Origin of the sequence: Amycolatopsis sp. DSM 110486 (assembly GCF_019468465.1) — a bacterium.
GTDB lineage: Bacteria > Actinomycetota > Actinomycetes > Mycobacteriales > Pseudonocardiaceae > Amycolatopsis.
Genome location: NZ_CP080519.1, coordinates 10,874,294 through 10,957,130 on the forward strand (window position 1 = coordinate 10,874,294; position 82,837 = coordinate 10,957,130).

The 82,837-nt window shown below is 71.8% G+C and carries 72 protein-coding genes, 1 pseudogene and 1 riboswitch (1 of these 74 only partly in view); of the genes and pseudogenes, 20 read left to right on the forward strand and 53 right to left on the reverse strand.

What is annotated here, in order from left to right; genetic code table 11:
• On the reverse strand, positions 1–1,999 hold the 5' portion of the coding sequence (locus tag K1T34_RS52440) for a xanthine dehydrogenase family protein molybdopterin-binding subunit (RefSeq protein WP_220242192.1). The gene continues 278 nt to the left of window position 1, outside the view; 1,999 of the gene's 2,277 nt are visible here — the first part of the coding sequence; the start codon lies at positions 1,997–1,999; the stop codon falls past the left edge of the window.
• Between the two features lie 511 nt (positions 2,000–2,510).
• Between K1T34_RS52440 and K1T34_RS52445 the strand changes: the two genes are divergently transcribed.
• The gene (locus tag K1T34_RS52445; RefSeq protein WP_220247870.1) at positions 2,511–3,659 is read left to right on the forward strand and encodes an ROK family protein; all 1,149 of its coding nucleotides are present in this window, start codon (positions 2,511–2,513) and stop codon (positions 3,657–3,659) included.
• A 3-nt stretch (positions 3,660–3,662) separates the two neighbouring features.
• Here K1T34_RS52445 and K1T34_RS52450 read toward each other — a convergent pair whose 3' ends face one another.
• Positions 3,663–4,151, reverse strand: a complete 489-nt coding sequence (locus K1T34_RS52450; protein ID WP_220242193.1) for an SRPBCC family protein — start codon at positions 4,149–4,151, stop codon at positions 3,663–3,665.
• A gap of 177 nt (positions 4,152–4,328) precedes the next feature.
• Between K1T34_RS52450 and K1T34_RS52455 the strand changes: the two genes are divergently transcribed.
• The 3 genes from K1T34_RS52455 to K1T34_RS52465 are packed head-to-tail and all read left to right on the forward strand — an operon-like array spanning position 4,329 to position 7,817.
• Positions 4,329–4,697, forward strand: coding sequence for a helix-turn-helix transcriptional regulator (locus tag K1T34_RS52455; RefSeq protein WP_220247871.1), 369 nt, complete (start codon positions 4,329–4,331; stop codon positions 4,695–4,697).
• Between the two features lie 10 nt (positions 4,698–4,707).
• Positions 4,708–5,439 carry an HAD family phosphatase gene (locus tag K1T34_RS52460; protein ID WP_220242194.1) on the forward strand — a complete coding sequence of 244 codons (732 nt, stop codon included), beginning with the start codon at positions 4,708–4,710 and terminating at the stop codon, positions 5,437–5,439.
• Positions 5,436–7,817, forward strand: coding sequence for a glycoside hydrolase family 65 protein (locus K1T34_RS52465; RefSeq protein WP_220242195.1), 2,382 nt, complete (start codon positions 5,436–5,438; stop codon positions 7,815–7,817). Before K1T34_RS52460 ends, K1T34_RS52465 begins: the two co-directional genes overlap by 4 nt.
• Before the next feature lie 103 nt (positions 7,818–7,920).
• On the opposite strand, the gene K1T34_RS52470 is transcribed toward K1T34_RS52465, so the two are convergent.
• The 4 genes from K1T34_RS52470 to K1T34_RS52485 form a co-directional block, all read right to left on the reverse strand.
• Complete coding sequence (locus K1T34_RS52470) at positions 7,921–8,097, reverse strand: hypothetical protein (protein ID WP_220242196.1); 177 nt, start codon at positions 8,095–8,097, stop codon at positions 7,921–7,923.
• Positions 8,098–8,139: 42 nt separating this feature from the next.
• Entirely contained in the window at positions 8,140–9,102 is a 963-nt protein-coding gene (locus K1T34_RS52475) for a Ppx/GppA phosphatase family protein (RefSeq protein ID WP_220242197.1), read from the reverse strand.
• Between the two features lie 210 nt (positions 9,103–9,312).
• Positions 9,313–10,353: an LLM class F420-dependent oxidoreductase gene (locus K1T34_RS52480; protein WP_220242198.1), complete on the reverse strand. Its 1,041-nt coding sequence runs from the start codon at positions 10,351–10,353 to the stop codon at positions 9,313–9,315.
• Between the two features lie 247 nt (positions 10,354–10,600).
• Positions 10,601–11,764, reverse strand: a complete 1,164-nt coding sequence (locus K1T34_RS52485) for an ROK family protein (RefSeq protein ID WP_220242199.1) — start codon at positions 11,762–11,764, stop codon at positions 10,601–10,603.
• Between the two features lie 140 nt (positions 11,765–11,904).
• On the opposite strand from K1T34_RS52485, the gene K1T34_RS52490 reads away from it, so the two are divergent.
• Positions 11,905–13,215: a glycosyl hydrolase family 8 gene (locus K1T34_RS52490; protein WP_220242200.1), complete on the forward strand. Its 1,311-nt coding sequence runs from the start codon at positions 11,905–11,907 to the stop codon at positions 13,213–13,215.
• A 160-nt stretch (positions 13,216–13,375) separates the two neighbouring features.
• On the opposite strand, the gene K1T34_RS52495 is transcribed toward K1T34_RS52490, so the two are convergent.
• Positions 13,376–13,969, reverse strand: coding sequence for a TetR/AcrR family transcriptional regulator (locus tag K1T34_RS52495; protein WP_220242201.1), 594 nt, complete (start codon positions 13,967–13,969; stop codon positions 13,376–13,378).
• A 293-nt stretch (positions 13,970–14,262) separates the two neighbouring features.
• Here K1T34_RS52495 and K1T34_RS52500 point away from each other — a divergent pair, with 293 nt between their 5' ends.
• On the forward strand, positions 14,263–15,534 hold the full coding sequence (locus K1T34_RS52500; protein ID WP_255638194.1) for an MFS transporter: 1,272 nt from the start codon (positions 14,263–14,265) through the stop codon (positions 15,532–15,534).
• 110 nt (positions 15,535–15,644) lie between these two features.
• Here the strand turns inward: K1T34_RS52500 and fahA are convergent, their stop codons facing one another.
• Positions 15,645–16,850 (reverse strand): fumarylacetoacetase, encoded by a 1,206-nt coding sequence (gene fahA, locus K1T34_RS52505; RefSeq protein ID WP_220242203.1) that lies wholly within the window; start codon positions 16,848–16,850, stop codon positions 15,645–15,647.
• On the reverse strand, positions 16,847–20,176 hold the full coding sequence (locus tag K1T34_RS52510; RefSeq protein ID WP_220242204.1) for a DUF885 family protein: 3,330 nt from the start codon (positions 20,174–20,176) through the stop codon (positions 16,847–16,849). The genes fahA and K1T34_RS52510 overlap by 4 nt, the downstream gene beginning before the upstream one ends.
• Positions 20,177–20,403: 227 nt before the next feature.
• Here K1T34_RS52510 and K1T34_RS52515 point away from each other — a divergent pair, with 227 nt between their 5' ends.
• Positions 20,404–21,426 (forward strand): AsnC family protein, encoded by a 1,023-nt coding sequence (locus tag K1T34_RS52515; RefSeq protein WP_220242205.1) that lies wholly within the window; start codon positions 20,404–20,406, stop codon positions 21,424–21,426.
• On the opposite strand, the gene K1T34_RS52520 is transcribed toward K1T34_RS52515, so the two are convergent.
• From K1T34_RS52520 to K1T34_RS52560, 9 genes are all read right to left on the reverse strand, one after another.
• Positions 21,423–22,352, reverse strand: a complete 930-nt coding sequence (locus K1T34_RS52520; protein WP_220242206.1) for an RluA family pseudouridine synthase — start codon at positions 22,350–22,352, stop codon at positions 21,423–21,425. The two genes, K1T34_RS52515 and K1T34_RS52520, sit on opposite strands and share 4 nt — an antisense overlap.
• Positions 22,349–22,930, reverse strand: coding sequence for a signal peptidase II (lspA, locus tag K1T34_RS52525; RefSeq protein WP_354870061.1), 582 nt, complete (start codon positions 22,928–22,930; stop codon positions 22,349–22,351). Before lspA ends, K1T34_RS52520 begins: the two co-directional genes overlap by 4 nt.
• On the reverse strand, positions 22,920–23,672 hold the full coding sequence (locus tag K1T34_RS52530; protein ID WP_220242208.1) for a hypothetical protein: 753 nt from the start codon (positions 23,670–23,672) through the stop codon (positions 22,920–22,922). Before K1T34_RS52530 ends, lspA begins: the two co-directional genes overlap by 11 nt.
• Before the next feature lie 22 nt (positions 23,673–23,694).
• Positions 23,695–25,038, reverse strand: a complete 1,344-nt coding sequence (locus K1T34_RS52535) for an aminotransferase class V-fold PLP-dependent enzyme (protein WP_220242209.1) — start codon at positions 25,036–25,038, stop codon at positions 23,695–23,697.
• A 40-nt stretch (positions 25,039–25,078) separates the two neighbouring features.
• Positions 25,079–25,193, reverse strand: a riboswitch (SAM riboswitch).
• A gap of 104 nt (positions 25,194–25,297) precedes the next feature.
• On the reverse strand, positions 25,298–26,776 hold the full coding sequence (locus K1T34_RS52540) for a potassium/proton antiporter (protein WP_220242210.1): 1,479 nt from the start codon (positions 26,774–26,776) through the stop codon (positions 25,298–25,300).
• 105 nt (positions 26,777–26,881) lie between these two features.
• On the reverse strand, positions 26,882–27,568 hold the full coding sequence (locus tag K1T34_RS52545) for a helix-turn-helix transcriptional regulator (protein ID WP_220242211.1): 687 nt from the start codon (positions 27,566–27,568) through the stop codon (positions 26,882–26,884).
• Positions 27,569–27,611: 43 nt separating this feature from the next.
• The gene (locus tag K1T34_RS52550) at positions 27,612–29,252 is read right to left on the reverse strand and encodes a penicillin-binding transpeptidase domain-containing protein (RefSeq protein WP_220242212.1); all 1,641 of its coding nucleotides are present in this window, start codon (positions 29,250–29,252) and stop codon (positions 27,612–27,614) included.
• A 138-nt stretch (positions 29,253–29,390) separates the two neighbouring features.
• Entirely contained in the window at positions 29,391–32,561 is a 3,171-nt protein-coding gene (gene ileS, locus K1T34_RS52555; protein ID WP_220242213.1) for an isoleucine--tRNA ligase, read from the reverse strand.
• Positions 32,562–32,804: 243 nt separating this feature from the next.
• A complete protein-coding gene (locus K1T34_RS52560) occupies positions 32,805–34,148 on the reverse strand; it encodes an MFS transporter (protein ID WP_220242214.1) in 1,344 nt (447 codons plus the stop codon).
• 66 nt (positions 34,149–34,214) lie between these two features.
• On the opposite strand from K1T34_RS52560, the gene K1T34_RS52565 reads away from it, so the two are divergent.
• Complete coding sequence (locus K1T34_RS52565; RefSeq protein ID WP_220242215.1) at positions 34,215–34,952, forward strand: helix-turn-helix transcriptional regulator; 738 nt, start codon at positions 34,215–34,217, stop codon at positions 34,950–34,952.
• 12 nt (positions 34,953–34,964) lie between these two features.
• On the opposite strand, the gene K1T34_RS52570 is transcribed toward K1T34_RS52565, so the two are convergent.
• From K1T34_RS52570 to K1T34_RS52620, 11 genes are all read right to left on the reverse strand, one after another.
• On the reverse strand, positions 34,965–35,738 hold the full coding sequence (locus K1T34_RS52570; RefSeq protein ID WP_220242216.1) for a hypothetical protein: 774 nt from the start codon (positions 35,736–35,738) through the stop codon (positions 34,965–34,967).
• 1,326 nt (positions 35,739–37,064) lie between these two features.
• A complete protein-coding gene (locus K1T34_RS52575) occupies positions 37,065–37,913 on the reverse strand; it encodes a DivIVA domain-containing protein (protein WP_220242217.1) in 849 nt (282 codons plus the stop codon).
• 52 nt (positions 37,914–37,965) lie between these two features.
• On the reverse strand, positions 37,966–38,241 hold the full coding sequence (locus tag K1T34_RS52580) for a YggT family protein (RefSeq protein WP_091616814.1): 276 nt from the start codon (positions 38,239–38,241) through the stop codon (positions 37,966–37,968).
• Positions 38,242–38,367: 126 nt separating this feature from the next.
• Complete coding sequence (locus K1T34_RS52585; protein ID WP_220242218.1) at positions 38,368–38,964, reverse strand: cell division protein SepF; 597 nt, start codon at positions 38,962–38,964, stop codon at positions 38,368–38,370.
• 80 nt (positions 38,965–39,044) lie between these two features.
• Positions 39,045–39,779 carry a YggS family pyridoxal phosphate-dependent enzyme gene (locus K1T34_RS52590; RefSeq protein ID WP_220242219.1) on the reverse strand — a complete coding sequence of 245 codons (735 nt, stop codon included), beginning with the start codon at positions 39,777–39,779 and terminating at the stop codon, positions 39,045–39,047.
• 70 nt (positions 39,780–39,849) lie between these two features.
• Positions 39,850–40,557: a peptidoglycan editing factor PgeF gene (pgeF, locus tag K1T34_RS52595; RefSeq protein ID WP_220242220.1), complete on the reverse strand. Its 708-nt coding sequence runs from the start codon at positions 40,555–40,557 to the stop codon at positions 39,850–39,852.
• Positions 40,558–40,644: 87 nt separating this feature from the next.
• Positions 40,645–41,946 carry a cell division protein FtsZ gene (ftsZ, locus tag K1T34_RS52600; RefSeq protein ID WP_220242221.1) on the reverse strand — a complete coding sequence of 434 codons (1,302 nt, stop codon included), beginning with the start codon at positions 41,944–41,946 and terminating at the stop codon, positions 40,645–40,647.
• Between the two features lie 306 nt (positions 41,947–42,252).
• Complete coding sequence (locus tag K1T34_RS52605) at positions 42,253–43,017, reverse strand: anti-sigma factor domain-containing protein (protein ID WP_220242222.1); 765 nt, start codon at positions 43,015–43,017, stop codon at positions 42,253–42,255.
• Positions 43,014–43,622 (reverse strand): ECF RNA polymerase sigma factor SigK, encoded by a 609-nt coding sequence (sigK, locus tag K1T34_RS52610; RefSeq protein WP_220242223.1) that lies wholly within the window; start codon positions 43,620–43,622, stop codon positions 43,014–43,016. Before sigK ends, K1T34_RS52605 begins: the two co-directional genes overlap by 4 nt.
• Complete coding sequence (locus tag K1T34_RS52615; RefSeq protein ID WP_220247872.1) at positions 43,615–44,361, reverse strand: DUF1365 domain-containing protein; 747 nt, start codon at positions 44,359–44,361, stop codon at positions 43,615–43,617. The genes sigK and K1T34_RS52615 overlap by 8 nt, the downstream gene beginning before the upstream one ends.
• On the reverse strand, positions 44,355–45,638 hold the full coding sequence (locus K1T34_RS52620) for an NAD(P)/FAD-dependent oxidoreductase (RefSeq protein ID WP_220242224.1): 1,284 nt from the start codon (positions 45,636–45,638) through the stop codon (positions 44,355–44,357). Before K1T34_RS52620 ends, K1T34_RS52615 begins: the two co-directional genes overlap by 7 nt.
• An 82-nt stretch (positions 45,639–45,720) precedes the next feature.
• On the opposite strand from K1T34_RS52620, the gene K1T34_RS52625 reads away from it, so the two are divergent.
• Positions 45,721–47,007, forward strand: a complete 1,287-nt coding sequence (locus tag K1T34_RS52625) for a cyclopropane-fatty-acyl-phospholipid synthase family protein (protein WP_220242225.1) — start codon at positions 45,721–45,723, stop codon at positions 47,005–47,007.
• Positions 47,007–47,792 carry a DUF1295 domain-containing protein gene (locus tag K1T34_RS52630; RefSeq protein ID WP_220247873.1) on the forward strand — a complete coding sequence of 262 codons (786 nt, stop codon included), beginning with the start codon at positions 47,007–47,009 and terminating at the stop codon, positions 47,790–47,792. Before K1T34_RS52625 ends, K1T34_RS52630 begins: the two co-directional genes overlap by 1 nt.
• Here the strand turns inward: K1T34_RS52630 and K1T34_RS52635 are convergent.
• A complete protein-coding gene (locus K1T34_RS52635) occupies positions 47,779–48,288 on the reverse strand; it encodes a DinB family protein (protein ID WP_220242226.1) in 510 nt (169 codons plus the stop codon). The genes K1T34_RS52630 and K1T34_RS52635 overlap by 14 nt on opposite strands.
• A 134-nt stretch (positions 48,289–48,422) precedes the next feature.
• On the opposite strand from K1T34_RS52635, the gene K1T34_RS52640 reads away from it, so the two are divergent.
• Positions 48,423–48,857: an OsmC family peroxiredoxin gene (locus tag K1T34_RS52640; RefSeq protein ID WP_220242227.1), complete on the forward strand. Its 435-nt coding sequence runs from the start codon at positions 48,423–48,425 to the stop codon at positions 48,855–48,857.
• A gap of 394 nt (positions 48,858–49,251) precedes the next feature.
• The gene (locus K1T34_RS52645) at positions 49,252–50,460 is read left to right on the forward strand and encodes an MFS transporter (RefSeq protein ID WP_220242228.1); all 1,209 of its coding nucleotides are present in this window, start codon (positions 49,252–49,254) and stop codon (positions 50,458–50,460) included.
• 77 nt (positions 50,461–50,537) lie between these two features.
• Here the strand turns inward: K1T34_RS52645 and K1T34_RS52650 are convergent, their stop codons facing one another.
• From K1T34_RS52650 to K1T34_RS52720, 15 genes are all read right to left on the reverse strand, one after another.
• Complete coding sequence (locus K1T34_RS52650; RefSeq protein WP_220247874.1) at positions 50,538–51,371, reverse strand: NAD(P)H-binding protein; 834 nt, start codon at positions 51,369–51,371, stop codon at positions 50,538–50,540.
• 102 nt (positions 51,372–51,473) lie between these two features.
• On the reverse strand, positions 51,474–52,343 hold the full coding sequence (locus K1T34_RS52655) for a cell division protein FtsQ/DivIB (RefSeq protein ID WP_220242229.1): 870 nt from the start codon (positions 52,341–52,343) through the stop codon (positions 51,474–51,476).
• Entirely contained in the window at positions 52,340–53,749 is a 1,410-nt protein-coding gene (gene murC, locus K1T34_RS52660; RefSeq protein ID WP_220242230.1) for a UDP-N-acetylmuramate--L-alanine ligase, read from the reverse strand. Before murC ends, K1T34_RS52655 begins: the two co-directional genes overlap by 4 nt.
• Positions 53,742–54,866 carry an undecaprenyldiphospho-muramoylpentapeptide beta-N-acetylglucosaminyltransferase gene (gene murG / locus K1T34_RS52665; RefSeq protein WP_220242231.1) on the reverse strand — a complete coding sequence of 375 codons (1,125 nt, stop codon included), beginning with the start codon at positions 54,864–54,866 and terminating at the stop codon, positions 53,742–53,744. The genes murC and murG overlap by 8 nt, the downstream gene beginning before the upstream one ends.
• Positions 54,863–56,368: a putative lipid II flippase FtsW gene (gene ftsW / locus K1T34_RS52670; RefSeq protein WP_220242232.1), complete on the reverse strand. Its 1,506-nt coding sequence runs from the start codon at positions 56,366–56,368 to the stop codon at positions 54,863–54,865. The genes murG and ftsW overlap by 4 nt, the downstream gene beginning before the upstream one ends.
• Positions 56,355–57,758 carry a UDP-N-acetylmuramoyl-L-alanine--D-glutamate ligase gene (gene murD, locus K1T34_RS52675; protein ID WP_220247875.1) on the reverse strand — a complete coding sequence of 468 codons (1,404 nt, stop codon included), beginning with the start codon at positions 57,756–57,758 and terminating at the stop codon, positions 56,355–56,357. The genes ftsW and murD overlap by 14 nt, the downstream gene beginning before the upstream one ends.
• Positions 57,759–57,779: 21 nt before the next feature.
• On the reverse strand, positions 57,780–58,862 hold the full coding sequence (mraY, locus tag K1T34_RS52680; protein WP_220242233.1) for a phospho-N-acetylmuramoyl-pentapeptide-transferase: 1,083 nt from the start codon (positions 58,860–58,862) through the stop codon (positions 57,780–57,782).
• Entirely contained in the window at positions 58,859–60,394 is a 1,536-nt protein-coding gene (gene murF, locus K1T34_RS52685; protein ID WP_220242234.1) for a UDP-N-acetylmuramoyl-tripeptide--D-alanyl-D-alanine ligase, read from the reverse strand. Before murF ends, mraY begins: the two co-directional genes overlap by 4 nt.
• Positions 60,391–61,935 carry a UDP-N-acetylmuramoyl-L-alanyl-D-glutamate--2,6-diaminopimelate ligase gene (locus K1T34_RS52690; RefSeq protein WP_220247876.1) on the reverse strand — a complete coding sequence of 515 codons (1,545 nt, stop codon included), beginning with the start codon at positions 61,933–61,935 and terminating at the stop codon, positions 60,391–60,393. The genes murF and K1T34_RS52690 overlap by 4 nt, the downstream gene beginning before the upstream one ends.
• 324 nt (positions 61,936–62,259) lie before the next feature.
• Positions 62,260–64,179: a penicillin-binding protein 2 gene (locus K1T34_RS52695; protein WP_220242235.1), complete on the reverse strand. Its 1,920-nt coding sequence runs from the start codon at positions 64,177–64,179 to the stop codon at positions 62,260–62,262.
• On the reverse strand, positions 64,179–64,895 hold the full coding sequence (locus K1T34_RS52700) for a hypothetical protein (RefSeq protein ID WP_220242236.1): 717 nt from the start codon (positions 64,893–64,895) through the stop codon (positions 64,179–64,181). The genes K1T34_RS52695 and K1T34_RS52700 overlap by 1 nt, the downstream gene beginning before the upstream one ends.
• Positions 64,892–65,848, reverse strand: coding sequence for a 16S rRNA (cytosine(1402)-N(4))-methyltransferase RsmH (rsmH, locus tag K1T34_RS52705; RefSeq protein ID WP_220242237.1), 957 nt, complete (start codon positions 65,846–65,848; stop codon positions 64,892–64,894). The genes K1T34_RS52700 and rsmH overlap by 4 nt, the downstream gene beginning before the upstream one ends.
• Before the next feature lie 215 nt (positions 65,849–66,063).
• Positions 66,064–66,495 (reverse strand): division/cell wall cluster transcriptional repressor MraZ, encoded by a 432-nt coding sequence (mraZ, locus tag K1T34_RS52710; RefSeq protein WP_220242238.1) that lies wholly within the window; start codon positions 66,493–66,495, stop codon positions 66,064–66,066.
• Positions 66,496–67,077: 582 nt separating this feature from the next.
• Complete coding sequence (locus tag K1T34_RS52715; RefSeq protein WP_220242239.1) at positions 67,078–68,181, reverse strand: lysylphosphatidylglycerol synthase transmembrane domain-containing protein; 1,104 nt, start codon at positions 68,179–68,181, stop codon at positions 67,078–67,080.
• A gap of 98 nt (positions 68,182–68,279) precedes the next feature.
• Complete coding sequence (locus K1T34_RS52720; RefSeq protein ID WP_220242240.1) at positions 68,280–69,065, reverse strand: hypothetical protein; 786 nt, start codon at positions 69,063–69,065, stop codon at positions 68,280–68,282.
• Between the two features lie 120 nt (positions 69,066–69,185).
• Between K1T34_RS52720 and K1T34_RS52725 the strand changes: the two genes are divergently transcribed.
• The gene (locus tag K1T34_RS52725; RefSeq protein ID WP_220242241.1) at positions 69,186–69,638 is read left to right on the forward strand and encodes an Lrp/AsnC family transcriptional regulator; all 453 of its coding nucleotides are present in this window, start codon (positions 69,186–69,188) and stop codon (positions 69,636–69,638) included.
• A 12-nt stretch (positions 69,639–69,650) separates the two neighbouring features.
• On the opposite strand, the gene K1T34_RS52730 is transcribed toward K1T34_RS52725, so the two are convergent.
• The 4 genes from K1T34_RS52730 to K1T34_RS52745 are packed head-to-tail and all read right to left on the reverse strand — an operon-like array spanning position 69,651 to position 71,885.
• Positions 69,651–70,370 (reverse strand): ESX secretion-associated protein EspG, encoded by a 720-nt coding sequence (locus K1T34_RS52730; RefSeq protein WP_220242242.1) that lies wholly within the window; start codon positions 70,368–70,370, stop codon positions 69,651–69,653.
• Positions 70,367–70,933, reverse strand: a complete 567-nt coding sequence (locus K1T34_RS52735) for a PPE domain-containing protein (RefSeq protein WP_220242243.1) — start codon at positions 70,931–70,933, stop codon at positions 70,367–70,369. Before K1T34_RS52735 ends, K1T34_RS52730 begins: the two co-directional genes overlap by 4 nt.
• 33 nt (positions 70,934–70,966) lie before the next feature.
• Positions 70,967–71,512 carry a DUF3558 family protein gene (locus K1T34_RS52740; RefSeq protein WP_220242244.1) on the reverse strand — a complete coding sequence of 182 codons (546 nt, stop codon included), beginning with the start codon at positions 71,510–71,512 and terminating at the stop codon, positions 70,967–70,969.
• Entirely contained in the window at positions 71,505–71,885 is a 381-nt protein-coding gene (locus tag K1T34_RS52745) for a hypothetical protein (protein ID WP_255638197.1), read from the reverse strand. Before K1T34_RS52745 ends, K1T34_RS52740 begins: the two co-directional genes overlap by 8 nt.
• 272 nt (positions 71,886–72,157) lie before the next feature.
• Between K1T34_RS52745 and K1T34_RS52750 the strand changes: the two genes are divergently transcribed.
• The 3 genes from K1T34_RS52750 to K1T34_RS52760 are packed head-to-tail and all read left to right on the forward strand — an operon-like array spanning position 72,158 to position 77,106.
• Positions 72,158–73,234 carry a MoxR family ATPase gene (locus K1T34_RS52750; protein ID WP_220242245.1) on the forward strand — a complete coding sequence of 359 codons (1,077 nt, stop codon included), beginning with the start codon at positions 72,158–72,160 and terminating at the stop codon, positions 73,232–73,234.
• A 33-nt stretch (positions 73,235–73,267) separates the two neighbouring features.
• Positions 73,268–74,539 (forward strand): DUF58 domain-containing protein, encoded by a 1,272-nt coding sequence (locus tag K1T34_RS52755; protein WP_220242246.1) that lies wholly within the window; start codon positions 73,268–73,270, stop codon positions 74,537–74,539.
• A complete protein-coding gene (locus K1T34_RS52760; protein ID WP_220242247.1) occupies positions 74,536–77,106 on the forward strand; it encodes a DUF3488 and transglutaminase-like domain-containing protein in 2,571 nt (856 codons plus the stop codon). Before K1T34_RS52755 ends, K1T34_RS52760 begins: the two co-directional genes overlap by 4 nt.
• A 254-nt stretch (positions 77,107–77,360) precedes the next feature.
• Here K1T34_RS52760 and K1T34_RS52765 read toward each other — a convergent pair whose 3' ends face one another.
• The 3 genes from K1T34_RS52765 to K1T34_RS52775 all read right to left on the reverse strand — a co-directional run bounded on the left by K1T34_RS52765 (position 77,361) and on the right by K1T34_RS52775 (position 80,071).
• Complete coding sequence (locus K1T34_RS52765) at positions 77,361–77,768, reverse strand: DUF3040 domain-containing protein (protein WP_220242248.1); 408 nt, start codon at positions 77,766–77,768, stop codon at positions 77,361–77,363.
• Positions 77,769–78,012: 244 nt separating this feature from the next.
• Positions 78,013–79,230, reverse strand: coding sequence for a DNA polymerase IV (gene dinB, locus K1T34_RS52770; protein WP_220247878.1), 1,218 nt, complete (start codon positions 79,228–79,230; stop codon positions 78,013–78,015).
• A 103-nt stretch (positions 79,231–79,333) separates the two neighbouring features.
• Positions 79,334–80,071, reverse strand: coding sequence for a methyltransferase domain-containing protein (locus K1T34_RS52775; protein ID WP_220242249.1), 738 nt, complete (start codon positions 80,069–80,071; stop codon positions 79,334–79,336).
• A 117-nt stretch (positions 80,072–80,188) separates the two neighbouring features.
• Here K1T34_RS52775 and K1T34_RS52780 point away from each other — a divergent pair, with 117 nt between their 5' ends.
• From K1T34_RS52780 to K1T34_RS52795, 4 genes and pseudogenes are all read left to right on the forward strand, one after another.
• The gene (locus tag K1T34_RS52780; protein ID WP_220242250.1) at positions 80,189–81,061 is read left to right on the forward strand and encodes a ParA family protein; all 873 of its coding nucleotides are present in this window, start codon (positions 80,189–80,191) and stop codon (positions 81,059–81,061) included.
• 3 nt (positions 81,062–81,064) lie between these two features.
• Positions 81,065–81,559 (forward strand): annotated as a pseudogene (locus tag K1T34_RS52785) (DNA-formamidopyrimidine glycosylase family protein); the annotation flags it as partial.
• Between the two features lie 111 nt (positions 81,560–81,670).
• Positions 81,671–81,958 carry a hypothetical protein gene (locus K1T34_RS52790; protein ID WP_220242251.1) on the forward strand — a complete coding sequence of 96 codons (288 nt, stop codon included), beginning with the start codon at positions 81,671–81,673 and terminating at the stop codon, positions 81,956–81,958.
• 73 nt (positions 81,959–82,031) lie between these two features.
• Positions 82,032–82,235: a hypothetical protein gene (locus tag K1T34_RS52795; protein ID WP_220242252.1), complete on the forward strand. Its 204-nt coding sequence runs from the start codon at positions 82,032–82,034 to the stop codon at positions 82,233–82,235.
• 139 nt (positions 82,236–82,374) lie between these two features.
• On the opposite strand, the gene K1T34_RS52800 is transcribed toward K1T34_RS52795, so the two are convergent.
• The coding region (locus K1T34_RS52800) for an HD family hydrolase (RefSeq protein ID WP_220242253.1) at positions 82,375–82,837 on the reverse strand (463 nt) is incomplete at its 5' end.

The following is an 82,837-nucleotide window of genomic DNA, read 5'->3' on the forward strand; positions in this document are numbered from 1 at the left end:
CGTCGGTGAGGCCGCCGAGCATCTGCGACTGAATGCCGCGGGGGTTCACCGGCTTGCCGACGTCCACGGCGATCGTCGCCTTGGTCACGCGCGGGTTCTTCGGGTCGCGCGCGTCCATCTCCACCAGGCAGGCGGTGTAGGACTTGTACTCGCCGTGGACCGCGATGCCCTGGGCGAAGCCCTTCGGCATCTTCTTGCCCCACTCGCCGAGCTCGGCGACCTTGTCCAGCACCGCCTTCTGGCGCGGCTCCTTGATGAACTCGCGGCGGAACTCCAGCGGGTCCTTGCCGAGCTTGGCCGCGATCTCGTCGGCCATGATCTCCTCGGCCCCGCGGGTGTTCGCTGAGTACACCGAACGCCACGCGGAGGTGTGGAACTTCAGCGGCACCTCGTTGAGCAGCTGCGTCGTGACGCCGTAGTTGTAGGGCGACTTCACCGTCAGCAGGAACACCGTCTGCGCGAAGCTCAGGTTGCCGCCCACGGGCAGCTTCGCGGCGAACGCGGTGAGGATCTCGCCGAGGCCGTGGCCCCAGTCGGTCTCGACACTGGCCACGCGGTGCTCGAAGGTGAGCACCTGGCCGAGCGCGAACGTCGCGCGGATCTTGTGGTGGCTCGCGGCGCGGGCGCGGCCGTGGCGCATGTCGTCGATCCGGCTCCACATGAGCCGGACGGGCTTCTTCATGGCCTTGGAGATGTGCGCGGCTTCCAGCGCGGCGTCGAAGAACAGCCGGCGGCCGAACGAGCCGCCGCCCTGCTGGACGTGCACGGTGACCTTGTTCTCCGGCAGCCCCAGCTCCTGCGCGATGGTCTGCTTCGCGACGATCGGCGACTTCAGGCCGGCCCAGATGGTGGCGCTGTCCTCGCGGACGTCGGCGACCGCGGAGTTCGACTCCATCGGCGCGTGGCTGACGAACGCGAAGTCGAACTCGCCGTCCACGTACTGCGTCAGCAGCGGCGGCACCACGAACGGCAGCGCCGCGGCCTTCAGCTTCTTCGTGATGGACGCGTTGTTCTCGCCGTCGACGGTGCCCGCGTTCCAGGTGACGTCGAGGGCGTTCTTGCCGTCGAGCGCCTGGCCGAAGGTCTCGGCCATCACCGCGACGCCGGTCTGCACGACGGCGATGTCGATGATGCCGGGCATCGCGCGCACGGCGGCCTCGTTGTTGACCTTCTTGACCGTGCCGTTGATCGTCGGCGGGCGCCGCACCATCACCGGCATCGCGCCGGGGATGTCGAGGTCGAGCGTGTAGACCTGCTTGCCCGTGACCATGGCGAGCGCGTCTTTGCGCGACGTCGGGGTGCCGACCAGCGTGTGGGCCGACTCGGCCTTCGGCTTCACGGCCGCGGTGGGCAGGTCCGCGCGGGCTGCCGGGCCGGCGAGCACACCGTAGGAGGCCTTGCGCCCGTCCGGCGAGCGCACGAGACCGTCGCGGGTCGACAGGCGCGCCGCCGGGACGTTCCACTGCGAGCTCGCGGCGGCCACCATCCGGGCCCGGGCCGTCGCGGCGGCGGTGCGGATCGGGTCGTACAGCGAGCGCATGGTGTTGGAGCCGCCGGTGAGCTGGTTGAACAGCAGTTCCGGGCGCGCGTCGGCCAGCACCACGTCGACCTTGTCGAGCGGCAGGTCCATCTCTTCGGCGACGAGCATCGCGCTGGCCGTGTTGATGCCCTGGCCCACCTCGGCGCGCGGCAGCTGCAGGCGCACGCGGCCGTCGTTGGTCACCTCGAGCACGAGCATGCCGGCCGTGGGCGCGTTCGAGAGTGTGAGCACGTCGCCGAGGTCGAGGATCTCGGCGGGCTGCGGCAGCGTGGGCACCACGGCTTCGGCCTTGTCCGGCACGAGGGTGTCGAACGACAGCTTCGTCGCGACGGTCAGCGTCGGCGCGGCGACGAGGTAGGTGAGGAAGCGGCGGCGGCCGACGCGCCCGTCGTCGTCCGGCGCTGCGTTGTCCGGCTCGGTACCGCCCTGTGGTCCGGGGCTGGTGGTGGGACTGGCCATCGGGAATCCCTTCGAGGCACTCGCGCCGGTGCGGACGGCGCGGCCGGGCGAGCGCCGCTGCGACGGTGCAGCCCGGGTGGTGGGGTGTGACGCGGTGGTGGAACGGGAGGTCTGGCGCGCCACGCTAAGGACGTGACAGAAACGACGCAACGCGCAGTAGTCGTGTCGACTGATGTCTGTGACGAGGTAACAGCCGACCGCCTTCGAATGTGCGTCGTGACACATTCACCACTGGTCGGATCGGGTGTTCACGGGGGTGCCGACGGGTGAGCGCGGGCTGCGCCGGATGGCCGTTCGGACACTCGTCACGCCTTGGCTCCGCGCGCCCTGCGCCGCGATGGCGCCGACAGCCCGTATCGTCGCCTGGACGCTCTGCCGCTGGTCACCGAACGGGTGAAAAGAAGGTTTCCTGCCGAAGCCGGTTACCTTGGCAGTGATGACATCGGCACGAGTAGGAAGCGGGCGGCACGTGGTGGGCGCGGGGACTCCGCCGGTCGGCACGCCGGCCGGGATGCGCAGGATCAACCAGCGGGCGGTGCTCGACCTGCTGCGCCGCGGCGGGCCGGCGACGCGGCCGCAGGTCGCGAAGGACACCGGGCTGTCCAAGCCGACGGTGAGCCAGGCGCTGCTGGCGCTGGAGGCCGCGGGCCTCGCGCGGGCGACCGGGCACACGTCCACCGGCACCGGCCGTTCCGCCGTGCTCTACGAAGCCGACCCCACCGCGGGGTACGTGCTGGGCGTGGACATCGGGCGCGAGCACATTCGCGTCGCCGTGTCGGACCTGGGCCGCACGGTGGTCGCGAGGCGCGACGCCCGCAACACGGCCCGCTCCGGCAGCGCGCTCGTCGCCTCCGTCGGCCGGCTGGCGCGCGAGATCGTGGCCGAGGCCGGGCTGACCGACGCCGACATCGTGGTGCGCGTGCTGGGCTCCCCCGGCGTCGCGGACCCGGCGAAGCGCTGCTTCCGGCACGCGCCGAACCTGCCGGGCTGGGGCAAACCCGGCCTGCTCGACGAGCTGGAGGCCGCGCTGGGCGCCGGCCTGGTCGTGGAGAACGACGCCAACCTCACCGCCGTCGGCGAGTGGGAAAGCGGCGCCGCCCGCGGCGCGTCCGTGGTGGGCTGCCTCATGATCGGCACCGGCGTCGGCATGGGCCTCATGGTCGACGGCCGCGTCTTCCGCGGCGCGACGGGCGCCGCCGGCGAGATCGGCTACCTCCCCTACGGCCGCACCCAGTCCGGCGGCGAAGTCCCGGCCCGCGGCCACCTCGAAGAGGCCACCGCCGCCCAGTCCGTGGTCCGCGGCGCACGCGAACTCGGCCTGGGCACGGCGAAATCGGCCCGCGAGGTCTTCCGCCTGGCCCGCGAGGGCGACGAACTGGCCCAGCGCGCGGTGCGGACGGAAGCCGACCGGCTCGCCTACACGGTCGCCTCCGTGGCCGCCGTGGTGGACCCCGAACTCATCGTCCTGGGCGGCGGCATCGGCACCGCCGCCGACCTCCTGCTGGACCCCATCGACCGCGCCCTGCGCTCCTTCACGCCCCTCGTCCCCACCGTCGTCCAAGGCGAACTGGGCGACGACGGTGTACTGACGGGGGCGATGAGTGTGGGGTTGCGGGCCGCCGAGGGGTTGGTGTTCGAACGTCGGGTCGGGGCGGCCTGAACCTCACTGCGACCCGGCCGCGAGCCGGGACGCCTCGGCCAGTTCGGCCAAGTGGTGCAGCGAGTTGACAAGGTGGTCAGGGGAGAACGGCGGGAACCGGATACCGCGATCGCGGATGAACTGCGGTACCGCCGCCCAGTCGTAGGTGAGCGTGACTTCGGTGCCGGACGGACCGAGCGGCGTGAGGTCGTAACGCCAGGTCCAGCCCCCGAACTCCAGCTCGCCGTCTTCTTTCTCCTGCCCGGTGAACCAGCCGACGACGCGCGGCGGCTCGAGCACGTGAACCTTGTTGACCACCCGGTAGCCGGTGGCGTAGTACATGTCCATCCGGAACAGCTGCCCCACCTCGGTGAGCAGCGCCCGGTCGACGGGTTCCCGGACCCAGCCGGTGCCGTCGATCGCGGCGTGGGTCGCCGGGTCCGCCAGGACCGCGAAAACCGTGCCGGCGGGTACTGCGATGGTCAGGGTGGCACTCACGTTCTTCTCGGCCATGACGGGCACGCTCCTCATCAGTTCGTCTCGGGCTTCCTCCCGTGTGAAGCCCTGCGCACCCACTCGACGAACGCACCGGCGCCGGTTCGACACCGCGGCTGAACATTCCCGCGCGGCCCAGAGCTCGGCCGCGGTGGTCGGCGGGCGGCCGGGGTGGAATCATCGGGCGTTGTGAGCATCGAGCCCGACCGGCGTCTGATCGACCCGGAGCGCGTGGCCGCCGCTGTCGCCGGGTTGGGGGACAGGGCGGTCATCGAAGAGTGGGCCGGGCGGTTCGCCGTGGTGGCCGATCCGTCGCGGCTGGCGTTGCTCGTGTCGATCCACTACGCGCGCGAGATCAGCGTCACCGACCTCGCGGCGGCCACGGGCATGACGGACACCGCCGTTTCGCAGGCGCTGCGGCTGCTGCGAGCCCACGGATTCGTGACCGCGCACCGCGACGGGCGTGTGGTGCGGTACCGGCTGGCGGACGCGACCGTGCACGAGCTGATCCACCGCGTGCGCCCCCACGACACGGGTGCCGCGGAAGCGAGTCCGGACCGGTAGGTTTGCGCTCATGATCGGACTGCCGGACACCATCACCGCCTGTCTGTTCGACCTCGACGGCGTGCTGACCGGAACGGCCGTGCTCCACCGTGAAGCGTGGAAACGGACGTTCGACGAGTTTCTTCGCGGCCGGGACGGCGACACGTTCCGGGAGTTCACCGACCACGACTACGCGGCCTTCGTCGACGGCCGCCCGCGCGCCGACGGCGTGCGCGAGTTCCTGCGCTCCCGCGACATCCGGCTGCCCGAAGGCTCCCCCGACGACGGTGTGAACGAGCCGACCGTGAACGGCGTCGGCAACCGCAAGAACGAGCTGGTCCTGAAGATCATCGAAGAACGCGGCGTGAACCCCTACCCCGGGTCCGTGCGCTACCTCGAAGAGGCGAAGGCGGCCGGCCTGCGCATCGCCGTGGTGACGTCGTCGGCCAACGGCGCGAAGGTGCTCGAAGCCGCGGACCTCACGAAGTTCGTCGAGGCCCGGATCGACGGACTGGTCATCCGGCGCGACAACCTCAAGGGCAAGCCCGCCCCCGACTCCTTCCTCGCCGGCGCGAAGGCGCTCGGTGTCGAGCCTGCGCACGCGGCCGTGTTCGAGGACGCGCTCTCGGGCGTGCAGGCCGGGAGCGCCGGCCACTTCGGATACGTGGTGGGCGTGAACCGCGCCGACCAGGCCGCCGAACTGAAAGCCCACGGCGCCGACGTCGTGGTCGACGACCTCGCCGAACTCCTGGAGAAGGCATGACCGAAACGCCGTTCGGCTACGAGTGCTCGCCGTGGGAGCTGCGCTGGCGCGGCCTCGACGTCGACGCGCTGCAGCGCACGGAATCGGCGTTCGCGCTGTCCAACGGCCACATCGGCTTGCGCGGCACGCTCGAGGAAGCCGAGCCGCGCGGACTGCCCGGCACGTACCTCAACGGCTTCTACGAGCAGCACGAACTGCCCTACGCCGAAGGCGGCTACGGCTACCCCGAGGAGGGGCAGACCGTAGTCAACGTGACCGACGGCAAGATCCTCCGGCTGCTGGTGGAGGACGAGCCGCTCGACATGCGCTACGGCACGGCGCTGGAGCACGACCGCGTGCTCGACTTCCGCAGCGGCACCCTGACCCGCTCCACCGAGTGGTCCTCCCCCACCGGCCGCCGCGTGCGCGTGAAGACCGAGCGGCTCGTGTCGTTCACGCAGCGCGCGATCGCGGCGATCCGTTACGAGGTGGAGCCGCTCGACGAGGACCTGCAGCTCGTGGTCCAGTCCGACCTGCTGGCCAACGAGCCGATCGAGTCCGACGCCCGCGACCCACGCGTCGCCGCCGCTCTCGACACGCCGCTGGTGTCGCAGTTCAACCGCGCGGCGAACTACCAGGCCGTGCTCGTGCACCAGACGCGCAACTCCGGCCTGCGCATGGCCGCCGCGATGGACCACAAGATCGAGGTCGACGACGGCATCCACACTCGCATCCACAGCGAGGACGACCTCGCGCGGCTCACGGTCGCCGTCGACGTCCCGAAGGGCGGGCGCCTGCGGATCACGAAGTTCCTCGCCTACGGCTGGTCCGCGCAGCGGTCCGTGCCCGCGCTGCGCGCGCAGGTCGAGGCCGCGCTCGCCGGCGCGCGGCAGACGGGGTGGAAGGGGCTGATCAGCGAGCAGCGCCAGTACCTCGACGACTTCTGGGCGACCTCGGACATCGAGATCGACGGCGACCCCGAGCTTCAGCAAGCCGTGCGGTTCGCGCTGTTCCACCTGCTGCAGGCCGGGGCCCGTGGCGAGCAGCGCGCGATCGCCGGCAAAGGCCTGACCGGTCCCGGATACGACGGACACGCGTTCTGGGACACCGAGACCTTCGTGCTGCCCGTGCTCACCTACACGATCCCGGGCGCGGCTAGGGATGCGCTCAGCTGGCGGCACTCCACAATGGACAAGGCCAAAGAACGCGCGAAGCAGCTCGGCCTGAGCGGCGCGGCGTTCCCGTGGCGGTCCATCACCGGCGCCGAGTGCTCGGCGTACTGGCCCGCGGGCACCGCGGCGTTCCACGTGAGTGCCGACATCGCCGACGCCGTGCAGCGCTACCTCAACGCGACCGGCGACGAGGAGTTCGAAAGCGGCTGTGGCGCCGAACTCCTGGTGGAAACCGCGCGGCTGTGGGCTTCGCTCGGGCACTTCGACCGCCACGGGCACTTCCGCATCGACGGCGTGACCGGCCCGGACGAGTACTCGGCGGTGGCGGACAACAACGTCTACACCAACCTGATGGCGCGACGGAACCTCCTCGCCGCGGCGCAGGTGTGCGAGAAGTACCCCGACGTCGTGCAGCAGTTCGAAGTGGACATCGCGGAGATCGACAGCTGGCGCTCCGCGGCCGAGGCGATGTTCCTGCCCTACAACCAGGAACTCGGCGTGCACCCGCAGTCGGAGGGCTTCCTGGAGCACGACGAGTGGGACTACAAGGGGACCGACCCGGCGTTCTACCCGCTGCTGCTGAACTACCCGTACTTCGACCTGTACCGCAAGCAGGTCGTGAAGCAGGCCGATCTCGTACTGGCGCTGCACGTGTGCGGCGACTCGTTCAGCCCCGAGGAGAAGGCCCGCGACTTCGCCTACTACGAGGCCCGCACGGTGCGCGACTCGTCGCTCTCGGCCGGCACGCAGGCCGTGATCGCGGCCGAGGTGGGCCACCTGGACCTCGCGTACGACTACCTGGCCGAGGCCGCGCTGACCGACCTGCACGACGTGCACAACAACGTGCGCAACGGCCTGCACATGGCCTCGCTCGCCGGCGCCTGGCAGGGCACCGTCGCGGGCTTCGGCGGCCTGCGCGACCACGGCGGGCAGCTCTCGTTCGCCCCGCGCCTGCCCCGCCAACTCGGCGGCATCACCTTCCGCCTGGCCTTCCGCGGCACGCGCTTCCAGGTCGCCATCCGCCCCGGCGAGGCCAGCTACCACGTCCTCGAGGGCGAGCCCCTGGAACTCGTCCACCACGGCGAGCGCTTCACGGTCACCACGGACCCCGTGACGCTCCCCATCGCGGACGTCGACCCTGGCGACCCGCCGCTCCAGCCCTACGGCCGCGCACCCCAACGCCGGGACGGGTCGAAGCTGCGCCAGTTCGTGTCCCCGGAGGCCTGAGTTTCCCCGGCCCCGCGGGCGCTCAGGCTCCGCGGGGCTCTACCACCACCACACCTGCGCCTGCAGCCACCCCGAATCCGCCGGCCGCACCACAAACCGACGTTCAGGCGTCCTCAGCGTCTTCGGTGCCCGGTGGCGGCTCCACTTCCTCCGTATGGCTCGGCGTCAGATCCGGCCCCGGAGCCGTGGGCACCTCGGAGCGCACACGGCTGGGGTCGGGCAGCGTCAGGTCGTCTTCGCCGTCCTCGGAGCGGTCGCGCGGGAAGAGCTCACGTGTCATGGGTCCGGGATACCTCGTTTCGGCCTGGTCGCACCAGGGGTGTCACGCGGCTGGACGCGAACCCGTGCTGTCCGGCGTTGTGGCGAGCGCGTCGAGCAGGGTGAGCAGGAGGCCGTCGCGGGTGGACCACGGGCAGATGGCCATGCGGCCGCCCGCGATGGTGAGCAGGGCTTCGGCCACGACGGCGCCGCCGAGGGCCTGCTGGGCGCGCTGGCGCGAAATGCCGGGCAGTTCGGCGCGTTTCGCCGACGGCATGGCGGCCAGGCGCGGGATCCAGACGCGCAGGTCGTCGAGGTGCAGCTCGCGGTCCTTGCCGGGGCGGTCGCCCGCGAGGCGGGCCAGCTGGCGCAGCACCTTCGAGCAGCCAACCACGCGGTGGTCGGCGAGGTGCTCCGTCGCGTCGCCCAGGGCGCCGGACACCTCCTCCAGCACGTGCTCACGCAGCGCGCGGACCCGCTTGGACCGCACCGGCGGCTCGGCGGGAAACCAGTCGCGCGTGACCGAGCGGGCACCCAGCGGCAGCGAACGGGCGAACTCGGCCTGCGAACCGCCGCCGGCCGACAGCTCCACCGTGCCGCCGCCGATGTCGAGCACCAGCAGCGGGCCCGCGGACGCGCCGTACCAGCGCCGCGCGCCTACGTAGGTCAGCTCGGCCTCGCGCCGGCCGGAGAGGAACTGTAGCTCCACGCCGGTGTCGCGGCGGACGCGGCGCACCACCTCGGTGGCGTTGGCCGCGTCGCGGATCGAAGACGTCGCCAGCGGGAACACGTCGCGTACGCCGTGTTCCTTCGCCACGGCCACCCCGTCGGCCACCGCCGCGGAGATGGCGGCGATCCCGCGCGGGCTCAGCCGGCAGTCGTCGTCGAGCTCACGGTCGAGGCGCAGCCGAGTCTGGTGGCTCAAGGCCGGCTCCAGCGGCGTACCCCCGGGCTCGAGGACGACAAGGCGGGCGCTGAACGAACCCACGTCCAGCACTCCTGCAGCCGGCCCCGCTACTCTGCGCACAGTCAGGCCTACCTCGCTTTCGCCTTCGCCGTCGTGTTCCCCCGGAAGACCGTTCTTACACCCGAAGTGACCCACCAGCGGCAGATTTACGGTTTTCCACCACAGCCGCGGGCCCGAGGTGCGACTTCTTCACACCTTCCGATTACGACATGATAAACCGAACGCCTGAGCGAACCAGATTCGTCCCGCTCACCGGCGCGTCGGCGCAGGTCAGCCGATGATCTCCCGCAGCTTCGCCACCGCGTCGACCCGGGCCTCGCGACCGGGCTGCAGTGGACTGACCACGAGCGTGGTCACCCCCGCTTCCTTGAAAGCCGCCACCCGTTCCTTGACGTACGACGCGGGGCCCACAAGCGAGATCGCGCGCAGCAATTCCAGTGGCACGGCGGCCGCGGCTGCGTCCTTCTTGCCGTCCAGGTAGAGGTCCTGGATCTCCTTCGCCTCGGCCTCGAAGCCGTAGCGCTGGGCGAGGGTGTTGTAGAAGTTCTTGCCGCGCGCGCCCATCCCGCCGATGTAGAGCGCCAGGTGCGGCCGGATCTGGTCGAGCAGGTGCTCCACGTCGTCGCCGATCGCGAGCGCCGGGCCCGCGAACACGTCCAGCTCGCCCAGCGCCGGGTCGCGCTTGGCCTTGCCCTCGGCCAGCGCCTCGCCCCACACGTCGTTCGCCTTCTCCGGGTGGAAGAAGATCGGCTCCCAGCCCTCGGCGAGCTCCGCGGTCAACGCGACGTTCTTCGGCCCCAGCGCCGCGAGCAGGATCGGGATCCGCTCGCGCACCGGGTGGTTGATCAGCTTCAGCGGCTTGCCCAGCCCCGTGCCCTGCTCCGGTGGCAGCGGGATCGGGTAGTGCTTGCCCTCGTGCATGACTCGCTCGCGCCGCCACACCTGCCGGCAGATCTCCACGATCTCGCGCGTGCGGGCCAGCGGCGCGTCGTACTTCACGCCGTGGAACCCCTCGATCACCTGCGGGCCCGACGCGCCCAGCCCGAGCGTGAACCGGCCGCCGGACACGAAGTCCAGGCCCGCCGCCGTCATCGCGGTGAGGCTCGGCGTGCGCGTGTAGATCTGGAAGATCCCCGACGCCAGCTGCACGCGCTCGGTCTTCGCCGCGAGGTACCCCAGCTGGCTCACCGCGTCGAAGCTGTAGGCCTCCGGGACGAAGGCGATGTCGAGCCCGACCTTCTCCAGCTCGACGATGTCCGCCACGCTGTCGGCGAACCCGCCGGAGTAGTTGATGCCCGTCCCGATCCTCATCGTGCTCCCTCGTTCCCACGGCCCGGCGCACCAGCCTGGCTAAGCGTGCGCTTAGCCTAGCGGGGCACGACCCCGCGCGGCCACCTCCCCGAAGCCGGTCCGGCGCAGGAGATAGCGGTCTCCGCGACGTCGAGCCTGGACTCTGCGCCCTCCGGCCCGAATCGCCAGGCGGTGGTCGGAGGTCACGCACGCGACCGATGCGCAACGGCGGACCGCCTGCTCGCGGAAGGCACGCGAGGCACGGCTCTCAGCCGAGGTCGGCGAACTGGTTCGCCGTGATCACCGCGCCGAGCGCTTCGGCGCCAGTGCCGAGTGCGCCCGGGAGGACCTCCGGCGTCCGGTTGGTGACTGGCGAAACGTTGCGCGCCAGCGTCTCCCTGATGCCGGTGAGCAGCGGCTCGCCGGTCTGCGCGAGGGTGCCGCCGACGACGACCAGTTTCGGGTTGAGCACGGTGCAGACGGGGGCCAGCGCGGTGCCGACGGCCCGGCCCGCGTCGCCGAGCAGGCGCCGGACGCCGGGATCTCCCTGGTGCGCCAGGGAGATCAGATCGGCGAAGCTGCAGGTGGGGCCGTGGCTGTGGGCGAGCGTGGTGGCCAGCGCGCGAGCCCCGACGACGGTCTCCAGGCAGCCCCGGCTGCCGCATCGGCAGATGAGCCCGTCCGGTACCACCGTGACGTGCCCGAGCTCACCCGCGGCACCGGCGTCACCCTCGTAGAGCCGGCCTTGCAGGACAAGGCCGGCGCCGACCCCCTCGGACAGCATCACGTAGACGAAGTTGTCCGCGGACGCCGCCGCGCCGAGGCGCCATTCGGCGAGCGCGCCGAGATCGGCGTCGTTGCCGACATGCACGGGCAGGCCCATGCGCTTCCCGAGCCGGGCCGCGATGTCGACCTCCCCCCAATCGCTCAGCATCGGCGGTGAGCTGAGGGTCTGCGAATGCAGCAGCACCGGAGCCGAGACCGCCACCCCGACTCCCAGCAGCCCCCGGTGCGGGATTTCGAGGTCCGCGACAAGGTCGAGCGCCGTGGAGGCCACGTACTCGAGGGTGTCGGCCGGCTGGTGTTCGACGTCGATGTCGTGGGCGTGTTCGGCGCGCACGGTGCCGTCCACGCCGGCGAGCAGGATCCGGACCCCCGCGTGGGCCAGGTGAATGCCGATCAGCGCGCCCAGTGCCGGGTTGACGGCGAGCGCCGCGGCCGGGCGCCCGCCGGCCACGCCCGCGGCGGGGACTCGCTGGGCCAGCTCGACCAGGACACCGTCCGTGATCAGGTCGGCGACGAGGCCGGAGACGGTGGCCGCCGAGAGGCCGGTCATGCGCGCGATCTCGAGACGGGTCGTCGGACGCCCGAATCGTGCCGCGGCGAGCACTGCGCGCCGATTGCGCATTTGTCGCGATTCCACTCCGGTCACGTTAGCAAGGTTAGCCACATAATTGAAATAACCTCCCCCATTTCTGGCGAGGGTTGGCCATTGACTCGCTCTATCTCGGCCTCTTAAGTTGACGACGGCCCCGCGGCCACCGTGCCCGCCCTGACACGAGGAGGTGTCGTGTGCGCAAGACGACGAAACTCAGCACGCTGATTCTCGCGACCGCTGCTTTGTTGTCCTCCGTATCCGCGACCGCATTCGCCGCACCATTCCCCGCCCACAATCCGCCCGGAAATCTGCACGCCGGGCCGTATCCCGACGCGTTCGCCCGCGCCGGCTACTCGAAGAGACAGGTCGACGCCAAGGTGAACACCACTTGGCAACAGCTCTTCCACGGCAGCCCGGGCACCGACGCGAACCGCTACGACGGCCAGACGCTGTACTACCAGCTCGCGCCGGACTTGGCCTATGTCGAGGACATCGGCAACCAGGACGTGCGCACCGAAGGCATGGGTTACGCCATGATGATCGCGGTGCAGCTGGGCCACAAGCAGGAGTTCGACGCGCTGTGGAACTTCGCGAAGACGAAGATGCAGATCCAGAGCGGGCCCGAGCAGTACTACTTCGCCTGGCACACCGACACCACCGGGAAGATCATCGACACCGGCGTGGCGCCCGACGGTGACCAGTGGATGGCCGCGGCGCTCGACTTCGCGTCCGGCCGGTGGGGCGACGGGCGTGGGACTTACGACTACGGGCAGCAGGCGGAGCAGATCCTGCACGCGATGTGGCACGAGTCCGATCACGGCGGCGTCGACATGTTCGACCGCCAGTCCTCCCTGCCGACGTTCTCGCCGCCGTTCGCGGTCGACTACACCGATCCCTCCTACAGCCTCACCGGGTTCTACAAGGTGTTCGCCGCGGCTGACCCGTCGGATCGCGAGCTGTGGGACAAGGCCTACACCGCGGGCGAAAATCTGCTGCAGAAGGCGGCGAACCCGGTGACGGGCCTGGCGCCGGACTACGCCCACTTCGACGGCACGCCGTACCTGCGGCCGAGCGAGACGGTCACCGACAATGCCTACGACCACAACTTCCAGGAAGACGCGTGGCGCGCCATCGCCAACGCCAACGTCGACGCTTCCTGGTACGGCGTCAAGCCGTGGGAGGCGCAGTACTCCAACACGCTGGAGCACTTCTTCCAAGGCCAGGGTGTCAGCACTTATGTCAGCCGCTACCACCTCGACGGCACCCCATTGACCTCCGGCCAGAACACCTACGAACCCGCGCACGCCGAGGGGCTCGTGGCGATGAACTCGACCTCCGCGATCTCGGCCACCAATCCGGACAAGAACGCCTTTGTCCGGGATTTCTGGAACACGCCGATCCCGACCGGGCGGGCCCGTTATTACGACGGAATGCTCTACCTGCTCGGCCTGCTCTACGACAGCGGCCAGTTCAGGATCTGGGCACCGCACGGTAACCACAACTGAGCGACAGACCGGGCGAGAAGTAGAAATCAGGGCGGGAGAGCCGGAATCCTCTCCCGCCCTGATTCCTTTTCACCGGATCAGGGTCGTACGAGCAGTTCTCTCCCCTGAGAGTGCGCTTGGCCCAGCGGGGCACGACCCGCCCGGCCACCGCCCGCACGGATCACCGCTCCGCGGGCCGGCAGCCGACGATCCGCAGAGCGAAAGTGCCGTAGAGTGCGGCCACTTCGGCCGCGGTGTAGTGGCCGTCCGGGTGAAACCAGGCCTTCGCGTTGTTGCCCATCTCCAGGATCGCGAACGAGGCGACCCGCGGTTCGGACACGTCGAACAGACCTTGCGCGCAGCCGCGGTCGACGATGGCGAGGATCTGCGCACCGTAGGCGTCACGTTTGTCGATGATGGCCTGGCGCAACGGTGTTTCCAGGTTGCGGATCTCGCTGTTGCAGACCGTGACCTCCGCGGGGTTCTCGAGGAAGTCCAGCACCGTGACCTCCGTGGCGCGACGCAGCTGGTCCGCCAGGTCGGTCACGCCGTCGAGGGCGGCGGCGAGCGCGGCCAGGGCGCGGTCCATCGCCACGTCCATGATCCGGTAGAGGAGATCCTGCTTGGACGTGACGTGGTTGTAGAGGTTCGGCGCCGAGACCGCCAAGACCTGCGCGATGTCCTTCATCGAGGTGCCGCGGTAGCCCCGGCTCGCGAAAAGATCGCGAGCGGCTTCGAGCACGGCCTGCGGCGAGACGGCCGTTGACTTGGTCACAGCTCCAGACTATCGTCCCTTTCCACCCATTAATGAACGTTAATTAACTGTCGATCGGCCGACTCCGGCCGATCGATCTCGCGAACGGCCGACTCCAGCCACAGCCACGCGGCCGCCCTCGCTCCTGGATGCCAATGCAGTCATCGGGTTCGGACGGCGCTGCCCGCCGTCCCCAAAACGACGAGGAGAGGTACATGGCGAGTGAGCTGACGCCGGACCGGTCACGGAGCACATCGAGATCCGCGACCGCGGAGGGCGCTCCCGCGGGGTCGTCGCCCCAAGCTCGTCCACCGATGCGGCGGGTCGCCCTGTCGGTGCTGATCGGCACGACCATCGAGTGGTACGACTTCCAGCTCTACGGGATCGCCGCCGCCCTGGTCATCGCACCGCTGTACTTTCCCTCCGCAGACCCGCTCGCCGGCTCGTTGCTCGCGTTCTCCACCTTCGCGATCGGGTTCGGGGCCCGGCCGATCGGCGGGATCATCCTCGGCCACTTCGGCGACCGGATCGGCCGGAAGAAGATGCTGGTCCTGTCGCTGACCATGATGGGGTTCGCGACCTTCCTCATGGGCGTGCTGCCGACGTATGCGCAAGTGGGCGTGTGGGCGCCGATCCTCATGGTGCTGTTGCGCCTGGTGCAGGGCTTCGGAGTCGGTGGCGAATGGGGCGGCGCCGTGCTCACGGCCGTGGAATACGCCTCGCCCCGCAAGCGCGGCCTCTACGGCAGCCTCCCCCAGATCGGCGTCCCGGCCGGGCTGGTGCTGTCCACCCTGGTGTTCCTGCTGGTTTCGCAGCTGCCCGAGCAGCAGTTCATGGCGTGGGGCTGGCGGATTCCGTTCCTCATCAGCATCGTGCTGGTGGTGGTGGGGCTCGTAGTGCGGTTGCAGCTGCGCGAGACGCCGGTGTTCGAGAAGGTCCGTGAACGCAACGAGGCGCAGCGCGCGCCGCTGATCACCGCGATCCGCGCGTACCCCAAGCAGATTCTGCTCGCCATCGGATCGATGGTCAGCACCGGTGCTTACTACTACATCGTCAACGCCTACGCCCTGAGCTATGCCGCCTCGGCGAAAACCATCGACCGGGCCTCCATGCTCACCGCCATCATGGTCTCCGGCGTGGTCGCGTGCGCGGCGCTGCCGTACTTCGGCTCGATGAGCGAACGGTTCGGCAGGCGCCGCATGATCCTGATCGGCCTCGCCGCGATGGCGGTGTGGATCTACCCGACGATCCTCGCGGTCGCGAGCGGCAACTTCGCCGCCGTGATGGCGGCTTACCTCGTGGGCGCGATCTTCTTCAGCATCAGTTACGGGCCGCAGGCCACGTTCATCGTGGAGATGTTCGACGCCCGGGTCCGGTTCAGCGCCGCGTCGACCAGTTTCCAGATCGGCGTCCTGCTGGGCGGCGCGCTCGCGCCGATCATCGCGGCTTCACTGGTGCGGGCCACCGGCTCGGTCGTCTCGGTGGCTGTCTACGTCTGTCTGGTGTCGTTGGTGTCGCTGGGCTGTGTGCTGGGCGTCAGCCGGGCGGCACTGGCCCGTGGGAGCGCCGACCTCGACTCCGTGTGATCACTTCCATCCCCGATCACCTCGGAGTTTTCGGCTGCGCGGATCCGCCTGCGCGCCTCGGGGGCCGTGCCCACGCGGGTACGGCCCCTTGGGGTGTTCGGGTGCTGCCCCTAGCGGGGCACGACCCGCCCGGCCACCTCCCCGAAGCCGATCCGGCTGCCGGCCGGCCCGGGTGCGGTGGCGCTGATCGAGACCTCGTCGCCGTCTTCGAGGAACGTCCGTGTCTCGCCGTCGCCCAGCGCGAACGGTTCGCGCCCGCCCCAGCTCAGCTCCAGCAGCGACCCGCGCTGCTCCTTGGCCGGGCCGGTGACGGTGCCCGACGCGTACAGGTCGCCGGTCCGCAGGCTCGCGCCGTTCACGGTGAGGTGCGCGAGCTGCTGCGGCGCCGTCCAGTACTGCGTGGCGAACGGCGGGCTCGACACGAGGTGGCCGTTGATCCGGATCTCCAGCGCCAGGTCCAGCCCCCACGGCTCGGTGACCCGCAGGTACTCCAGCGGCTCCGGATCCTGCGCCGGCTGCGGCACGCGCGCGTGCTCCAGCGCGGCCAGCGGCACGATCCACGGCGCCACCGACGTGGCGAACGACTTCCCGAGGAACGGCCCCAGCGGCTGCGACTCCCAGCCCTGGATGTCGCGCGCCGACCAGTCGTTGACCAGGCACACGCCGAACACGTGCTTCGCGAAGTCCTCGACCGGCACCGGCGTGCCCGGCGTCGACGGGGTGCCCACCACGAAGCCGACCTCGGCCTCGATGTCGAGCAGCTGCGACGGCCCGAACGACGGCTCCGTGGCCGTGCCCGGCTTGCGCTGCCCCGAAGGCCGCACGACCGGCGTTCCCGACACCACGACGGTGCCGGCACGCCCGTGGTAGCCGATCGGGAGGTGCTTCCAGTTCGGCATCAGCTCGTCGTCGGCGCCGCGGAAGATCCGCCCGGCGTTGATCGCGTGCTGCTCGCTCGAGTAGAAGTCGACGTAGTCCGCGACCTCGAACGGCAGGTGGTTCGTGATCTCCGCGCGCGGCACGAGGTGCGGGCGCACCTGGTCGGCGTAGCGCTCGGCCGTGAGCCATTCCCGCACCTGCTCGCGAACGTCGCGCCACGTCGCCGGCCCGGCCGCCAGCAGCGGGTTGAGCACACCGCTCGTGAGCAGCTGCGCGAACGACGCCGCCGCTTCCTCGGCCGCCGCCGACAGGTCGAGCACGTGCTCGCCCACCGCCACGCCGACGCGGCGTTCGGGCTCGCCGCCGCGGGAGAACACGCCGTAGGGCAGGTTGTCGAGCCCGAAGTCCGTGTCCTCGGGCAGGTCGAGCCAGGTCACCGCGCGCCCTCCGCCCGCCGGGCGGCGATCCACCCGGTCACGAGCGTGTCCAGTGTGGACAGTGGCAGGTTCCCGTTGCCCAGCACCACGTCGTGGAACTCGCGGATGTCGAAGTCCGCGCCCAGCGCCTCCTCGGCCGCGGCGCGCACGCGCTCGATCTCCAAGCGCCCCACCATGTAGCCGAGCGCCTGGCCCGGATTCGCGACGTAGCGGTCGATCTCCGCTTCGATCTCGATCCGCGCCATCGGCGTGTTGGCCACGGCGTAGTCCACGGCCTGCTGCCTGGTCCAGCCCAGCGCGTGCAGGCCCGTGTCGACCACGAGACGGGCGGCGCGCATCGAGTCCTGTGTGAGCATGCCCAGGCGCGTGACGTCGTCGGAGTACAGGCCCATCTCCTCGGCCAGCCGCTCGGAGTAGAGGCCCCAGCCCTCGATGTAGGCGTTGAACGGCACCAGCCGCCGCAGCAGCGGCAGGTCCGTGAGCTCCTGCGCGAACGAGAGCTGGAAGTGGTGCCCCGGCACGGCTTCGTGGAACGCGATCCCCTCACTGGTGAACCGCGGCCGCGAGCTCGCCTCGTGGGTGTTGGCGTAGTACGTGCCCGGCCGCGAGCCGTCGAGCGACGCGGGCAGGTAGTAGGCGATCGTGCCGCTGGCCGCGTCGGCCTCGGGCACCGGCGCCACCACGCATTTCGCGGCGGGCACGCGTGAGAACCACTGCGGCGCAACGGCTTCCGCCCGCGTGATGGCGGCGCGGGCGCCGGCCAGCAGCTCCTCGCCGTCGCGCCAGCGCAGCTCGGGGTCGCTGCGCAGGTGCTCGAAGATCTCGGCGAGGTCCTCGGTGCCGAACACCCGCCCGCCCAGCTCGCGGTACTCCCCCGCCAGCTTGTCGGCGATCCGCAGGCCCGTGTCGTGCAGGTCCTGCGCCGTGCGGTCGGTGGTGGTCTCGGCGCGGATCAGGCCCTGGTACTTCTCCTGCCCGCCCGGCAGGTGCCCGATGCCCGGCTCCGACTCGGACTTGGCGACCGGCGCCACCTCGTCGGCCAGGAACGCACGGTAGCGCGCGAACGCCGGACGCACGACCTCGGCCAGCAGCCGGTCGCGCTCCTCGGCGAACCCGGCGACCTCGATCGCGGGCGTGACCCGCAGCGGGTCGGCGTCCTCGGCCGCGAGGTAGCGCTCGACGTACCCGATGCCCACACGCACCAGGAAGTCCGGCGGCGCGAAGCCGTCGGCCACGGTGGCGCGCTGGGCTTCGATCACGGCGTCGAGGTAGTCGCCGACGCCCGCGAGCCGGCGGAGGTAACCCCGGGCCTTCTCCTCGTCCTCCGGCACCAGCGCCGAGAGGTTGGTGATCAGGTACAGCGCGGGCGAGCTGAACCCGTCGCTCACGGCGAACCCGGACAACCGCGAGTCCAGCGTGTCGACGACGCCGCGAGCCCGGGCGATCACCACGTCGCGCGTCACGGCGTCCGTCGCCGAAAGACCGGCCCGGTCGATGGTCTCCGCGCGGTCGGCGAGGTCGGCGAAGCGGGCGCGGAAGCTCGCGGTCGCGGCGAGGCTCGGGTCGGGCAGCGCGCCGTGGTCGCCGGGCAGGCCGTACATCGTGCGCTCGACCGGCGCGCGTTCGAACTCGAGCTCCAGCAGGTCCTCGGCGAGGCCGTTGACGGTGTCCCCGTGGCCGGCGACCCACTGCGCGACCACGGTGTCGAGCACCGACAGCGGCAGCGCGCCGCCGGAGAGCACCACGTCGTGGAACGCGCGGACGTCGAACTCGCTGCCCAGCCGGGTCTCGGCGGCGGCACGGATCCGCTGGATCTCCAGGCGCCCCACCAGGTACGCGAGCGCCTGGCCCGGGTAGCCGATGTAGCGGTCGATCTCCGCCTCGATCTCCAGCTTGCCCATCGGCGTGTTCCCGACGAGGTAGTCGATGGCCTGCTGCCGGCTCCAGCCCAGCGCGTGCAACCCGGTGTCGACCACGAGCCGCCCGGCGCGCATCGACTCCAGCGTGAGCATGCCGAGCAGCGAGACGTCGTCGGAGTACAGGCCCATCTCGTCGGCGAGGCGCTCGGTGTAGAGGCCCCAGCCCTCGACGTAGGCGTTGAAGTCGCCGAGGCGGCGCAGCAGCGGCAGATCGGTGAGCCCGAGCGCGGTGCTGAGCTGGAAGTGGTGACCCGGGATCGCCTCGTGGAAAGCCGTGGCCTCGGCGGTGTGCCGGAACCGTTCGGTGGCCTCGTAGGTGTTGGCGAAGTAGGTGCCCGGACGCGAGCCGTCGACGGCCGGCGGCATGAAGTACGCGGGCGGCGCGCCGGGCGCGGAGTCCTCCGGCACGGCCTCGACGGTCCACGGTTGCTCGGGAATCGTGCCGAACCACTTCGGCGACTCGGCCGCCGCGCGCGTGATGGCCGAGCGCGCGGTGTCGAGCAGCTCCTCGGCGCTCGTCCAGCGCAGCTTCGGGTCGGTGCGCAGCCGCTCGAAGATCTCCTGCAGGTCGCGCGTGCCGAACACGCGCTCGCCCAGCGCCTGGTACTGCTCGACCTGGCCCGCGATCACCTCGAGGCCGGTGTCGTGCAGCTCCTGCGGCGAACGGTCGGTGGTGGTGTGCATGCGCGCGAGGCGCGCGTAGATCTCGTCCCCGGCGGGCAGCCACGACACGCCCACGCGGTCGTCGGGCCGGCCGTGGGCGAGCACCTCGGCTTCGAGGAAGTCGCGGTACTCCTTGAACGCCGGGCGCACGACGTCGCGCAGCAGCTCCTCACGCCGGCTCGCGAACCCCTCGTCCGGCGCCGGCTGGCGCAGCAGCGGGTCGCCCGCCGGCTCGGCGAGGTAGCGGTCGACGTGGGCGATCGCGCCCTTCACCAGCCGTTCGACGGGCACCAGCCCGGCCTCGATGCCCTCGCGGTGCCGCAGCGCGACCGCGCGCAGGAAGGCCGGGATCCCGGCCAGCCGGTCGAGGTGCACCGAGGCCTTGTCCCCCGGCAGCACCGGCACCATCGGCAGCGCCGAGAGCAGGCCCGCCGCTGGCCCCACGAACAGGTCGGTCACGGTGAACTCGCCGAAGCGGCTGTCGATGAGGTCGAGCTTGCCCTCGATCGAGTTGATCACCACCTCGCGCGTGACGCGGTCCGTCGCGTCGAGCTCGGCGGCCTCGATCGCCCGCGCGCGCTCCAGCAGGCCGGCGAGCCGCTCGCGGTACGCGGCTTCGGCGGCGGCGCTCGGGTCGCCGAGCCCCGGCGCGTCGGGCTTGATGCCCAGGATCGCGGCGGAGAGCGGTTCGAAGCCGAACATCTCGTCGACGAGCTCGTCGGCGAGATCGGTGACGACGGTCATGGGTGCGGACTCCCGGGGTTCGGTGGTGCCGTGCGATTCCGACCCTAATGGAGACCCAGGCCCGGGGGTGGCGTTCCGGCACGAGCGTCCCGTTCACTCATGGTGAACGGCGGATCCGTGCCGTTCCTGATACCCGGGGCCACCGAAACCCGGCTGGGGCCACCGGACCGGGCGACGCGGCCCGGCCTCGCCGCGCCCGGAGCGGCCCGGAAGGTAGCGTTCCCCGAGTGGCCGTGACCGATCCCGCCGATGTCCGCCTGCTCGCCGCCCTCGCCGAGCTGGGCAAAACGGCCGTGCACGACCTCGCCGCGAAGGTGGGCATGGACCCGCGTGAGGTCGCCTACCGCCTGGTTGCCTTGTCCGGCAGCGGATTGCCGCTGCTCGTGGGCGTGGAGAGCGACCCGGCCGGGCTGCGCGCGGCGATCGCGGGAGCGCCGCCGTCGTGGCAGCAGGCCCCGCCGCCCTCGGGGGCGATGCCCGTCGCCGCGCCCGGCGGACGGCCCGGCCCGGGCATGCCGGCCGGAGCGGGTCCCGGGATGCCGACGGGACAAGGATTTCCGGCCGCGGCCCCGCCGAGCGCCCCCGTTCCGCGTCCCGGGAACGGACCCGGAACGCCAGGAGCGCCGTCCGTCCACGGTGGACCGTCGGGACCCGTGCACGGCGTGCCGTCCGGCCCGTACGGAGTCCCTTCGGGTCCCTACGGCGTGCCGTCTGGCGCGTACGCAGCTGCACCAACGCCGCTCGACCCCGCACTGAGCACGTGGGGTGTGCCGCAGACGGCGTCCTGGGCACGCGGCGACGAACCGCGCCGCGCGGGCCCGGCCGAGGGCAGACACGGCCGGATCGGCGAGACGCTCGCGACGCAGGGACTCGAAGGCGAGCAGCTCACCGTGCAGCTGCTCGAGGTGCAGGACCCGGCCGACTACCTGTTCGGCGCCGCCGGCTACCGGCTCGACGCGGGCGAGCGCGCGGTGGTGGTGCACACCGAGATCACCAACCGCGGCAGCGTGCCCTTCGCGTCGCTGCCGGACAACTACCTCGAGCTCGTCACGGCCGACGGCACGACCGTCGCCAAGGCGCCCGTGTCGCTGACCTCCCGGCCGCCGCACAAGATCGGCGTGCGGCCCGGCGAGACGCTCGGCGGCCACACCGTCTACGTCCTCCCGGACGCGACGCGCGTGGTCTCGGTCCGCTGGAGCCCCCGCCCGGAGCCGGACGACCGCACGCTGACCTGGGCCGTCGAGGGCTAGTAGCTCTCCTCGCGCAGGATCTCCAGCGCGCGGGCGAGGTCGTCGGGGTACTCGGCCTCGAACTCGACCCAGCGGCCGTCGGCCGGGTGCGCGAAGCCGAGGGTGCGGGCGTGCAGCCACTGCCGCGTGAGGCCGAGGTGGCGCGCCAGCACCGGGTCGGCGCCGTAGGTCAGGTCGCCCACGCACGGGTGGCGCAGCGCGGAGAAGTGCACGCGAATCTGGTGCGTGCGGCCCGTCTCGAGCTTCACGTGGGCCAGCGACGCGGCGCGGAACGCCTCCACCACCTCGTAGTGCGTCACGCTCGGGCGCCCGCCCGCGACCACGGCGAACTTGTAGTCGTGGCGCGGGTGGCGGTCGATCGGCGCGTCGATGGTGCCGCGCGTCGGGTCCGGGTGGCCCTGGACCACGGCGTGGTAGCCCTTGTCGACGGTGCGTTCCTTGAACGCGCGCTTGAGCACCGTGTACGCGTGCTCGCTCTTGGCCACCACCATCACGCCGGTGGTGCCCGCGTCGAGCCGGTGCACCACGCCCTGGCGCTCGGCGGCGCCCGACGTCGAGATGCGCAGGCCCGCGGCGGCCAGGCCGCCGACGACCGTCGGCCCGGTCCAGCCGGGGCTCGGGTGCACGGCGACGCCCACGGGCTTGGAGATCACGATGATGTCGTCGTCGTCGTGGAGGATCTTCATGCCCTCCACTGGCTCGGCGATGACCTGGATCGGGGACTCCGGCTCCGGCAGCGTCACTTCGAGCAGGCCGCCGGCGGTCAGGCGGTCGGACTTGCCGGCGGGCCGGCCGTCCACCAGCACGTCCCCGGCTTCGGCGAGCTCCGCCACGACCGTGCGGGACAGGCCCAGCAGCTTGGCGAGGCCGGCGTCGACGCGCATGCCGTCGAGCCCGTCGGGGACGGGCAGCAGGCGCGCGGTCACGCGGTCTCCTTCTTGCTGTTCTTGTCGCGGGTCGAGGTGCCGTCGTAGTCCTTGCCCAGCAGCGACAGCAGCACGATGAGCACGCCGCCGCAGCAGATCGCGGAGTCGGCGATGTTGAAGATCGCGAAGCCCTCGCCGTTGGGGGCGAAGGCCGAGATGAAGTCGATGACGTGGCCGCGCAGCGGGCCGGGGGCCCGGAAGATGCGGTCGGTGAGGTTGCCGAGCGCGCCCGCGAGCACCAGGCCGAGGCCGATGGCCCAGCCGACGCTGCGCAGCCGCCGCGAGAGCCAGATGATGGCGACGGCCACGGCCGCCGCGACCAGCGCGAGCACCCACGTCATGCCCGTGGCCATCGAGAACGCGGCACCGGGGTTGCGGATCACTTGCAGGTAGATGAGGCCGCCGAGGATGCGCACCGGCTCCTTGCCCTCGAGGTTGGCCGCCACGAGGTTCTTCGACACCAGGTCGATCACCCAGATCAGAGCCGCGACCGCGAACACCAACCCGACCCGGCGCTTGGGCAGCACCACGGGCGCTTCGGGCTCCTCCGAGACCGCTGAGGCCGCGTCACCGCTCACCGCCGGTTCGACGGCGGGCGCGCCTTCGGGCCGGCCGGGTTCGGGCGAACCGGGCTCGGACAGATCGTGTTCGGACGAGGAGGACTCGGTGCTCACGCCCCCATTGTCCACGCCCCGGCCTCACCCGTTCGCGGCGGCAGGCCGCGAACGGCCCTTCACGGGTCCGGCGACCACCAGAAACGCCACCGCGAGCAGCACCACTGCCGACGAAACCACCCCCGCGACGCCCGGTAGCAGCATCGCCACCGCCACGAAGCCCACGGTGACCGCGAGGACCAGGAGACTGCGCTCGTACCCCCCCCAGCACCACCAGCCCCACGGCTGCGAGCGCCGGGCCGCGGGCATCGGCGTCGAGGTCGAATTGGGCGTAGGCGGCGAGGTCCAGCACGGGCACCGCCAGCACACCGCCGGCGAGGGCCAGGGCGAACCGGCCGGTTTTCGGCCTGGTCCCGGCTCGCGCGTAGCCGACGAGCACGATCGCCACGACCAGCGCGAGTGCGATCGGCCAGCCCAGCGCTGACGTCGAGGTCGGCGCGGGCAGCGGGTCCTGGCTCAGGAACTGCTCACCGCCGATGGCCGTGTCGAAGTAGTCCACGTGCACGCGGTCCATCGGCACCGCGGACAGGTTCACGAACTCGCCCGCGGCAGAACCGGCGCCGGCCGCGAGCCGCACCGCGGCCAGGATCAGCTCGGCGAAGCCCAGCAGCGCGAGCGGAACCCAGAAACCCCAAGATCTCCCCACGCGCCGAGGGTAGCGAGCGGGCTCAGGCGCAAAACGGCGGCAGCTCCCGCGGGTCCCCCACCGGGGCCCAGCGGCCGTCGACCTTCGTGTACTCCCAGCGGGCGCCGCGGGCGACGATCTGGCGCAGCGCGAGCACGAGGCGGTCCACGTGCTCCTCGGTGCTGCCCAGGCCGAGGCTCACGCGCACGGCCTGCTGCCCGTCGCGGCCGCATTCGCCGATGAGGCGCTTGGTGGCGACGTGGGCGCAGAACGCGCCGTCGCGCACGCCGATGCCGTACTCGGCCGAGAGGACCGCGGCGAGCCAGCCGGGTTCGAAGCCGTCGACGATGAAGCTCACCGTGCCCACGCGGTCCACCGGCGCGTCGAACAGGCGCAGCTCGGCGCAGCCGGGCACGCCGGCCAGGCCCTTGCGCAGCCGCTCCAGCAGCGTGGCCTCGTGCTCGCCCACGGCGGCCCAGTGCGCGGACAGCTGCTCGCACGCGACGCCGAGCGCGTAGACACCGACAGTGTTCGGCGAGCCGGCCTCGTGCCGCTCGGCACCGGTGTTCCACACCACGGCGTCCTCGGTCACGAGCTTGGTCGCTCCCCCGCCGGCGAGGTATGGCTCGGCGGCGCGCAGCCAGTCGGACCGGCCGATGAGAGCGCCGGCGCCGAAGGGCGCGTAGAGCTTGTGCCCCGAAAGCGCGACGTAGTCGACGTCCAGCTCCCGCAGGGAAATCCGGCGGTGCGGCGCGAGCTGCGCGGCGTCCAGCGCCACGCGGGCGCCGTGCTTCCGTGCCACGGCGGCGATCTCGGCCACCGGCAGCAGCTCACCGGTCACGTTGGACGCTCCGGTCACCACCACGAGCCGCGGCCCCTCCGGGCAGGCGTCGAGCGCTTCGTCCACAACGGACACCGCGGCCAACCGCGTGCGCGGCAGCTGCACGCGGCGCACATTCGGGCCCCGCCAAGGCAGCAGGGCCGCGTGGTGCTCGGTGTCGAACACGACCACGGACGTGCGCCGCGGCAGCGAACGCGCCAGCAGGTTGAAGGAATCCGTGGTGTTGCGGGTGAACACGACGGTGTCGGTGGCGCGCGCGTCGACGAACCGGCGCAGGATGTCGCGCGTGCGCTCGTAAAGGCGCGTGGACACCTGCGAAGCGAAGCCCGCGCCGCGGTGCACGCTCGCGTACCAGGGCAGGAACTCGTCGACGGCGGAGCGGACCGCGTCGAGACACGGCGCACTCGCGGCGTGGTCGAGGTTGGCGTAACCGATCTCGCCGCCGGTCACCAGGGGCACCCGCAGTGCCGCCCCCGCGACGCCGGGGATCCCCTGTGCGGCAACGGTTTCGGTGTTTTCAGCGGTACGGTCCAGAGCGAGAGTCATGGCGGTGCCTCCTCGGCAGTCCGGGGGACCCCCGGCGAGGGGCCCGCGCTTGCCCGTCGCACAACACGACCGGCCCGGTCTTCACCCGGGGCACCCCACCGCGGTAGGAGGGTTGCCGGCCAGCAAGCCGGGGCTGAACGCTGGCACTCATGACCTGTTGATGAAGGTAACCGATTCCGGGCGTGCGGAGAAAGCCCCGTCCCGTGATCTGAGATGGCGCTCACACGCCGGCGAACCCGCGAACCTCACCGAAAACGCGTCAACGGCCCAGCTCACCGCGCCAGCGCGCGAGCCGCCCGGCCCGGTCGACGGCGCGGATCCGGCGCTCGGTCGCGTCGCGGACCCCGGCCGTGGTGACCACCAGCAGCTGGTCGTCCTCCTGCAGGCGGCTGGTCTTCTGCGGCGTGAACCCGGAGCCGCGGCGGACCACGAGGCTCACGGTGGCGCCGGCGGGCAGGCCGAGCTCGGAGATGTACACGCCGTGCAGCTTCGAGCCCTTCTGGATGCGCACCTGCAGCAGCTCGGCGCCGAGCTCGTCCAGCGGCGCGGCGTCGACCTCGATCTCGTGCGCCTCGGAGGGTTTTGCGAGGCCCAGCAGCCGCGCGACCGGGCCGAGTGTGGCCCCCTGCAGCAGCGTCAGCACGACGACCAGCACGAACACGGCGTCGACGAGTCGCTCCGCGCCCGGCACACCCTGGGACAGCGGGATCAGCGCCAGCACGATCGGCACGGCCCCGCGCAACCCGGCCCACGACAGGAACGTCTGCTCCCGCCACGGCAGCCGGAACGGCAGCAACGACAAGACCACCGACAACGGGCGCGCGAGCAGCAGCACCACCGCGCCCGCGACGAGACCCGGGATGAGCGCCTCGAGGATCCGGCTGGGCGAGGCGTAGAGACCGAGCAGCACGAACAGCCCGATCTGCGCGAGCCAGCCGAGCCCCTCGGCGAACGAGAGCGTGTCGGAGCGGTGCGGCAGCCGCGAGTTGCCCAGCACGAGACCGGCGACGTAGGTGGCCATCAGGCCCGACGCGTGCGCCAGCTGCCCACTGGAGTACGCGAGGATGCACACGGCCACCGTCGCGAGCGGGTAGAGGCCCGTGGCCGGCAACGCGGCCCGGCGCAGCGCCATCGCACCCAGCCACCCGAACAGCAAACCCAGCACGAGCCCGGCGGCGAGTTCGTAAACGACCAACAGCGGCAGGGTCCAGTCCAACGCGGCCGCCGAGGAGAGCGCCACGACCGCGATGTACGCGGGTGCGTCGTTGAGCCCGGATTCCAGCTCCAGCGTACCCACGAGCTTCGGCCCCACGGAGAACGTGCGCAGCACCGAAAACACCGCCGCCGCGTCGGTCGACGCGAGTACCGCGCCCCACAGCAGCCCGAACCGCCAGTCGAGGCCGAGCAGCCAGTGCAGGGCCGTGCCGGTGACCACGATGCTCACGATCACGGCCACTGTGGACAGCAGGATTCCCGGGCCCAGCGAGGATTTCACCGCGCTCCAGCGCGTGGTGAGGCCACCTTCGGTGAGGATCATGACGAGCGCGGCCAGCCCCAGCGACTGCGTCAGGCTCGAGTTGTCGAAGTGGATCCCGATGCCCGATTCGCCCAGCGCCACACCGATGCCGAGGTACAGCAGCAGCGACGGGAGACCGAGGCGGATCGACACGCGCACGGCGAGCACCGACGCGAGCAGGACGACACCGCCGACGCCGAGCACGACGGGAAGCTGGTCCATGTCCGCCCCCTCCCGGTCGCCGTGGGCTTCCAGAATAGAGAGACGGAGCCGTTCACTCGTTCGTGCACCACTGGACAACTCGGGCAAACTGCTGTGTTAGGACACTCAGCCCCCACTGAGTGTCGCCAGATCGACACCGAGCGCCGCGAACGGCTTCTCCCCGGCCGGCCTCAACCGCACCGCGCGTTGCCGGTCGCGGGTCACCCACCCCGCGTCGACGGCCCGCGCCAGGATCGCCGCGGGCACGGCACCGGCGAGGTGGTCGCGCCGCTCCGTCCAATCCAGACAGTCACGCAGCAGCGGGCGCCGGCCGCGCTCCGGCACGGCGACACCGAGCCCGCCGAGCACCTCGCGCCCGGCCGCGGTCAGCGTCAGCCCGTCGCCGGTGTCGACGATCCCCTTCGCGATCAAGCCCTCGCGCAGCGCCACACCGACGGTGCCCGCGAGGTGGTCGTAGCAGCTGCGCGCGAAACTCAGCCGCTGCGTACGCAGGGACGCCTTCAGCCCCACCGGTTCGCGGTGCTCGGCGTGCTGCGCCAAGTGCTCGATCAGCTCGGCCACCCGCGGGTCGGCGATGCGGACGTACGCGTGCCGGCCCTGCTTCACCCGCGCGACGAACCCGGCGTCGTGCAGCCGCGTCACGTGCTCGCTCGCGGTCGACACCGCGATCCGCGCCGCCGCGGCCAGCTCGCCGATCGTCCAGGCGCGCCCGTCCAGCAGGGCGAGGCACATCGTCGCCCGGCTCGGGTCGGCGAGCACCGCGGCCACCTCGGCCAGCGCGACGGTCTCCATGCCCCCACCGTAGGAGCCCGACGCTTCGGCCGCCGCCGAAGCGCTACTTCACGCCGGTCAGGAACTTCGCGCCGAGTGTGACGGCGGGGCCGGAGTCGTTTCCGCCCTCCAGGAACACACAGAACGCGACGTCTCCGCGATAGCCCACGAACCAGCCGTGCGCTTCGGCGCCGTCACCGAACTGCGCGGTGCCGGTCTTGCCGTAGACCGTGCCCGAGCGCGCCAGTCCGGTCGCGGTGCCGCCCGTGACGACCTCGCGCATCATCGCGCGCACCGAGGCCAGCACGCTCGCCGACGGCGCGTGGTAGCCGTCGTTGACGGTCGTGGCCGACGAGGCGTCCAGCCACAGCTTCGGCGTCACCGCCTTGCCCGCGGCCACCGTCGCGGCCATCACCGCCTCGCCGAACGGGCTCACCTGCACGGTGCCCTGGCCGATGCCGTCCTCCACCTGCTCATCGGCGCTGCCGGCGGCGCCGACCTTGCCCATCTCGGTGGTGAGGCCGGGGATGTCGAAGTCGGCGTTGAGGCCGTACTGGCTCGCGGCTTTGGCCAACGCGTCCGGCGGCAGCTGCGAGGCGAGCTGGCCGAACGAGGTGTTGCACGAATGCGCGAACGCGCGGTGCACGGTGGTGGTGCCGAGGTCGAAGCCCTCGTTGGAGATCGTGCGGGTGCCGATCCGCGCGGTGAGCGGGCACGCCACCTGCGAGTCTTTGGTGACGATGCCGGCCTCCAGGGCCGCCGTCGCGGTCGCGATCTTGAACGTCGAACCCGGCGCGTACAGGCCGTTCAGCGCCGAGGGACTCGTGCCCGCAGCGGCGTTCTGCGCCACCGCCAGCACCCCGCCGTTGGAGGGCTGGATCGCCACGATCACGGCCTTGCCGCGGTAGGAGTCGACGGCCGACTGGGCCGCGTTCTGCACGGAGACGCTCACCGTGGACTTCACCGCCTGCTGCCCGCTCTCGGTCTTGCCGTAGAGCGTTTCCAGCGCCTTGCCCGCGGTGTCGACCCGCTGGACCGCGAAGGTGTCGGACGGCGCCGACGTGCCCTGCCCGGTCAGCGCCTGCGTCAGCAACGGAAACTTCGCGGCAGGATCGAGGTGCGTGCCACCCGGCCCGCTGATGACCACCGGCTTGCCGTCGCGATCCACCACGGCGGCCTCGTCGGCCGCCGCGGTCGCGATCACGAGCCGCTGGCCGGCCTGCAGCTTCGGGTGCAGCGAGGCGGGCGTCCAGTGCACCCGCCAGCTGTCGCCGGACTTCACCACATCGAAGCTGCCGCTGTAGGACCAGACGTGGCCGGGGCCGAGGTTCCAGGTGAGCGTGTAGCTCGCGGCCGTCTTCGTCGCGGCCGCGGCGGCGGGCTCGACCTTGTCGACCTTGGCCTGCACGTCCTGCGGCTTGAGCGTGTACCAGGCGTCGCGCAGCGCGGCGGCCGCGTCGTGCGGGTTGTCGGTGAGCAGGCTGGCCTCGTCGGTCTGGTTGCCCGCGAAGTCCTTCAGGTACAGCTGCGCCGCCGACGTCGGATCCGGGGCGACCGGTCCCGCCGCGACCGAGCTCTCGGTCGGCTCGGCGGCCGCCTCGGGTGCCGGCGAACCACCGGTCAGCAATACCACCGCCGCGACGACGATCGCGACCATGGCGACCGCGCCCCCGATGAGGACGGCTCTCTTTCCGGCAGGACTCACTTGCGACTCTCCCCCAGGCCCGTGCGACGTGCGCGCACCCGGCCCAGCTTGCCCATCGCTGACGGACAAGAGGCGTTACAGGTGAGAAAGCGGCCGTCCCGACGCTGATTCGTGATCAACGCCGGGACGGCCGGTTCACTACGCCTTCTCCACTGCGACGCGGACCTTCACGCCGTCGCCGACGGTGCCCTCGAAGCCCTCCGGCGCGTCGCCGTAGGTCACCGACGTGGCCAGCGTTTCCGAGGCCACGAACTCCTCGAACTTCTTCACCGCGGCCACGACCTCGTCCGGCGCGTCGATCGTGAGCGCGATGCGGTCGGACACGTCGAGGCCGGCCTCGCGGCGGGCCTGCTGCACCACGCGCACCAGGTCACGGGCGATGCCCTCGTCGGCCAGGTCGGCCGTGACCTCGGTGTCGAGCTGCACCAGCCCGCTGCCGCCCGGCAGCTCGGCCGCCGCGCCGCCATCCTTGGCCACCAGGCGCCGCTCGTACTCGCCTTCGAGCAGCTCGACGCCTGCCGCCACCACGGCGCCGCCCGGGTTCGTCGTCCAGTCGCCGGCCTTCACGGCCTTGATGACCTTCTGCACGTCCTTGCCCAGCCGCGGCCCGGCCGCCCGCGCGTTCACGGCGACCTCGAACGAGCCGTGCGCCGCGACGTCGGTGGTCAGCTCGACCGACTTCACGTTCACCTCGTCGCGCAGGATGTCGGTGAACTCGCGCAGCGCCTCCACGTCCTCGGCCGCGACCAGCAGCTTCGCCAGCGGCAGCCGCACGCGCAGCTTGTTGGCCTTGCGCAGCGAGAGCGCCGTCGACGCCACCTGCCGCACGCGGTCCATGGCCGTGACCAGCGCCGCGTCGGCCGGCAGGTCGAGCGAGCTCGGCCAGTCGGTCAGGTGCACCGAACGGCCGCCGGTGAGGCCGCGCCACACCGTCTCGGTCGTGAGCGGCAGCAGCGGCGCGACGACACGGGAGGTCACCTCGAGCACCGTGTGCAGCGTGTCGATCGCGTCCTGGTCACCCGCCCAGAACCGGTCGCGCGAACGGCGCACGTACCAGTTCGTGAGCACCTCCAGGAAGTCGCGCACGGTCTGGCACGCGCCGGCGATGTCGTAGTTGTCCAGCGCGTACTCGACGTCCGTCACCAGCTCGTGGGTCTTCGCGAGCACGTAGCGGTCGAGCAGGTGCGCCGAATCCGTACGCCACCGGCCTTCCACGCCCTCGGCATTGGCGTAGAGGGCGAGGAAGTAGTACGAGTTCCACAGCGGCAGCACGGCCTGGCGCACCGCGTCGCGGATGCCCCGGTCGGTGACGACGAGGTTGCCGCCGCGCAGGATCGGGCTCGCCATGAGGTACCACCGCATGGCGTCGGACCCGTCGCGGTCGAACACCTCGGTCACGTCCGGGTAGTTCCGCAGCGACTTCGACATCTTCTGCCCGTCGGAGCCGAGCACGATGCCGTGGCTGATGCAGGTGCGGAACGCGGGCCGGTCGAACAACGCCGTCGCGAGCACGTGCAGCAGGTAGAACCAGCCGCGCGTCTGCCCGATGTACTCCACGATGAAGTCGCTCGGGTAGTGGTGCTCGAACCACTCGGCGTTCTCGAACGGGTAGTGCACCTGGGCATACGGCATCGAGCCCGAGTCGAACCACACGTCGAGCACCTCGGGCACGCGGCGCATGGTCGAGTTCCCGGTCGGGTCGTCCGGGTTCGGCCGGGTCAGCTCGTCGATGTACGGGCGGTGCAGGTTGTCCAGCCGCACCCCGAAATCGCGCTCGAGGTCGTCAAGGGAGCCGTAGACGTCGGTGCGCGGGTAGGTCGGGTCGTCCGACTGCCACACCGGGATCGGCGAACCCCAGTAGCGGTTGCGGGAGATCGACCAGTCGCGGGCGTTCTCCAGCCACTTGCCGAACTGGCCGTCCTTGACGTTGTCCGGGTACCACGTGATCTGCTGGTTGAGCTCGACCATGCGGTCCTTGAACTGCGTCACCGCGACGAACCACGACGACACCGCGCGGTAGATCAGCGGGTTGCGGCAGCGCCAGCAGTGCGGATACGGGTGCTCGTAAGTCTCGTGGCGCAACAGGATCGGGCTCTGCTGCGCGGCGGAACCCGTGCCGTTCTTGAGGTCGCGGATGATGTTCGGATTGGCCTCGAACACCTGCTGGCCCTCGTAGTCGGGCACGGTCGCGTCGAAGCGGCCGCGCGCGTCGACCGGGGTTGCCGGCGTGATGCCCGCGGCGTCGGTGACGACCTTGTCCTCTTCACCGTAGGCGGGCGCGATGTGCACGACGCCGGTGCCGTCTTCGGTCGTGACGTAGCCCGCCGACAGGACCCGGTGCGCGTTCTCCCGGCCGAGGAAGTACGGGAACGGTGGGGCGTAACGGTTTCCGAGCAGCTCCGCACCGGTGTAGTGCGCCACGACCGCGAGCTCTTCGCCGAGCTCGCGCGCGTACGCGCCGACGCGGGCTTCGGCGAGGAGGAACCGCTTGCCGGGGAAGTTCTCGCTCTCCACCACGACGTAGCGAACCTCGGGGTGCACGGCGGTGGCGAGGTTCGAGGGCAGCGTCCACGGCGTGGTCGTCCAGATGAGCAGGTACGTGCCGTCGAGCTCGTTCCCGTTGCCCTCCAAGCGGAACCCGACCGTGACGGCCGGGTCCTGGCGGGTGCGGTAGACGTCGTCGTCCATGCGCAGCTCGTGGTTGGACAGCGGCGTCTCGTCGCGCCAGCAGTAGGGCAGCACGCGGTAGCCCTCGTACACCAGCCCCTTGTCCCACAGCTGCTTGAACGCCCAGATGACCGACTCCATGTAGGGCAGGTCGAGCGTCTTGTAGTCGTTGTCGAAGTCGACCCAGCGCGCCTGGCGGGTGACGTACTCCTCCCACTCCTTGGTGTAGCGCAGCACGGACTCGCGGGAGGCGTCGTTGAACTTGGCGACCCCCATCGCCTCGATCTCTTCCTTCTCCGTGATGCCGAGCTGGCGCATCGCCTCGAGCTCGGCGGGCAGGCCGTGGGTGTCCCAGCCGAACCGGCGGTCGACGTGCTTGCCCTTCATCGTCTGGTAGCGCGGGACGATGTCCTTCACGTACCCGGTGAGCAGGTGCCCGTAGTGCGGCAGGCCGTTGGCGAAGGGCGGGCCGTCGTAGAACACGTACTCGTTGTCGCCGTTCGCCCCGGCCGGGCGCGCGTCGATCGAGGCCTGGAACGTCCGGTCGGTCTCCCAGTACTCGAGCACGCGCTGCTCCAGTGCGGGGAACGACGGCTGGGCCGGGACCGACGTCTCGCCGTCCACCTGGGCCTTCGGGTACATCGGGGTGCGCTCCTTGCGTTCGTCGCTCGCGTACGGACGACCGGTGCCTACCGGTCACCCACACGGGGACGAGACGCTCGCGCGTCACGCGGTACCACCCCGCTTGCCCGGCGTTCGTACTGCCGGGCCACTCGTTCATCGGCTGTGACGGGCCGCCCCGTCCGGGTCTACTGGGGACGCACGCGCCCCGTTCTTCCGGAGGCTCCCCGGTGATGGCCGGATCGACGCCTTACTGGTACCAGGTTAGCCCGGGCGCGCAACCGCGTTTGCGGTGGCCCGGGGTCCGGTCGTGACGGCGGCGAGGGCCGCGGCGGCGAGCCACAGCGCGGCGGCGATGACGCCGAGGGTGTGGAGGCCGTGGACGAAGGCCGGGTGGTTCGCCGGATCTCCCGCGACGGCGCCGAAAACGGCGACGCCCAGGGCTCCGGCGGCTTGGCGGGCGGCGTTGTTGACGCCGCCGGCGATGCCCGCGCGTTCGGGAGGCGCGTCGGTGACGGCGGCCGTCACGACGGCGGCGGTGAGCAGGCCCATGCCGGCGCCGAGGCCGAGGAGGGCGGGCAGGAGGGTGGGGTAGGTCGTCGCCGTGTCCACGCGCAGGAGTGCGCTGAGGCCGGCTGCGCCGAGGAGGAGTCCGGCGATGATCGGCGGGCGGGGGCCGAGTTTCGCGGTGAGGCGGCCGCTGAACGGGCCGAGCAGGACCAGTGGCAGGAAGAGCGGGAGCAGGGCGAGTCCTGCGTCGAGCGGTTTCAGGTGCAGCACGCTCTGCAGGTAAAGGGTGAAGACGAGGACCGCGCCGAGGCCGACGAAGTTCATGGCGGCGGAGATGGTCGTGGCGCCCGCCGTGCGGCGGGATTTGAGCAGGCCCAGGGGCAGCATCGGGTCGGCGGAGCGATGCTCGACCACGACGAATGTCGCTGCTGCCGTCACAGCGATGACGGCGGCGACGGGCTGGCGTCCGATGACGGCGTAGACGCCGGCGCCGAGGGCGAGGGCGGCCGTGGTGGCGCCGGGCAGGTCGATGCGGCCGGGTGTGCGGGCGCCGGGTTGGACCAGCTTCCGGACGGCGAGCGCCGCCGCCAAGACGATCGGCACGTTGAGCAGGAAGACGGGCCGCCAGCCGGCAAGGGAGACGAGCACCCCGCCGAGCAGCGGGCCGGCGGGCAAGGCGAGCGCTGACACGCCGGCCCAGATGCCGAGGGCGCGGGCTCGGGTGCTGGGATCCGGGCACTGCTGGTTGATCACGGCGAGCGTGCCCGGCAGCAGCAGCGCGGCACCGATCCCCTGGACGGCCCGGGCGGCGATCAGCCAGGACGCGGACTGGGCGAACCCGCACGCGGCGGACGCGACGCCGAACACCGCCAGCCCCGTGAGCACCACGCCGCGGTGGCCGAGGACGTCGCCCAGCGCGCCACCCGCGAGCAGCAACGCCGCGAGGACGACGGAGTAGCCGTCCACGACCCATTGCAGCGCGGTCAGTCCTGCGTGGAGCTGCTCGCCGAGGGTGGGGAGGGCGACGTTGACGACGGTGACGTCGAGCTGCACCAGGAACATCCCGGTGCACAGGGTGATCAGGAGCGCCGGTCTCATGGTGTCCAGTGGACCCCGTGGACGCTTCCGTCGCGGTGGAAGTGTCGCGGGTGCACCCTGGACGTCGTGGACGGAGACGCAGACATCGCCGCGACCGCGGCCCTCTTCGCCGACCCGGCGAGGGTCCGCGTGCTGCTTGCCCTCGGCGACGGCCGCGCGCTGGCCGCGTCGGTGCTGGCCGCCGAGGCGGGCCTGTCGGCCCAGGGCGCGAGCTCCCACCTGGCCAAGCTGCTGGACGCGGGGCTCGTCACGGCCGAACGCTCCGGCCGGCACCGCTTCTACCGTCTCGCCGGCCCGGCCCCGGAGCTGTTGGAGACGCTGGCGCGGTTCTCCCCGCCGCGACCGGTCCGTTCGCTGCGCGAAGGCACGCGGGCGGCCGCGTTGCGCACGGCGCGGACTTGCTACGACCACGTCGCCGGTCAGCTTGGCGTCGCCATCACGGCGGCCCTGGTTTCGCACGGCGCACTGATCACTGTGGACGGTGACCCGAGCACTGCGCGTCGGCCGGGTGACCGGATTTCCGCGCAGCTACGGGATCATCCGTATGCGTTGGGGCCTGCGGCTCCGACGGTGTTCACTTCTTTGGGCGTCGATCTTGCGGCGGCATCCGCGGCGCGGCGGCCGTTGTTGCGCTTCTGTCTGGATTGGAGCGAACAGCGGCACCACTTGGCGGGTGCGCTCGGTGCGGCCGTTGCGGAGCGGTTGTTGGACGCCGGCTGGCTGCGCCGCCGCACTCAGGCCCACCGCGCGGTCCGGCTGACGCCCGCGGGAAGCGCCGCGCTGGGCGAGATTCTGGGGATTTAGCGGCGCGGCCGGTCAGCGGTGCGCGGCGGCGAGGACGGCGTCGGGACCGCAGCGCGCGCACGGGGTGAAGCCGAGCTGGCGCGCTTCGCCGACGCCGATGGGGATGGTGTCGCGGCCGGAGAGCCAGGGGCAGTCGACGAGGTGGTAGCGGGGGTACTCGTCGACCACCACGACCAAGTCCTCGAGCTCCTTGACGACCGCCAGGTCCTCGGCGCTCGTGTTTTCCTCGGCGGGCGGGGTTTCGCGGACGGGCGCCTTTTCGGTGGCGGACGCGGTCGCTGTCTCGGCCGTCCCGGCGGTAGCGGTAGCGGCCGTCGCAGCCGTCACGGCGGTCGCGGTTTCGGTGGTCGCGGCGGTCGCCGACTCGGCGGTCGCGGTCTCCTTGGCTGCGGAGGTGTCCGCAGTGGCATCGCTGTCTGCAGCGGCTCCGGCCGGCTGAGGCGCGGGCGCGGTTTCGGACTCCGCCTCCGGTGCCGGCTCGATCTCGGGCTCGGGCACGTCGGCCGGGTTGCCGAGCTCGCCCCTCGAAGGCAGCAGCGCGGTCTGCTCGGCGTCGAAGTTCTCGACCTTGGCGGCCTTCTCACCCACTCCGGCGTCCTCGACGGCCGCCTTGGCCTCGCCCGGCTCGGGGCGGTTGCGCCGCCGCAGCCAGTCCACGAGCAGGATCAGCCCGGCGAGCACCGACAGGCCGATCGAGACCCACGCCCACAGCGAGCTTGCCGTGATGAGCGCCGTGACGAGCAGCGCGAGCGCCGCCAGCACCAGAACGAGGACGATGTAGAGCACGCTGAATTACAGCACGCGAAACCCGGATCCCGGGACACGACCCGCCCACGCCGGGTACTGCACCGGCTGCATTCCGTGGCCACTCCACCGCCGCACCCGCCCCCAAGATCCACACCACCCTCAGCGACGACCACCCACCACTCACCCGCCGTCCCCCAGTCGCCAAGCGGTTGATCATTTGCGCCGAACCGCACAAACCGGCGATCCACCACAACACCGGACCGACCGGGCGCGCCGCTCCCGCCGGTGTTCGGCGCCACCGCGGACCGCGGGCGCCACCAGCTTCGCCGCACCAACCGGCAGCACCCCGAACTCGCCCGGCGGTCGAGTACTCGCGCCGAGCCACAGCGCCCGGGCCGGGCACAACCCGAATCAGCCAGGACACCGCCCCGGCCGGCCACCGGGCGCGCGAGGCAAGCCGACCTGTGCCGGTCCGGCGCCGCCACCGACCACGGGTGCCACGACCACCCGCCAAGGAAGACCACTTTCACCCAGCCGCAAGACTCGCCCGGCGGTCGATCACCGGCGGCGGTGGCACCGCACCCGTCAAGCCCCGCTTGGGCGAGTCCTGCACGACCGCGACGGCACCTGGGGCGGGCACGCCGCGCGAACCGGCTAACCCGATCACTCCACCCGCGCAGCTCCACCGGGTCGGGCGCGTGAGGCTGCCAGCCGCGACCTGCTTCGGCGACCCCTGCACGGGCCCGCGACGGCACCTGGGTCGGGCGCAACGCCCGAACCGGCCAACCCGAACACTCCACCCGGCCGCACCCGACGAGCCGAAGCTCTCACGAGTCGGGTGCGTCGAGGGCACCTGCCGGCCGTGGGTCCCCGCGCTCGCCGAACCGGCCGGCTCCCAGCAACCGGCGCTCGCGAGTCGAGCGAGGCTCAGGTCACGGAAAGTCGGTCCGGACCCCGGGCGCGTCGGGCGCCGCCAAAGCGGACCGAGCGCACCCCGGTCTCGCAGAGCGCGAGCGGTCCGGCGCACTCCGTGCGCACCACTCCGAACCAATACCGGAAAATCGCCAGGCCACACCGGAAAAACTCGCGATCAAGGTCGGCCCGAACGGGCAGTTTCCCGACCCAAAAGCCCACCCCGAAATTCACGCTCGCGACATTCCGTGCGCATTCCATCACCGAATGCGCAGGGGCATTCCGGGGCCGTCGAAAACGCCGATCACGAATTGCCACTGACTGACTACCGAAAATGCGGAAACCGCAGGACGCCCGCCCTGTCGACGCGCATGACGAAGCCCCGCCGGATCCCGGGCAACCAGGATCAGGCGGGGCGTCAGCCAAGTCAGAGACTCAGACGAGCGAAGAACCTCAGCCGGCTTCGGCGCGGGGGCCGAAGGAGTAGCCCTGGCCGCTGTTGGAGCCGGAGGACTGGCCCGAGTTCGACGACGCCGAGGCCGGGGCCGCGGAGCCGCGATCGTCGAGTTCGCGCAGCTGGGACTCGAGGAAGCCGCGCAGGCGAGTGCGGTACTCGCGCTCGATGGTGCGCAGCTCTTCGATCTTCTTGCCCAGCGAACCCTTCTCGGCGTTCAGGTTGTTCATCGTCTCGGTGTACTTGCGCTGCGACTCGCGTTCCATGGTGGTCGCCTTGTCGCGCGCCTGGCGCTCGAGCGTCTCGGCGCGCGTACGCGCGTCGTTCAGCATGGTCTCGGCGCGGGTGCGCGCCTCGTTGACCATCGAGTCGGACTTCGCCCTGGCGTCGGAAAGCAGCTGCTCGGACTTGGTCCGCGCCTCCGCCAGCATGCCGTCGGACTCGGTCTTCGCCTCGGCGGTCAGCCGGTCGGCCATCTCCTGGGCGAGGCCGAGGACCTTGGCGGCCTGCACGTTCGGCTCACCACTGTCGCCGACCATCGAGTGCGCCTGCGTCTGCTCCATCGCCGAAGCCGGCGGCGGCACGGGCGCCAGGCGGCGGGACGGCTCGTCCCGCACCGGCGGAGGACCGCTCGCCTTCGCGTTCTCGAGCTCGCCCCGGGTCGATTCCAGCTCGTTGTCGAGCTGTTCGACCTGCTGACGCAGCTCGTTGTTGTCCTCGATCAACCGGGCAAGCTCGGTCTCCACCAAGTCGAGGAACGCGTCCACCTCGTCCTCGTTGTAGCCCCTCTTGCCGATGGGCGGCTTGCTGAACGCGACGTTATGCACGTCAGCGGGGGTCAACGACATCAGATCACCTCACGCACTCCATGGCCTGCAGGGTCCACCCAAGTTTCCCCGATCACCTGGGAGTTGCCAGTTGCATCGCGAAGAACACAACCAACAGCAGAACCATAATCGATAAGTCCAGTCCCATCCCGCCGATCCGAACCATCGGGATCATTCGTCTGAACAGACGAACCGGCGGGTCGGTCACTGTGTAGATGGTCTCGAGCGTGACCGCAACCCCTCCGGCGGGACGCCACTCTCGTGCGAAGGTCCGCACGAGCTCGATCACGATACGCGCCGTCAACAGAAGCCAGAAGGCGAACAGCACGTACCAGACCACCAGCCACACAGCATTCACTCGACCACTCTAGCGGGGGACGCCGGGGGAAGTCGCAGCAAGCGGCCCCGGCGTGGCGCCGAGTCGACAAAATCACGTCTGGCTGCGCCCAGCGGTCCGCCGGACTTCAGCCGCACTTCAGCTGCGCAGGAAAAGTCCGCCCTCGGCGATCCGCCGGCGGTCCTCCGCGGTCACGTCGACATCCGGCGGTGAGAGAAGGAACACCTTGTTGGTGACCTTGTCCATCGACCCCCGGAGCGCGAACGCGAGCCCCGCGGCGAAGTCGACGAGCCGCTTGGCGTCCGCGTTCTCCATCTCCGTGAGGTTGATGATCACGGGGATGCCCTCGCGGTAGTGCTCGCCGATCGCTCGCGCCTCGACATAGCTCGTCGGGTGCAGCGTGGTGATGCGGCTCAACGGATCGCGGACGGGTGCGCGCACGGGCTCGGTGACCGGCCGCAGCCGGGCGACGGGCTCGGGCTGGCGGTCCACGGCGAGAGCGCCGTGCGTAGTCGGTTCCGCAGCGGTGACCGACCGTGATCGGGCCCGCGGAGCGGGCTCGTCGTACGTGTCATCGGTCTCACGGTACCGTGAGCGCGATCGCGCCGGCGGCTCGTCGTAGGAGTCGTACTCGTCGTCGTAGTCACGCCGGTAGTCCTCGTCCTCGACGTCGTAGCCGTCCTCGTCCGCGGGCACCATCCCGAAGTAGGCCTTCAGCTTCTGCAGCGCGCTCATGCCTCTCCCTAGCCCTAACCGCTCCCGCACCGTGCTACCCCACCCGACCGATCACGAAACGTGACGGCCACGCGGACTCCCTACGGCGAGGCTAAACCGCGCCCACCGAGCAGTGCGGTTCCGACACGCACACACGTCGAGCCGTGCGTGATCGCCTGTTCGAGATCATGGCTCATCCCGGCGGAGACTTCTGCGGCAATCGGGTGATCTTTGCGAAGTCGCTCCGACACGTGGGCAAGCAGGGCAAAGGCCCTGCCCGGATCCTCTTCCCGGGGTGCGACGGCCATCACGCCACGCAACCTGAGCTCACCCACGTGAGTGATGTGGTCGGCGAGCGCGGCGACGTCGGACAGGGGTGTGCCGCCCCGCGCCGGGTCGCCGTCGAGGCTCACCTGGATCAGGACGTCGAGCGGATCGGCCCGCTCCCCCGCCTCCCGCGCGGTGCCCGCCGCGCGGCCCAGCGCGTCGGCCAGTCGCGCCGAGTCGACCGACTGGACTTCCGCCGCCCAGCGCACGACGGAGCGCGCCTTGTTGCGCTGCAGGCTGCCGACCATGTGCCAGCGCGGCGCGGCGTCGGGGCGCAGCTGCCCGACCTCCACGGCTTTGGGACCGGCCTCCTGGTCGCGGTTCTCGGCCAGGTAACGCAGCCCCAGATCCACGAGGAGCGCCGCGTCGGACGCCGGGAAGGTCTTGGTCACCCCGAGCAACCGCACCTCGTCACGCGCGCGTCCCGCGGCCGCGCACGCCGCGGCGATCCGGTCCACGATCGCGGCCAGCGAGGCCGCCAGCTCGTCCCGCCGGGCGGCCTCGTTCATGCCGCCTCCGGTGTTTCGCGGGACACCCGCACCCGGTCGGTGGCACGAGCAGGCCGGCACGATCCGGTACTCACGCCGCCTCCAGCCACGTGATCCCGGCGATCCGGCCGGTGGTCCCGTCGCGGCGGTAGCTGAAGAGCGTCTTGTCCTCCGCCGTGCACCGCGGATCCACGCCGATGCGCCCGACACCGAGCCCGGCCAGCTGACGCCACAGCCCGGCGCGCAGGTCGAGCCCCGCCGTGCCCTGGCGGGTCTTGCAGGCGCTTCCGGGCACGTGCTTCTCGACGTCGGCCGCCATGTCGGCGGGCACCTCGTAACACGCACCGCAGATCGCCGGGCCGAGCAGTGCCTCGATGCGGGCCGGTTCGGCGCCGAGGCCGCGCATGGCCTCCACCGCCGCCGGGACCACGCCGATGCGCGCGCCCGCGCGTCCGGCGTGCACCGCCGCGACCACGCCCGCCTCGGGGTCGGCCAGCAGCAGCGGCACGCAGTCGGCGACGAGGACCACGAGCGCGACGCCCGGCTTGTCCGTCACCAGCGCGTCGGTGGCCTCCGCCGCCCGGGTCTCTGTGCCGTCCACCACGGTGGCCGTGCGGCCGTGCACCTGCTCCATCCACGCCAGCCGCTCCTCCGCCAGGCCGAGCTCGGAAGCCAGCCGCTTGCGGTTCGCGAAGACGTTGCCCTCTTCGTCCCCGACGTGGTCGCCGAGGTTGAAGCTGTCGTACGGCGGCCGGGAAGCCCCGCCCGCCCTGGTCGTCACGACTCGTCGTACTCGCACCCGGCCATCCTTCCAAAGCACGCCAGAACACGCCGAAGGCCACCTCGACGTCGGTCGAGGTGGCCTTCGGCCGCGATCCTGGATTTCCTACCGGCGCATGAACGGCGGCACGTCGACCTCGTCGTCCGACGGGTCGTCGTGCACCGTGGCCGGACGGCTCGGCAGGCTGCCGGACGTGGGCCCGGAGCCGATCGGCGAGTAACCGCGCGAGCCGCCGCCCGGCTGGGGCAGGCCGCCCGGCGGGGTGCCGGGCTGTGGCAGCGGCGGCTGGGTGCGCGGCGGCGCCACCGGGTACCCGGAGCTGCTCGCCGGCGGCACCGGCGTGGCGCCACCCGACGGAGCGGGCGACTGTGAGCCGCCCACGTGCCCGGCCGAGGCCGACGCCGTGGTGCCGCCCGAGCGCGAGCCGAACGCCGGCGGGTCGAGCTTCTTGTGCGTGGGCGCGCCGGCGTCGAAGCCGGCCGCGATCACCGTGACGCGGACCTCGTCGCCGAGGGAGTCGTCGATGATCGTGCCGAAGATGATGTTGGCGTCGGGGTGCGCCGACTCCTGCACCAGCGACGCGGCCTCGTTGATCTCGAACAGGCCCAGGTCGGAGCCGCCCGCGATCGACAGCAGCGCGCCGTGGGCGCCGTCCATCGACGCTTCGAGCAGCGGCGAGTTGATCGCCTTCTCCGCCGCCTGGATGGCGCGGCCCTCACCGCGTGCGGACCCTATCCCCATGAGCGCGGACCCCGCGCCGGACATCACGCTCTTCACGTCGGCGAAGTCGAGGTTGATCAGACCGGGCGTGGTGATCAGATCGGTGATGCCCTGGACACCGGACAGCAGCACCTCGTCGGCCGACCGGAACGCGTCCATGAGGGACACGCCGATGTCGCCGAGCTGCAGCAGCCGGTCGTTCGGGATCACGATCAGCGTGTCGCACTCGTTGCGCAGCGACTGGATGCCGTCCTCGGCCTGCTTGCCGCGGCGCTTGCCCTCGAAGGTGAACGGGCGGGTCACCACGCCGATGGTCAGCGCGCCCAGCTTGCGGGCGATCTGCGCGACAACGGGGGCGCCACCGGTGCCGGTGCCACCGCCCTCGCCGGCGGTCACGAACACCATGTCGGCGCCCTTGATGACCTCTTCGATCTCCTCGCGGTGGTCCTCGGCGGCCTTCTGCCCCACTTCGGGGGCGGCGCCGGCACCAAGACCGCGCGTCAGCTCGCGGCCGATGTCGAGCTTGACGTCGGCGTCGGACATGAGCAGTGCTTGCGCGTCGGTGTTCACCGCAATGAACTCGACGCCCTTGAGGCCGACCTCGATCATCCGGTTCACGGCGTTCACGCCGCCGCCGCCGATGCCGACGACCTTGATCACCGCAAGGTAGTTGTGCGGGGGCGTCATCGTGGCCGCCTTCCTGATCGTGATGTGCTCGTGCTGCCCGCCGGGGCCGCAACCCTGACCCTCAACCCGAGAATGAGAGTTATGTCAACCACCGGCGTTAGAGCAGGACGGTAGGCACCAGGCAGGCTCTAATCCAGTAGCCACGCCGTGTGCCGCAAAGGTGTTTTGCCACAACGCGAACGAGTGCGCAAGGCCGGGAACCCGATCACCCCGTGATCCACTCGTCTGCTATGGCACCCGGAAAACACCAGAGCGGCGGCACCGGCGGGAAACCGGTACCGCCACTCCCGGCAGGTCAGCACGAGATCAGGCGGGCATCGACATCACGAGAACCACGTCATCCGAAGGCTTTCCGGTCGGCGAGCCGCCGGCCTGCTCCACGCTGATCGCGAACTGATTCGCGCTGGCCAGCCCGTCGGCCACCACCAGCGAACCCGCGGGTCCGCCCGGCAGCAGCCCGGCCGGGCGCGGCGCGAGGTTCGGGCCCATCAGCCACGCCTGGTAGACGTGCCCCGCGGGATACGGCGGCAGGTCCGATTCCATGAACATCATGCGGTCGAGCTGCTTCGACACGACCACCGTGCCCCCGCCCCCGCCGGGCGCGGTGCCGTGGATCGCCTGCGCGTCCGGCGCGGCCAGGATGTCCGCGACGGGCTGGTAGCGCACGCGCGCCTGGTCCAGCTGCGACTGCGCCGCGTCGAGGCGCCCCTGCGTGGTCACCGCGAGCCCGCCGAACACACCGGCGAGCGCGAGGCCCACGACCGCGGCCGCCGTGGCCAGGATCAGCGGCCAGCGGCGCCGGCCGCGCGAACGCTCCCCGGGCTCCGGCCCGGACAACGGCGGCAGCTGCGGTGTCGAGCGCATCTCGGCGAGCACGCGCTGCTTCAACGACGCGGGCGGCTCCTCGGCCATCGCCGCGCCGAGCCGGGCCGCGGTGGCCCGCAGCTCGCGGACCTCCTGTGCGCAGGCCACACACTGCTCGAGGTGCCGGCGGAACAGGGCGCGCTCGGTGTCCGACAGGGCGTTGAGCGCGTACGCACCGGTCAACGTGTGCATCTCCGGCGAGTTCACGCGGTCACCCCCAGGCAGTCGCGCAGCCGGATCAGCCCGTCGCGCACCCTCGTCTTGATCGTCCCCTGCGGAGTCGCCAGCACGTCGGCGACCTCGCGGTAGGTGTAGCCCTGGTAGTACGCCAGGAGCACCGACTCGCGCTGCAGCTCCGTGAGCGACTTGAGGCAGCGGCGCACCTGCGAGCGCTCCAGCCGGGCGGTGACCGACTCGGCCACCTCGTCGAACGGCCGGCCGCGCGCGGCCTCGAACGTCGCCTTCTGCTCGCGTTCGGTGCCGGCCCGCGCGGACCGCACGCGGTCCACGGCGCGGCGGTGTGCCAGTGTCATCGCCCAGTTGAGCGCGCTGCCCTTCTCGGGCGAGTAGCGCGTGGCGGTCTTCCAGAGCTCGACGAGCACCTCCTGCGTCACCTCCTCCGACTGCGCCGAGTCGCGCACGATCCGCCGCACGAGGCCGTAGACCGGTCCCGCGAGCTGGTCGTAGAGCAGCTCGAACGCGCGCTCGTCGCCCTTGGCGACCTGGGCCATGAGGTCTTCGGCGGTGGGCGCCGCCTGCTCGGCGCCCACCGGCACGGCCGCGACCGGGCGCGGGCGGGCGGTCTCATCCATGGAGCGCTCCTGACGAGTTCTGCGGGGTCCGGGTGGCCACCGGGGCCTTGCGCAGCCACAACGTGACGCCGTGGCGGCGGATCAGGGCCGCCACGCGCTGCGGCTGCAGGGGCCGGCCGAGCACGAGCCGCGCGAGCGAACGCGGGCCGGCCGGCCTCCGGACTCCTCGCAGCGTAGCGAGCAACGGCGCGGTGTCACTGTTTTGGGCACGGTGATGCAAGGCGACGGTGAGGTCAAGCAGCGCGTCAGGCCGCGGCAGGCGCATGCGGTACTCCCCCGCCATCTCCTGGAACGGTGACACGTAGAACTCCTTCTCGGCGCGGGACTCGCCCGCCGCGTCGGGGCGAAGCAGGTACGCGTGCCGGCCGCCGTAGGTGTTGTGGACCTCGGTGACGACGCACTCGAGCGCCCCGTCCGGTGTGTGGCACCAGTAGACGGTGATCGGGTTGAACACGTACCCCAGCACGCGCGCCGACGCGAGCATCGTCACCGGCCCGCCGCGCAGGTCCACCCTGCGGTCGGCGAGCCAGCGGTCCAGTTTGGACCGGATGCCGCCCGCGTCGCCGGGGTCGAAGTGGTCGCGGCCGTCGAAGGTCGCGAAGGGGCGCAGCCACCACGGCAGCCGCGGCGGCGAGTCGAGGTCGGTCAGCCACAGGTACAGCTTGTGCACGAACGCGTGCGGCGGGTCGGCGCGGCGCACGTGGCCGACCGTGGCGTCGTACAGCGCGGCGGTCACCAGCCCACCCCGAAGCTCCCGGCCGCGCGGACGCCCGACGAGCAGCCGTCCTCGTGGAACCCCCAGCCGTGGTAGGCGCCGGCGTAGGCGATCACCCTGTCGTTCAACGCGGCGAGCTTCCGTTGCGCCGCAACCGATTCCGGCGTGTACACAGGATGCTCGTACGTCATCTTCGCGACGACGGACGACGCGTCGGGCTCGGCCCGCGGATTGAGCGTGACGACGTAGCCGGTGGGTTCGTCGAGGCGCATCAGGCGGTTCATGTCGTAGCTCACCTGCACGGCGTCGCTGCCCGCGCCGCACACGGGCGTGCGGTAGTTCCAGCCGGACCGCGCGGCCTCGGCGTGCGGCAGCACACTCGTGTCGGTGTGCAGCCAGGCGTCGTTGCGGGAATAGCGGAACGCGCCGAGCACCTCGCGCTCGGCGGGCGTCGGGTCGGCCAGCAGCCGCAGCGCCTGGTCGGCGTGGGTGGCGACCACGACGCGGTCGACGCGGTGGCGGGTGTCGGCGTCGTCGCGGATCTCGATGCCACGCGCGGTCCGCCGCACCGAGCGCACCGGCGTGGACAGGTGCACGGCGGTGAGCTGCTTCGCGGCCAGCTCCACGTACTCGCGCGAGCCGCCCTCGACCGTCCGCCACGCCGGCGAGTTCTTCACCGTGAGCATCCCGTGGTTGCGCAGGAACTCGAACAGGTAGCGCGCCGGGTACTTCAGCGTGTCGGTGCGGTCGGCGGACCAGACGGTGGACACGAGCGGCAGCACGAAGTGGTCCACGAAGTAGCGCGAGTACCCGCCGATCGCGAGGAACGCGCCGAGGCCCACGTCGCCGGCGTCCTCGCGCTGCAGCAGCCGCGCCGCGTGCCAGTGGAAGCGCTTGACCTCCGTGAGCATGCGCAGGTAGCGATGGTCGGTGGCGTTGCGCCGCTGCGCGAACAGGCCGCGCACGCCCTTCGCGCCGGCGTACTCGAGGCCGCAGCCGTCGCAGCGGATGCTCATCGACATCTCGGTCTCGCGGGTGCGCACACCGAGCTCGCCGAACAGGCGCAGCAGCGTCGGGTACGTGCGTTCGTTGTGGACGATGAAGCCGGAGTCCACGCCGATCGTGCCGCCGTGGGCGCTGGGCACGTCGTGGGTGTGGGCGTGCCCGCCGAGCCGCGGGTCGGCTTCGAACAGCAGCACCTCGTAGCGGCGCTGCAGCAAGTAGGCGGCGGTGAGGCCGGCGACCCCGCTGCCGATGACAGCGATGCGGTGTCCTGTGGGGTGTCCCGTGGTCTGGTGCACGGCAGGGATTCGGGACCGGTGCCGATGTGGATTGGTGGGAATCGGGACCCATCCGCGCGGCGGAGGGCTCCGAACCCCGGGTATGCCGAACAGCACCGCGAACCGCTTGGCCACCTTCGTCGAACGCCTCCTCGGCGCGCCGCTGCCGATCGCCGTCCGCACGTGGGACGGCGAGCGCGTGGGTCCCGAGGGCCCGACCGTCGTCCTGAAGAACCGCCGCGCGCTGCGCCGGCTGCTCTACGCACCGGGCGAGCTGGGCCTGGCGCGCGCGTACGTGTCGGGCGACCTCGACGTGGAAGGAGACCTCACCGAGGGGTTCCGGCGGATCTGGGCGCTGACCCGCTCGGGCGAGCTGAGGAGGGTGCAGCTCGCCCCGCGGGACTGGGCCGGTGCGGCCGGGCTCGCCGCGCTCCTGGGCGTGCTGGGCCCGCCGCCGAAACCGCCGGTGGAGGAGGCGAGGCTGACCGGCGTGCTGCACAGCCTGCGGCGCGACCGGTCGGCCATCGCCCACCACTACGACCTGTCCAACGCCTTCTACCAGCTGCTGCTCGACGACTCGATGGCCTACTCGTCGGGCTACTGGACGTCCGGAAACCCACCTGCACCCGGCTACGGCCTCGCGCAGGCGCAGCACGACAAGCTGGAGCTGATCTGCCGCAAGCTCGGCCTGCGCCCCGGCATGCGGCTGCTCGACGTCGGCTGTGGCTGGGGTTCGCTGCTGGTGCACGCGGCCAAGCACCACGGCGTGCACGCGGTGGGCGTGACGCTGTCGGCGGAGCAAGTGCAGTACGTGCGAGGGCGCCTGGCCCAGCACGACCTCGAAGACCGTGTCGAGGTGCGGCAGCAGGACTACCGGGAGCTGACCGACGGGCCGTTCGACGCCGTCGCGTCGGTCGAGATGGGCGAGCATGTCGGCGAAGAGAACTATCCGACGTACGCGAATACGCTGTTCCGCATGCTCAACCCGGCCGGGCGGCTCGTGCTGCAGCAGATGTCGCGCGGGCGCGCCGGGGACACAGCGCCCGGCGGCGGCGCGTTCATCGAGCGCTACATCGCCCCGGACATGACGATGCGGCCGCTGAGCCGCACGCTCGGGCACCTCGAGACGGCCGGGTTCGAGATCCGCGACGTGCACGCGCTGCGCGAGCACTACGTGACGACCGTGCGCGAGTGGGCCGAGACCCTGGAGTTCCACTGGGCCGAGGCCGTCGCGCTGGTCGGCGAGGTGGAGGCGCGCGTGTGGCGGCTCTACCTCGTCGGCGGCGCGCTGGCGTTCGAGGAGAACCGCATGGGCGTGGACCAGATCCTGGCCGTGCGGCCCACCGAAACCGGCGGCAGCGAGCTGCCGTCCACGCGGGAGTGGGCGTGATCGGCCTCGGCCCGCTCGTCGCGATCACCGCCGGCGTGGTGCTGGTGGCGGTGACGGTGACGTTCGGGATCGCCCGCCTGCGCGGCCGCTACGACACCATCGACACGTTCTGGGGGCTCGGGTTCGCCCTGGTCGCCGTGGTCGCGTTCCCGCTGGGCAGCGGACCACTCGTGCTGCGGCTGGTCACGGCCGCGCTCACGGTCGTGTGGGGCGTGCGGCTCGCCGTCCACCTGCACGTGCGCAACCGCGGCGGTGGCGAGGACCCGCGCTACCAGCGGATGGTCGAGCGCGCCGGCGACAACCCCGGGGTGCGGATCTTCGTCCGCGTCTACCTCCTGCAGGCCGTGATCCTCTGGTTCGTCTCGCTGCCGGTGCAGTTCGCGATGTACGGCACCGGCCTCGGCGTGCTCGGCTGGATCGGCGTCGCGGTGTGGGTGCTCGGCTTCACGTTCGAGTCCGTCGGCGACGCCCAGCTGAGCCGCTTCCGCGCGGACCCGGGCAACCGCGGTGAGGTGCTCGACACCGGGCTGTGGCGCTACACGCGGCACCCGAACTACTTCGGCGACGCCTGCGTGTGGTGGGGCCTTTACCTGCTGGCGTGCTCGACGTGGCCCGGCGCGGCGACGGTCCTCTCGCCGATCGCCATGACGTTCACCCTCGCCCGCGGCACCGGGAAACCGATACTGGAGAAGGGCATGGCGCGCACGCGGCCGGGCTACGCGACGTACGTGGAGCGCACCAGCGGGTTCTTCCCGTTGCCGCCGAAGAAGCTCACTCGCCGGTGAGACCGTCGGTCAGCTCGCGCAGCAGGTCGAGGTGGCCGAGGTGGCGGGAGGTCTCCTCGATCATGTGCGTCACGACCCAGCGCACGTTGAGCTGCCGGTCGCCTTTGAAGAGCACGGTGTCGGTGAACTCGCGCGCCGCCACGACCTCGCGGCAGCGCGCGACCTCGGCTTCGTAGCCGGCCACGAGCTGCTCGATCGGGGTCGTCAGCGCCACGCGGAACTCGGCGTCGCGGTCGAGCTCCAGAGCCTCTTCCCACTCGTCGGTTTGACCGTCGAGCACCACGCGGAACCAGTAGTTCTCCACGAGCGTGAGGTGCCCGAGCAGGCCGGCAATGGTGGTCAGCTCGCTGGGCAGGTGGCGGCGGCGGGCCTGCTCGTCGGTGAGCCCGCCGCACTTCCACACGACGCTCGCGCGGAGGAAGTCGAGGAAACCGGTGAGCTGGGTGCGCTCGTCGGCGTCCATGGGCGGGTCGGGGCGTTCCGGTGGCGTGGTCACGAGGTGCAGCCTTCCGCACCGGGCAACCTTTTTTCGTCAGATATATTGCGCGCAATCTGATTGCGCACTATCTTCATGGAAGGCGAACCACAGCGATCCCCCACCCCGGGGGATCCAGCACCGAGGAGGCAGTTGTGCCCAGCCGCGACGCGACGACCCACTGGACCGGCGGACTTCAGAAGGGCAAGGGCGAGGTCACGCTCGACTCGTCCAACGCCGGCACGTTCGACGTGTCGTTCCCCACCCGCTCGGGCAACCCCGACGGCCAGACCAGTCCCGAAGAGCTCATCGCCGCCGCGCACTCCTCGTGCCTCGCGATGAACCTGTCGGGCGTGCTGGAGTCGCAGAAGCTCGAAGCGGAGTCCATCGACGTCTCCGCCGAGGTCACGCTCGGCCCGGCCCAGGGCGGCGGCTTCGAGATCAGCGGCATCGCCATCACCCTGCGCGCGAAGCTCGACGGCGTGACGCCGGAGCAGTTCGCGGAGCTGGCCGAGACCGCCGAGAAGACCTGTCCGGTCACCAAGGCGCTCGCCGGCACCACGATCACGATGGACGCGGCGCTCGTCTGATTCACCAGGCGGTGAAAGCCCCTCCGGCCGGAGGGGCTTTCACCGCTCTGTCCGGTCCCCGCGCGGCTTACCAACCCGTTTGCCGCCAGGGCAGCCGGGCTTCACGATCGGCTGCGGCAGAAGGGCCCGGCAACCTCACGCGGACCGCCGGCGACTCGCTCCCCTTGCCGGCCCACGGCCATCCCCGCGCCTGCCCGCGGGCGGCCGCTCCGGCCGCGGCGACGAGCCCACGACTGTCCACAGTGGCCGGAGTGCACTCCGGGTAACCCGGACACGCCGGGCGGAAACCGGCGGCGCGCAAACGGTTCCGGGTCGCGAAGATCACCCCGGGCCGCCGGTTACCGGCTGTTAGAATCGGGAACCGGTTGTTCCGGTTGTCGAGAACGAGGTGCCCGTGGCCCAGCCCGAAGCCGAGACCACGTCCCCCGCGGCGCCCCAGCAGGCGCCACCCTCGTGGCTCGTCCTGTTGCTCGCCGTCTCTTGTGGACTGACAGTCGCGAACCTCTACTACGCGCAGCCGTTGCTCAACGAGCTGCGGACCACGTTCGGCGTCGGTGAGGCCGCGGCCGGCGGTGTGGTCACCGCCACCCAGATCGGCTACGCGGCGGGCATGCTGCTGATCGTCCCGCTCGGCGACCGCGTCGAGAACCGCAGCCTGGTGTCACTGCTGCTGGCCATCGCGTGCGCCGGGCTCGTGGCCACCGGCCTCGCGCCGCAGTTCTCCGTGCTGCTGATCGCGTCGCTCATCGCCGGCTCGACGTCGGTGGTGGTGCAGATCCTGATCCCGCTCACGGCCGACCTCACGCCCGACGCCGTGCGCGGGCGCATCGTCGGGCGGGTGATGAGCGGGCTGCTGTTCGGCGTCCTGCTCTCCCGCGTCGCGGCGAGCCTGATGGCCGAGGTCACGACCTGGCGGGTCGTGTTCCTGATCTCGGCCGGACTGATGGCGATCCTCGCCGTGGCACTGCGCTTCAGCCTGCCGCGGCGCGCGCCGAAGACGTCCGTCCACTATGGAGAGTTGCTGCGCTCGACGCTGCGGCTCGCCCGCGACCACCCGGCGCTGCGCCGCCGGGCGCTGTACCAGGCCGCGCTCTACTCGGTGTTCAGCGCCTTCTGGACCACGATCGCGTTCGTGCTCACCTCCGCGCCGTTCCACTACTCGCAGCTGGGCGTCGGGCTGTTCGCGCTCGTCGGCGCGGCCGGGGCGGCGATCGCGCCGCTGGCCGGGCGCTGGGCGGACCACGGCCACGGCCGCGTGGCCACCGGCGCGTCCTTCCTGCTGTGCGCGGTGGCGTTCGCCGTCGGCGGGTTCGGCGCGCACAGCGTGATCCTGCTCGCCGTGGGGGCGATCGCCCTCGACATGGCCGTGCAGACCACGATGGTGTCGGGCCAGCACGTGATCTACCAGCTCGACCCGAACGCCCGCGCCCGCGTGAACAGCATCTACCTGGCCACGTTCTTCGTAGGCGGAGCGATCGGGTCGGAGATCGGCTCGGTCCTCTACCACCTGGGCGGCTGGACGGCCGTGTCGGTGTTCGGCGCCGTCATCCCGCTGATCGCGCTGGCCTGGTGGACAACCGAACGGCGCTCTGCTGACAACTGAGCGCTGACAACTGAGCGCTGATAACTGAGCGCCGACAACCGAGCGCCCGCAACTGAGCGCTGTCAACTGACCCGCGCTCAGGAGAACGCGCCGGTGTGTCGCGCGGCCCACTCGGCGTAGGTCACGCCGCGGTGGCCCAGCAGGTCGTCGACCACGCCGGTCGGCGCCTCCGGCCGCGCCACCGCGGCGGCGAACCCGTCGAGCAGCCAGTCGGCGATCTCCCCCGGGATCCCCAGCTCGACCCACTCGGCGCGCTGCTGCTCCCGGGTCAGCTCCACGAACGGCACCTCGCGGCCCAGCGCCGCGGCGATTTTCCCGGCCATCTCCCGCAACGTGAGCGCCTCCGGTCCATTGAGGACATAAGTCTGCCCGTCATGGCCTTCGGTGGTGAGCACGTGCGCGGCGACGGCCGCGATGTCGGCCAGGTCGATCGGCGTCTGCGCCGCTTCCGCATACGCGGTGCGGATTTCCCCGTGCGTGTGCACGGAATGCGCCCAGCCGAGCGAGTTCGCCATGAACACCCCCGGCCGCAGGAACGTCCGGGCGAACCCGGCCTTCGTCACGGCGGCCTCCACCGCCGCAAACTCCGGCCCGCTCGATCCGGCTTGCACGTCCCCGACACTGCTGCCGGACAGCGCGACCACCCGCCGCACTCCCGCCTCGGCGGCGAGCTCGCAAAACCGCGTGACCGTGCGCGCCATCGGCGCGAGGTACACATCCTCGACGTCTTCGAGCGCCTGCGGCAGCGTCGACGGCCGCGCGAGCGACCCCACGACCACCTCGACCCCGGCCGGCAGCGCCGCCTGCACTGGGTCCTTCGTCAGCGCGCGCACCGCCACGCCGCGGGCCAGGAGTTCGTCGACCACGAGCCGCCCGACGTTTCCGGTCGCACCCGTCACCAGGATCGGCATGCTGCCCCCGCCTCTTCTCATCTGCCACAGCCTCTCGTATGCCGTACGGAATTAAACAGCGTACAGCATACGGAGAAGATGGTGCCAGTCGGAAAGACGAGGTCAGGACGTGATGGTCGGCAGCTCGGGGGCCGAGACGTCGTAGACCTTGCCCTTCTGCGTGAGCAGGGCGGCCAGCACCTTCGCCTTGCGGTCGGTCTTGCCGGCGTCGCCCCAGCGGACGGTCTTGCCGTCGGTGAGGGTGAACTGGACGCTGGCCGGCGTCTGGGCCGTCGCGGTGGTGACCTGCTTGAGCAGGGCCTGCGGGATCACGCCGAGCACCGCGGTCACCGCACGCGTCACCGGATCGTCGGCCGACACCTTCGGCAGCTTCAGCTCCGGCAGCCCCGCCGGGCGCGTCTTCACGGTCTTGAACACGACCCCGCCGCCGTCGACGAGGTGCACCCCGTCGCCACCCGGGCCGCTGTCGAAGAACGCGATGGCCGTGCGCTCGGTCACCGTGATCTCCACGGTGTTGGGCCACGAGCGCGACACGTCCACGGTCGCGACACCCGGCATCTCCGCCACTCGGTCGCGGATCCCGTCGACATCGACGAGCAGCATCGGCTTGTCGGCCGGCACGGCGGCGACGGCCCGGATCTGCTCCGCCGACACCGCTTTCGCGCCCTGAACCGCCACGTCCTTCACCCCGAGCATGGAGCTGAAGAACAGCAGGTATCCCAGACCCACGAGCGTGACGACCAGAAGCAGCGCGACCCAGCGGCGCCGGATCTCCTTCTTCCGCGTCGGACGCGCGCGCAGGCTCTCCGCCCGAGTCGCCCGGCCCGAGCGCGGGGCCGCCGAGCGGCTCGAACGGGTACGGCGGCGCTCCTCTTCGGAACGCCGCCCCCGCCGGGCCCTGGCCAGGGCAGCGCGATCCCGCTCGTCCTCTTCGGACGAGGGCGGGTTGCGGCGCTCCCTGGTCGACGTCATGCGCCCGCGGTCCTCCGATCGAGCTCGGCCAGGATCTCCGGGCCCAGCTGCGTCACGTCACCCGCGCCCATGGTCACCACGAGGTCACCCGGCTTCACGAGGTCGGCCACGAGCTTCGCCGCGAGGTCGAACGCGGGCTGGTAGTGCACCGGGCTCGTCACGCGGTCGGCGATCAGCGCACCCGTCACGCCCGGCACCGGCTCTTCGCGAGCGCCGTACACATCGAGCACCACGACCTCGTCGGCCAGCGACAGCGCCTCGGCGAACTCCGCCGCGAACGTCTGCGTGCGCGAGTACAGGTGCGGCTGGAACACCACGAGCACCCGGCCGAGCCCGGCCGCCGTGCGCACGGCCTTGAGCTGCGCGGCCACCTCGGTCGGGTGGTGGGCGTAGTCGTCGTACACGCGGACATCGCCGGAGCGGCCCTTGAACTCGAAGCGCCGGCGCACCCCGCCGAACGCGGCGAGCCCCTCGGCCAGGCCGGCCGCGGGCGCGCCCAGCTCGAGCCCGGCCAGCAGGGCCGCGACCGCGTTGAGCGCCATGTGCTCGCCCGGCACCGCCACGCGCAGGTCGAGTTCCTCGCCGTCGAGCGAAAGCCGCACCTGGCCGCCGTCCGGGGCGGGCTTGTAGTCGAGCACGCGTGCGTCGCCCGCGCCGATGGCGGTGCGGCCGTAGCGGCGCACGCGCACGCCCTCGGCCGCGGCCTCGTCGCCCAGCTTCGCGGCGCCCGGGTCGTCGGCGCACACCACGAGCAGCCCACCCGGCTGCAGGCGGCCGACGAACTCGGTGAACACCTTCACGTAAGCCTCGGCCGTGCCGTGGTGGTCGAGGTGGTCGGGCTCGACGTTGGTGACCACCGCGACCGACGGCGAGTACGTCAGGAACGAGCCGTCGCTCTCGTCGGCCTCCGCGATGAAGAGCCCGCCCTCGCCGTGGTGCGCGTTGGCACCCGACTCGTTGAGGTCGCCGCCGATCGCGAACGACGGGTCGAGCCGGCAGTGCTGCAGCGCCACAGTGAGCATCGACGTGGTCGACGTCTTGCCGTGCGTACCGGCGATGCAGGCCACGCGGTGGCCCTCCATCAACCCCGCGAGCGCCTGCGCACGGTGCAGCACAGGGATGTTGCGCGCACGGGCCGCGGCCAGCTCCGGGTTGGACTCCTTGATCGCCGTGGACACCACGACGGCCGACGGGGCTTCGGCGAGCGCGACGAGGTTCTCCGCGCGCTGGCCCACGAACAGCTCGGCGCCCTGGGCGCGCAGCGACAGCACCGCGCGCGACTCCTTGGCGTCCGAACCGGACACGGCCGCCCCGCGGGCGAGCAGGATCCGCGCGATGCCGGACATGCCGGCTCCGCCGATGCCGATCAGGTGCGCGCGGCGCAGTTCTTCGGGCAGCTCAGGCACCTGCGGCCTCCAGCACGATCTTGGCGAGCGTCTCGTCGGCCTCGCGGTGTCCCATCCCCACGGCGGCCTCGCTCATCTTCGCGACGCGCGCGGCGTCGGTGATCAGCGGCACGACCAGCTCGGCCACCTTGGCCGGGGTGAGCTCCCCGTCGGGCACCAGGAAAGCGGCGCCCGCGTCGACGGCGGGACGGGCGTTCACGGCCTGCTCGCCGTTGCCGTGCGGCAGCGGCACGAACACCGCGGGCAGCCCGACGGCGGACACCTCGGCCGCGGTCATCGCGCCCGAGCGGCACAGCACCACGTCGGCCGCGGCGTAGGCGAGGTCCATGCGTTCCAGGTAGGGCACCGGCACGTAGGCCGGCTTGCCCGGGAACTCCTGCACCACCAGGGTGTTCTTCGGACCGTGGGCGTGGAGGACGCCGACGCCGGCCTCGGCCAGCTCCTTCGCGGCGCCGGACACGGCGCTGTTGATCGACTGCGCGCCCTGCGAGCCGCCGAACACCAGCAGCGTCGGGGCGTCCGGGTCGAGGTCGAAGAACCTGCGGGCCTCGGCGCGCAGCGCGGCGCGGTCGAGCGTCGTGATGGACCGGCGCAGCGGGATCCCGACGACCTCGGCCTTCGGCAGCGGCGTGCCCGGCACGGCGACGGCGACGCGCGCGGCGAAGCGGGCGCCCACCTTGTTGGCCAGGCCCGGCGACTTGTTGGCCTCGTGCACCACGATCGGCGTGCGGCCCCGCGCGGCGAGGTACGCGGGCAGCGCGACGTAGCCGCCGAAGCCCACCACGACGTCGGCGCCGACGCGCTCCAGCACGTCGCGGGTCCGGCGCACGGAGTCGCGGACCTTCAGCGGGAGCCGCAGCAGCTCCGGGGTCGGCTTGCGCGGCATCGGCACCGGCGGGATGAGCTCCAGCGGGTAGCCGCGAGCAGGCACCAGCTTGTTCTCCAGGCCGCGCGCCGTGCCCAGCGCGATCACCTTCGCGTCGGGGCGCAGCCGCATGACGGCGTCGGCCAAGGCGAGGGCGGGTTCGATGTGTCCTGCGGTGCCACCTCCGGCGACGACCACCACGGGCACCTTGCCCGAGGGGGATCGCTCGGCTCCCTTGACGGGGTTACTCACCAATGACCTCTCCGGTTCGCGGTACCCCTGGCACCGCGGTTCGCTGTTGTCCGCGCCGCGTTCGTCCGTGCGGCAGTGCTGCGCCGCGTCGGCTGGCGGACCGACCTGCGGCGCTCCTGCGCCGGTGCGGGCCGGGCCGCGCGTGGCGCCGGCCGGGCCGCCTTGGCCCCCGAACCGGTCCCCCGCCCGGCCAGTCCCTTGCGGGTGGTCGTGGGCGGGCGGTACGGGTCGGGCGCGGGCAGCCTCAGCAGGCGTCCGAATTTACCCGGGCCCTGCGAACGCAGCGCGGCCACCGCCTCCGGTTCGTGCCGGGCGGCGTTGGCCAGCACGCCCATGATGAGCATCGTGATGAGCAGCGAGGTGCCGCCGTAGGAGATCAACGGCAGCGTGACGCCCGTGACGGGCAGCAGGCCGACGACGTAGCCGATGTTGATGGCGGCCTGCGCGACCAGGAACATCGTGAGCGTCCCCGCGACGATCCGGATCCACGGGTCGATGTTGCGCGTCGCGATCCGCAGCCCGACCACCGCGACCAGCGAGTACAGGGCGAGCACCACGGCGCAGCCGACGAAGCCGAGCTCTTCGCCCACGAGCGCGAAGATGAAGTCGTTCTGCACGTTGGGCAGGTAGCCCCAGTTGGAGGCGCCCTGGCCGAGGCCCTTGCCGAACAGGCCGCCGTCGGCGAGCGCGAGCTTCGCCTGGTTGGCCTGGTAACCGGCGGAGCTGAGGTCGGTGTCCGGCGAGAGGAACGACAGCACGCGGTCGAGCCGGTACGGCGCGATGATCGCCAGCACCAGCACGCCGGCCAGACCACCGGCCATGATCACGCCGAAGAGCCGTTTGGGTGCGCCGGCGAACCACAGCAGAGCCAGCAGCACCACGGCGAGGGTGACCGTGCCGCCGAGGTCGGGTTGCAGCATGACCAGGGCGAACATCACGAGTGCGACCGGGACGACCGGCACGAGCAAGTGGCGCCACTGGTGGATCACGTTGTACTTGATCACCAGGATGTGCGCGCCCCAGAACGCCAGCGCGACCTTCGCTGCCTCCACCGGCTGGAACGTGAACACGCCGAGCTTGAACCAACCCTGCGAGCCGTTCACGGTGGACCCCAGCGGCGTGAGCACCAGCATCAGCAAGCCGAGGCAGATCACCACCATGGTCGCCGACATCCGGCGGACGCGCTCGAGCTTGATCCGCAGACCGACCCAGAACACCACGGTGCCGATCGCCACGAACATCAGCTGGCGGTAGAACAGCGAGTACACGCTGCTGCCGGTGGTCGGGTCGTAGGAGGCGACCGACGACGCCGACAGCACCATCACGATGCCGATCACGGTGAGCACCCCGGTGAGGGCGAGCACGAGGTGGAACGACGCCAGCGGCCGCGAGAGCCAGGCCGTGAGCGCGGTCCGGAAGGCCACGAACGGGCTTACCTTGCGCTCGCGCCGGTTCGGCCGCTCGGGCCGGTCCTGGGTCCGCTTCTCGTCAACTACCGTCATTCGCCGCCCCCGCCGCACCGCCCGCGAGGACACGCACCGCCGCGATGAACGCGTCGCCGCGCTCGCCGTAGTTGCGGAACATGTCCAACGAGGCGGCGGCGGGCGCGAGCAGCACCACGTCACCAGGGTGAGCCATCGCGCTGGCCGCATCCACCGCCGCAGTCATGGGTTCATCGTCACCCGGACGGAGGCGGTTCACCGGGACATCCGGCGCGTGTCGCGCAACAGCGGCTGCGATCACGGGTGAATCCACGCCGAGTAGCACAACTCCGCGCAGCCTGCCAGCGATCGAGGCCACGAGTTCGTCGACCGCGGCGCCCTTGAGCTGGCCCCCGGCGATCCACACGATGCTCTCGTGGGCCCGCAGCGAACCGCCCGCGGCATGGGGGTTGGTGGCTTTCGAGTCGTTCACGTAGCGCACGCCGCCGATCTCGGCGACCTCCTGAGCGCGGTGCGGCGCCGGCTGGTACTCGCGCAACCCTTTGAGCACGGCCTCGGGCGACACGCCGTGGGCGCGCGCGAGGGCGCCTGCGGCCAGCGCGTTGGCGACGTTGTGCGGCCCGGCCGGGCGGACGTCGGCGATGGTCGCCAGCTCTTCCGCGCTCGTGGCGGGATCGGCGACGAAGGCGCGATCCACCAGCAGGTCCTCGACCAGCCCCAGCTCGCCGGCGTACGGCGTGTCCAGGCGGAATCCGACGCGGCGGGCGCTCTCGGGCGCGTGCTCCTCGGCGATGCGCGTCGACCATTCGTCGTCGGCGTTGTGCACGACCACGCGCGAGCGCTCGTGGGCCCGGCCCTTCGCGGCGCCGTACTCCTCCATCGAGCCGTGCCAGTCGATGTGGTCCTCGGCGAGGTTGAGCACCACCGACGCGTCGGGCGCGAGCGTCGAGGACCAGTGCAGCTGGAAGCTGGACAGCTCCACGGCGAGCACGGCGTGGCCGGCCCGCACGGCGTCGAGCACCGCGTAGCCGACGTTCCCGCAGGCCACGGCGTCGACGCCACCCGCACGCAGCATCGATTCGAGCATGCCGACGGTGGTGGTCTTGCCGTTCGTGCCGGTGATCACCAGCCACGACGGCGGCCGCTCGCGCAGCTGCCCGACGCGCCAGGCCAGCTCGACGTCGCCGATCACCTCGACACCGGCGGCGGCCGCGGCGGCCAGCAGCGGCGACGTGGGCCGCCAGCCCGGGCTCGTCACCACGAGCACGGTGCCCGGCGGCGGAGCGCTGAGGCCCGGCACCAGCTCGGCGCCGAGGCCCGCCAGCTCTTCGAGCCGCTCGGCGTTGCCGTCGGTGACCGTCACATGGGCGCCCAGCTCCCGCAGGACCGGCACCACCGACTTCCCGGTGACACCAGCGCCGGCCACGAGCACGTTCTTGCCTTCGAGCAGGAGTTCCCTGTCGGTCACGACCTAGCTCCCGACACCGAGCTGTTCGCTGTAGAACAACCCCAGGCCGAACATGCAGCAGATGGCCGACAGCAGCCAGAAGCGGATGATCACCGTGGTTTCCGCCCACCCGGCGAGCTCGAAGTGGTGGTGGAAGGGCGCCATCCGGAAGAGCCTTCGCCGCGTTGTGCGGAACACCGCGATCTGGGTGACCACCGAGATCATCTCGACCATGAACAGGCCGCCGATCACGATGGCGAGCAGCTCCGTGCGGGTGGTCATCGACAGGCCGGCGACGAGACCGCCGAGCGCCAGCGAACCGGTGTCGCCCATGAAGATCTTGGCCGGCGCGGCGTTCCACCACAGGAAGCCGACGCACGCGCCGGTCGCCGCGGCGGCGACCACCGCGAGGTCCAATGGGTCGCGCACGTCGTAACAGGCGGTCGTGGGCCCGTCGGCGCAGGAGAGGCGCGCCTGCCAGAAGGAGATGATCACGTAGGTCGCCAGCACCATCGCCGCGGCGCCGCCGGCCAGGCCGTCGAGGCCGTCGGTGAAGTTCACCGCGTTCGACCAGCCGGAGATGACCACGTAGCAGAAGATCACGAACACGATCCACGGGAACGTGATCAGCGCCAGGTCGCGCACGTAGGAGAGGCTCTGCGACGCGGGCGTCAGGCCGTGCTCGTCGGCGAACTGCAGCGACAGCACCGCGAACAGGATCGTGACCACGAGCTGGCCGACCAGCTTCGCGGTCTTGTTCAGGCCGAGGTTGCGCTGCTTGCGGATCTTGATGAAGTCGTCGAGGAACCCGACGATGCCGAGTCCCACGGCCAGCATGAGCACCAGCAGGCCGGACGCCGAGGGCGCCGAGCTGTGGGAGTTGCCGAGCCAGCTGATCAGGTGTGCGACGAAGTAGCCGACGACCATCGCGATGATGATCGCGACGCCACCCATCGTCGGGGTGCCGCGCTTCGACTTGTGGCCCTGGGGCCCTTCTTCGCGGATCTCTTGCCCGAAGCCCTGCCGGGAGAAGACCCGGATCAGGTAGGGCGTGAGCAGGATGGAGACCAGCAGACCCGCCGCGGCCGCGATCAGGATGTTGATCACGCGTGACCACCGTTCGAGCGTTCAGAGGAGGGGGACGGGGAGGGAGGAAGCGACTGCGAGCTCTGTCCGGAGGGGGCGAGCAACGCCTCGGCCACGTGCCACAGGCCGGCGGCGTTGGAGGCCTTGACCAGCACCACGTCTCCGGGACGGAGCTGATCATGTAGCAGGGCCACGGCGGCGTCGCCATCGGGTACCTGCACCGACTCCTCGTTCCAGGAGCCCTCCTGCGAAGCGCCCTGGTGCATCGGCGCGGCCTCGTCGCCGACGACGACGAGCTTGTCGATGTTGAGGCGCACCACGAGGCGGCCGATGGAGTCGTGCTCGGTCACGGAGTCGGCGCCGAGCTCGCCCATCACGCCGAGCACGGCCCACGCGCGGCGGCCGGTCCGGCGCATCGACGCAAGGGCCTTCAGCGCGGCTCGCACTGATTCGGGATTGGCGTTGTACGCGTCGTTGAGGACGGTGACGCCGTCGGCGCGCGTGGTCACGGCCATGCGGTGGGCCGAGCGGCGCTCGAGGGCGGACAGCCGCTGCGCGACCTCGGCCGGCGTCGCGCCGAGCTCCAGCGCTATCGCGGCGGCCGAGAGCGCGTTGCCGACGTGGTGCTCGCCGTGCAGCGGCAGTGTCACCGGCGCTTCGCCTTCCGGGGTGATCAGCCGGAACGACGCGCGGGCCTCGGCGTCAAGCGTGATGTCGGCGGCGCGGACCTGCGCGGACGCGGTCTCGCCGACGCCGACCACGCGGGCGCTCGTGCGGCCGGCCATGGCGGCGACCAGCGGGTCGTCGAGGTTCAGCACGGCGACACCGCCCGCGTCGGCGCTGGGGAGCGCCTCGACGAGCTCGCCCTTGGCCTTCGCGATGGCTTCGCGCGAGCCGAACTCACCGACGTGCGCGCTGCCGACGTTGAGCACGGCCCCGATGCGCGGCGGCGTGATCGAGGCGGCCTCGGCGATGTGGCCCGGTCCGCGCGCGGACATCTCCAGCACCAGGTACTTGGTGTCGTGGTCGGCGCGCAGCGCGGTCCACGGGTGGCCCAGCTCGCTGTTGAACGACCCGGGCGGCGCGACCGTGGGGCCCATCGGCTCCAGCAGCTGTGCGATCACGTCCTTGGTCGAGGTCTTGCCCGACGAGCCGGTCAGCGCCACGACCGTGAGGCCTTCGGCGGCGAGCCGGCCGACGACATGGCTGGCCAGCTTGGCAAGCGCGGCCAGCACGGCGGCGCCGGACCCGTCGGTGTCGCCGGCCAGCGCGACCGAACCCTCGTGAGCCTGCCCCTCGGGCAGCGGCGGCACCACGATCGCGGGCGCGTCGACCTCGCGGCCGGCCAGCACCGCGACGGCACCGGCCGCCACGGCCTTCGCGGCGAAGTCGTGCCCGTCCACGCGCTCGCCGGGCAGGGCGACGAACAGGCCGCCGGGCCCGACCTTGCGCGTGTCGAACTCGACACTCCCTGTGACGGTCAACGAGCCGTCGGCTCCGTGCAGCCGGCCGCCGACGACGTCGGCGATCTCGGCCAGGCTGAGCTCGATCACGCACTCACCTCGAGATGCTTGCGAATGGCGGCCTCGAGTTCGTCGCGGTCGGAGAACGGGTGCACGACACCCTGGACCTCCTGGCCGGTCTCGTGGCCCTTGCCGGCGATGAAGACGATGTCGCCCGCGCGCGCGAGTGACACGGCGTGGGTAATGGCCTCGCGGCGGTCGCCGATCTCCATGACCTCACCGCCGTGGGACGGCCCGACGCCCCGCGCGCCGGCGAGCATCGCGGCGCGGATCAGGGCCGGGTCCTCGGACCGCGGGTTGTCGTCGGTCACGATCAGCACGTCGCTGCGGCGCACGGCCTCCTCGCCCATCATCGGGCGCTTGGCCGTGTCGCGGTCGCCGCCGCAGCCGAGCACCGTGATGATGCGGCCGTCGGTGCGGGCGCGCAGCGCGTCGAGCCCCTGCGCGACGGCCGCGGGCTTGTGCGCGTAGTCGACGACGGCGGTGAAGTCCTGGCCCAGGTACACGCGCTCCATCCGGCCCGGCACCTCCACGGCGCCGAGGCCCGCGATGATGGCCGCCGGGTCCACGCCGGCGCTGCCCAGGATCGCGGCGGCGAGCACGGCGTTGGCCACGTTGAACGTGCCCGGCAGCGGGATCTTCGCGGCGAGCGTGAGCCCGCCCGGGCCGTGCAGGGTGAAGGTCTGCTCCCCCGCCGCGGTGGGCTCGATGTCGGAGGCGCGCCACGCGGCGTCGACGCCCTGCTCGATCGACACCGTCACCGTCTGCGGGGTGAGCAGCGCCCGGCCCCACGCGGTGTCCACGACCACGACCTCGGTGGTCGAGCGGCCGTCGAACAGCAGCGACTTGGCGGCGAAGTACTCCTCCATGTCGTGGTGGAAGTCGAGGTGGTCCTGCGAGAGGTTCGTGAACGCGCCGACCGCGAAGCGCGTGCCGTTGACGCGGCCCAGCGACAACGCGTGGCTCGAGACCTCCATCGGCACGTGGGTCACGCCGCGCTCCAGCATCACCGCGAGCAGCGCCTGCAGGTCCGGCGCTTCCGGCGTGGTGAAGCCGCTGACCAGGCGCTCGCCCGCGATGCGCGTCTCGACCGTGCCGATCAGGCCCGTGGTCAGGCCCGCGGCGCGCAGCCCGGAGTCGACGAGGTAGGAGGTGGTGGTCTTGCCCGACGTGCCGGTGACCCCCAGCACCGACAGGTGCAGCGACGGCTCCCCGTAGATCCACGCGGCCATCTCGCCGAGCGCGGCGCGCGGGTCCGGGTGCACGAGGACCGGGATGCCGGCGTCGCGCAGCGCGGGGCGCTCGGCGCCCTCGGCGTCGGTGAGCACCGCGGCCGCGCCGGCGGCCACGGCCTGGTCGCTGAAGTCGGCGCCGTGGGCGCGTGCGCCGGGCAGGCCGGCGAACAGGTCGCCCGGCAGCACGTGCTGCGCACGCAGCGTGGTCCCGGTGACGGTGAGGTCGGCGGCCTCGGGGCGCTCGGCGATCAGCCGGGCGCCCGCGCGGGCGAGCAGGGTGGCCAGCGGCACCGGGTCGATCCGGGCCGGGCGGGGCGGGGCGGCGACCGCCTTCACCGGGCTTTCCGGCAGCGACGAGGCAGCCGGCCCGCTCTGGGGCTTGGACGAGGACACGGACACGTCCGAGAGGTTACCGAGAGCGCGATCGGGTGACCCAAGGCGGTACGGCGAACGCGCCGGCGCGCACCGCGTGTGCTATGCGGCGCGCGCAACGTCGTTGCGGGGCAAGCGTTTCCGGTGACTGCCACCAGCCGATGTGGACTATCGCGGGCGGAAACACGCGGCAAGGGCCGCCTCGCAGCGAGCTGACGTCGTCGAGGCGGCCCTTGGCCGAGTGTCGCGAAGGCGTTCCGATCGTGTCCCGGGAACGTCGCGGGCGCGTCACGGGATGATGAGCGGGACCTCCGGCGACGGACCGTCGGACAGCGGGATCTGGTAGCGCTGCGTCAGGTACGAGGCGATGGAGTGGAACAGCGGCCCCGCCGAGTGCCCGGCCGGCAGCGTGGTGTCAGGCGCGTCGAGACGGATGCCGACGACGAACCTCGGGTGGTCGGCGGGCAGGATCCCGGCGAAGGTGATGTTGGCCAGGCTCTGGCTGTAGGCCTTCGTGCGCGGGTCGACCTGCTGGCCGGTGCCCGTCTTACCCGAGATCTGGTAGCCCTCCAGCGCGGCCGACGGCGCGGTGCCCGCGTTGGGGCTCTTGGCGTTCTGCACCACCGCGCGCAGCATGTCGCGCACCGTCGTCGCGGTCTGCGGGCTGACGACCTGCACCGGCTTCGGCGCCGGCTCGGGTACGACCGTGCCGTCCGGGTTCTTCTTCGCCTTCACGATCCGCGGCGGCACGCGCAGGCCGTTGTTGGCGATCGTCTGGTACATCCCGGCCATCTGGACCACGGTCATCGACAGGCCCTGGCCGATCGGCAGGTTGCCGAACGTACTGGCCGACCACTGGCTGCGCGGCGGCACGTAACCCGGGCTCTCACCGGGCAGCCCGAGGCCGGTGCGCTGGCCGATGCCGAACTTCTTCAGCAGGTCCGAGTAGCGGTCCGGGCCGATCTTCTGCGCCAGCTCCAGCGTGCCGACGTTGGAGGACTTGGCGAAGATGCCCGTGGTGGTGAAGTTCTGCGTGCCGTGCACCCAGGCGTCGTGCACCGTGCGGTCGGCGATCTTGATCTCGCCGGGCACCGCGATCGTCGACTGCGGCGTGGCGATGCCGTCGTCGATGGCCGCGGTGGCCGTGACGATCTTGTTCACCGAGCCCGGTTCGTAGGGTGTGGTCACCGCGCGGTCGTTGAGCAGTTCGTCCTGGAAGGTCGACTGGTCGTTCGGGTTGAACGTCTTGTCGTCGGCCAGCGCGTAGATCTCGCCGGTCTTCGAGTCCATGATCACGGCCTGGCCGCCCTTGGCGTGCGACTGCGCGACGTAGTCGCTCAGCTGCCGCTGCAGCTCGTACTGCAGGTCCGAGTCGATGGTGAGCTCGAGGTCCGAACCGGGGATCGCGGCCTGCAGCACGTGCTCGGAGCCCGGCAGGTACAGGTTGTCGTTGCCGTTCTGGGTGTTCACGATCTCGCGGCCCGGTGTGCCCGCCAGGTCGTTGTCGCGCGACTGCTCCAGCCCGACCACGCCGTGGAGGTTGTGTTTGGACACGTCGGCGTCCTCCATGCGCCAGTTGGCGAGGCCGACGATGTTCGACGCGAGCGTGTCGCCCGGGTACTCGCGCATGGCGCGGTTCTCCACGCCGATCCACGCGAACTGCTTCACGATGTCGGTGGCCACGGACGGCTCGACGTTGTCCACGAGGTAGGTGAACGACTGCGGCTTGTGCAGCTTCGTCAGCAGTTCCTGCTCGGTGGTCAGGTTCGGCACCTTCGCCGCGATGTACTTGGCCGCGCGGGTGACCTCGGTTTCGAAGTTGACCCCCTTCGCGGGGTTCTTCTTCGCGTAATCGTCCATCGTCTTGTGCAGCACGCGCAGGTTCACCGACAGCGTGCGGGTTTCCACGCTGAAGGCGAGCTTGTTGCCATTGCGGTCCACAATGGACCCGCGCTGCGCGGGGATGTCGATGGTGAGGCTGCGCTGCCGCTCGGCCGCGGCCGAGAGCGTGGGCGCCTCGAACCACTGCACCTGCACGAGCTTCACGCCCGCGACGACCATGAGCGCCACCAGCAGGATGCGCACCGCCGAGAAGCGGCTGCGCTGCCCGCCGTTGCCACGCTTGGCCACCGCACGGCGCGTGCCCGCGGCGTAGGTGCGCCGGGCGCTGCCCGCGGCACGCGCCCGGCTCGCCCCCGAAGCCACCATCACTGCCCCGCCGACGGCAGGTCGCCCTCGATACCGCCCTCTTGCTGACCGGAGGCGGGCTGCCCGGAGGTGCCCTGCTGCGGCGGCGTCTCGGCCGTCGAGCCGGCGGCGGGCTGGGCCTTCGTCGGCTCGCCGACGACGGTGGTCTTGCCGTCCGGCCCCACGACGATGCGGGCCGGGTCGCCGCCAGGCACCATGCCCAGCTGCTTCGCGGCCGGCGCCAGCGACGCGGGCGACTGCGCCTTCGCGACGTCGCGCTCGAGCCGGTCTTTGGCCTCGGCCAGGCCGGCGTTGGTCGTGCGCAGCTGTTCGAGGCGGTATGAGTCGGCGATGGCCTGCGTGGTCAGCCACAGCGTCGAGGCGACGCCGACGGCCAGCAGCCCCATCATGACCAGCACGAACGAGGCGCGCGAACGCGGCCAGCGCAGCAACAGCCGCTTCGGCTTGACCTCGACCTCGGTGCGTTCGACCCGGGGCTGGGGCTTCTTCGGCTCCCGCTGCTGCAGCAGGTCGGCCCGCTGCGCGCGGCGCGCGTAGGCCCGCTCCGCGGCCGTGGTGCGGCCGCGCGAGGACCGGCGCGGAGTGGTTTCCGGCTGCGCCGTGGTGGTGCGACCGGTGGTGGTCTGCGGTTCCTGCTCGACCGTGGTCCCCGCTTGCGCGCTCCGGCGCGTCGCCGGCGCGCCGGAGCGGCGGCGGGACTTCGTGGGTGCGGTCATCGCGGCTCTCCGATCCTCTGTGCTGCCCGCAGCCGCACGGAGGCGGCCCTCGGGTTGTGCTCGATCTCGCCTTCGCCTGCCTTCTCGGCTCCTCGGGTCAGGAGTTTCAGCTCGGGGCCGTGCCCGGGCAGTTCGACCGGGAGCCCCTCCGGGGTCCGCGACTTCGCGAGCTCCGCGAACGCCTGCTTCACCAGGCGGTCTTCGAGCGACTGGTAGGACTCCACGACGATGCGGCCGTCCATCGCGAGCACCGAGAGCGCGGCCGGCATCGCCCGCCGCAGCACTTCGAGCTCGCCGTTGACTTCGATCCGCAACGCCTGGAACGTGCGCTTGGCCGGGTGCCCGCCGGTGCGGCGGCTCGCGGCCGGCACGGCGTCGTAAAGCAGCTCGACGAGCCGCGCGCTGCGCGTGAACGGCTCCTTCTCCCGCTCGGCGACGACCGCCCGCACGATCCGTTGTGCGAAGCGCTCTTCGCCGTAGTCGCGCAGGATCCGGATCAGCTCGCCGGGCGCGTAGGTGTTGAGCACGTCGGCGGCGGTGAACCCGGTGGTCGGGTCCATCCGCATGTCCAGCGGGGAGTCCTTCGAGTACGCGAAGCCGCGCTCGGCGCGGTCCAGCTGCATCGAGGACACCCCGAGGTCGAAGAGGATGCCGTCCACACGGGACAGTCCCAGACCCTCGACGGCTTCGGGGAGCCCGTCGTAGACGGTGTGGACGAGGTCGACGCGGTCACCGTGCCGCGCGAGCCGCTCGGCCGAGCGCTCGAGCGCGGCGGGGTCGCGGTCCAGCGCGACGAGCCTCAGGCGGGGGAAAGCCGCCAGGAGCGCGTCGGAGTGGCCGCCGAGGCCGACGGTCGCGTCGACCAGCACCGCGTCGCGGTCGGCGAAGGCGGGGGTGAACAGTTCGACGATGCGGTCCAGCAGCACCGGAACGTGCTCGTGCTCGGTCGCCATGCCCCTCCCCCTTTCGCGCTCCGTACTCCCGGGGAAGATGCGGCGGATGCCGTCAGGTCCCTGCCCGCCCGCGGTCCGACCTGGCACCGGGGAAGGTGCGCCAGGGCCAAAGAGCGGACAGAGGCCTCACGGCATCCGCGGGGACGTTTTCCGGTTCCACGGCCTCGGCGGACCCGCGTCCCCCGACGACGCAGGTGCTCCGGTGTCCGTGTCCCCTAGAAGACGCCCGGTAGAACTTCCTCTCGAGCCTTCGCGTAGCTGTCCTCGTGTTCGTCCAGGTAGCCCTGCCACGCCTGGGCGTCCCAGATCTCCAGCCTGGTGATCGCACCGATCACCACGCACTCCTTGTTCAGCCCGGCGTAGCGCCGGAGCTCGGACGCGATGGTGATGCGCCCCTGCCCGTCCGGGCGTTGTTCGTCCGTTCCGGCGAACAGGTAGCGCTGGTAGGCCCGAACCGCCTCGTTCGTGAACGGGGCGTCGGCGACCTTCCGTGCCATCTGCTCGAACTCGGCGCGGGGGAAGACGAAGAGGCAGTGGTCCTGCCCCTTGGTGACCATCAGCCCGCCGGCCAACTCGTCGCGGAACTTGGCGGGCAGCGCGAGCCGCCCTTTGTCGTCCAGCTTCGGGGTGTGGGTGCCGAGGAACACCGGCCTCCACCTCCCTACCGGCTCCGGCTGGCGAACCACCCGACTCCGGCCCCGGGGCTCCCTTCTGCCCCACTGGTCACCACCGTACCCCACTTTTCACCACAGTCAACGCGACCTGCCTCGCGTTAACTCCGTCGTGTCACGCGTTTACGCAGGTCAGCGCTGTGGGGCCTGGTGGGGGGTGGGTGGGGGGCCGTGGTCAAGATCCCCCGCGCCGGGGTCTCGGAGCAACCCGGACCGGGTGCCGACGTCCGCAGAACGGCAGCGTGAAGACCAGGGATCCCCTGGGTGGGGCCCGGTGGGGAACCCGGGTGGGGCCCGGTGGGGCCGCGGGTGGGGAACGGTGGCGACGCGTGTGGGGTGTGGTGGGGAGACCGGTGGGACCGCCGGTGGAGCGGCGTGGCGAATCCGGGAACCCCTGGTCACCGAGCACTCCCGGGTCACCACGCACTCCGAGTCGCCGAGTGCTCCAGGCCACCAGGCACTCCGAGTCGCCAGCACTCCAGCCACCAGGCGCTGGTCGTCGCCGAGCGCTCGTGGTCACCGACACTCCGGGCCACCAGGCTCGGACGTGCGGGCGGATCAGGCCGGGGGCAGGGCAGCGGCCGCGGTCGGCTCGTGGCCGTGGGCCGGCGTCGTGTGCGGTTGCAGGGCGTAGACCACCCAGCCGACGAGCGACAGGCCCGCCCAGCTGATCGCGCGGTAGATGAGCACGGTCGCGGCGGCCGGTGCGGCGGGGACGCCCGCGGCCACCAGCACGCCGAGCAAACCGGCTTCGGCGAGGCCGGCGCCGCCGGGGAGGATCTGGAGGGCGATGCTGGCCTGGACGACCAGGAAGCCCACGGCGAGGACGTCCCAGCGTATGTGCGTGCCGGTGCCCTCGGCGCTGGCGATGAGGGCGAAGAAGTCGAATCCCCAGCTGGCGAGCGCGAGGACCAGCAGGATGCTCCAGCGGGCCCCGCCCGGGCGCAGGCGCGCGACGCGTTCCGACAGCTGGAGCGCGGCGGCGTCGGCTTTCTCGAGCCAGGTCTTGCGGCAGGTGGCGCACGTGCCCGGGGTGCGGCCGAAGACCCGCAGCAGTGAGGTGAGCCCGCGGCGCAGGACTGTCGGGTGTGTCAGCAGCGCCCACACCCCCGCGGAACCCGCCGCGACCACGATGGCCGCGGGCACGGCCAGGCGCAGCGGCACCCGGCCGGCCCAGGCGAGGCCGAGCCAGCCGAGGACGATGAGCAGCACGGTGGTGATCACGCCGGCGAGCAGGACCGCCCAGGCCGACAGCGCGCTGTCGACGCCGCGGCGGCGCAGCTGGTTGATCGCGTAGGCGAGCGAGCCGGCTCCACCGACCACGGGGACCGTGGTGGAGACGGCGTTCTGAGCGAAGGTGATGCCCTGCACGGCCGAGGCCGGCACGTGCGCTCCCCCGACGAGCAGCAGCTGGCGGTGCAGTTCGCCGTACACGGCCAGCGCCGTGAGCCCGGCGAGCCCGGCGGCCGCGACCCAGCCCCACTGCACGTGGTCGAGCTGCGAGAACTCCGTGGCCAGCTCCGGAACGCGCCACACGAGGTACCCAAGCGCGGCGGCCACGACGGCCCAGTGGAGCACGGGCCGCCAGGGCAGGCGGCGCCGCACCCGGGTGCGGTGCTCGACCGCTCCGGACTCCGTGTCCGCCATCTCGAGACTCGTCACGCCGGCCTCCTCCCACGCTGCTCTCGCTGGCGACAACCCCAGTGTGCGGCCGAGCATTCCGCCCACCACGGCGTGAAGTATCACGCCGCGAACTACCGTCAGCGGGCTTGACCGGCACCGATCGGCTGCCGCACGACCGGCAACCGGCCGACGAGGTGGTCGGCCGCGAACAGCCCGGCCCCCGCCAGAGCGAACGCCGCCACCGGTCCGAGCGGCACCACGCACCACGCCGTGACCACGGCGAACACCAGCGTCCCCGGCAGTGAGCGCAAGGCGGAGCGCACCAGGGTTTCCGCGGCGGCGAAGCCGGACCCGTGGTGAGTGGTCGGGGTGAGGATCGCCAGCACGACCGGCGTGCAGGCGAGCACGCCGGCCAGGTGCGGGCCCAGCAGGCTGGACAGGACGGCCAGCGCCGTCACGACGGCCGCCGCGGCGCCGACGCGCACGGGCAGCTCCCAGCGCGGGGCCGGCGCGATGGTGTCGACCCGGGGCGCCGGCGGCCAGGTCACCAGCCCGATGAGCACGACCGCGCCGGTCACCGCCGCCGCGAGCCACGGCGACCGCACTTCGGCCACCAGCGACAACGCCCCGGCGGCGACGGCGAGCGCCACCGTGACCGCGACGGCCGGGCGCGGCACCCTGCGGGCGACCCGGCCGTAGCCGAGGCAGAAGGCTGCCACCACCAGCTGGCCGGCGATCATCCCGCGCGCCGCGTCGGCCACGGCGGCGGTGCCGTCGCGCGCGAGGAGAACGAGGAGGAACGGGAAGGTGGTCGTCGGGAAGCCCGCGAGCCGCCCGCCGAGCCGCGGGCCGTAGCGGCGCTGGACGACGGTCACGAGCAGGACGCTGAACACGGGCAGAACGGGCGGCAGCAGGACTTCCATGCCCTGAACGTTTCCAGGAAGTCCGCCGAAGATGGCTCGGAAATCACGGCCCATCCCGCGTCGGTGCCGAGCTTTCCTCGGCACTTGCCGGATTGCGCCGAGTTCTACACACTCATTCGCGTGGACGCCATCGACCGCTCGCTCGTCCGGCTCCTCGAAGAGGACGCCCGCCGCAGCTACAACGAGCTCAGCGCCCAGGTGCGCCTGTCCGCCAACACCGTCGCGGACCGGGTCCGCCGCCTCCGCGCCGCCGGCGTCATCCGCGGCTTCCGGGCCGACCTCGACCCCGCCGCACTGGGCCGCGGCCTGACCATGGTGAGCGACATACGCCTGCGCGAAGACGTCGACCGCACCCACTTCGAACGCGAGCTGCATCGCGTCCCGCAGGTCGTGTCGGGCGCCCGCATGACCGGCGAGTACGACTACCAGCTCCGCCTCGCCTGCCTGGACCCCGCGGAGTTCGAAACGGTCGTCGACCGCCTCAAACGCGACCACGGCGTGCGCGAATTGCGCAGCCGCCTGGTGCTCCACGAGCTCGACGTGAGCGCGACCGGCCTGCTCGACCTCGCCTGAGCTGCCGGCGGCTCAGCCGAACAGCGCCAGCACCCGCTCGACCAAGCGCGGCCCGTCGACCGGTGCGACGTTCACCCAGTCCTGCCCACCCCGCCCGCTCGACACGCCGGCGGAGTACGCGCCCACGTCGGTGTCGAACCAGGTCAGCCCGCCGCAGCGCTCGATCCGCCCGCCGCTGCCCCGCCTGTAGACGCCGAACTGCCCCGCCGCGAACACCGGCCGCGCCTGGATCGCGGCGACCTCCTCGGCCTGGCGCGCCGTCGAAGCCGAGGTCGCGGAAGACGTCGAATCCCACCCCGAAGCCGGCAGGCTCACGCCGAACCCGGGCCCGGCGGACAGCGCCGGCAGCACCTCGACGAGCGCCGACACGAGCTCCCCCTCACGGATCCCGCTGAGCCCGATCGTCCGTTCCGGCTGCACCGCCAGCACTCCGCTGCGTCCGCGCACGGCGGTCACGGCGCGGAACGGCGTGTCGGCCGTCATGTCCACCAGGGCTTCGCACGCGACGTAGCGCGAACCGCTGTCCAGCAGCCGCAGCCGGTTCTCCAGCTCGGGCGCGAGCTGCCCGTCGAAGAGGCCGCGGTCGGTCAGGCCGCGGTAGACCTCGGCGCGCACGGCCGCGCGCTCGGCCTCCGTCGCGCCGACGCCGGGCACCGCCAGGGGCACCGGCACGTGGCCGAGCCCGAGGTCGTGCCACACCACGTCGAAGGCCGACGCGGAGAGCCGGATCAAGCCGGCCCCGAGCCCAGCGCCGGGGTGTCCGGGAACGCGATGCCCGGCACCAGCCCGTGCAACGCCGTATCGCGGGTGCGCACGACGTCGATCGCCTTCTGCCGCGCCGCTTCGGCTTCCGCGCGGCGCGCGTCCATCGCGAAGGACAACCCGGCGAGCTCCAGGACGTTGCCGCTCGCGGCGGCCGAGCGGATCATCGCCGCCGGGTCGAATTCGACGGGCGGCGGCATCTCGGCCCGCGCCCGCGCCGCGACGTCGGCCTGCCCTGCCACCGAGTCACCGACCACAGTGGACACGGCGGCGGACTCCCCGAGCCAGCCGGCCGCCCGCGCGAGCACCGCGCGCATCGCGTCGCCCGCCTCGCCTTCCCACGTCTCCTGGCTGCCCGCCGACAACGCGGCCAGTGACGCGGTCGAGTCCTCGAACCTGCGCGCCAGCTCGGTCCAGCGCGCCCCGGCCTGGCCGGCCGCGACGGGGTCGTTGCCGTGCTCGACTTGCGCCGCCAGCGCTTCGTGACTGAAGGACTCGTAACGGGCCGTCGGCTCGGGCACGGCTGCGGACACGGCACACCTTCCGGTTGACGGGTTCGGGAAAGCTCAGGGCAGCTTCGGCTCGACCAGCCCGGCGACGGTCGTCGCGCGGGAGCACGCCAGCGTGGTGTCGGAGAAGCTCGCGTTGCTCACGTCCACCTGCACGCTCGCGGAGTCGCCGACGCCGAGCAGCACGGCGCACGTGCCGGCGGCGGCCTTCTTGTCCGCTACCTGCAGTGCCTGGTGCGCGCCGACCTTCTTCTTGGTGCGGGTGCCGTGGGAGACGTCGAGGTTGGCGAGCCCGGCGCTCTCGTCGAGCGTGACCGTGACGCCGAACGTCGAGGGCACGGTCCAGTCGCACGCGCGCGCCTCGCCGATCGTCTTCGGCTTGCCCAGCTCGGTGAGCCCCGCGCTCGAGCGGTCGCTCGGCGAGAGCAGCGCGCACGGGTCCAGGTCTGCCAGCGTCGCGTGGGCCGCGCTCGACGGCGCGGGTTCCGGGCCGCCGTCGGCCGCGACCGCCTTCGGGGTCACCGGGCGGCCGCACGCGGCGAGCACGACGAGGGCCGGGACGACCGGCACGAGCAGCAGGAGCTTGCGCACGGGCTCAGCCACCGGCGCAGTCCACGCCGTCGGCCGCCGCGTCGTCCTCGCGCTGGTACTTTTTCAACGCGCTCGCGATGCGTTCCTTGAGGTTCTCGATCTGCTTGCCGAACGCGATCAGCTGCGCGACCGCCGACCCGTCTCGGCCGAAGCCGTACTGCGCCATGAATGTGCCGACCTCACCGGCGTACCCGCTGCCGAGCGGCACCGACCGACCCAGGACGTTGGCTTCGCGGACCATCTCGCCCACCACGTCCTGCAGCTCGCCGAGCTTCGTGTAGGTGGCCGTCGCCAGCTCCGGCGCCACCGCGAACCGGCCGGAGCCGGATCCCGAACTCGTCAGGCCCGGAACGTCGGGCAGCGGTGCGGCCCCCACCTCGCTCATGAGCGGTTACGCCTCTCCGTAGTCGAGCGACCTCGGATTCGGAGCATACGTGAGAGCAGTCCGTCAGCGGGAGCACCCGAAAATGCGGCTCCGTACACCCGAACGGTGGACGGAGGGCATTACCGGAGAGTCATCGGCGGCCGTTCGCGGGGTTCCGGCGCCGAGTTCGCCCGAGTTTGACACACTGGATGGAAGGCTGATCGCTGCGTGGACAGCGAGCGACCCGGCGGAGCCGGTGGAAGCCGCACAGCCATGCGCCACCAGGAGGACGAGTGACGTCGAGAATCCAGTCCGCCACCGCTGCCGGACCGCAGGGCGGCGGGGCCGGGCAGCCGCCCTACCCCTCGGCGGATGCCCCGAACGGGCGAGGCAACGGGTACGCCCCGAGAGTGTCCCTCGACGAGCTGCACGACACGGCCCGCCGGATCGCCGCCAACGTCGAACGCGTACTGGTCGGCAAGCCCGACGTCATCCGGATCGCGCTGGTGACCCTCCTCGCCGAGGGTCACCTGCTCGTGGAGGACGTACCGGGTGTCGGCAAGACCTCGCTGGCCAAGGCGCTCGCGCGGTCGATCGACTGCACCGTGAGCCGCGTGCAGTTCACCCCCGACCTGCTGCCGAGCGACGTCACCGGCGTGTCGATCTACAACCGCCAGACCGGCGAGTTCGAGTTCCGGCCGGGCCCGGTGTTCGCGAACATCGTGGTGGGCGACGAGATCAACCGCGCCTCGCCGAAGACGCAGTCGGCGCTGCTCGAGTGCATGGAAGAGCACCAGGTCACGGTCGACACGAGCACGTACCTGCTCGGCGCGCCGTTCATGGTGATCGCCACGCAGAACCCGATCGAGATGGAGGGCACCTACGCCCTGCCCGAGGCCCAGCGCGACCGCTTCACCGCGCGGGTGTCGATCGGCTACCCCGACCAGCAGGCCGAGCTGGCCATGGTCGACGAGCACGCGGGCCACAACCCGCTGGCCGAGCTGTCGGCGGTGTCCGACGGCGCGACCGTGCAGCGGCTCATCGAGACCGTGCGCGCGGTGCACATGGCGCCCGAGGTCCGCCGCTACGCCGTGGACCTGGTCTCCGCGACGCGGCAGGTGCCGGAGATCCGGCTGGGCGCCTCGCCGCGCGCGACGCTGCACCTGGTCCGCGCCGCTCGGGCGCAGGCGGCGCTGTCGGGCCGCGAGTACGTGGTGCCGGACGACCTGCACACGGTCGCCGTGCCCGTGCTGGCGCACCGGCTCGTGCTCACCACCGAGGCGCACGCCGCCCGCCGCTCGGCGACCGACGTGGTCCGCGCTGTGCTGCACCGCGTCCCCGTCCCCCAGGGCTCCACCGGCACCCGCTGACCGGCGATCCCCTTACCCGAATCCGAGAACCGCATGCTGCGTGCACTGTCCGGCCTCACCACCCGTGGCCGCTGCCTTCTGGCCGCGGGGATCGCCGCGGCCGTGTGCTCGCTGGTGCTCAACGAGCGTGATTTGCTGCGCGTCGCTGTCTTCGTAGTGGCGCTGCCGCTGCTGGTCGCGGCGTTCATCTCGGCGACCCGGCTGAGGCTCGGCGCCACGCGGGCGCTGCGGCCGGAGCGCGTGGCCGTCGGCGCGAGCGGCGAGGTGCACCTCGAGCTGTGGCGCAGCGGCCGGCTCCCGGGCGGCGAGGTCCTGCTCGAGGACGGCGTGCCGTACGCGCTGGGCTCGAAGCCGCGGTTCGTGGTCGAGCGGCTGCCGCACGACCGCCGGGTGCTGCTGCGCTACCCGCTGCAGCCGTTGCTGCGCGGTATCCAGCAGGTGGGGCCCTTGCGCGCGACGATCACCGACCCGTTCGGGTTGTGCGAGTTCGAACGCGAGCTGATCGGGCATTCGCGGCTCGTGGTGGTGCCCCGCGTCGTCGGTCTGTGGGGGCTGCCCGGCGGCGCCGGGGTCGGCGCGGGCGACGACGGCACCGTGCGCCTGCACGCCGGGCAGGGTGAGCCCGACGTGATCGTGCGCCACTACCGCACCGGCGACGACATGCGGAAGGTCCACTGGCGCTCCACCGCCCGCCGTGACGAGGTCATGGTGCGCGTGGAGGAACGGCCGTGGCGGGGCGGCACGACCGTGCTGGTCGACCACCGCGCCGCCGCCCACCACGGCACGGGTCCCACGGCCAGTCTCGAGTGGGCGGTGTCGTTCGCGGCTTCGGTCGCGCTGCACCTGCGCCGTTCCGGCCACCGCGTCCGTCTGGTCACCGAACACGGCATCACGCTCGCCGACACCCCGGGTGAAGGCGGCGAAGGCTACGACAACGTGGTGCTCGACGCGCTGGCCGGGCTGCAGCCCGCGCACCAGCGCGACGTGACGCTCGGGCACGACCCGGCCGAAGGACAGGAGCTCATCGCGGTGCTCGGCACGGTCAGCGCGGAGTCGGTGCACGAGCTGGCCCGCTACCGCCCACGCGGAGTGCGCAGCCTCGCGGTGCTGCTGGACACGCCGAGCTGGGCCGGGTCCGGCTCGTCCGACCACCAGGCCGCGGCCACGAACGACGCCGCCGAGCTGCTGCGCGCGAACGGCTGGGGCGTCGTGATCGCCGGCCCGCAGACGCAGATGCCGCAGGCGTGGGCCGAGCTGTGCCGCACGGGTGCCCACCGCGGCGCCCTGATCGGCGGTGCGCGATGACCACGACGGCACCCCGTCCGCCCGTTTCCCAGGCTCCCCCGCCGATCCCGCACACGCCGACCCGGCAGCCGGCCGCGCAACCGCCGGTGTGGTCGAGCGGGATCCTGCCGCCGGTCGCCGCGGGCATCGCGACGCTGTGCGCGGCCACGTCGCTCACCGGCGTCGTCTCCGGGTGGGCGTGGTTCGGTTACCTGTTCGTGGCGGTCATCCTGATCGCGTCGACCGGCCTGGCGCTGCGCTCGCTGCGCGCGCCGACCGTGCTGGTCGGTCTCGGCCAGCTCGTGGTGCTGCTGTTCCTGGTCACGGGCGCGTTCACCACGCAGGGCATCCTCAAGATCATCCCGGGGCCGACGGCGTTCGGCGAGCTGCAGGCGACGCTCGCGGCGTCGGCCGAGCAGATCCGCACCGGGCTGCCCCCGGTCGAGGGCACGCAGCCGATCCTCTGCCTGGTGACGATCGCGATCGGGCTGGTCGCGGTGCTCGTCGACACGCTCGCGGTGGCCGCCGCGGCACCGGCGGCGACTGGTCTGGTCCTCCTGTGCGTGTACGCGGTGCCGGCGGCGCTGTCCGACGAAATGCTGCCGTGGTGGACGTTCCTGCTCGGCGCGGCCGCGTTCGCGTGCCTGCTCGCCCTCGACGGCAACCACCGGCACCGGCGCTGGCGCAACCGTGAGGCGCCGGGTTCGGGCGGGCGCGCGCGAGCGTTGCAGGCGCCCGTGGCCGTGGTGAGCGCGGCCGTCGTGCTCGGTCTGCTCGGCGGCGGGATCACGTGGGTGGGCACCGTCGGGAAGATCCCCTTCGGCGCCGGCTCGGGCGCGGGCGGCGACGGCAGTGGCGGGTTCGGCGTCGCGCCGTTCACGCAGCTGCGCGGCCTGCTCGACCAGGGTCAGAACGCCGAGCTGTTCCAAGTCCGCGGCCTCGGCAACGACCGGCGGTACCTCCGGGCGTTCACGCTCGACACGTACACGCCCAACCAGGGCTGGGGCCTGCGCGGCGGCGGCCAGGCGCAGACGGGTGTGCTCGCCAACAGCACCCTGCCCGCGGCGCCCGGCGACGACGGCACCGGCGTGTCGCGGCAGATCCAGATCCAGCCCACGCAGTGGGTGGACAACTGGCTGCCCGTCTACGGTGCGCCGCGCGCGCTGCGCGGGCTTTCGCCGCAGTGGCTGTACGACCGGGTCAGTGGCGCCGTCTTCACCACGAAGAGCGAGTCCGCGCCGACCTACACCGAGGTCGCGTCGCTGAAGGAACCGACGGCCGCCGAGCTGCGCTCCACCGATCCGAAGTCCGACGAGGTGCCGGCGTTCTACTCGCAGATCGGCCGAGTGGACCCACGGGTCGTCGCGAAGACCAACCAGCTCATCGCGGGCAAGACCGACAACTTCGACAAGGCCACCGCGCTGTGGCAGTTCTTCAGCGCGCAGAACGGTTTCGTGTACGACACGAAGACCGCGGACGCCACTGACGCGGACGCACTGGCCGACTTCATCCTGAACGGCAAGCGCGGCTACTGCGAGCAGTACGCGTCGGCGATGGCCGTGATGCTGCGCGTCGCCCACATCCCCGCGCGGGTGGCCATCGGCTTCACGCCGGGCGTGCCCAAGGGCGACTACCAGTCGATCAGCTCGCAGGACGCGCACGCGTGGGTCGAGGCGTACTTCGGCGACAAGGGCTGGGTCAGCTTCGACCCGACGCCGCTCGCCGACGGCCGCGGCATCGTCCCGTCGTACCTGCAGCAGAACAACCAGAACTCCCAGCAGCCCGACGCCACCGACGATCTGCCCACCGCGCCGCGCTCCAACTCCCCGGCCACGCAGTCGCCCCTCGACAAGGGCCAGAACGAGGCCACCCCGACCACCACGGCCACGGCCGAATCGAACGACGGCTGGCTCGCGATCCTCGCCGCCGTGCTCGCCGTCCTGGGCGCCGCGGCGGTGGTCACGGCGTACGTCCTGCGGCGGCGGCCGCCCGCTCCGGGTACCGCGACTCCGGGCCTGCCGCCCGGCGCCGTCCCGGATGGCGACGTCCTGGTCCACGCCCCGGCTCCCGCGGCCGCGCGCACCAGCCAGGTCGCCCTGTGGCTGCCCCTGGCGGGTGGCGTGCTCCTCGTTGCCGCGCTGGGTTTCCTGGCCGGTCTCGTGGCTTGGTGGTTCGCCGTGATCGTCGTGCTGCTCCTGGTCGGCTTCGGCGGCCCGGCGGCCCTGCGCGACTTCACCCGCCGCCGCCACCTCCAGGCGATCGTCACCCACGCCCCCGGCTCCGCCGACGCGGCGTGGCGCGAGCTCAAGGCCGAGTGCGCCGACCGAGGCCTCCCGCTGGCCGACAGCGACACCGTCCGCGTGGCCGGCCAGAAGATCGCCGAGCGCCACCACCTCGACGACTCCGGCCGCGACAGCCTGCGCACGGTGATCGGCGCCGTCGAGCGCACTTGGTACAGCGGCGCGACCACGGCGGACCCGGAACTGGCCCCGGCCTTCGACAGCCTCCGCCACAGCCTGCGTACGACGGCTCCCCTGTCCTGGCGGGGGCGCCTCTTCCCGAAGTCGATCCTGCGGCGCCACTCCTGACCTGACGCGGTTCCCGGCCCCGGCTCGTCGACCCCTGACGACCGGGGCCGGCGCTTGTCCTGGGTCAGCCGGGAGGGGTACGACGATCCGGCCCAGCACGCGTAGCCCGGGCCCGAAGAGTCACCCGCTGGTACACGATCGAACAGGCCTCGGACAACGCCCGGACCGTGGCTTCGACTGGACCCGCGCACACGAGAATCCGCGCTCCACCCCAGCCGGGTGAAGCGCGGATCCCACGACGTCGCCGAAGGGAGCTACTGCTCCTCGAAGCGCTGGCGGAAGCGCTCTTCCATGCGTTGCGTGAACGAGCTCTTGCCGCCCGATCCCTTGCCGCCGCCACCGCCGCGGCCGGAGTCTTTGCCGCCTCCGCCGCTGTCGCCGTGACGTAACGACGTGACCGCCAACATGACCCCGAAGAACATCACGAGGAACCCCAGCACGCTGATCAACGGGATGTCGGCGACCCGCAGCACGGGCACCACCACGCCGAGCACCAGGAGCGCTACCCCTACCACGAACAGCGCGATCCCTTGGATGCGCCGTCGACGGGCGGGGCGGCGCAACCGGGTGCCACGCACCGTGGATGCGAACTTGGGGTCCTCGGCATAGAGCTCGCGCTCGATCTGATCGAGCAGCCGCTGCTCATGCTCGGAGAGTGGCATCTTTCCTCCTCCGGCACAGCTGTCGCGGGCGCCGGGCCGCGCAACGTTCTGGACCCAACTGCCGGCCCCAGGCGGGGCGGCACTGTCCAGGATACGAGCCCCACGCGCGTCCGACTACCCGATCCCGCATCCAGAAGGGATCGAATTGGGGGAAATCACGACTGACGTGGGTTGACACTGGGTCACGACGGCCCGGTGACGGTACAACGGGCGACACAATAGACGACACAATCGGCCACGCGTTTCACGTCTCGCGGGGCGTCAGCAACGACGCCGGGCGCACCGCGGCCGACCCGAACTTCGACCTCGCCACGTCGGCGGCCACTTCCGCATCGCGCCAGCGCGGCTCGGCGGAGGCGAACTGGAGCTGCTCGCCGCCCTCGCCCGTGTCGAGGCCCTCCACGCGCACGCCGATCAGGCGCACGGCACCCGTGGGGGCGTGCTCGGCCAGCAGCTCGACCGCCGTCCGGTGGATGTCGCGCGCGACATCCGTGGCCGCGTACAGCGTGCGCGCCCGAGTGATCGTGGTGAAGTCGGCGAAGCGGACCTTGATCGACACCGTGCGCCCGCGCAGCCCGCGCGCCCGCAGCGTCGCGCCGACCCGTTCGGACAGCCTCAGCAGCTCCAGCCCGAGCTCGTCGCGGCTGTGCAGGTCGACGTCGAACGTCCGCTCCGCCCCGATCGACTTCTCCGCCGCCTCGGCGACCACGGCGCGGTCGTCGTGCCCGTTGGCGAGCGCCCACAGGTGCTCCCCCATCGCGTTGCCCAGCGACCGCCGCAGCCGCGCGGGCGGGGCGGCGGCGACGTCGGCGATCGTGTGCAGCGCCTGCCCCCGCAGCTGCTCCTCGGTGCGCTTCCCCACGCCCCACAGCGCCGAGACCGGCAACGGGTGCAGGAACGCCAGCGTCTCGGCCGCCGGCACCACGACCATCCCGTCGGGCTTCGCCATCCCCGACGCGAGCTTCGCGACGAACTTGACCTTCGCGACGCCGACCGAGCACGTGATCCCGTGCTCGGCATGCACCCGCGAACGGATCCGCGCGCCCAGCCGCGCGGGCGTGGCCCCCAGCCGCCGCAACGCCCCGCTCACGTCCAGGAACGCCTCGTCGAGGCTCAGTGGCTCCACGAGCGGCGTCAGCTCGCGGAAGATGTCCATCACCTGCCGCGAGACCTCGCCGTAGAGCCCCGACGTGGGCGTGATGCAGATCAGGTGCGGGCACAGCCGTTTCGCCGTGGAAAACGGCATCGCCGACTGCACGCCGTACTTGCGCGCCGGGTAGTTGGCCGCGGCCACCACCGACCGCGGCCCGCCGCCGGACACCACGACGGGTTTGTCCACCAGCTCAGGCCGGGTCCTCAGTTCGCACGACACGAAGAACGCGTCCATGTCCACGTGCAGGATCCCGCAGCCGGTGTCGTCCGGCAGCGTCTCGGCACCCGTGGTGACGCGGTAGCGGGCCATGCCGCTGGGCAGTTCGGCGTTTCTGCTCCCCACGGGAACCGACGCTACCGGGGACCCCCGACAATTCCGGGAACGCCCTGCTCAGCGCCGGAAGATCGCAGGTTCAGACCTGCGCGGGCCGTGCCATCGCGTGCAGCCGCCCGGCCACGTCGCGCAACGCCGGCACCGCGGCCGCCGCCAGTTCGAACTCCGCCAGCTCGTCCTCGCGCACCTCGCCGGGCACGACGTCGGCGATCACGCGGTCGCCCTGCAGCAGCGTCACCTCGAGGCCCGCCGCCACCAGCAGATCGGTCAGGCCGGCGCTGTCGAAGCGGCGCAGCACGGTGTCGCGCCCGCCGGGCACCACACCGTCGGTGCCGTCGAGCAGCCGCTGGGCCTCGGCGATCCGGCCGGCCAGCGCGCGGTGCAGCACGGCCGCGTTGCGGTTGGCCACGAGAACGGACAGCGCCCCGCCGGGTGCGACGGCCGCGGCCAGCGCGGCGAGCGCCACCGCCGGGTCGTCGACGACCTCGAGCAGGCCGTGGGCGAGGACGAGGTCGGCCGAACCGGCCTCGACGTGGGCGCCGAGGGCGTCGGAGTCGTCCGCGATCACCGTGATCCGGTGCGAGACGCCCTCCTCCTCGGCGCGCCGACGCAGCGTCGCCAGCGCGTTGGGATTGGGCTCGACCACGGTCACGAGGCAGCCCGCCGACGCGAACGGCACCGCCCAGCCGCCACTGCCGCCGCCGACGTCGACGACGGAGGGCTGCTCCACGCCGCGGGCGCGGGCAGCCCGCAGCTCCGCCTCGAGCGCCCGGCGAACGGCGCCCGAACCCCGGGCCGCCACGGTGTCCGTCTTCATAGTCGGACAGGGTAGTGCCCGCCTGCCGGTCACCCGCCGTCACCCGGGCCTGCCCGGAAGAGGTGTTCGGCACCTTCCTCGCGACCCGCCCCGCCCGCGGCCCGTAGGCTGTGCCGAGTGCACACGGTCGCCGTTCTCAGCCTCAAGGGTGGCGTCGGTAAAACGACGGTAGCGCTCGGTATCGCGTCGGCCGCTCTGCGTAGGGGTACCCGCACGCTCGTGGCCGACCTCGACCCGCAGGGCAATGCCACCACCTCGCTCGACCCGCCCTACACCGACGCGACGCTCGCCGACGTCCTCGAGACCCCCGCGCGGGCGGTCCTCGAACGCGCGATCGCGCCCAGCGTGTGGAGCGACGAGGTCGACGTGCTGGTCGGCACCGAGGAGCTGGAGCTGCTCAACGAGCCCGATTCCGACGGCCGGCGCCTGGAGAACCTGTCGCGCGCGCTCGACGAGCTGCACCAGAACCCGCTGCGCGAAGAGCCGTACGAGCTCGTGGTCATCGACTGCCCGCCGTCACTCGGCCGGCTGACGAAGTCCGCCCTCGTGGCGGCCGACAGCGCACTGATCGTCACCGAGCCCACGATGTACGCCGTGGCGGGCGCCCAGCGCGCGCTGGAGGCCATCGAGCGCATCCGCGAGGAGAGCAACCCGGGTCTGCGCCCGATCGGTGTCCTGGTCAACAAGCTGCGCGTGCGCTCCTACGAGCACCAGTTCCGCGTCGCCGAGCTGCGTGAGAACTTCGGCTCACTGGTGATGCCCACGGCGATCCCCGACCGGCTGGCCGTGCAGCAGGCGCAGGGCGCGTGCAGCCCGATCCACGAGTGGCACTCCCCCGGCGCCCAGGAGATCGCGCTGACGTTCAACATGGTGCTGGCCAAGATCCTGCGGTCCAACCGCGCCGGGCGTCACCGCGTGCGCGGCGACGAGGGCGAGGCCCTCGAGACCACCGCCGAGCCGTCGGCGACCGTGCCCGACGCCGCGGGCTGAGCCGTGCCCGAGGGCGACACCGTCTTCCTGGCCGGCAAGCTGCTCGACAAGGCGCTGGCCGGGAAGACGCTGGTACGCGGGGAGTTCCGCCATCCCGCACTGGCCACTGTGGACCTTTCGGGCCGTGTCGTGCTCGGCGTCGGGACGGTCGGCAAGCACCTGCTCACGCGATTCTCCGGCGACCTCACGCTCCACAGCCACCTGCGCATGGACGGCAGCTGGGACATCTACCCCGCCGGCGGCCGCTGGCGCACCCCGGCCCACCACGCGCATGTGATCCTCGCGACCGCCGACGTGCAGGCGATCGGCTTCCGCGTCCACGACTTGAAACTCGTGCCCACGACGGCGGAACACGACCTGGTCGCGCACCTCGGTCCCGACCTGCTCGATCCACAGTGGAGCGACGAGCATGCGGCGCAAGCCGCAGCCGCATTGGCCGCGCAGCCGGACCGCGAGCTGGGTGACGCACTGCTCGACCAGCGCGTGATGGCCGGCGTCAACGCCAATTTAGTAACACTGGTCTGACCAGGGGAAACCTGCTGGCAACGACAGCCAGCGGGGCCGTCGCCGACCGGCGACAGTCACCCGCTCCCACCTTCGGGGGCACGAATGATCACCTACACCGAGTTCCACCAGATCGCCGTCGAGCACGGCCCGAACATCGCCGGTGCCCGTGTCCTCGAGGACGGCGTCACCGTCGAGGACACCGTCGTCTGGTGGCGCCGATACGAGGACGAGCACCCCCCGCACGTCTACTCGAGCTATTGCTGGTGCGACCCCGAGTGGAACGCCGAGGCCGGCTACATGGCGCACCGCGGCGCGCAGCCGATCCAGTTCGCCGCGCACGCCAACGACCTCGTCGACCCCGAGGGCATCCCGGCCGAGGACCACCGGTAAGCCCGCTCAGTCGGTAACGCCAATGGTGATCAACGCGACGCTTCTGGGCAGACCTCACGGAAGGCCCAGACCAGTGGACGCCACAACGAAACGCCTGACGATCATCCTCGCCACGATCTTGATCGTCGGCGTGGCGATCGTCGTCACCATCATCTCCGTCAACAACAGCAACCGCGCGGACGACAAGGCGCGCCAGGACCAACAGCAGCACCAGGAGCAGGTGGACTCGATCTACGAGCAGTGCACGCACGGCGGCACCACCGGTTGGCAGTGCTGAGCCGGCCCCAACGGCGCAACTCGACGGCCCCCGCCATCGCGAGATGGAGGGGGCCGTTTTGGTTGATCAGGCGGTCTTGAGCAAGACCATCCGCGAGGCCATGCCGTAGACGTTGCCGCGCGAAGGCTTCCCGCTCTGCTCAGCGGTCCCGCCACGCCAGCGGGGACATGGTGACGGCGGCCTCGGCGATACGTCGAGCCGTCTCGGTCGAGAGGCCCTTGCGAGCGGAGTCGATCCACCCGGCGACGCGCTCAACTCCGATATCCCGGTACTCGACGGCTTGGAGAAGCATTTCGAGCTTGTCCGCGTCCTTCGCGCACCGCGCTTCGAGCGTCTCCCTGGACTCGAATTCGTCCACCGCGGTCCGGACCACATCGCGGGAGGTGGCCGGCAGGGCGGCTGTCTGGTCGGCGGTGATCTCGCGAGGCTCGGGCTTGCTCATGTACTTGGCCGCAGTGTGCGGGATGTCCCCCGTTCGGGTCTCCTGCGTGTCGTGCCAGAGTGCCAGGAACGCGGCCCGCTCCGGACTCCCGCCTTCCTCCGCAGCGAGCAGCGCCGCGATCTGGGCGGCGCGCAAGCTGTGTTCGGCGACCGATTCGGGA

Coding starts and splice junctions, on each gene's coding strand:
- dinB (WP_220247878.1), bottom strand. CDS start 79,230: ATGGCCCGCTACCGCGTCACCACGGGTGCCGAGACGCTGCCGGACGAC.
- K1T34_RS52545 (WP_220242211.1), bottom strand. CDS start 27,568: ATGGAGACCGTCGCGCTGGCCGAGGTGGCCGCGGTGCTCGCCGACCCG.
- K1T34_RS52765 (WP_220242248.1), bottom strand. CDS start 77,768: ATGCCACTCTCCGAGCATGAGCAGCGGCTGCTCGATCAGATCGAGCGC.
- sigK (WP_220242223.1), bottom strand. CDS start 43,622: ATGGATGAGACCGCCCGCCCGCGCCCGGTCGCGGCCGTGCCGGTGGGC.
- K1T34_RS52695 (WP_220242235.1), bottom strand. CDS start 64,179: ATGGTGGCTTCGGGGGCGAGCCGGGCGCGTGCCGCGGGCAGCGCCCGG.
- K1T34_RS52585 (WP_220242218.1), bottom strand. CDS start 38,964: ATGAGCGCGCTGCAGAAGCTGAAGGCCTACTTCGGGATGGTGCCCGCG.
- K1T34_RS52445 (WP_220247870.1), top strand. CDS start 2,511: ATGCGCAGGATCAACCAGCGGGCGGTGCTCGACCTGCTGCGCCGCGGC.
- K1T34_RS52560 (WP_220242214.1), bottom strand. CDS start 34,148: ATGAGACCGGCGCTCCTGATCACCCTGTGCACCGGGATGTTCCTGGTG.
- ftsZ (WP_220242221.1), bottom strand. CDS start 41,946: ATGACGCCCCCGCACAACTACCTTGCGGTGATCAAGGTCGTCGGCATC.
- K1T34_RS52790 (WP_220242251.1), top strand. CDS start 81,671: ATGATCACCTACACCGAGTTCCACCAGATCGCCGTCGAGCACGGCCCG.
- K1T34_RS52590 (WP_220242219.1), bottom strand. CDS start 39,779: ATGAACGAGGCCGCCCGGCGGGACGAGCTGGCGGCCTCGCTGGCCGCG.
- K1T34_RS52540 (WP_220242210.1), bottom strand. CDS start 26,776: ATGGACCAGCTTCCCGTCGTGCTCGGCGTCGGCGGTGTCGTCCTGCTC.
- K1T34_RS52535 (WP_220242209.1), bottom strand. CDS start 25,038: ATGACTCTCGCTCTGGACCGTACCGCTGAAAACACCGAAACCGTTGCC.
- K1T34_RS52755 (WP_220242246.1), top strand. CDS start 73,268: ATGCTGCGTGCACTGTCCGGCCTCACCACCCGTGGCCGCTGCCTTCTG.
- K1T34_RS52650 (WP_220247874.1), bottom strand. CDS start 51,371: ATGCCGATCCTGGTGACGGGTGCGACCGGAAACGTCGGGCGGCTCGTG.
- K1T34_RS52450 (WP_220242193.1), bottom strand. CDS start 4,151: ATGGCCGAGAAGAACGTGAGTGCCACCCTGACCATCGCAGTACCCGCC.
- K1T34_RS52575 (WP_220242217.1), bottom strand. CDS start 37,913: ATGTCGTTGACCCCCGCTGACGTGCATAACGTCGCGTTCAGCAAGCCG.
- K1T34_RS52470 (WP_220242196.1), bottom strand. CDS start 8,097: ATGACACGTGAGCTCTTCCCGCGCGACCGCTCCGAGGACGGCGAAGAC.
- K1T34_RS52510 (WP_220242204.1), bottom strand. CDS start 20,176: ATGACCGTCGTCACCGATCTCGCCGACGAGCTCGTCGACGAGATGTTC.
- K1T34_RS52775 (WP_220242249.1), bottom strand. CDS start 80,071: ATGAAGACGGACACCGTGGCGGCCCGGGGTTCGGGCGCCGTTCGCCGG.
- K1T34_RS52460 (WP_220242194.1), top strand. CDS start 4,708: ATGATCGGACTGCCGGACACCATCACCGCCTGTCTGTTCGACCTCGAC.
- K1T34_RS52655 (WP_220242229.1), bottom strand. CDS start 52,343: ATGACGTCGACCAGGGAGCGCCGCAACCCGCCCTCGTCCGAAGAGGAC.
- ftsW (WP_220242232.1), bottom strand. CDS start 56,368: ATGACGGTAGTTGACGAGAAGCGGACCCAGGACCGGCCCGAGCGGCCG.
- rsmH (WP_220242237.1), bottom strand. CDS start 65,848: ATGGCGACCGAGCACGAGCACGTTCCGGTGCTGCTGGACCGCATCGTC.
- K1T34_RS52745 (WP_255638197.1), bottom strand. CDS start 71,885: ATGAGCGAGGTGGGGGCCGCACCGCTGCCCGACGTTCCGGGCCTGACG.
- K1T34_RS52760 (WP_220242247.1), top strand. CDS start 74,536: ATGACCACGACGGCACCCCGTCCGCCCGTTTCCCAGGCTCCCCCGCCG.
- K1T34_RS52625 (WP_220242225.1), top strand. CDS start 45,721: ATGCCGAACAGCACCGCGAACCGCTTGGCCACCTTCGTCGAACGCCTC.
- K1T34_RS52480 (WP_220242198.1), bottom strand. CDS start 10,353: ATGAGGATCGGGACGGGCATCAACTACTCCGGCGGGTTCGCCGACAGC.
- K1T34_RS52700 (WP_220242236.1), bottom strand. CDS start 64,895: ATGACCGCACCCACGAAGTCCCGCCGCCGCTCCGGCGCGCCGGCGACG.
- K1T34_RS52720 (WP_220242240.1), bottom strand. CDS start 69,065: ATGGAAGTCCTGCTGCCGCCCGTTCTGCCCGTGTTCAGCGTCCTGCTC.
- K1T34_RS52500 (WP_255638194.1), top strand. CDS start 14,263: ATGCGGCGGGTCGCCCTGTCGGTGCTGATCGGCACGACCATCGAGTGG.
- K1T34_RS52465 (WP_220242195.1), top strand. CDS start 5,436: ATGACCGAAACGCCGTTCGGCTACGAGTGCTCGCCGTGGGAGCTGCGC.
- ileS (WP_220242213.1), bottom strand. CDS start 32,561: ATGTACCCGAAGGCCCAGGTGGACGGCGAGACGTCGGTCCCGGCCCAG.